Origin of the sequence: Flavobacterium cyclinae (assembly GCF_021172145.1) — a bacterium.
Classification (GTDB): domain Bacteria; phylum Bacteroidota; class Bacteroidia; order Flavobacteriales; family Flavobacteriaceae; genus Flavobacterium; species Flavobacterium cyclinae.
Genome location: NZ_CP089095.1, coordinates 979480 through 1094822, shown reverse-complemented (window position 1 = coordinate 1094822; position 115343 = coordinate 979480). Strand labels below are relative to the sequence as shown.

Annotated in this window: 104 protein-coding genes, 2 tRNA genes and 5 rRNA genes (2 of these 111 only partly in view); 63 read left to right on the top strand and 48 right to left on the bottom strand. The window is 33.3% G+C overall.

Annotated features, from left to right (window positions below; all coding sequences use genetic code 11):
• Together LOS86_RS05215 and LOS86_RS05210 are read left to right on the top strand one after the other, a co-directional pair.
• A protein-coding gene (locus LOS86_RS05215) for a M14 family zinc carboxypeptidase (RefSeq protein WP_231843567.1) crosses the window boundary here: on the top strand, positions 1–1166 show its 3' portion. Its footprint begins 547 nt before the window's first position; 1166 of the gene's 1713 nt are visible here — the last part of the coding sequence; the start codon falls outside the window, past its left edge; its stop codon occupies positions 1164–1166.
• A gap of 57 nt (positions 1167–1223) precedes the next feature.
• Entirely contained in the window at positions 1224–1886 is a 663-nt protein-coding gene (locus LOS86_RS05210; protein WP_231843566.1) for a hypothetical protein, read from the top strand.
• A 4-nt stretch (positions 1887–1890) separates the two neighbouring features.
• Here LOS86_RS05210 and LOS86_RS05205 read toward each other — a convergent pair whose 3' ends face one another.
• Positions 1891–2325, bottom strand: coding sequence for a hypothetical protein (locus LOS86_RS05205; RefSeq protein WP_231843565.1), 435 nt, complete (start codon positions 2323–2325; stop codon positions 1891–1893).
• A gap of 8 nt (positions 2326–2333) precedes the next feature.
• Entirely contained in the window at positions 2334–2939 is a 606-nt protein-coding gene (locus LOS86_RS05200; RefSeq protein ID WP_231843564.1) for an NUDIX hydrolase, read from the bottom strand.
• Between the two features lie 7 nt (positions 2940–2946).
• Here LOS86_RS05200 and pyrE point away from each other — a divergent pair, with 7 nt between their 5' ends.
• A complete protein-coding gene (pyrE, locus tag LOS86_RS05195) occupies positions 2947–3594 on the top strand; it encodes an orotate phosphoribosyltransferase (protein ID WP_231843563.1) in 648 nt (215 codons plus the stop codon).
• A 101-nt stretch (positions 3595–3695) separates the two neighbouring features.
• A complete protein-coding gene (locus tag LOS86_RS05190) occupies positions 3696–4088 on the top strand; it encodes a hypothetical protein (protein ID WP_026725027.1) in 393 nt (130 codons plus the stop codon).
• A 265-nt stretch (positions 4089–4353) separates the two neighbouring features.
• Here LOS86_RS05190 and LOS86_RS05185 read toward each other — a convergent pair whose 3' ends face one another.
• On the bottom strand, positions 4354–4773 hold the full coding sequence (locus tag LOS86_RS05185) for a hypothetical protein (protein ID WP_231843562.1): 420 nt from the start codon (positions 4771–4773) through the stop codon (positions 4354–4356).
• A gap of 15 nt (positions 4774–4788) precedes the next feature.
• Positions 4789–5910, bottom strand: coding sequence for a cysteine desulfurase family protein (locus tag LOS86_RS05180; protein WP_231843561.1), 1122 nt, complete (start codon positions 5908–5910; stop codon positions 4789–4791).
• Between the two features lie 122 nt (positions 5911–6032).
• Between LOS86_RS05180 and LOS86_RS05175 the strand changes: the two genes are divergently transcribed.
• On the top strand, positions 6033–6539 hold the full coding sequence (locus LOS86_RS05175) for a hypothetical protein (RefSeq protein WP_231843560.1): 507 nt from the start codon (positions 6033–6035) through the stop codon (positions 6537–6539).
• Positions 6540–6623: 84 nt separating this feature from the next.
• Here LOS86_RS05175 and LOS86_RS05170 read toward each other — a convergent pair whose 3' ends face one another.
• Positions 6624–7184, bottom strand: a complete 561-nt coding sequence (locus LOS86_RS05170; RefSeq protein ID WP_231843559.1) for a DUF8465 domain-containing protein — start codon at positions 7182–7184, stop codon at positions 6624–6626.
• Positions 7168–7365 (bottom strand): hypothetical protein, encoded by a 198-nt coding sequence (locus tag LOS86_RS05165; protein WP_231843558.1) that lies wholly within the window; start codon positions 7363–7365, stop codon positions 7168–7170. Before LOS86_RS05165 ends, LOS86_RS05170 begins: the two co-directional genes overlap by 17 nt.
• 258 nt (positions 7366–7623) lie before the next feature.
• Between LOS86_RS05165 and LOS86_RS05160 the strand changes: the two genes are divergently transcribed.
• On the top strand, positions 7624–8319 hold the full coding sequence (locus tag LOS86_RS05160; protein WP_231843557.1) for a hypothetical protein: 696 nt from the start codon (positions 7624–7626) through the stop codon (positions 8317–8319).
• Positions 8320–8468: 149 nt separating this feature from the next.
• Here the strand turns inward: LOS86_RS05160 and LOS86_RS05155 are convergent, their stop codons facing one another.
• From LOS86_RS05155 to LOS86_RS05140, 4 genes are all read right to left on the bottom strand, one after another.
• Entirely contained in the window at positions 8469–9935 is a 1467-nt protein-coding gene (locus tag LOS86_RS05155) for an oligosaccharide flippase family protein (protein WP_231843556.1), read from the bottom strand.
• An 18-nt stretch (positions 9936–9953) separates the two neighbouring features.
• Positions 9954–11249 carry a glycosyltransferase family 4 protein gene (locus LOS86_RS05150; protein WP_231843555.1) on the bottom strand — a complete coding sequence of 432 codons (1296 nt, stop codon included), beginning with the start codon at positions 11247–11249 and terminating at the stop codon, positions 9954–9956.
• Positions 11250–11342: 93 nt separating this feature from the next.
• On the bottom strand, positions 11343–13778 hold the full coding sequence (locus LOS86_RS05145) for a YfhO family protein (RefSeq protein ID WP_231843554.1): 2436 nt from the start codon (positions 13776–13778) through the stop codon (positions 11343–11345).
• A gap of 86 nt (positions 13779–13864) precedes the next feature.
• Positions 13865–14119 carry a DUF4834 domain-containing protein gene (locus tag LOS86_RS05140; protein WP_231843553.1) on the bottom strand — a complete coding sequence of 85 codons (255 nt, stop codon included), beginning with the start codon at positions 14117–14119 and terminating at the stop codon, positions 13865–13867.
• A gap of 107 nt (positions 14120–14226) precedes the next feature.
• Here LOS86_RS05140 and LOS86_RS05135 point away from each other — a divergent pair, with 107 nt between their 5' ends.
• Together LOS86_RS05135 and LOS86_RS05130 are read left to right on the top strand one after the other, a co-directional pair.
• Positions 14227–15195, top strand: coding sequence for a transporter (locus tag LOS86_RS05135; RefSeq protein ID WP_231843552.1), 969 nt, complete (start codon positions 14227–14229; stop codon positions 15193–15195).
• A 1-nt stretch (position 15196) separates the two neighbouring features.
• On the top strand, positions 15197–16318 hold the full coding sequence (locus LOS86_RS05130) for a GNAT family protein (protein ID WP_231843551.1): 1122 nt from the start codon (positions 15197–15199) through the stop codon (positions 16316–16318).
• Between the two features lie 50 nt (positions 16319–16368).
• Here the strand turns inward: LOS86_RS05130 and capB are convergent, their stop codons facing one another.
• Positions 16369–17628, bottom strand: a complete 1260-nt coding sequence (gene capB, locus LOS86_RS05125; RefSeq protein WP_231843550.1) for a cysteate-C-fatty acyltransferase — start codon at positions 17626–17628, stop codon at positions 16369–16371.
• Between the two features lie 247 nt (positions 17629–17875).
• On the opposite strand from capB, the gene LOS86_RS05120 reads away from it, so the two are divergent.
• Positions 17876–18457 (top strand): non-canonical purine NTP diphosphatase, encoded by a 582-nt coding sequence (locus tag LOS86_RS05120; protein ID WP_231843549.1) that lies wholly within the window; start codon positions 17876–17878, stop codon positions 18455–18457.
• On the opposite strand, the gene LOS86_RS05115 is transcribed toward LOS86_RS05120, so the two are convergent.
• Positions 18426–19040, bottom strand: coding sequence for a trimeric intracellular cation channel family protein (locus LOS86_RS05115; protein WP_231843548.1), 615 nt, complete (start codon positions 19038–19040; stop codon positions 18426–18428). The two genes, LOS86_RS05120 and LOS86_RS05115, sit on opposite strands and share 32 nt — an antisense overlap.
• A gap of 183 nt (positions 19041–19223) precedes the next feature.
• On the opposite strand from LOS86_RS05115, the gene LOS86_RS05110 reads away from it, so the two are divergent.
• From LOS86_RS05110 to LOS86_RS05100, 3 genes are all read left to right on the top strand, one after another.
• The gene (locus LOS86_RS05110) at positions 19224–21092 is read left to right on the top strand and encodes a DEAD/DEAH box helicase (protein ID WP_231843547.1); all 1869 of its coding nucleotides are present in this window, start codon (positions 19224–19226) and stop codon (positions 21090–21092) included.
• A gap of 86 nt (positions 21093–21178) precedes the next feature.
• Positions 21179–21955 carry a carboxypeptidase-like regulatory domain-containing protein gene (locus LOS86_RS05105; protein ID WP_231843546.1) on the top strand — a complete coding sequence of 259 codons (777 nt, stop codon included), beginning with the start codon at positions 21179–21181 and terminating at the stop codon, positions 21953–21955.
• A 76-nt stretch (positions 21956–22031) separates the two neighbouring features.
• Positions 22032–23243 (top strand): cation:proton antiporter domain-containing protein, encoded by a 1212-nt coding sequence (locus LOS86_RS05100; RefSeq protein WP_231843545.1) that lies wholly within the window; start codon positions 22032–22034, stop codon positions 23241–23243.
• Here LOS86_RS05100 and LOS86_RS05095 read toward each other — a convergent pair.
• Positions 23240–23902, bottom strand: coding sequence for a TrmH family RNA methyltransferase (locus tag LOS86_RS05095; protein WP_231843544.1), 663 nt, complete (start codon positions 23900–23902; stop codon positions 23240–23242). The genes LOS86_RS05100 and LOS86_RS05095 overlap by 4 nt on opposite strands.
• A 42-nt stretch (positions 23903–23944) precedes the next feature.
• Between LOS86_RS05095 and LOS86_RS05090 the strand changes: the two genes are divergently transcribed.
• The 6 genes from LOS86_RS05090 (at position 23945) to LOS86_RS05065 (ending at position 32119) form a co-directional block, all read left to right on the top strand.
• Positions 23945–24634, top strand: a complete 690-nt coding sequence (locus LOS86_RS05090) for an SIR2 family NAD-dependent protein deacylase (RefSeq protein WP_231843543.1) — start codon at positions 23945–23947, stop codon at positions 24632–24634.
• A 74-nt stretch (positions 24635–24708) separates the two neighbouring features.
• Positions 24709–26052 carry an adenylosuccinate lyase gene (gene purB, locus LOS86_RS05085; protein ID WP_231843542.1) on the top strand — a complete coding sequence of 448 codons (1344 nt, stop codon included), beginning with the start codon at positions 24709–24711 and terminating at the stop codon, positions 26050–26052.
• A gap of 15 nt (positions 26053–26067) precedes the next feature.
• A complete protein-coding gene (locus LOS86_RS05080) occupies positions 26068–26847 on the top strand; it encodes a polysaccharide deacetylase family protein (protein ID WP_231843541.1) in 780 nt (259 codons plus the stop codon).
• Between the two features lie 71 nt (positions 26848–26918).
• Positions 26919–29156, top strand: a complete 2238-nt coding sequence (locus LOS86_RS05075; protein WP_231843540.1) for a monovalent cation:proton antiporter family protein — start codon at positions 26919–26921, stop codon at positions 29154–29156.
• 120 nt (positions 29157–29276) lie between these two features.
• Positions 29277–31577, top strand: a complete 2301-nt coding sequence (locus tag LOS86_RS05070) for a CAP domain-containing protein (RefSeq protein ID WP_231843539.1) — start codon at positions 29277–29279, stop codon at positions 31575–31577.
• 32 nt (positions 31578–31609) lie between these two features.
• Positions 31610–32119: a CAP domain-containing protein gene (locus LOS86_RS05065; protein WP_231843538.1), complete on the top strand. Its 510-nt coding sequence runs from the start codon at positions 31610–31612 to the stop codon at positions 32117–32119.
• Positions 32120–32250: 131 nt separating this feature from the next.
• On the opposite strand, the gene guaB is transcribed toward LOS86_RS05065, so the two are convergent.
• Positions 32251–33723 carry an IMP dehydrogenase gene (gene guaB / locus LOS86_RS05060; protein ID WP_231843537.1) on the bottom strand — a complete coding sequence of 491 codons (1473 nt, stop codon included), beginning with the start codon at positions 33721–33723 and terminating at the stop codon, positions 32251–32253.
• Positions 33724–33812: 89 nt separating this feature from the next.
• Between guaB and LOS86_RS05055 the strand changes: the two genes are divergently transcribed.
• Positions 33813–36338, top strand: a complete 2526-nt coding sequence (locus LOS86_RS05055; RefSeq protein ID WP_309508788.1) for a cation-translocating P-type ATPase — start codon at positions 33813–33815, stop codon at positions 36336–36338.
• Here LOS86_RS05055 and LOS86_RS05050 read toward each other — a convergent pair.
• Entirely contained in the window at positions 36335–37198 is an 864-nt protein-coding gene (locus LOS86_RS05050) for a hydroxymethylglutaryl-CoA lyase (protein WP_231843536.1), read from the bottom strand. The two genes, LOS86_RS05055 and LOS86_RS05050, sit on opposite strands and share 4 nt — an antisense overlap.
• Before the next feature lie 19 nt (positions 37199–37217).
• On the bottom strand, positions 37218–38237 hold the full coding sequence (locus LOS86_RS05045) for a quinone-dependent dihydroorotate dehydrogenase (protein WP_231843535.1): 1020 nt from the start codon (positions 38235–38237) through the stop codon (positions 37218–37220).
• 173 nt (positions 38238–38410) lie between these two features.
• On the opposite strand from LOS86_RS05045, the gene LOS86_RS05040 reads away from it, so the two are divergent.
• Together LOS86_RS05040 and LOS86_RS05035 are read left to right on the top strand one after the other, a co-directional pair.
• Entirely contained in the window at positions 38411–38965 is a 555-nt protein-coding gene (locus LOS86_RS05040) for a thioredoxin family protein (RefSeq protein ID WP_231843534.1), read from the top strand.
• A gap of 59 nt (positions 38966–39024) precedes the next feature.
• Positions 39025–39483 carry a hypothetical protein gene (locus tag LOS86_RS05035; protein WP_231843533.1) on the top strand — a complete coding sequence of 153 codons (459 nt, stop codon included), beginning with the start codon at positions 39025–39027 and terminating at the stop codon, positions 39481–39483.
• A 28-nt stretch (positions 39484–39511) separates the two neighbouring features.
• Here LOS86_RS05035 and LOS86_RS05030 read toward each other — a convergent pair whose 3' ends face one another.
• The 4 genes from LOS86_RS05030 to LOS86_RS05015 all read right to left on the bottom strand — a co-directional run bounded on the left by LOS86_RS05030 (position 39512) and on the right by LOS86_RS05015 (position 41739).
• A complete protein-coding gene (locus LOS86_RS05030) occupies positions 39512–39856 on the bottom strand; it encodes a hypothetical protein (RefSeq protein WP_231843532.1) in 345 nt (114 codons plus the stop codon).
• A 6-nt stretch (positions 39857–39862) separates the two neighbouring features.
• Positions 39863–40366 carry a hypothetical protein gene (locus tag LOS86_RS05025; RefSeq protein WP_231843531.1) on the bottom strand — a complete coding sequence of 168 codons (504 nt, stop codon included), beginning with the start codon at positions 40364–40366 and terminating at the stop codon, positions 39863–39865.
• 67 nt (positions 40367–40433) lie between these two features.
• Positions 40434–40718: a c-type cytochrome gene (locus tag LOS86_RS05020; protein WP_231843530.1), complete on the bottom strand. Its 285-nt coding sequence runs from the start codon at positions 40716–40718 to the stop codon at positions 40434–40436.
• 88 nt (positions 40719–40806) lie between these two features.
• Entirely contained in the window at positions 40807–41739 is a 933-nt protein-coding gene (locus LOS86_RS05015; protein ID WP_231843529.1) for a peptidylprolyl isomerase, read from the bottom strand.
• A 74-nt stretch (positions 41740–41813) separates the two neighbouring features.
• Between LOS86_RS05015 and LOS86_RS05010 the strand changes: the two genes are divergently transcribed.
• The 4 genes from LOS86_RS05010 (at position 41814) to LOS86_RS04995 (ending at position 46237) form a co-directional block, all read left to right on the top strand.
• Complete coding sequence (locus LOS86_RS05010) at positions 41814–42623, top strand: class I SAM-dependent methyltransferase (protein WP_231843528.1); 810 nt, start codon at positions 41814–41816, stop codon at positions 42621–42623.
• 17 nt (positions 42624–42640) lie between these two features.
• A complete protein-coding gene (gene trmD, locus LOS86_RS05005) occupies positions 42641–43318 on the top strand; it encodes a tRNA (guanosine(37)-N1)-methyltransferase TrmD (protein WP_231843527.1) in 678 nt (225 codons plus the stop codon).
• Between the two features lie 184 nt (positions 43319–43502).
• Positions 43503–43859, top strand: coding sequence for a 50S ribosomal protein L19 (gene rplS, locus LOS86_RS05000; RefSeq protein ID WP_231843526.1), 357 nt, complete (start codon positions 43503–43505; stop codon positions 43857–43859).
• A gap of 155 nt (positions 43860–44014) precedes the next feature.
• Positions 44015–46237 (top strand): NADP-dependent isocitrate dehydrogenase, encoded by a 2223-nt coding sequence (locus tag LOS86_RS04995; protein WP_231843913.1) that lies wholly within the window; start codon positions 44015–44017, stop codon positions 46235–46237.
• 44 nt (positions 46238–46281) lie between these two features.
• On the opposite strand, the gene LOS86_RS04990 is transcribed toward LOS86_RS04995, so the two are convergent.
• Positions 46282–46857 carry a hypothetical protein gene (locus LOS86_RS04990; protein WP_231843525.1) on the bottom strand — a complete coding sequence of 192 codons (576 nt, stop codon included), beginning with the start codon at positions 46855–46857 and terminating at the stop codon, positions 46282–46284.
• Between the two features lie 214 nt (positions 46858–47071).
• Between LOS86_RS04990 and LOS86_RS04985 the strand changes: the two genes are divergently transcribed.
• The 3 genes from LOS86_RS04985 to LOS86_RS04975 are packed head-to-tail and all read left to right on the top strand — an operon-like array spanning position 47072 to position 50975.
• Positions 47072–49441 carry a TonB-dependent receptor gene (locus tag LOS86_RS04985; protein ID WP_231843524.1) on the top strand — a complete coding sequence of 790 codons (2370 nt, stop codon included), beginning with the start codon at positions 47072–47074 and terminating at the stop codon, positions 49439–49441.
• A gap of 2 nt (positions 49442–49443) precedes the next feature.
• On the top strand, positions 49444–50277 hold the full coding sequence (locus LOS86_RS04980) for a DUF4249 domain-containing protein (protein WP_309508787.1): 834 nt from the start codon (positions 49444–49446) through the stop codon (positions 50275–50277).
• Between the two features lie 35 nt (positions 50278–50312).
• Complete coding sequence (locus tag LOS86_RS04975; RefSeq protein WP_231843523.1) at positions 50313–50975, top strand: thiamine diphosphokinase; 663 nt, start codon at positions 50313–50315, stop codon at positions 50973–50975.
• A 2-nt stretch (positions 50976–50977) separates the two neighbouring features.
• Here LOS86_RS04975 and LOS86_RS04970 read toward each other — a convergent pair whose 3' ends face one another.
• Complete coding sequence (locus tag LOS86_RS04970) at positions 50978–52153, bottom strand: M28 family peptidase (RefSeq protein WP_231843522.1); 1176 nt, start codon at positions 52151–52153, stop codon at positions 50978–50980.
• A 122-nt stretch (positions 52154–52275) separates the two neighbouring features.
• Between LOS86_RS04970 and uvrB the strand changes: the two genes are divergently transcribed.
• From uvrB to LOS86_RS04955, 3 genes are all read left to right on the top strand, one after another.
• Entirely contained in the window at positions 52276–54264 is a 1989-nt protein-coding gene (gene uvrB, locus LOS86_RS04965; protein WP_231843521.1) for an excinuclease ABC subunit UvrB, read from the top strand.
• A gap of 128 nt (positions 54265–54392) precedes the next feature.
• Positions 54393–54863, top strand: a complete 471-nt coding sequence (locus LOS86_RS04960; RefSeq protein WP_231843520.1) for a DMP19 family protein — start codon at positions 54393–54395, stop codon at positions 54861–54863.
• Between the two features lie 67 nt (positions 54864–54930).
• Positions 54931–55824 (top strand): DUF6252 domain-containing protein, encoded by an 894-nt coding sequence (locus LOS86_RS04955; protein ID WP_231843519.1) that lies wholly within the window; start codon positions 54931–54933, stop codon positions 55822–55824.
• A 25-nt stretch (positions 55825–55849) separates the two neighbouring features.
• Here the strand turns inward: LOS86_RS04955 and LOS86_RS04950 are convergent, their stop codons facing one another.
• The gene (locus tag LOS86_RS04950) at positions 55850–56251 is read right to left on the bottom strand and encodes a TerB family tellurite resistance protein (RefSeq protein WP_231843518.1); all 402 of its coding nucleotides are present in this window, start codon (positions 56249–56251) and stop codon (positions 55850–55852) included.
• 40 nt (positions 56252–56291) lie between these two features.
• On the opposite strand from LOS86_RS04950, the gene LOS86_RS04945 reads away from it, so the two are divergent.
• From LOS86_RS04945 to LOS86_RS04925, 5 genes are all read left to right on the top strand, one after another.
• A complete protein-coding gene (locus LOS86_RS04945) occupies positions 56292–57080 on the top strand; it encodes an alpha/beta hydrolase (RefSeq protein WP_231843517.1) in 789 nt (262 codons plus the stop codon).
• An 83-nt stretch (positions 57081–57163) separates the two neighbouring features.
• Complete coding sequence (locus tag LOS86_RS04940) at positions 57164–57598, top strand: DUF1456 family protein (protein ID WP_231843516.1); 435 nt, start codon at positions 57164–57166, stop codon at positions 57596–57598.
• 228 nt (positions 57599–57826) lie between these two features.
• Positions 57827–58225 carry a DUF2178 domain-containing protein gene (locus LOS86_RS04935; protein ID WP_231843515.1) on the top strand — a complete coding sequence of 133 codons (399 nt, stop codon included), beginning with the start codon at positions 57827–57829 and terminating at the stop codon, positions 58223–58225.
• Positions 58218–58436, top strand: a complete 219-nt coding sequence (locus tag LOS86_RS04930; protein WP_231843514.1) for a helix-turn-helix transcriptional regulator — start codon at positions 58218–58220, stop codon at positions 58434–58436. The genes LOS86_RS04935 and LOS86_RS04930 overlap by 8 nt, the downstream gene beginning before the upstream one ends.
• The gene (locus LOS86_RS04925) at positions 58429–58617 is read left to right on the top strand and encodes a glycine zipper domain-containing protein (protein ID WP_231843513.1); all 189 of its coding nucleotides are present in this window, start codon (positions 58429–58431) and stop codon (positions 58615–58617) included. Before LOS86_RS04930 ends, LOS86_RS04925 begins: the two co-directional genes overlap by 8 nt.
• A gap of 56 nt (positions 58618–58673) precedes the next feature.
• Here LOS86_RS04925 and LOS86_RS04920 read toward each other — a convergent pair whose 3' ends face one another.
• From LOS86_RS04920 to prfA, 4 genes are all read right to left on the bottom strand, one after another.
• Positions 58674–59456 carry an alpha/beta fold hydrolase gene (locus LOS86_RS04920; RefSeq protein ID WP_231843512.1) on the bottom strand — a complete coding sequence of 261 codons (783 nt, stop codon included), beginning with the start codon at positions 59454–59456 and terminating at the stop codon, positions 58674–58676.
• 58 nt (positions 59457–59514) lie between these two features.
• Positions 59515–60315: an ABC transporter substrate-binding protein gene (locus tag LOS86_RS04915; RefSeq protein WP_231843511.1), complete on the bottom strand. Its 801-nt coding sequence runs from the start codon at positions 60313–60315 to the stop codon at positions 59515–59517.
• 25 nt (positions 60316–60340) lie between these two features.
• A complete protein-coding gene (gene pyrF, locus LOS86_RS04910; RefSeq protein WP_231843510.1) occupies positions 60341–61174 on the bottom strand; it encodes an orotidine-5'-phosphate decarboxylase in 834 nt (277 codons plus the stop codon).
• Positions 61175–61459: 285 nt separating this feature from the next.
• Positions 61460–62533, bottom strand: coding sequence for a peptide chain release factor 1 (gene prfA, locus LOS86_RS04905; protein ID WP_231843509.1), 1074 nt, complete (start codon positions 62531–62533; stop codon positions 61460–61462).
• Between the two features lie 187 nt (positions 62534–62720).
• Between prfA and LOS86_RS04900 the strand changes: the two genes are divergently transcribed.
• From LOS86_RS04900 to LOS86_RS04885, 4 genes are all read left to right on the top strand, one after another.
• Positions 62721–64865 carry a TonB-dependent siderophore receptor gene (locus LOS86_RS04900; RefSeq protein WP_231843508.1) on the top strand — a complete coding sequence of 715 codons (2145 nt, stop codon included), beginning with the start codon at positions 62721–62723 and terminating at the stop codon, positions 64863–64865.
• A 63-nt stretch (positions 64866–64928) separates the two neighbouring features.
• Positions 64929–66101, top strand: a complete 1173-nt coding sequence (locus LOS86_RS04895) for a PepSY-associated TM helix domain-containing protein (RefSeq protein ID WP_231843507.1) — start codon at positions 64929–64931, stop codon at positions 66099–66101.
• Positions 66102–66105: 4 nt separating this feature from the next.
• Complete coding sequence (locus tag LOS86_RS04890) at positions 66106–66453, top strand: DUF6686 family protein (RefSeq protein WP_231843506.1); 348 nt, start codon at positions 66106–66108, stop codon at positions 66451–66453.
• Between the two features lie 150 nt (positions 66454–66603).
• A complete protein-coding gene (locus LOS86_RS04885; protein WP_231843505.1) occupies positions 66604–67692 on the top strand; it encodes a hypothetical protein in 1089 nt (362 codons plus the stop codon).
• 176 nt (positions 67693–67868) lie between these two features.
• Here the strand turns inward: LOS86_RS04885 and LOS86_RS04880 are convergent, their stop codons facing one another.
• From LOS86_RS04880 to LOS86_RS04870, 3 genes are read right to left on the bottom strand one after another with little or no spacing between them, the layout of a single operon-like run.
• The gene (locus LOS86_RS04880; RefSeq protein ID WP_231843504.1) at positions 67869–69335 is read right to left on the bottom strand and encodes an aminoacyl-histidine dipeptidase; all 1467 of its coding nucleotides are present in this window, start codon (positions 69333–69335) and stop codon (positions 67869–67871) included.
• A gap of 34 nt (positions 69336–69369) precedes the next feature.
• Positions 69370–69702, bottom strand: coding sequence for a type II toxin-antitoxin system RelE/ParE family toxin (locus tag LOS86_RS04875; RefSeq protein ID WP_231843503.1), 333 nt, complete (start codon positions 69700–69702; stop codon positions 69370–69372).
• Entirely contained in the window at positions 69699–69911 is a 213-nt protein-coding gene (locus tag LOS86_RS04870) for a hypothetical protein (protein WP_231843502.1), read from the bottom strand. The genes LOS86_RS04875 and LOS86_RS04870 overlap by 4 nt, the downstream gene beginning before the upstream one ends.
• An 84-nt stretch (positions 69912–69995) precedes the next feature.
• Here LOS86_RS04870 and LOS86_RS04865 point away from each other — a divergent pair, with 84 nt between their 5' ends.
• On the top strand, positions 69996–71048 hold the full coding sequence (locus LOS86_RS04865) for a DUF3810 domain-containing protein (protein ID WP_231843501.1): 1053 nt from the start codon (positions 69996–69998) through the stop codon (positions 71046–71048).
• A gap of 348 nt (positions 71049–71396) precedes the next feature.
• Here the strand turns inward: LOS86_RS04865 and LOS86_RS04860 are convergent, their stop codons facing one another.
• The gene (locus LOS86_RS04860) at positions 71397–72701 is read right to left on the bottom strand and encodes an NAD(P)/FAD-dependent oxidoreductase (RefSeq protein WP_231843500.1); all 1305 of its coding nucleotides are present in this window, start codon (positions 72699–72701) and stop codon (positions 71397–71399) included.
• A gap of 214 nt (positions 72702–72915) precedes the next feature.
• Between LOS86_RS04860 and LOS86_RS04855 the strand changes: the two genes are divergently transcribed.
• Genes LOS86_RS04855 through LOS86_RS04845 form a run of 3 tightly spaced genes read left to right on the top strand, consistent with a single transcriptional unit; the run spans position 72916 to position 74909 of the window.
• Positions 72916–73410 carry an RNA polymerase sigma factor gene (locus tag LOS86_RS04855; RefSeq protein ID WP_231843499.1) on the top strand — a complete coding sequence of 165 codons (495 nt, stop codon included), beginning with the start codon at positions 72916–72918 and terminating at the stop codon, positions 73408–73410.
• Positions 73411–73413: 3 nt separating this feature from the next.
• On the top strand, positions 73414–74055 hold the full coding sequence (locus tag LOS86_RS04850) for a DUF8845 family protein (RefSeq protein ID WP_231843498.1): 642 nt from the start codon (positions 73414–73416) through the stop codon (positions 74053–74055).
• Positions 74055–74909 (top strand): TraB/GumN family protein, encoded by an 855-nt coding sequence (locus LOS86_RS04845; RefSeq protein ID WP_231843497.1) that lies wholly within the window; start codon positions 74055–74057, stop codon positions 74907–74909. Before LOS86_RS04850 ends, LOS86_RS04845 begins: the two co-directional genes overlap by 1 nt.
• 32 nt (positions 74910–74941) lie before the next feature.
• Here the strand turns inward: LOS86_RS04845 and LOS86_RS04840 are convergent, their stop codons facing one another.
• Together LOS86_RS04840 and LOS86_RS04835 are read right to left on the bottom strand one after the other, a co-directional pair.
• Positions 74942–75751 carry a lysophospholipid acyltransferase family protein gene (locus tag LOS86_RS04840; RefSeq protein ID WP_231843496.1) on the bottom strand — a complete coding sequence of 270 codons (810 nt, stop codon included), beginning with the start codon at positions 75749–75751 and terminating at the stop codon, positions 74942–74944.
• A gap of 115 nt (positions 75752–75866) precedes the next feature.
• Positions 75867–76511: an NUDIX hydrolase gene (locus LOS86_RS04835; RefSeq protein ID WP_231843495.1), complete on the bottom strand. Its 645-nt coding sequence runs from the start codon at positions 76509–76511 to the stop codon at positions 75867–75869.
• A 70-nt stretch (positions 76512–76581) separates the two neighbouring features.
• Between LOS86_RS04835 and LOS86_RS04830 the strand changes: the two genes are divergently transcribed.
• The 8 genes from LOS86_RS04830 (at position 76582) to LOS86_RS04795 (ending at position 87264) form a co-directional block, all read left to right on the top strand.
• Complete coding sequence (locus LOS86_RS04830) at positions 76582–77025, top strand: DUF4268 domain-containing protein (protein WP_231843494.1); 444 nt, start codon at positions 76582–76584, stop codon at positions 77023–77025.
• A 121-nt stretch (positions 77026–77146) separates the two neighbouring features.
• The gene (gene msrB, locus LOS86_RS04825) at positions 77147–77623 is read left to right on the top strand and encodes a peptide-methionine (R)-S-oxide reductase MsrB (protein WP_231843493.1); all 477 of its coding nucleotides are present in this window, start codon (positions 77147–77149) and stop codon (positions 77621–77623) included.
• A gap of 216 nt (positions 77624–77839) precedes the next feature.
• Entirely contained in the window at positions 77840–78328 is a 489-nt protein-coding gene (locus LOS86_RS04820; RefSeq protein WP_231843492.1) for a DinB family protein, read from the top strand.
• Complete coding sequence (locus LOS86_RS04815; RefSeq protein ID WP_231843491.1) at positions 78316–78990, top strand: NRDE family protein; 675 nt, start codon at positions 78316–78318, stop codon at positions 78988–78990. The genes LOS86_RS04820 and LOS86_RS04815 overlap by 13 nt, the downstream gene beginning before the upstream one ends.
• Complete coding sequence (locus LOS86_RS04810) at positions 78987–80027, top strand: D-alanine--D-alanine ligase (protein WP_231843490.1); 1041 nt, start codon at positions 78987–78989, stop codon at positions 80025–80027. The genes LOS86_RS04815 and LOS86_RS04810 overlap by 4 nt, the downstream gene beginning before the upstream one ends.
• A 90-nt stretch (positions 80028–80117) precedes the next feature.
• Positions 80118–83381, top strand: coding sequence for a toxin-antitoxin system YwqK family antitoxin (locus tag LOS86_RS04805; RefSeq protein WP_231843489.1), 3264 nt, complete (start codon positions 80118–80120; stop codon positions 83379–83381).
• Positions 83356–85287: a DUF3858 domain-containing protein gene (locus tag LOS86_RS04800; protein ID WP_231843488.1), complete on the top strand. Its 1932-nt coding sequence runs from the start codon at positions 83356–83358 to the stop codon at positions 85285–85287. Before LOS86_RS04805 ends, LOS86_RS04800 begins: the two co-directional genes overlap by 26 nt.
• A gap of 9 nt (positions 85288–85296) precedes the next feature.
• Positions 85297–87264, top strand: coding sequence for a DUF3857 domain-containing protein (locus tag LOS86_RS04795; RefSeq protein WP_231843487.1), 1968 nt, complete (start codon positions 85297–85299; stop codon positions 87262–87264).
• Between the two features lie 774 nt (positions 87265–88038).
• Here LOS86_RS04795 and rrf (LOS86_RS04790) read toward each other — a convergent pair.
• The 6 genes from rrf (LOS86_RS04790) to LOS86_RS04765 form a co-directional block, all read right to left on the bottom strand.
• Positions 88039–88148: ribosomal RNA gene (gene rrf / locus LOS86_RS04790) — 5S ribosomal RNA — on the bottom strand.
• A 159-nt stretch (positions 88149–88307) separates the two neighbouring features.
• Positions 88308–91188, bottom strand: a 23S ribosomal RNA gene (locus LOS86_RS04785).
• Positions 91189–91322: 134 nt separating this feature from the next.
• Positions 91323–91396, bottom strand: a tRNA-Ala gene (locus LOS86_RS04780).
• Positions 91397–91488: 92 nt separating this feature from the next.
• Positions 91489–91562: transfer RNA gene (locus tag LOS86_RS04775), tRNA-Ile, on the bottom strand.
• A 91-nt stretch (positions 91563–91653) separates the two neighbouring features.
• Positions 91654–93169, bottom strand: a 16S ribosomal RNA gene (locus LOS86_RS04770).
• Together the 16S, 23S and 5S rRNA genes with 2 tRNA genes alongside form the textbook arrangement of a ribosomal RNA operon.
• A 1024-nt stretch (positions 93170–94193) precedes the next feature.
• Positions 94194–94874, bottom strand: coding sequence for a DUF4294 domain-containing protein (locus tag LOS86_RS04765; protein ID WP_231843486.1), 681 nt, complete (start codon positions 94872–94874; stop codon positions 94194–94196).
• A gap of 109 nt (positions 94875–94983) precedes the next feature.
• Between LOS86_RS04765 and LOS86_RS04760 the strand changes: the two genes are divergently transcribed.
• Entirely contained in the window at positions 94984–96078 is a 1095-nt protein-coding gene (locus tag LOS86_RS04760; protein WP_231843485.1) for a M42 family metallopeptidase, read from the top strand.
• 236 nt (positions 96079–96314) lie between these two features.
• Positions 96315–96920, top strand: a complete 606-nt coding sequence (locus LOS86_RS04755) for a DUF559 domain-containing protein (RefSeq protein WP_231843484.1) — start codon at positions 96315–96317, stop codon at positions 96918–96920.
• Between the two features lie 64 nt (positions 96921–96984).
• Here LOS86_RS04755 and LOS86_RS04750 read toward each other — a convergent pair whose 3' ends face one another.
• The 4 genes from LOS86_RS04750 to LOS86_RS04735 all read right to left on the bottom strand — a co-directional run bounded on the left by LOS86_RS04750 (position 96985) and on the right by LOS86_RS04735 (position 100079).
• Positions 96985–97386: an ankyrin repeat domain-containing protein gene (locus LOS86_RS04750; protein WP_231843483.1), complete on the bottom strand. Its 402-nt coding sequence runs from the start codon at positions 97384–97386 to the stop codon at positions 96985–96987.
• Between the two features lie 142 nt (positions 97387–97528).
• Positions 97529–98479: a phosphoribosylaminoimidazolesuccinocarboxamide synthase gene (locus LOS86_RS04745; protein WP_194096364.1), complete on the bottom strand. Its 951-nt coding sequence runs from the start codon at positions 98477–98479 to the stop codon at positions 97529–97531.
• A 111-nt stretch (positions 98480–98590) separates the two neighbouring features.
• A complete protein-coding gene (locus LOS86_RS04740) occupies positions 98591–99112 on the bottom strand; it encodes a hypothetical protein (RefSeq protein WP_231843482.1) in 522 nt (173 codons plus the stop codon).
• Between the two features lie 13 nt (positions 99113–99125).
• Positions 99126–100079, bottom strand: coding sequence for a PhoH family protein (locus LOS86_RS04735; RefSeq protein ID WP_231843481.1), 954 nt, complete (start codon positions 100077–100079; stop codon positions 99126–99128).
• Between the two features lie 106 nt (positions 100080–100185).
• Between LOS86_RS04735 and LOS86_RS04730 the strand changes: the two genes are divergently transcribed.
• The 6 genes from LOS86_RS04730 (at position 100186) to mnmE (ending at position 106689) form a co-directional block, all read left to right on the top strand.
• The gene (locus LOS86_RS04730) at positions 100186–101013 is read left to right on the top strand and encodes an SAM hydrolase/SAM-dependent halogenase family protein (protein WP_231843480.1); all 828 of its coding nucleotides are present in this window, start codon (positions 100186–100188) and stop codon (positions 101011–101013) included.
• 4 nt (positions 101014–101017) lie between these two features.
• Positions 101018–101314 carry a putative quinol monooxygenase gene (locus tag LOS86_RS04725; protein WP_231843479.1) on the top strand — a complete coding sequence of 99 codons (297 nt, stop codon included), beginning with the start codon at positions 101018–101020 and terminating at the stop codon, positions 101312–101314.
• A gap of 68 nt (positions 101315–101382) precedes the next feature.
• Positions 101383–102108 carry a gliding motility-associated ABC transporter permease subunit GldF gene (gldF, locus tag LOS86_RS04720; RefSeq protein ID WP_133610940.1) on the top strand — a complete coding sequence of 242 codons (726 nt, stop codon included), beginning with the start codon at positions 101383–101385 and terminating at the stop codon, positions 102106–102108.
• Entirely contained in the window at positions 102108–103790 is a 1683-nt protein-coding gene (gene gldG, locus LOS86_RS04715) for a gliding motility-associated ABC transporter substrate-binding protein GldG (protein WP_374107580.1), read from the top strand. Before gldF ends, gldG begins: the two co-directional genes overlap by 1 nt.
• Positions 103791–103878: 88 nt before the next feature.
• Entirely contained in the window at positions 103879–104997 is a 1119-nt protein-coding gene (gene dnaN / locus LOS86_RS04710; RefSeq protein WP_231843477.1) for a DNA polymerase III subunit beta, read from the top strand.
• Positions 104998–105276: 279 nt separating this feature from the next.
• Positions 105277–106689 carry a tRNA uridine-5-carboxymethylaminomethyl(34) synthesis GTPase MnmE gene (gene mnmE, locus LOS86_RS04705; RefSeq protein ID WP_231843476.1) on the top strand — a complete coding sequence of 471 codons (1413 nt, stop codon included), beginning with the start codon at positions 105277–105279 and terminating at the stop codon, positions 106687–106689.
• 14 nt (positions 106690–106703) lie between these two features.
• Here the strand turns inward: mnmE and LOS86_RS04700 are convergent, their stop codons facing one another.
• Together LOS86_RS04700 and LOS86_RS04695 are read right to left on the bottom strand one after the other, a co-directional pair.
• Positions 106704–106922, bottom strand: coding sequence for a hypothetical protein (locus tag LOS86_RS04700; RefSeq protein ID WP_231843475.1), 219 nt, complete (start codon positions 106920–106922; stop codon positions 106704–106706).
• 1 nt (position 106923) lies between these two features.
• Positions 106924–107490 (bottom strand): hypothetical protein, encoded by a 567-nt coding sequence (locus LOS86_RS04695; RefSeq protein ID WP_231843474.1) that lies wholly within the window; start codon positions 107488–107490, stop codon positions 106924–106926.
• 82 nt (positions 107491–107572) lie between these two features.
• On the opposite strand from LOS86_RS04695, the gene LOS86_RS04690 reads away from it, so the two are divergent.
• The 3 genes from LOS86_RS04690 (at position 107573) to LOS86_RS04680 (ending at position 110453) form a co-directional block, all read left to right on the top strand.
• Positions 107573–108205: a Crp/Fnr family transcriptional regulator gene (locus LOS86_RS04690; RefSeq protein ID WP_231843473.1), complete on the top strand. Its 633-nt coding sequence runs from the start codon at positions 107573–107575 to the stop codon at positions 108203–108205.
• Complete coding sequence (locus LOS86_RS04685) at positions 108205–108981, top strand: sulfite exporter TauE/SafE family protein (RefSeq protein WP_231843472.1); 777 nt, start codon at positions 108205–108207, stop codon at positions 108979–108981. The genes LOS86_RS04690 and LOS86_RS04685 overlap by 1 nt, the downstream gene beginning before the upstream one ends.
• Before the next feature lie 62 nt (positions 108982–109043).
• A complete protein-coding gene (locus LOS86_RS04680; RefSeq protein WP_231843471.1) occupies positions 109044–110453 on the top strand; it encodes an MBL fold metallo-hydrolase in 1410 nt (469 codons plus the stop codon).
• Between the two features lie 551 nt (positions 110454–111004).
• On the opposite strand, the gene LOS86_RS04675 is transcribed toward LOS86_RS04680, so the two are convergent.
• The 3 genes from LOS86_RS04675 to LOS86_RS04665 all read right to left on the bottom strand — a co-directional run.
• Positions 111005–112272, bottom strand: a protein-coding gene (locus LOS86_RS04675) for an IS3 family transposase (protein WP_231841609.1) whose coding sequence is annotated in 2 segments (ribosomal slippage) — positions 111005–111933 and positions 111933–112272 — 1269 coding nt in all. Because the reading frame shifts where the segments join, the coding sequence is not laid out codon by codon here.
• An 81-nt stretch (positions 112273–112353) separates the two neighbouring features.
• Positions 112354–112463 (bottom strand): 5S ribosomal RNA (gene rrf / locus LOS86_RS04670).
• Positions 112464–112622: 159 nt separating this feature from the next.
• Positions 112623–115343, bottom strand: a 23S ribosomal RNA gene (locus tag LOS86_RS04665) (it continues 160 nt past the right edge of the window).

Below are 115343 nucleotides of genomic sequence, written 5' to 3'. Positions count from 1 at the left end.
CCGAGTTAAATCCGGATATTTTCTTAGATAATCACGTTTCTAATGGTGCTGATTACCAATATACATTTACTTGTATTGCGACCCAACACGAACGTTTAGGAAATACATTAGGCAATTATTTCATCAATGAATTATATCCATCGGTAGTACAAGACATGAATAAAAAGAAAATCGATGTGGTTCCGTATGTAAATGTACATAGTACTACGCCGGATAAAGGTTTTGAACAATTTACTGATACACCACGATATGCAACAGGATATACCACTTTATTTCACACTTTAGGATTTGTACCAGAAACACACATGTTGAAAGCATACAAAGAACGCGTAAAAGTGACTTATGAATTTATGGTCAGCACGATTAATTTCGCCGATGCGAATTGGCAAAAAATCAAGCAATTACGTAAAGATGCTTTGAACGAATATCAAGCAGGAATGCCATATCCAATCGATTGGGCAATTGATTCAACAAAAGTATCTTATATTGATTTCAAAGGCTATCAAGGCGGATACAAACCAAGTGATATTTCAGGAAAAGATCGTTTGTATTATGATAAAAGTAAACCGTTTACCAAGAAAATTCCGTTTTATGGTAATTATAAACCTTCGAAATTTGTAAGCATACCGAAAGCATATATCATTCCGCAATCGCAATGGCAAGTGTTGGATATTTTGAAATTGAACAACATCAATGCGCATAGAATTCAAAATGACACGATTATTGAAGTAGAGTCGTATAAAATTGAAAGTTATCAAACCTCAAAATCGCCATACGAAGGACATTACGGACATTACAATACGAAAGTTATAAAATCAACTCAAAAAGTAAAATTTTATTATGGTGATTATGTGTTTTACACGAATCAACCAGGCGTAAAATACTTAATGGAAACTTTAGAACCAGAAGCAGTAGACAGTTATTTCAATTGGAACTTCTTTGATCCTATTTTACAACAAAAAGAATACTTTTCGAGTTATGTTTTTGAAGATTTAGCCAAAGAATTTTTAGATAAAAACCCAAAAATCAAAGCCGAATTAGAACAAAAGAAACAAAACGACAAAGCTTTCGCTGAAAACGGCCCAGCACAATTGGATTGGGTTTACAAACAATCGCCTTATTATGAAAAAGCGCATTTGCAGTATCCGGTTTATAGATTGAATTAGATAATTTGTCAATTAGTCAATGTGCCAATTAAACCAATTTTAGAAAATTAAATATCCATGCTACCAAACATAGTTTTATTTATAGTCATTGTTTTTGCTTTTGTTTATATTATTTATGATTCCAAAAAGGAAATTAAATTAGAAAACAAAGTCAAGAATGATTTTAAACCAACAATCATCAAAATTATAGAAGATGAAACTTATGATGAAGATAAAACTTGGTTATGGGAAGAAGAATATTTAATGATTGAAATTATTCCAGCAACAAATTATGAGTATTTAATTGACAAAAATATTGATAAGAGTAAGGCATTGTCGAGTTACGCAAAAATTAAAACAGAAATTTTAAAAATTGAGATTAATGAAATTACAGCGTTTTTAGAAAAAATTGGAATTAATAAATATAAAAAAATATTTTACTCTGGAGCTTGCGCTTATCCTGAAGAAATTAAAAACCAAAATACAATTGCTTTTGGATGTTTAGGTGATACTATTTTCATAGAGCATAAAGACGATATTGTTGAAAACATTTGGTTTGTTTCATACAATAGAACTTCAAAATTAAACACAGAAATTATAAATATTCTTAATAAAATTGGATTGAAATACGATTTACTTCTTGTTGATAATTATCCTGTAACTGAAAAAATTGTTGCCTTGAAAAATATTGATGAAGTGGAGTCATATTTCAAACGAAATAAAGAAATTTTTAAAAGTTAATTTATTATTTATCAATAATTATATTTTTTTCTATCCATTTTTTAGACCCGATAAAATTATCTGTCGAAAACATTGTTTTCATTGTAGTATATTCAATCAAACAACCGTAACAATTCATAACAACGAAAGGAGAATCTTTAATTTTTTTTATTACTTTTTGAGTATTTTCGCTTAACTCGTACATTTCAAGCTCAGAAAGTCTTTCAAGAACTATAATTGAAAGATACATTTTACTTGCATTTTTAGAATTTAAATAAGATTCTATTTCTTCATATTTTTTCGAATTTATTAATTCTGTTATTTCCTGTACAAGTTTTGTTGGTTTCCCATTTCCTCCACATGAAAATCCAACAAGATTTTCATCTAATTGTATTTCTTGTGAAAATAAATTAGACGTTATGAAAAAAAATCCAAACAAAACTATCTTAATATTAACCATAAATTACATTAGTGGTTTCCTACTAATTCTTCCTCAAACAACAACTTAATATTCTCGTACGAGTTCTCTAATAAAAACTTAATATCTTTAGGATTCACCCATTCTACTCGTTCGATTCCTTCATCAGCTTGTCCTTGTGGATTGCCTTCAAATTTGGTACGCATTTCAAACCATTGCGTAATTTTTAATTTGTAACGACCGTTTCTTTTGAAAATATGATAGGTTCTTTGCAGTTTTTCGGTGATAGCTAATCCAGTTACGCCTGTTTCTTCTTCTACTTCGCGCATGGCGGTTTCTTCAATGGTTTCATTTTTTTCGGTGCCGCCTTTTGGTAAATCCCATTTACCATTTCTGAAAATAAAAAGCACATTGCCGTCTTTGTTATAAACCAATCCACCCCCTGCTTTTTCAACAGGTAATTTGGCACGAAGTGTTTTCATTATTAATTTTTCATCAGGATGATACAAAAAGGCCTTCTGAATTTTATTCTGAAAAATTTTAACAATTAACTTCTTGATATCAACACTCTCTAATAAAAAAAGTTTGAAATCAGTCTCCTTTTGAACTTGATTTGTCAAAAAAAGTGGCTTATCGTTCACAAAAACTTTATACATTTGCAATATGATTTTTAATAACAATACCGCCCAACAAACAGCCGAATTGCTTTTACAAATAAACGCAATTAAATTAAATTCTAAAAATCCTTTTACGTGGGCTTCAGGCTGGAAGTCTCCAATTTATTGTGATAACCGCATAATCCTTTCATTTCCAGCGGTTAGAAATTATGTTCGTGATGAATTTGCGAAGCATATTGAGGATAAATTTGGCAAACCCGATGTCATTGCAGGTGTTGCAACAGGCGCAATTGGAATCGGAATTTTAGTAGCCGAAGCGATGGGATTACCTTTCGTTTACGTTCGTCCAGAACCAAAAAAACACGGAAGACAAAACCAAGTAGAAGGTTTCTTGCAAAAAGGACAAAACGTAGTAGTTGTTGAAGATTTAATTTCGACTGGCGGAAGCAGTTTATTAGCCGTTGAAGCTTTACGCAACGAAGGCGCTAATGTAAAAGGAATGGCAGCCATTTTTACCTATGGTTTTCCAGTTTCAAAAGAACGCTTTGAAGCAGCCAATTTGGATGTTTTCACGTTAAGTAATTACGAAAACTTATTGCAAAAAGCGGTTGACAAACAATATGTTTCAGAAAATGAATTGGAAACATTGAGCGCTTGGAATGCGAATCCTTCTGAGTGGAACGTGGAAGTTTAGTTGGGAGATGGAAGTTGGAAGTTGGAAGTAAAAACTAACTTTTAAACTTGTTATTGTAACCTTTTAAACTCTTAACCTTATAAACTTTTAAACAAAAAAATATGAACTTAGAAAGTCCAAAAGTAAACGTAGCAAAATCGGCTGAATACTTATTCAACGCTTTGAACGACGTAAAGAATTTCGAGAAATTAATGCCTGAAAATATCGCAAAATTTGAAGTAATCGACGAAAATTGCTTTGAATTTGGTTTAAAAGGTATGCCAGAAATTAAATTGGTTAAAAAAGGAGGAACTCCAAATTCGCAAATCGTTTTAGGAGCTGCTTCAAGTAAATTGCCTTTTACCTTAACTGGAAACTTAAACGCAATTGATGCTGATAATACAGAAGTTCAATTAGCTTTTGAAGGTGATTTTAATCCAATGATGGCCATGATGATCAAAGGACCAATCACTAAATTCATTGAGACATTGGCTCAAAATATGGGGAAATTGTAGTTTCTTAAATAACTAAAAAAAACACGAATTGCATGCTTTATGTAATTCGTGTTTTTTTTAAATCGAAATTCCACAGGCGTCATTTCGAGTGTTTTGAATTTGGAAAGCCAAAGATTTTCAAATACAAAATGTATCGAGAACTGTAGAAGGAAAAATCGTTGCTATAGTTCTCGATACAATTTTTAAAAGCAAAAAATAGCATTTTTCCTTTTAAAAATCACTCGAAGTGACGGCAGTAGTTATTATTGTTTTATTTATAAATAAATTAATTTTCTACCTTATAAACAACGTTATATTTTTTCTTTGAAGGATTTTTGATTAAAACTCTAATCTTAAATATTGAGCTTGACATACAAGGTTCTTCAGAATTATTTTTAAAAAGCAGTAACAATTCATCATCTTTAATCTTAAAATCACCTGTAAAACTATCACAAGCATTTGTATTGATTAACCCCGAAATATAAATAACATCTTCAAAATAATTAACTTGAAGATTATCTAATTCATATAACTCTGATTCTTTTTCATCATTAACGTCAATATCTTTAATTAATTCAAAATCAAAAAACAATAAGTTTTCATTAATAATTTGCTTCTTTTCAACCTCTTTTATTTCAACTTCTTGAACGGAATTATTGCATGCTGATAAAATAAATACAAGAATAATAAGGACATTTTTAATCATAATTATTTTATTAATTTATACTGTTTTCAAAGCCTCAACCAGCAAATCAATATCTTCTTTAGTATTGAAATGACTAAATGAGATGCGTAAACTTGGTTTTTTAGCTTCTTCTGATGATAAAAATTCGGCTAAAACGTGCGAAGGTTTGATGCTTCCGCTTTGGCAAGCACTTCCGCGTGAAACGGCAATTCCTTTCATATCCAATGTAAATAACAACATGGAAGTCTTTTCTTCCGATAAAGGCAATTGGACGTTTAAAAGGTTATAAAACGTATTTTCTCCGTTGATTTTAACTTCTGGAAATACTTTTTTTAATTCTGAAAAGCAGTAATTTTTTAAATCGGAAATGTAATTGGTGTCGTTTTCTATATTCTCACAAGCTAATTCCAATGCTTTTGCCATACCAACAACCTGATGAACAGCTTCAGTTCCGGCACGCATTCCTTTTTCTTGCTCGCCTCCGAAAATCATCGGTTGTAGCATGGAATTCTTTTTTATGTACGCAAACCCAATTCCTTTTGGACCATGAAATTTATGCGCACTTGCTACTAAAAAATCAATTCCCAAGTCTTGTACATCTAAAATTGTTTTTCCGATAGATTGCACCGTATCGCAATGAAAAAGGGCTTTCGCATACATGCACAAGTCCGAAACGCGTTTAACGTCTAAAATCGTTCCTATTTCGTTATTAACGTGTATTAATGACACTAATGTTGGAATATCTGAATGCAATTTAGCCGCTAAATCTTGATAATCTATGTTTCCATTTGGTAAAATCGTTATAAATTCTATTTGAATTCCGAACTCTTTAGCCAAATGCTCAACTGTGTGTAAAGTAGCGTGATGCTCGATTTTAGTTGTAATAATGCGTTTAATTCCCAAATCTTTTACCACACTAGTAAGAATCCAATTCGTAGCTTCTGTTGCGCTTGACGTGAAAATAATTTCTGAAGCTTGTGCATTTAGTAATTTCGCAATGGATTTTCGAGATGATTCTAACAATGTCTTGGCACTTCTACCAAAACTATGCGTCGAAGATGGGTTTCCAAAATCGTTTTGAAGCACGTTCATCATCGCAGTAATTACCTCTGGATGAATTTGCGTTGTTGCTGCGTTATCTAAATACACTTTTCTCATACAGCAAAGATACAAATCATTTTATTTTAGAAGTCTTAAATTGAAATCGTATTGAAATTAACAAACTTTAGCAAAATAATAAATTAAAACCTTTATTTTTGTTCCATAAATTCAATGATAAAATGAAAAAACTTATAGTTTTAGTATCCTCAATTTTTATGCTACAAGCTTGTGATGATGGCGATATTACGTTAGAATCTTTCAATTTTGATACTGTTAACATTCAAGAATGTACCGATAATAATCTGATTTTTAAAATTAATGACGATGAAATGTTATTACTTAATATTCCTGCATCGAGTTTTGTAAATATTGAAACTCCCGATGGAAGCCCAAGAACTGTAACCGTTAATTCAACAAACCAAATTATTTATAGAATTTACTCAGGAAATGTAACCGATAATAGTGTTTGTAATTTAATTCCGCCTGCATCACCAATTGTTCAAGAGGAATGGACAGCCACAGGGGGGACAATAGAAATTATTACAGATCCAATATATGATACTGATGGAATTACCATTTTAAGATACACACACAATATAAAATTTGTAAATGTAAACTTTTCTGGAAGTTCCAACTCATTCAGTTTTACAGAATATATTTTTGGAAACCACGAGACCGATTTGTAAAAAAATATTTTATAAAAGTAAAGGACTATTCAATTTTGAGTAGTCCTTTTTTTATTCCTAGAAGTGAAATATTGAAGAAATAATTTACTTCACATTTTGTTTGATATAAACTTCAGTTGCTCCCAAACCATATTTTTGATAGTTGGCATCTTGGAACGAAATGTTATCATAACGTCCCAACATAAAGTCTAATTCGGCTTTCAAAACTCCTTCACCAACACCATGAATAAACACCACTTTTGGCATCCGATTTTTGATAGCAAAATCGAGTTGACGTTTCGCCGTTTCCATTTGCAAAGTAAGAATATCATAGTTGCTCATTCCACGTTTTGAGGGCACTAATTTTTCGATATGCAAATCAACTTCTAATACAAATTCTTCTTTTTTAGAACGCTTTTCTTTGACAAAATTTCGCTTTTTTGGCTCTTCTTTGTCTTTTAAAACAGAACCTAAACTTTGAGTAGAGAAAAAACCGCTTAACTCATTGGAATTGTTTATTTTAACTAATTCGTTGACAAAAAATGTCATCACAAAATTATCGGTTGTTTCCACTGAAATTTCATTATTTTTAACCTTTATTACCACTCCTGAAATATCGTCATCTAAAACCGCTACCTTATCGCCTACTTCAAATTTCTGTATCATTTTCTTCTTCATTTTCTCCATCATTTTTAGATGGAATTTTTTTCATTAACTGAAATAATCCAAACATAAAAACAGCCATTGCCCCTATCATAATAATTCGATTTGGAGCTGGTTTTGATTGTTCAATCATACCTAAAATTCCGACTGCTGCAAATAATAAAATGTATAAAAACTGCTTCATATTTTTAATTCTAATTTTTAATATTTATAAGTTCAAAAGTAGTCTTTTAAAAATCAATTAAAAAAATCAAATCTGTTTTTTAAAGGAAGTGACATTTATATCGATCAAAAAAATGAATTGAAATTAATAACAACTCATTAACAAATCGTTTACAACACTTTTTTTGAGTTTGGCACAGCAATTGGAAATACCTAATCAAGCAACCGTTTTAGAAACGAGTTTTAAAATGAAGTTGCCCAACTTTTAAATTGTTGTATTATGAAAAAAATTACACTTTTAGTAGTAGCCAGCTTCATACTGGTAGGAAGTATGGCTTATGCGTCAGAAAACCCTGTTTTTTCTGACAACACTGATAGAAGAGGTTATTACATCGATTATAGAGATGCGGAACCTATCATCTTTAGAGAAAGAGGAATTGAGTTTATGTTGTTTCCAAATGGTGAATTTGACTTCAACACAAGACCTTCAGGACCAAGATATATGATAAATGGAACAAATGGAGCTCCTGGAACCAGAAGTTATTATGGTCCTTCTGAAAGAGGAACACGTGTAGAACACGATAACTTCGGTAGAGTAAGAAGAGTTGGGAATGTTTACATCAACTACGATGCTTTTGGTAGAGTTAAAAGAATTGGTACTGTTTATATGAGCTATAACAGTTTTGCTGTAACTAAAGTAGGAAACATGCGAATTGTGTACGACAGAAGAGGACGAATTGTAAGCGTATATGGATTTATCAACTATACCAATAGTGGTTATACTTACAATCCTAGAGGAACTCATTATTCTGGAGGAAATGGAGGTTATGGTTACGGTGATAACGATTATGATGATGATTATGGAAACGACGATGACTATTACTACTATAGAAAAGACGGATCTAAAGCTAAAATGACTGATGATGACGTAAAGGAAATCAAAAGAGAAACTTTAGAAGTAAAAAGAGATAAATAAAAATTGGTTGGTTAGTTTGTTTTTAAATCCTGTGGATTCTGGGAAGATGAAGCAGGATTTTTTATGTTCAAGAACAAGAACAAATACAAAAATCAATTTTCAAATTTGGAACACAGATTGAATAAATATAAAAATTAAAAAAATATTTATTACTTCTTCAAAATTCTTTTAAAAATAGAGTTCATCACAAAATTGATATCGGATGAGATTTTCAAATAAAAACTCCATCCCAAGTAGAAAATAGTTACTAAAATCGACTTCAAGACAATATTTACGAAAGGATGAAAACTAAAATCCCAGTAGTAAAACAAAATAAAACTAAGTAATGTTACACCCAAAGCTTTAATTGTATTCTTTGTAAACGGAAATAAATCCATTTTAAGGACCACAAACAGTAATTTAGCTAAACTATATAGTGTAATTGAAATTAATGTCGCAATTGCCGCTCCATTTAAACCGTAAAGTGGAATAAATACCATATTTAACGAAACAGTTAAAAAAACTAAGAACAACCCTAAAAATAAAACAGCTCTGTAGTACTTTGAATTAAAAATTATGGAATTATTATTTCCTAAAATCAAATCGAAATATTTTGAAAGTCCAATAAAAAAAACAACCGCAACTCCTTCACTATAACCTGCTGGCATTACAGTATACAATTGGTTAATATTAACCAAAATTCCTATCAAAATCAAACCTCCTATTACCTGAAGCGTAATTGACGATTTTTTATACAATTCATTAAGTTCATCGTGTTTCTTTTCACTCATCAATTTTGCCGTAATTGGATACGTAATTTGATGCATAGCACGACTTGGAACTGCAATCACAGTAGCAATAAAGATAGCAACAGAATAAAAAGCAATATTATCGATATCAATATAAAAGTTAAGCATAAATTTATCTACATCTAATAATAATGTAGCTACACTTCCTGATAAAATAATAAAAAAACAATAGGTTAAAATTGCCTTGATATTATCTGGAAAAACCAAATTAAAACTCGGTCTTTTTACTCGCATTGCATAAATAAACATCACAACTAGTGTTGCAAAGTAAATCCCCATTAATGCGAAAACAAATTGTTTTGGCGAAATATAATCGAAATAAACTGCGAATAGGAAAATCGAAATTAAAACACGCAACAGCACTTCTTTTACAAAACTACCATAAACCGATTGCATATGTACTTTTACCCAAGCATAGAAAATCTCAAAATATCCCATACAAAGCCCTATTACAGGAATTTGCCACACATAATCATATACAATTTGATTTTTTTGAGACAATAAACTCGCTATTTGGTGATAACCAAAAAATCCAATTAAACTTATCGGAAGAATTATCAGTAAAGGTAAAACCAATACAAACGTTAGAAATTGCGATTTTTTTTCTTCAGTTTCGTATTCGTTATAAAACTTCACCAACGTATTATGAACTCCAAACGCCAATAATGGCATCATAATATTAGCGGCTGATAAAATAAACCCAACTAAACCATAAAAGGTATCACCAAGAAATTGAGCATACATAAACAATGTATTAATTGCACCAATTCCGAAACCTATAAAGGTTATGATGGTGTTTTTAATTGATTGTTTAATGACAATTCCCATATTCTTAGTGAATAGTAATTAGTGATTAGTGATTAGCAGTTTCGATAACTTTTCAGTTAACGATTTTCTGCTGTATTGTTGTAATCCTACAGGATGTACTTTTAAATTATTTTGCTGAAATTGTTCGAAAGAGTTTAAAATTTGTGCTTTCAATGCTTCTAATTCGTCATATTTAAAGAACGTTCCGGTATTGGTTTCTTTAATAATTTTAGCAAAATCTGCATTTTCTGGTCCGATAGCGATAATTGGTCGCTCAGAAACAATATATTCAAATAATTTCCCTGGAATTATGCACTTGGTTTCTTCAGAGTCAATTTCGATAAGCAACAAAATCTGCGAACTTCTTTGCTCGATTATGGCTTCATCATGTGGTAAATAGCCCAAATGATTCACATATTTCTCCAACTTAAATTCCTTTATGGCTTGAAACACCTCAGCACTCACCGCTCCTATCAATTTTAATTGGAACTGTTTTTTAAACTCGGGATTTTCCTTAGTTAGTTCTTTCAAAGCTTTCCACAAAATTCTTGGATTTCGAGCTGATAAAAACGAACCAATGTGTGCCAAAGTAAATTTTTCATCCAAAGGCTTTTTAATCACTTTCTCTACATCATATCCATTGGTAATGACTTCAATTGGTTTAGAAGTAATCGCTTCAAATTCGGTTTTTGTGGTTGGGGAAGTTACTAAAAGCTGGTCACAAGAATTCATGACTTCTTTTTCCAAATCTTTGTGTTTTTTGGCTGCCCAAGAACTTAATTTTAGTTGTTTGTGATAGCCAATTGTAGTCCAAGGATCACGAAAATCGGCCATCCAAGTAATATTCAATTCTTTTTTCAATTGCAAACCAATCAAATGCAAACTATGCGGTGGACCCGTTGTAATGATAGTGTCAATTTGATGTTTTTGAAGATATTGTTTCAAAAACTTAACCGAAGGTTTCACCCAAAATACTCGCGCATCGGGAATAAAAAGGTTTCCACGAATCCAAATCATTGCTTTTTCTACAAACGATTGCTTTTTTTGATTCGGAATAATACCCGAACTGATTTTTTTCGTCTTATTTTTCGAAAAAATAGAAGCTAATCCGTAAGGTTCAAAAATGGGTTGTTTAATAATAACTGCTTTATGCGAAACTTCCTTTACTAATTTCTCATCTACTAATGGATAAGTTGGATTTTCAGGAATATAAACATGAGGTTCGATATTAAAATCAGGTAAATATTTGACAAATTTCAACCAACGCTGTACGCCTGGACCTCCTGCTGGTGGCCAGTAATACGATATAATGAGTATTTTTTTAGTTGGTTTCAATGTCAAGTTCTTAAATGATATTCTGTCAAGCTGAACTCGTTTCAGCTTCTAAATTATTGTGTGATGCTGAAATGAATTCAGCATGACAAGATTCTATACTTTTTTCTTGTTCTCAAAATAAACTCCAGCACCAATCAATAAAATCATCCCGATTGAACTGATTAATGCAATCGTGCTTCCTGTTTTTACCACTTCTGGTTCAAATTTGAATTCGATAGTGTGTTTTCCTGCTGGAATTTTCAAGCCTCTTAATACATAGTTAACATTTAAAATTTCTGTTTCTTTCCCATCTATTGTAGCTTTCCAACCATTTTGATAATACATTTCTGAGAAAACAGCAAAACCTTCATTACTGTTATTTGAAACGTATTTTAAATGATTAGGTTTGTAGGCAACCAATTGAATTGAAGCTAATGAATCTTTCTTAAATTCACCATTAAATTTAGTTCCTTTAAAATAATCAACATAATTTCTTTCATTCATTACCACTTTATTCTTATTATCCAAACTATCCAATGCTTTCATTTCTTCATTAGCAGAACTTACAAACTTAACTTTTTCCACAAACCATGCATTTCCATTAGCTGCTGGATTTTGTAACGCTAATTTTTGTCCGTTTTCATCCGATTGAATAACATATTTTACATTTAACATGTTTAATACACGAACGTTATTTTTAGCGATTTGGTAATCGAATAACTGTTGCATTCTTCTTGGCTTTGCCGCATGATATCCACCAATAGATTTATGAAAAAACGACGTTCTAGCACTACTCATTCCTCCTTCAACTTCAAACACACGGAAATGTGTGGTATCGGCTAAAATTCTTTGATCGGCTTCGGTAGCATTAAATGGCATATCCACTTCACGAGCGCTTCTAAATTGATCTGGATTGTTGTTTACATAACGTTTGTCTACCATAAACAAGTCAAATACCATTAAAAGACCTACTATAATAATAGCAGTGGTTTCTTTCATTATATTTTTTACGAAAAGAAACAAAACCAAAAATGTTAGTCCAACAAACAGCATCGAACGTAATACATCTGAAGTATATAAAGCTTCTCGGTCTAATTTTAGAGTTCTGATGAATTCATCTCCATACATTTGAGCATAAGCTGCATCATTAGCTCCTGAGAAATTAAATGTTCCTTTGATTAAGAATAAAATCACTAAAAGTCCGAAAGTAATAGCACCTGATTTCCAAAGGGCATTCCATTTTACTTTATCATCATCTTGTTTGAAAAATTGGTATAATCCAACAACAGCTAGTGCTGGCACACACAATTCTAGAATCACTTGAATTGAAGAAACCGCTCTAAACTTATTATATAATGGAACATAATTGATGAAGAAATCGGTTAATATACTGAAGTTTTTTCCCCAAGAAAGTACTAATGAAAAAGTAGCTCCAGCTAGGAATAAATATTTTATGTTGCGTTTTTCAACAAAGAATGCCATAACAAACAAGAAAAACACAACAACTCCAATATAAGCTGGTGCAGCAACAATGGGTTGGTCACCCCAATAGGCAGGCGCATGTTCTACAAAAGCTTGTACTTGATCAGCTGGATATCCTTGTGCCACAAAATTTTCGTACGTTTCTGATTTTACACCTAGGTTTTCATTATTAGAACCTCCAAAAAGTCCTGGAGCAATCAAGTTTAAACTTTCTGCTAGTCCATAGCTATATTCCGTAATATAATCATAAGACATTGCATTATTGTCGGTTTTAGGAGAACCATCTGGATTGAATGTTAATTCGCTATTATTTCGGGTAGAAAACTTAGCATATTCTGACGTTGCCATTAAGTTTGTTGCATTGGCTCCAATGGCTAAAATTCCTGCAATGGTAAAAACACCTACTATTTTTCCTAATTCCTTAAACTCTTTGTTTTTAATAGCTATTACAACATAGTAAACGCTAATAATAGCTAATAATAACAATAAATAATAGGTCATTTGGAAGTGATTCGCATTGATTTCCAATGCAGCAGCTATCATAGTAAGCAAACCTCCAAGAATATATTTTCGCTGAAAAACTAATAAAACTCCAGCAACGACCATTGGCATATAAGCAATAGCGTGTGCTTTAGCATTGTGCCCAACACCTAAAATTATGATTAAATAAGTAGATAATCCAAAAGCTAATGCTCCAAAAAAGGCTTTTAATGGATCTACTTTTAACACCATCAATAACACATAAAAACCTAAAAAATATAGGAACAGATAATCTGCTGGGCGAGGTAAAAAACGTAAAGCATCGTCTAACATTCCGATAACGTCATTTGGATATTTTGCCCCTAATTGATAGGTTGGCATTCCACCAAAAGCACTGTTAGTCCAATATGGCTCCTCACCTGTTTCTTTTCTAAAATCGATTTGTTCTTTTGCCATACCCGTGTATTGCACGATATCAGATTGGAAAATTTTTTCTCCTTTTAAAACAGGATAAAAATAAAATAGTGAAACCAAAACAAATCCTACAACGACTAATAAATGCGGATAAAAAGCTTTTATGTTTTTCATACTAATGCTATAAATAAAGGTGCTAAAGTAACTAAAAAAAGGATATTGTAATAATATCCTTTAAGGTAATGTTGCGAAACTAAGAATTATTTTACTTCTTCATAATCGATGTATTCTCCTACTTCCTTTTTAGGTTTTGGGGTTGATTTAGTCGATTGAGAAGCATTGTTATATTGTTCTTGTTGTTGTCTGTATTGTTCTTGCATTTTTTCTTGCATCTTATTTACTGCCTTTTGCATTAAAATAGGAGCAAAAATTCGCATTAAAAACTTAAACAAATAGTAAAACAGTATGATGTAAAAAAGCATTTTTACAAAACCTGTAAGAGAAGCCATTTCCATTGGTAAACATTTTAAAATTCAAAAATACAGATATTGGTTGGTAAAACTTCAAAATTGTTTCATAAAATTATGATAAAATAACTATTTTTGGAGATAAATCTATTTTTATGAAATCAATTCAAGCACTTTTAGTTTTACTTTTTGGAATTAGTTCTCAAATTTCATTTGGACAATTTACCGATGAAATCAATTCCAATCGTCCTGGAAAATCGATGATGGCATTTGCTGTTGGTAAAACAATTATTCAAACTGAAACTGGAGTAACCTATGTTTCAGAAGACCACAATTTATTAGATTATCAAGCTAAAGGTTTTATGGGTGAATTAGCAATTCGATATGGTGTTTGGAAAGAAGAATTAGAAATCATTGGCGAAATTCAATATCAAAATGACAAACTTACTTCAGGAAGCTATGAAGAAAGCCGAAATGGGTTTAAACAGCTTACTTTAGGAGCTAAATATTTAATCTACGATCCTTTTAAAAACTTTGAAGACAAGCCTAATTTGTACAGTTGGAAAGCCAATCATAGCTTCAAATGGAGACAATTTATTCCGGCTTTTGCTATGTATGCTGGGGCTAATTTTAAAGTTGGAGATAATCCATTTAGTTATGCTCCTTCAGATATAATTGAGCCATCATTTAGTCCAAAAGTAACAGCGATCGCTCAAAATCACTTTGGCGGAAGATGGGTTTTAGTTACCAACTTAACTTATGATAAAATAGGAACTGATTTTGCTACCATCAATTACATTTTAACTTTAACTAGAGGATTTAACGCACAATGGTCGGGATTTATTGAAAATCAAGGTTATATGGGTGATTATTATAGTGACGGTGTTATGAGAATTGGAGCCGCTTTTTTGTTTGACAAACACATGCAAGTAGATGCATCCATTGGAAAAAATTTAAAAGACACACCTGGCTTATTTAATGCAGGAATTGGATTTTCTTGGCGATTTGCTGATCAATATGAAGAAGTAAAAATTGCAAAACCAGGAACTGAAACCAAAATGGATAAAAAAGTAAAAAAGAAAGCAGAAAAAGAAGCGAAGAAAAGAAAAGATGCAGTTGAATAAAATGATAACAATTAAAGAAGCACTTACCAAAAAAGAAATGAAAGATTACGTTATGTTTTCTTTCGAATTATACAAAAACAATCCAAACTGGATTCCGCCAATTATAGCGGAAGAATTAGAAACTTTTGACAAAACAAAAAACCCTGCACTTCAAACAGCCGAAGCACATTTTTATCTAGCATATAAAGACGGTAAAATTGTTGGTAAAGTAGCTGCTATTATCAATTGGGAAGAAGTTAATATCTTACACAAAAGAAAAACTCGTTTTGGTTGGTTTGATGTTATTGATGACATCGAAGTTACCAAAGCACTATTAAACAAAGTAGAAGAATTAGGACGTAAACACAATATGGATCATATTGAAGGTCCAATGGGATTCTCAAATCTTGATAAAGTTGGAATATTAAGTGAAGGGTTTGACCAATTAGGCAATATGATTACTTGGTACAGTCAACCTTATTACATTACCCATTTAGAGCAACTTGGCTACATAAAAGAGAAAGAATATATTGAAAGTGATTTTTCATTTAAAGGAATCAATCCAGAACCTTTTCAAAAAGCAAGCCAACTTATAAAAAAACGTTATGAGTTACGATGTTTGAACTTTACAAAAACAAAAGACATTATGCCTTATGTGGACAAAATGTTTGATTTGTTTAATGAGACCTATTCAAAACTACAATCTTTTGTTCCTATAAACGACATTCAAAAAGCCTATTTTAAAAAGAAATATATTGGTTTCATTAATCCCGAATTTATTAAATTCATTGTTGATAAAAATGATACTATGATTGCTTTTGCTATTGTAATGCCAGGATTTGCAAATGCTCTAAAAAAAGCAAATGGTAAACTTTTCCCTTTTGGATTTTATCATTTATTACAAGCGCGCAAACATTCAAAAGAAATTGTTTTTTATCTAATTGGAGTTCATCCTGATTACCAAAGTAAGGGAGTAACAGCTCTTATTTTTGATGAATATTATAAAGTTTGCGAAGCCAAAGGTATTGAAACTTGCATTAGAACACCTGAATTAGAAGAAAACCATGCTATACATAATTTATGGAAGCATTTTAATTCAAAAATTAACAAAAGAAGAAGAACCTATAAAAAGGATCTTACATAAAAAAAGGGATTCAAATTGAATCCCTTTTTTGTTTAATTATTTTTTATGTATTATTCTACATTTTGAACATTTGCTTCAGCAATTTGTTTGTAAGTTCCATTTACTAATTTTTCACGAATAGCTTCAAAAGCAGCTAATGTTTCGCTAATATCTTGCATTGTGTGAGAAGCTGTTGGAATCATTCTTAATAAAATAATACCTTTTGGAATTACCGGATATACAACGATAGACAAGAAAATACCGTAGTTTTCTCTTAAATCGTTCACCATTACCATAGCTTCTGGAATTGAACCTTCTAAGTAAACAGGAGTAATACAAGTATTGGTATCACCAATGTTGAAACCTCTTTCTTTCAATCCATTTTGTAACGCATTTACATTCTCCCATAATTTATCTTTAATTTCAGAAGAATTACGTAAAAGCTCTAAACGTTTTAATGACCCAATAGTTTGAATCATTGGTAACGCTTTTGCAAACATTTGCGAACGTAAGTTGTATTTTAAATAATCAATTACATCTTTATCAGCTGCTACGAATGCTCCAATATTTGCCATCGATTTAGCAAAAGTTGAGAAATACACATCAATTCCGTCTTGACAACCTTGCTCTTCTCCTGCTCCTGCTCCTGTTTTACCTAATGTACCAAAACCATGAGCATCGTCAACTAATAATCGGAAATTATATTTTTCTTTTAAGGCAACAATTTCTTTCAATTTACCTTGTTGACCACGCATTCCAAATACACCTTCCGTAATGAATAAAATCCCTCCTCCAGTTTCTTCTGCCATTTTAGTAGCTCTCTGAAGGTTTTTCTCCATACTTTCTAAATCATTGTGTTTGTATGTAAAACGTTTTCCCATGTGTAAACGAACACCATCAATGATACATGCATGTGAATCAACATCATAAACAATAATATCATTTTTTGAAACCAAAGCATCAATAATAGACACCATTCCTTGGTAACCAAAGTTTAATAAATAAGCAGATTCTTTCATTACAAAAGCTGCTAATTCTTTCTCTAATTGTTCGTGATAATTTGTATGACCACTCATCATACGAGCTCCCATTGGATAAGCAGCTCCATATTGTTTTGCAGCTTCTTCGTCTGCTTTTCTTACTTCAGGATGATTTGCTAATCCTAAATAATCATTGATACTCCAGTTCAAAATCTTTTTTCCATGAAACATCATTCTTGGACCTAACTCTCCCTCTAATTTAGGAAAAACATAATATCCTTCTGCTTGTGAAGCCCATTTTCCTAACGGACCTTTATTGTTTTGAATTCTTTCGAATAAATCTTTTACCATGATATATAATAGGTGTTTAAAACGCGACAAAAGTATAAAGAAAAAAGTTTTTATTATAAATTTTAAGGCTAAAAAAATTACCAACCAAAATAAAATTTCAAAAAAGCTTGGTAAATCGATAAATGCGATTACCTTTGCACCTGAACGCACAGCAATGTGGTTACACGTTCACTTAAAAAGTCGGGGGCTCCACCTCGACTTTTTTACTTTTTATACATTTCCTATCTTTGTTATTTAATTCTGTTATATGAAACTTGTATTTGCATCCAACAACAAAAATAAAATTCAAGAAATTCAAGCTTTAGTTCCAAATTCTATTCAAATACTTAGTTTAGAAGAAATTGGATGCACCGAAGATATCCCAGAAACTGCTGAAACTATTGAAGGAAATGCAATATTAAAAGCTAATTACGTTACCGAGAAATATGGTTTTGATTGTTTTGCTGATGATACAGGTTTAGAAGTAGATGCTTTGAATGGCGCTCCTGGAGTTTATTCGGCTCGATATGCAGGCGAACAAAAAGATGCCAACGATAATATGGATAAACTTTTAGATGAATTAAAAGGAAAATCAAATCGAAAAGCCAATTTTAAAACAGTGATTGCTCTAAATCTTAATGGTAAACAAAATTTATTTACGGGTATTATTGACGGAAAAATTATAGAGGAAAAAATCGGAACCAATGGTTTTGGCTACGATCCTATTTTCGTTGCTGACGGATTTGATAAAACCTTTGCTGAATTAACAATGCAAGAAAAATCAACCATTAGCCACAGAGGAATTGCCGTAAAAGAACTTATTCTTTTTTTACAAAAACAGAACCAATAGGCAAACTCCAATTGTATTTAAAAGCTATTAATCGAAAGGTGATAATAAAAATTGCAACTATCAGCGATATTAAGTCATCTGATATTTTCAACTGTTGTAATAAGAAGAATAAAATTCCACCTGCAATACAAAGCGTAGCATAAATTTCCTTTCGGAACAAAACCGGAATTTCATTACACAAAATATCGCGAATTACTCCACCAAAAGTAGCTGTTAATGTTCCTAAAATTACACAAATTACTGGACTTAATCCAAATTCAATTCCTTTTTCTAAACCAATTAAAGTAAAAACCCCTAATCCAATGGTGTCAAACAACAACATGGAGATTCGCAAACGCTCTAAATACCGATTGAATATTATAGAAAGTAGAAAACCTAAAGTAATTATGAAAACATAATCAATATCTAACATCCAACCAACCGGCGTTCTTCCTATCATGACATCCCGAACTGTTCCGCCTCCTAAAGCAGTTACAAAAGCAATACAATATACCCCAAATAAGTCTAACTTTTTGTACATAGCAGTCAAAGCACCCGAAATAGCAAATACTAGAGTTCCCGTAACATCTAAAAGTTCAAACATCTTGTATCTTTTCTTACAAATTTACTTCATTTTGAACATTTTTTTTATTCGATTTAACCAATAAAACATTTTTTATAAATTATGTGAAAAATATCAAAAATGTAATTAATTGAAAATCAATTAATAACAAATTAGTTTATCTGATTTATAAAGCGTACCTTTGCACCCAATTTAAAATATTTTATGAATAAATTTGAACAATTAGGATTGAATGAGTCGCTACTGCTGGCGATTAAAGATCTAGGATTTGAAAATCCGTCAGAAGTGCAAGAAAAAGCGATTCCAGTACTATTGGAACAAAACACAGACTTAGTAGCCTTAGCGCAAACAGGAACAGGAAAAACCGCAGCTTTTGGTTTTCCTCTAATTCAAAAAATTGATGCTGAAAACAGAAATACACAGGCATTAATTTTATCGCCAACGCGTGAGTTATGCTTACAAATCACCAACGAAATTAAATTGTACTCTAAGTACATTAAAGGTTTACATACCGTAGCTGTTTATGGTGGTGCAAGCATTACAGAACAAGCTAGAGAAGTAAAACGTGGAGCTCAAATTATTGTAGCTACACCAGGTAGAATGCAAGACATGATTAACAGAGGTCTTGTAAACATTAAAAATATCGATTTTTGTATCTTAGATGAGGCAGATGAGATGTTAAATATGGGATTCTACGAAGATATTTGTTCCATTTTATCGGACACACCAGACGAGAAAAACACTTGGTTATTCTCTGCAACTATGCCACAAGAAGTTGCGCGTATTGCTAAACAATTTATGTCTAATCCTGAAGAAATTACAGTTGGACATAAAAATTCAGGTTCGGCTACTGTTTCTCACGAATATTACGTGGTAAACGCAAGAGACCGTTACGAAGCTTTAAAACGTTTAGCAGATGCTAATCCAGACATTTTTTCTGTGGTTTTCTGTAGAACAAAACGTGATACACAAGCAGTTGCTGAAAAATTAATCGAAGATGGTTATAATGCTGCAGCTTTACATGGTGATTTATCGCAAGCACAACGTGATGGCGTAATGAAATCATTTAGAGGTCGTCAAATTCAAATGCTAGTTGCAACAGACGTTGCGGCTCGTGGAATTGACGTTGATAATGTTACTCACGTAGTAAATTATCAATTACCAGATGAAATTGAAACGTACAACCACCGTTCAGGAAGAACAGGAAGAGCTGGAAAATTAGGAACTTCAATTGTAATCGTTACGAAAAGTGAATTGAGAAAAATTCACTCTATTGAACGTATCATCAAACAAAAATTTGAAGAAAAAACGATTCCTTCAGGAATTGAAATCTGCGAAATTCAGTTATTACACTTAGCAAACAAAATTCACGATACAGAAGTTGATCACGAAATTGACAACTACTTACCGGCTATTTATGAAGTTTTCCAAGATTTATCTAAAGAAGAATTGATTAAAAGAATGGTTTCTGTAGAATTCAATAGATTCTTAAACTACTACAAAAAGAAACGCGATATTGCTTCTGAAAAAAGTGAAAGAAGTTCTGAACCAAGAGAAATTAGAGCGGGTGATCCAGTTCGTTATTTCATCAATATTGGTGCAAGAGATGATTTCGATTGGATGCAATTGAAAGACTTCTTAAAAGAAACTTTAGAATTAGGTCGTGATGATGTATTTAAAGTAGACGTAAAAGAAGGTTTCTCTTTCTTTAATACCGATGGCGAACATACTGAAAAAGTAATGGAAACTTTAAACGGGTATGATTTAAACGGTAGAAGAATTAACGTTGAGATTTCTAAAAACGATGGCGGTAGTAATTCAAGACGCGACCATAATGGAAGAAATTCAGGTGGAGGAAGACGTGATGGTGGATTTAGAGGCGAAAGAAGTGGTTCTGCACCAAGAAGAGATGGCGGAAGAGATGGCGGTTTCAGAAGTGATAGAAATTCATCGAGAAAAGAAGGTGGTTTTAGAGGCGAAAGAAGCGGATCTTCATCAAGAAGAGAAGGCGCTCCAAGACGTGCTGAAAGTGCTGGAGATTCATCAAGACCAAGAAGACCAAGAAGAAGTTAATTTTTTTAGTTAATTTTCTTATAAATTTATAGAAAACTACAAAATATCCCCTTTTGATTTGTATTTTTGAATCAATATTTTAAAGGATGAGATCTTTTGTAGTTTTTCTTTTTCTAATTATTTCAAATTTGGGTTGGTCTCAAACTGACTCACTAGTAACTATATTAAAAGGTACGGTGATTCAGAATGACACCAAACTTCCTTTGAGTAACGTACACGTAATTAATACCACACGTGTTAAAGGTACAGTTACTAGTCCAAGTGGAACATTTGAAATTGAAGGAAAAGTAAATGATACAATCCTTTTTTCATACTTAAGCTATGAAACGGTTAAAGTAAAAGTAACCAATGACTGGGTGAAACAAAATCCTACTAAAATTTATCTTACTGAAAAAGCGTATGTTTTAGACGAAGTTGTTGTTGCTAAATACAATTTAACCGGTTATGTTGAAGTAGATACTAGATTAATTCCGGTTGCGGATGATTCTTACAGATATAGTATTTCTGGGCTTCCAGCAGGTTATGAAAGTGGCACCTATAAACCCGGTGCTATTTCTAAACTTCTTGGGTCTATTTCTAATCCGGCAGACTTTTTATATAATATCTTTGGTAAAAGGCCTAATGAAATGAAAAAGCTAAAAGAAATGAAAAAAGATGATACAGTAAGGAATCTTTTGGCTACCAAATTTGACAGAGAAACGCTAGCAGCCTTATTAGAGATTAACAAAGATGATATTCCGTTAATTCTTCAGAATTGCAATTATTCAGAATATTTTATTCAAACGGCAAATGATTTACAAATTATGGACGCTATAAGTTCGTGCTATGAAGAATATAAAATTTTGAAAAAAAACAGGAAATAATTAATCTAAATTTGTTCTATATTTGACATCGATTGTTAGCTTAAAAATTTACTAACTATTCTAACGCCAAATTATTTTGATAATTACACTTTGCGTTTTATTACTTTTAGCTTATGCCTTTGATTTTAGTTCATCAAAGACAAAGATTCCTTCTGTAATTTTATTGTTAATTCTTGGTTTTTCTGTAAAGCAATTACTAAATATTTTTCACATAACACTTCCCGACCTTACTCCTGTGCTTCCGGTATTAGGAACAATTGGATTAATTTTAATCGTATTGGAAGGTTCCTTAGAGTTAGAACTTAATAAAAGTAAACTAGCATTTGTTGGTAAAACTTCATTAATTGCTTTTTTACCTATACTGATTTTCAGCTTTGGACTTGCTTATGCATTTTACTACTATGGAGCTCCTTCTACAACATACAAAATGGCATTGTCTAACGCCATTCCATTTGCAATAATTAGTAGCGCAATTGCTATACCTAGTGTTCATAATTTAACCTCTAAAAGTAGAGAATTTGTCACTTACGAAAGTAGTATGTCAGATATTTTTGGAGTTATCTTTTTTAATTTTGTAACCTTAAATGCAGTAATTAATACCGAACGATTTGTGAATTTATTTTTTCAAATTCTAATCATATTGGTTATCACGTTTATTGCCACAATCGGATTGGCTTTTTTATTGAGCAAAATTAAACATCATATTAAATTTGCTCCAATTATTTTGATGGTGGTTTTAATTTATGAAATATCTAAAGTTTATCACTTACCTGCCTTAATTTTCATTTTATTATTTGGACTCTTTTTAGGAAATTTAGATGAATTAAAACGCTATAAATTTATTGAACGTTTACAACCTGCAATTTTAAATAAAGAAGTAAGAAGATTCAAAGAATTAACTTATGAAATTGTATTCCTAATTCGATCTTTATTTTTTTTATTATTTGGTTATTTACTAGAAACTAGCGAATTACTAAATTCTAAGACAATCATTTGGGCTTTATTAATAGTCGCTTCTATTTTTGTAATTCGATTTATATTTTTAAAAATATTTAAAATTCCGGTAAATCCATTGGTTTTTATTGCACCAAGAGGATTGATTACTATTTTATTGTTTTTAACTATTCCATTAAGTCAAAAAGAAGCTTTGGCAAATAAATCACTAATCATACAAGTAATAATCATAATGGCATTAGTTATGATGTTTGGATTAATGTTCAATAGTAAAAAGCAAGAAGAAGATCAACTAAATGCCAAAAAAAATGCGGCAACTAGTATTGAAGATTAAATTGTTTCGTAAAATTTTCTTTCGATAAAATCAATATCTTTTATTGATTTACGTGTCCAATCTAACCTCTTTTCTAAAATTTCATCCTCCGTTAATTGCCAATTGATATTTGACTGTCGTAATCGATTTGTGATGTCTTGAATAATGATAGCTGCAGAAACCGAAATATTCAAACTTTCAGTATACCCCACCATAGGAATTTTAATAAATCCATCTGCTTGATTCATTACTTCTTCTGAAAGTCCGTTTTTTTCTGTACCAAAAAATATTGCTGATCGCTTTGAAATATCAAATTCATGCAACAAACAAGAATCATTATGAGGAGTTGTAGCAATAATTTGATACCCTTCTGCCCTTTTAGCGTCGATACAACTTTGAATGGTATTAAATCGATTAACATCTACCCATTTTTGAGCCCCCATTGCAATTTCAGAATCAATTCGTTTTCCAAATTTTTGTTCAATTACATTCAATTCTTGCACACCAAAAACCTCACAACTACGCATTACTGCACTTGTGTTGTGTAATTGATATACATCTTCCATTGCTATGGTAAAATGTTTGGTCCTGTTTTTTAATACCCTTAAAAATCCTTCTTTTCTATTATCTGTAAGAAAATCTTCTAAATAATTTAAAAGTTCAAATTTGTTAAAACTCATCTTTTTGCTTAAATTTACTACAAAGAAAAAGAAAAATTGACGATGAAAAAAATTGTAGTATTAACAGGCGCCGGAATTAGTGCCGAAAGTGGCATAAAAACGTTTCGTGATGCAGATGGATTGTGGGAAGGTCATGACATCATGGAAGTGGCTTCCCCAATAGGCTGGAAGAAAAATCCTGAATTAGTCCTAGACTTTTACAACAAACGAAGAGCCCAACTTTTAACTGTCAAACCCAACAAAGCTCATGAAATCTTATCTGAATTAGAAGAACATTTTGACATTCACATTATTACTCAAAACGTTGACGATTTACACGAAAGAGCAGGAAGTAACAAAGTAACCCATTTACATGGTGAATTATTAAAAGTGCGAAGTATTACAAATGAAAATTTTGTAATCGATTGGAAACACGATTTAATACTAGGAGATTATGATTTAGAAGGTAATCAATTGCGACCACACATTGTTTGGTTTGGTGAAGATGTCCCAATGATTGAACACGCTATTGATATTGTAGAAACTGCAGATATTCTAATTATTATTGGAACTTCGTTACAAGTATATCCGGCTGCTGGATTGATGAATTATGTCGACATAAATGTTCCGGTGTATTATATCGATCCGAATCCAGCCACGATTTATGATCTACCAAATGAATTGAAAGTCTTGCCTTTAACCGCCGTCGAAGGAATGAAAGTTGTGAAAGAGGAACTTTTAAATTTAAAGTAAAAAACTCGAAACTAATTACTGATAACTAATCACTAATTACTAAATTTGCACTTCTTTAAACAACACACAACAAAATGCAATTAACAGAATTAAACGCTATTTCGCCAATAGACGGTCGTTATAGAAGCAAAACCGTTTCATTATCTCCTTATTTTTCAGAGGAAGCTTTAATAAAATACCGAGTATTAGTAGAAATCGAGTATTTCATTGCTTTGCGCGAAGCTGATGTACCTCAACTTGCTAAAATTGACAAATCGATTTATGATTCATTAAGAGCGATTTACAACAACTTTTCTACTGAAGATGCACTTTGGATTAAAGAAACCGAAAAAACAACGAATCACGATGTTAAAGCGGTAGAATATTTCATCAAATCAAAATTCGATGGTTTAGGATTACAAGAATATAAAGAATTTATCCATTTCGGATTGACTTCTCAAGATATCAACAATACTGCGATTCCGCTTTCAACTAAAGAAGCATTTGAAAATGTATATTTACCAAGTTTAGTTAGCGTAATTGCAAAATTGAAAGAATTAGCAATGGAATGGCAAGACGTTCCAATGTTAGCCCGAACACACGGTCAACCAGCCTCTCCTACTCGTTTAGGAAAAGAAATTTTAGTTTTCGTAGAACGTTTAGAAGAGCAAATGCGTTTGTTATTCAATGTTCCGTTTGCAGCTAAATTTGGTGGTGCTACCGGAAATTACAACGCACACAAAGTAGCGTATCCAAATACTGATTGGAAAAAATTTGGAACTGATTTTGTTGAAAATAGTTTAGGTTTACACCTTTCTTTTCCAACGACGCAAATTGAACATTACGACCATTTTGCGGCATTTTTCGATGCATTAAAACGCATCAACACGATTTTAATCGATTTAGACAGAGATATTTGGACTTATGTTTCAATGGATTATTTCAAACAAAAAATCAAAGCAGGCGAAATTGGGTCTTCGGCAATGCCACATAAAGTAAATCCAATCGATTTTGAAAATTCAGAAGGAAATTTAGGAATTGCTAATGCTATTTTCGAACATCTTGCAGCAAAATTACCCGTTTCAAGATTGCAACGTGATTTAACTGATAGTACGGTTTTACGTAATATTGGCGTACCAATGGGACACACCTTAATCGCTTTTGAAGCTACTTTAAAAGGATTAAACAAATTGTTATTAAACGAAGACAAATTCGCAGAAGATTTAGAGAAAAACTGGGCAGTAGTTGCAGAAGCAATTCAAACAATCTTAAGAAGAGAAGGCTATCCAAATCCGTATGAAGCTTTAAAAGACTTAACCAGAACCAATACTGTAATTAACAAAGAAGCAATTCATAATTTCATTGGAACATTAAACGTATCTGAGGAAGTAAGAGCAGAATTAATGCAAATTACACCGAGTAATTATTTAGGGATTTAATTCCTATTTTAAAATATGCCAAAACCTATCAGTATAAAATTAATTTTCATTAGTTTACTGATAGGTTTGTTCTTTTATTCTTGTTCGTCTTCCAAAACTCCAACTACAAATTCAAAAGCAGGAGTAGTCATTACCTTTGACGATTACTTCGTAAACGAATGGAAAGAAGCGGATGTTCAACTCGCAAAATACAATTGGAAAGCGACTTTTTGCGTGAGTAATTTTGAAAAACTTACTGATACTGATATCTCAAACCTAAAAGAACTTCAAAATAGAGGACATGAAATTGCAGGTCACGGATTTCGTCATCTCAATGCAAAAGAATTCACTAAGAAAAACAACAAACAACAATACTTAATAGTTGAAATTTTTACATTAATCGAGGCTTTTAAAAAAGAAGGCATTGAAATAAAATCCTTCGCTTATCCTTTTGGAGCTAAAACACAAACATTAGATTACGAACTTAAAAAACACTTCGAAATTGTAAGAGGAACTGCAAATGGTGGCAAAAAGGTAGCCGATAACGCCAATTTCTATAACGGAACTCGATTAGCATACGGAATTGGAATTGATAGTAACTACGAGCATTTTAGTTTAAACTACTTAACTAAAGTTTTAAATTACGCAAAAAAACACAATAAAATAGTCGTTTTCTACGGTCATAAACCTGTCAATAAAGCCACAAATGAGTATGAAGTAGATCTGAAAACATTAGAAATGATTTGTCAATTTGTGGTTTCAAACCAAATGAAATTTTACACACTACAAGAACTCAATTCGTTAAAAAAACAATAAAAATAGGGTTCCTTGGAAAAGATATTTTGATAAGAAATTCAATTTTAATACCTTAGTGAAAAACATTGTATATGCCCATTTTCTTATCAACTTCTACCTTACATATTCCAGATTTAATTAGTGATTTAGGACTAATTTTAGTTACTGCTGCAATGGCTGTACTTATCTTTAGACTATTAAAACAACCTCTAGTTTTAGGATATTTAGTAGCAGGATTTTTAGCTGGAAGCGAATTCGATTTCTTCCCAACAGTTAAAGACATGAACAGTGTAAAAGTTTGGGCAGAAATTGGCGTTATATTTCTTTTATTTAGTTTAGGACTTGAATTTAGTTTCAAAAAACTAATGAAAGTTGGTGGAACAGCATCTATAACCGCTTTGACGCAAATCATCTTAATGGTTGCTTTAGGCTATTTTGTAGGACAACTGATGGATTGGGGCAAAATGAACAGCTTGTTTTTAGGGGTTATTTTATCCATTTCTTCCACAACCATCATATTAAAAACTTTTGATGAATTAGGCGTAAAAACACAAAAATTCGCTGGAAATGTAATTGGAGCGTTAATCGTACAAGATATTTTAGCCATTTTAATGATGGTTTTATTGTCTACTGTTGCCGTAAGTCAGCAATTCTCTGGAACTGAATTGTTACAATCGGTTTTGAAATTGGTGTTCTTTTTAACCATTTGGTTTGTAGCAGGAATTTTCTTTATCCCAACATTCCTTAAAAAAGCTAAGCACTTATTAACCGATGAAATGTTGCTAATTGTTTCATTGGCTTTGTGTTTATTGATGGTTTTATTTGCTGCTAATGTGGGCTTCTCTCCTGCTCTTGGTGCTTTTATCATGGGTTCGATTATTGCCGAAACTACGCAAGCGGAACACATTGAACATTTAGTAAAACCTGTAAAAGATTTATTTGGTGCGGTATTCTTTGTATCAGTTGGAATGTTGATAGATCCAGAAATGTTATTGAAATATGCATTTCCGGTTGGAATTATAACTTTAGTAGTAATTCTTGGACAATCACTTTCTTCAACAATAGGAGCTTTGCTTTCAGGGCAACCGCTAAAACAATCCATTCAAACTGGAATGAGTTTATCGCAAATTGGCGAGTTTTCGTTCATCATCGCCACTTTAGGAATGACATTAAATGTAACAAGCGATTTCTTATATCCTATTGTTGTTACTGTTTCTGCAGTTACCACCTTTACAACTCCTTTTATGGTAAAATTATCAACACCATTTTCATTGTATTTAGAGAAAAAACTACCGCGCCGTTGGGTAAAAAAAATAGAACGATATAGTGCTAATACAGAAGCAATTAAATCGGTTAGTACTTGGCAAATTGTTTTAAAAGCTTACTTAACTCAGGTAATTATTCATTCTATAATTATAGTGGCGATTATTTTACTTTCTTCTAAATATATTTTGCCTTTGGTTGAAGATTCTCGCTTTGGAAATGCCATTGCCGCCTTAATAACGGTTATAATTTTATCTCCCTTTTTATGGGCTTTATCTTTAAGAAGAGTAGCGGTAAAACAAGTGCAAGAATTAATGCAAGTGAGAAAATATCAAGGTCCTATTATTGTACTTATTTTTATTAGAATTGCTCTTTCTCTATTTTATATGGGATTTGTATTGAATGAATTTTTCTCTCCAGTAATTGTATTTTTCGCATTAATTATAGGGATTATTCTGTACATTTCATTTCCAAAACGACTGCATGCTTTTTACAATAAAATTGAAGGTCATTTCATAAAAAACTTCAACGATAGAGAAAACACAAAGCTGGCTAACAAACGTCAGAATGTGCTTTCTCCTTGGGATGGTCACATGGCCGATTTTGAAATTGCTTCAGCATCCAATTTAGCTGGAAAAACCTTGGAAGAATTAAAAATTAGAGAACAATTCGGTATCAATATTGCAGCCATTAAGCGAGGCGATATCACAATTAATATTCCGATGAGAACCGAACGTTTGTTCCCCGGTGACGAAATCAACGTGATTGGTACAGACGAACAAGTAAAACTATTCAAAAACTACCTAGACAAACACGAAATTGATGCTCCAGAAGATATCGAAAAAGAAGATATCATCTTACAACAATTAGAACTTAAAAACCGTGTTTGCATCGGAAAAAGCATCCGTGATTCCCAAATAAGAGAAAAAACGCATGGAATTATTGTTGGGATTGAACGCAACGGAATCCGAATATTAAACCCCGAATCCAATTGGATTTTAGAATCAGATGACATCATTTGGATAGCGGGTGATAAGAAAAAGATTAATGAGTTTTTGAAAGGATAATTCTCTAGTGTTCAGCTAGCAGTAGCAGTATTTTGTTATCAACAATTTTGTCATTCCGAAGGAATCTCTTGGATTTTTTGGCATGAAAATTGGCATTAATTAGACATCAAACCAAAATCTATGAGTAAATTTTTTCTATTTGTATCTTTTCTATTTTCAATTTCAATTTTCTCTCAAAAAGAAGTTGAAATCGACTTTAAAAAGTTAAATTCAAAAGTGAGTATTTTAATAAACAATCACAGAAAATCACTAAAATTAAAAGAATTTGATAAAGATACTTTTCTTCTTAAAGCTGCTGAAGATCATAGTTTATATTTAAAGAAATTAGGTTTTTTATCGCATGAACAAAAAGATGTAAAAAAGAAGAATCCAAGTGATCGAGTTAATTTTTATGGTGGAAAAAAGTTTAGTGGATTTGGTGAAAACATTTTATTTACTTCTATTAAACAAGAAAAATATAGCGATAAAGAATTAGATAAATTAGCTCAAACGATTTTCAATCAGTGGAAAAATTCGCCACCTCATTACAAAAACATAATTAACAAAGATTTTGATGCAGCCGATTTAGGTTTTTTTATTGATATAAAAAGAAATAGGATTTACGCTACTCACGTTTTTGGTCGTAAAGGAATAGAAATTCCAAACCAACTATCTGAAAATGCTTTTGGTTTAAAGGTTAAAAATCAAAAATGTAAAACTATTGATTTTGGCACTAAATTACACATTGGAAATAGTATACAAATAGAAGGAGAAAATGTCATTTTATATTATCATGACAAACAAGAATTTGAAACAATATTTTCTAATCCAAAAGATGGAATCGCAATTGATTTTGTTGAAAAAGAACAAATGAGCTGCAACAAACCAAACACTTTTGACATTTCTCCAATTTATGATGGCGTTATGTCAGAACCCATTTATAGAGAAGAATTATTAAAAAACAACACAGCTCAAAACAAATACAAGTTAATCACTAACGTTGGAAAAGTTCCAAGTCATCTTATCGGAAAAGAAATTGTAGCAAATGTAATTTTGATTTTTGATAATTGTGCTTGCGAATATGTTGTGCCTTTACAAATAAAATCAAAAACCATTGATTTATTTCCATTAGATCCAATCATTGAACTAACAAATGATGCAAGTTTGAGTAACAAAGGAATCATATATACTGAAGAAATTTTATTTGAATTTGACAAAAACAAAGTGAAATCAAATAATGAAAGTTACTATAAATTACACCATAAAGTACATTCTACTCAAATATATAGTTATAGTTCGGTTGAAGGAAATGAAATATCAAATAAAAAACTACATAATGATAGAGCGGCTGCAATACAAAAATTTGCCAAAGATTCATTGGGAATCAAAATAAAACCTTCGATAATTGTAGCAGAAGAAAATTGGGAAAAATGCTATATCCAATTAGCAATGGAAAATATGGAATATTTAGCAAGTAAACCAAAAAATGAAATTAGAAAATACATTAATCTAAAAAACAAAGATTTTGAAACATATCTAAATGAACAAAGAGTGTCTAAATTAGTTGTCAATTATTATGGAGAAATCGATAAAGATTCATTGTTAAAAGCACAAAATTCAGAATTATTTTATGACTTAAATCTTAAAACAGCAATTTTTGATAAGGACTATAAAAAGGCTAATTTGGCACTTTCGAAAATATATTCTTTAGAGTTTAGTTCATGTATTTTTGATGAAATGGTTTTTAATGAAATAAAAACAAATCCTAAATTAGTTCAAAATGCAACGGCAGTAATTTGCAAAAATTTTAACCAAGATTATTTTAAAACAACTCAATTTTTGAAAATTTGGCTGGAAAAATTTGACTCTTTACCAAAAAATGCCCAATTAAATTTATTAATCCTTTATTCTAGAATCAATAGTGAATTGCTTGAAAAATGGGATATAAATTTTTCTAAACTAACTAATGTTATTAAACCTGTTTCAGTAGAAAATAAATTCATAACGTTTAAAGAAAATAAAAAACTTCAATCAAATTTCGATTATATTTTACTTTATTACAGCAATCATATCAATGATTACAAAAACATAAATGAATATTTCGATAGAGTTTATTTGAGTTTTAAATCGAATATAAAAACGAAAGAAGATAGAATGAATTTAGCTTTATTTGTTAATCATTGGAGTGTTTATAGCTATAGTATTGCCTTGCTCAAAAGCGAAATGAATAAACCCTCATTTTCAAAAGAAGAAGCTTTATTATTAGCACAAACAGCTGCTTTATTCTTTGAAGAAAATAATGCAAAAACAAATCAACAAGTTTTAAATAAGGTTTATCAATTAAACAAAAAAGAATGGTGTGAATGGCAAAAAGAAAATTTTAATCTTTTAAGAAACGAACAAATTAAATCTGATTTTTGCAAAAAATGTAATAATATGTAAATAAACGAGTTATTAAAAAATATCCAACTAACATGAAAACCTATATTACATTAGTATTAATTCTTGTTACTTCATTGGGTTTCAGTCAAAATCAAAACAAAATTGATGTAGAGAAACTAAAAATTAAAGTACACAAATTAATAAATGAAGAACGAGCAGGCAATGATAGAAAAGTACTAGGCTTAGATAGTTTTCTCAAAAAAGCTGCGGATGATCATGCCAAATACATCGCAAAAGCTCAAACTTTATCTCACGAACAAACTGATTCCAAAAAGCAAAGTCCAAAAGAGCGCGTGTATTTTTATGGCGGAAATTCGTTTGTTTTGGTGGGTGAAAACTTATTATTCACCGGTATTAAAGACCAAATTTATTCAGAAACTGATTTAGACGCTTTAGCTTTAAAAATGTTCAATCTGTGGAAGAAATCACCCAATCATTACAAAAACATGATAGAACATAAATATTTCTACACCGAAATCGGTTTTAGCATCGATTGGGAAAACAAGAAAATTTATGCCGTGCAATTGTTTGGAGCTAAGTAATCAAACACAAATTTCACGAATTTATACCAATCAATTAGTGCTAATTCGTGAAATTCGTGTTCTATTTGATGCACAAAAAAACCTGACAGGTTTTTGAAACCTGTCAGGTTTATATTTTATAAACACCAAAACTATCTCGAATAATTCGGAGCTTCTTTTGTAATTGTTACATTGTGTGGGTGACTTTCGCCAATTCCACTTGCTGTAATTCTTATAAAACGACCGTTTTCTTGTAAGGTTGGAATATCTTTTGCACCACAATAACCCATTCCAGCTCTTAAACCTCCGATGAATTGTTGCATACTTTCGTTTAATTCTCCTTTGTAAGGTACACGACCTACAATTCCTTCTGGAACTAATTTCTTCACATCGTCTTCTACATCTTGGAAATAACGGTCTTTAGAACCTTCTTGCATTGCCTCAACAGAACCCATTCCACGGTACGATTTGAATTTTCTTCCTTCAAAAATTATCGTTTCTCCTGGCGATTCTTTTGTTCCTGCTAAAAGTGAACCTAACATCACACAATCAGCTCCTGCCGCAATCGCTTTAGGAATATCTCCTGTATAACGAATTCCACCATCAGCAATAACCGGAACTCCAGAACCTCTTAATGCCGCAGCGACTTCTAAAACCGCTGAAAATTGAGGAAATCCAACTCCAGCTACAACTCTCGTTGTACAAATAGAACCTGGTCCAATTCCAACTTTAACTGCATCAGCTCCGTTTTGAGCTAAATATAATGCTGCTTCTGGAGTAGCAATATTACCTACTACTACATCTAATTCTGGGAATTTCGCTTTTACAGCTTTTAATACATCAACCACACCTTTCGTATGTCCGTGAGCGGTATCGATGATAACTGCATCAACTCCAGCGTTTACTAATGCTGTTGCTCTATCTACTGCATCAGCTGTAACTCCTAAAGCCGCAGCTACACGTAAACGACCAAATTTATCTTTATTAGCAATTGGCTTCTGAGTAAGCTTAGTAATATCTCTAAATGTAATTAATCCAACTAATTTATTATTGTTATCAACAACAGGTAATTTCTCAATTTTATTTTCTTGTAAAATTCCCTCTGCTTCTTGCAAAGTAGTTCCTTGAGCAGCCGTTACTAAATTTTCAGAAGTCATTACTTCTAAAATAGAACGTGAATTTACTTTTTCGAAACGTAAATCTCTATTGGTAACAATTCCTTTTAACGTTCCGTTTTCATCTACTACTGGAATTCCGCCAATACTAAATTCTTTCATTGCCATTTTAGCATCACCAACCGTAGCTGTTAAAGGCAACGTTACTGGATCGATAATCATACCGCTTTCCGCACGTTTTACTTTCTTCACTTTAGCTGCTTGTTGCTCAATCGTCATGTTTTTATGCAAAACACCGATTCCTCCTTCTTGTGCCATAGCAATTGCCATAGAGCTTTCGGTAACCGTATCCATAGCTGCAGAAACGATAGGAACATTCAACGTAATATTTCTCGAAAACTTCGATTGAATACTAACTTCGCGTGGTAAAATTTCTGAATAATTTGGAATAAGCAAAACATCGTCGTAAGTAAGACCTTCGCCAACGATTTTAGTTGTGTGTGCTTTCATGGTGCAATTTGTAGTTGTTGTTAAATTGCGTGCAAATATAGTAAAAAATTGACGAATAATCTAGATTTTTTAAGAATAAATTATGTAAATTGGCTAATAAATTTCCAATAGCAATGAACGATTCTACAAAATACAGTACAGGACTATCTGATTTGGAAGTTTTAGAATCCTCAAAAAAATTCGGAACCAATACTATTAACCATCAGGATAAAAACCATTTTCTGAATTCAATCTTAGACATTGTAAAAGAACCTATGTTTCTTTTATTGCTAACAGCGACCAGTATTTATTTCATAACTGGAGATTACGCTGATGGAATCTTCATGACATTTGCCATAATATCAGTTGTTGCCATATCCGTTTTTCAAGAATCTAGAAGTCGTAATGCGATTGAAGCTTTAAAAAAACTAACTCAACCGAAATGCAAAGTCATTAGAAACAGTCAATTAATTGAAATTCCAACAGAGGAAATTGTTATAAGTGATTGTGTTCAATTAGAAGAAGGCGCTTTCATTCCTGCTGACGGAATTATTCTTTCCTCCAACGATTTTTCGGTTAACGAATCTATTTTAACGGGTGAATCTTTAGCCGTATTTAAATCTAATGAATCCGAAAACAAACAAGTTTTTCAAGGTACAATTGTAGCTTCTGGTTTGGCGATTTGTGAAGTAACTGCTATCGGAAATAAAACACAACTAGGAAAAATTGGTTCGAGTTTGAATGATATTGAAGAAGAGAAAACGCCTTTACAAATTCAAATCGGGAATTTCGTCACCAAAATGTCGATTATAGGTTTGGTCATTTTTGCAATTGTTTGGGCAATTAATTACTACAACTCGAGAATGGTATTAGATAGTTTATTGAAAGCATTAACACTTGCAATGAGCGTTATTCCAGAGGAAATTCCGGTTGCATTTACTACATTTATGGCTTTAGGTGCTTGGCGATTGATGAAAATGGGAATCATTACCAAACAAACCAAAACAGTAGAAACCCTTGGAAGCGCAACCGTAATTTGCACCGATAAAACCGGAACGATTACCGAAAACCGAATGAGTTTAGCCGAATTGTATCTTTTTAAATCCAATTCGATAGTAGCAACTACACAAAAACTAAATCCTGAAGCCGAAGAAATCATAAATTACGCCATGTGGTCGAGTGAACCCATTCCGTTTGATGCCATGGAAATTGCGATTCATGAAGCCTATTCTAATTTTGAAAGTGAAGACAAACGACCTCATTTTAAAATGGTTCACGAATATCCGTTAAGTGGAAAACCGCCTATGATGACGCATGTTTTTGAAAATAATACAGGACAACGCATTATTGCAGCTAAAGGCGCACCAGAAGCATTAATAGCGGTTAGTCGCTTAAGTGAAGCTGAAAAAAATCAGATTTTTGAGGCGATGAAAGCCATGACGCAAAAAGGTTTTCGCGTTTTAGGCGTTGGAGTTTCTGACTTTTCAGGAACGGATTATCCTGAAAGCCAACAAGCATTAAAATTCAAATTTAAAGGTTTGGTTGCTTTTTATGATCCACCAAAACACAATATTCAAGCCGTTTTTGAAACGTTTTACAAAGCGGGAATTCAAGTAAAAATTGTAACAGGTGATAATGCTGAAACAACTTCTACCATCGCAAAACAAGTCGGGTTTAAAAACGCTGATAAAGTATTGAATGGCGACGAATTAATGGCAATGGATGAAGCTACTTTAAAAGAGAAAGTAATGGAAACGGCTATTTTCACCAGAATGTTTCCAGAAGCAAAACTAAGAATCATCAAAGCTTTAAAAGCAAATAACCAAATCGTAGCCATGACGGGTGATGGTGTAAACGACGGACCCGCATTGAAGTCAGCTCATATTGGAATTGCAATGGGTAAAAAGGGAACCGAAATTGCGAAACAAGCTGCGAATTTAATTCTTGTAGACGACAATTTCGAACGAATGACGGATGCCATTGCTATGGGAAGAAAAATATACCTCAACCTTAAAAAAGCGATTCAATACATTATTTCGATTCATATTCCAATTATCTTAATTGTATTTATTCCGTTGTCTTTGGGTTGGATGTATCCGAATATTTTCACGCCAGTTCATATTATTTTTTTAGAAATCATTATGGGTCCAACTTGCTCCATAATCTACGAAAACGAACCTATGGAAGACAATCTCATGTTACAAAAACCAAGACCACTAACAACCACTTTCTTTAATTTCAAAGAAGTATTGATAAGCATTATTCAAGGATTAGTCATAACGTTAGGATTGCTATTTATTTATCAATATGCTATAGGAGAAAACATGTCCGAAAACGGCACTAGAACCTTAATTTTCTTAACGTTAATCACATCAAACATTGTATTAACATTGGCAAATCGTTCGTTTTATTATTCGATTTTCAAAACGATTCAGTACAAAAATAATTTGGTAGGATTGATTATAGGAATCACTATATTATTAACTGGATTAATACTGTTTATTCCTGCATTTTCGAACTTCTTCTTGTTTGAAATGGTAAGTAGTTCCCAAATAGGATTATGTGTTGTAGTGGGAAGTATTTCGGTACTTTGGGTCGAAATTTACAAAGCGTTTAAACGAAGAAAAACAGATTAATGAAACTCGCCAAATAATTTTGTCGCTTCGTTATAAGCACTTTCAAAACTCATTGGACTCGTATTCGTATTTTCTCTTTTGGTAGTGAAATACGACAACAATTTCTCCGTAGGCATGTTTCCTGTTAAATCATCTTTTGCCATAGGACAACCACCAAAACCTTGAATCGCGCCATCATAACGACGACAACCTGCATTGTAAGCCGCATCAATTTTTTCAAACCATTTGCCTGGCGTAGTGTGAAGATGCGCACCAAATTCAATGTTTGGATATTTCGGAATCAAATTGGAAAACAAATAATCAATAACTTCAGGAGTGGAACTTCCAACGGTATCCGAAAGCGATAGGATTTTCACACCCATATTCGCTAATTTTTCGGTCCATTCGCCAACAATTTCAACATTCCATGGATCTCCATACGGATTTCCAAACCCCATTGAAATATAGGTAACCACTTCCTTATTTGATTTATCAGCGATTTCTAAAATCTCTTGTAGCGTAACCAAACTTTCCGCAATTGTTTTGTGCGTATTTCGCATTTGAAAGTTTTCCGAAATCGAAAATGGAAATCCTAAATATTGAATTTCTTTGTGAACCGAAGCATTTTGAGCGCCTTGTGTATTGGCAATAATCGCTAACAATTTGCTGTTCGTTGCTGACAAATCTAATTGTGCTAATACCTCAACCGTATCTTGCATTTGCGGAATCGCTTTTGGCGAAACAAAACTTCCAAAATCAATAGTATCAAAGCCTACACGCAATAACGATTGAATGTATTTTACCTTTTTTTCGATAGGAATAAACGGTTTAATGCCTTGCATGGCATCGCGCGGACACTCGATAATTTTGATTTCGTTCATAGCTTCAAAGATAGAAATTTTAACTGTTTTCCAAAATCTTTTTATTGATTGCTTTTACTAAAGCCGGACCTTCGTAAATAAATCCCGTATAAAGTTGCACCAAACTTGCTCCAGCATTTAGCTTTTCAATCGCATCTTCTGCTGTGTGAATACCTCCTACTCCAATGATTGGAAACGACTTATTGCTTTTTTCCGAAAGAAAACGAATCACTTCTGTTGAACGTTTGGTTAATGGTTTTCCAGACAAACCACCCATTTCTGATTTATTTTCAGATTGTAAACCTTCGCGAGAAATCGTAGTATTCGTAGCAATTACACCTGCGATTTTGGTTTCGTTGACGATATCAATAATATCTAAAAGTTGTTCATCGGTTAAATCGGGAGCGATTTTTAGTAAAATTGGTTTTTGTTTTGGTTTTGCGTTGTTTTTATCTTGAAGGGTTTGCAGCAAGTCGGTCAAAGGTTTTTTATCTTGTAATTCACGTAGATTGGGTGTGTTTGGCGAACTCACATTCACCACAAAATAATCAACATACGGAAACAAAGCTTCAAAACAGATTTCGTAATCTTTTACCGCTTCTTCGTTTGGCGTAACTTTATTTTTCCCAATGTTTCCTCCTATTAAAACGCCTTTATTCTTTTTCAAACGTTCAACGGCTTCTTTTACACCTCCATTATTGAAACCCATTCGATTGATAATCGCATTGTCTTCTTTTAAGCGAAACAAACGTTTTTTTGGATTTCCTTCTTGTCCAACCGGAGTCAACGTTCCAATTTCAATAAATCCGAAACCAAAATTCGATAACTCTTGATATAACTTCGCATCTTTATCAAATCCTGCCGCTAATCCAACTGGATTCTTGAATTTAATTCCGAAAACTTCTCGCTCTAAACGAGCATCTTTTACTTCGTAAAGCGATTGAAATAAACTAGAAAAACCTGGAATTTTATTCAGAAAACGAATGAATGAAAAAGTAAAATAATGCACTTTTTCTGGATCGAAACAGAAAAGTAACGGACGAATGAAGATTTTATACATAGTGTGTTGTGTTGTTATGCAAAAGTAAGAAAATGCCTTTCCAAAAAAAAGTATTGACGCATTTTGTAACAATAAAAGATTTGGTGCGTATAATCAATGAAAGTTAAAAGTAAAAAGTCGAAAGTAAATAGATTAAAACTTCTAAATTCTAACCTCTAAATTCTAATTTTAAAATGGCTCAAACTCCTTCTAACATGTTACCATTAGGCACATTTGCTCCTGATTTTAATTTGAGAGATACTAATGCTACCGATTTTAAAACGTTTGCTGATTGCAAAGGCGAAAAAGGAACGGTTGTAATGTTTATTTGCAATCATTGTCCGTTTGTGCATCATGTCATGGAAGAAATTACTCGTATTGCTAATGATTATCGTGTGCAAGGGATTGGTTTTGCTGCTATTTCGAGTAACGATATTGTGAAATATCCGCAAGATGCCCCAGAATTAATGACTGAATTTGCTTTTAAAAACAATTTCGAATTTCCATATTTATATGATGAAACACAAGAAATAGCCAAAGCCTATGATGCTGCTTGTACTCCTGATTTTTATCTCTTCGACAATCAAAATAAATTGGTTTACAGAGGACAATTAGACGATAGCCGACCAGCCAATGGCATCCCGTTAAGTGGTTCCGATTTACGAAGTGCAATTGATGGTGTGCTTATGAATCGTTTAATTAATCCAGAACAAAAGCCAAGTATTGGGTGTAATATTAAATGGAAGTGATAAAGTACCCAGTGGTCAGTGGTCAGTTTTCAGTTATTCTAATTATGTAACTTCTTTTTATGAAAATAAATCTAGAAAGTTCTTGGGATTATTATAGAAAATTAAATCTTATAATTCTTTTTATGGTTTCAATAGGTATAAATTTTGGATTCACTTTTTTTGAGAAATTCAATCTAAAATTATTCATAATTTTAACTTTTATAAATCTAATTTTTCTATTCTTTTTACTTCTAAAAAAATCAATAATTATAGAAAATAAAGCCATAACCGCTTTTCATTCATTATTTGGAATAAAAATAAAAAATATAAAATCATTAGCTTTCAAAAATGATTCAACAATTGAATTTACAAAATTCAAAAGTCGAAATTTTTATCAAAGTGAAAATAAATTTGAACCAACGCTACATGTAGAAGAAAATATTTTCAATATTTTCATTGACCGAAATCTTTTGGTAACTATTTATAATGCAGAAACTAAAGAAAAATTTGAGATATTTATTCATCAAATAAAAAATTAAATTTTTTAAAGTAAAGAAACAATAATTGTTAAACTAAATCTCCAGATAAGATAATAATAACTAAAATTAAGATTATTATTAAGTAAACTGATAAATGAAGTTTTTGAACTTTTCTTTCTTCTCGATAATCTGACATTAAAATGGTTTCAGTACTTGCTATAATTTCATTATCAATAAGAAGTTTATCAATAATAACTCTGTCTTTATCTAACAAAAAGAATAAAGTTCCATCACTAATATCTGAGTTTTCATTACTATTATGATAGAAGTCTATATTATTCTCAAGTAACAAATTTTCAAAAAGGATGTAATCTTTGAATAAAACATTGAGCTTGAAATGGTTTTGAAATTTTACTTCTGCTGAATTTGCCATAATCTATTACTTCTTTTCTAAAACCACCTCAATAGGATTGTTAGTTCTCGGTCCGAAAGATCTGGCTTGGCGTTCGTTTTCACTCGAACATAAAATGTACATATTAAACGCTTGTAATTGGACTAATTGCTCTTTGTATCTTCCTTTAGCATCTTTAATTTTAATGTAAAATTCTTCTGCAGGAAAGGTATTGGTTACTGAAAGTAAGTAGGTATCTCCAGCATAAGGAAAAAACCATTTCTCAGGTTCGTTTGGTTTACTAATCAAATAATTTCTAGTAAACTCCAAAGGTTGATTCCCATATTTCCAACTGTATTTATTATTTTCATTAATAATTTCTTCTCCTTTTTCGTTTACAATAAAAATCTTTAAATCGGGAATATTATCTGATTTTCCTTCTTCATGGGCTTTTACAACCAAATACGACGTAAAATCAAAACCACAATGTGGTACTTGAGCAAAAGAAAACATTGAGAAAAGAAGAAAGAAAAAAGATAATTTGGTTTTCATAACATGAATTTGTTGGTAAAATTACAAAAACAATACCAAAGAAATTAATCCAACATCCGTTTCAAAATTATTTTGTCAAATAGTCAAAAATCTTTTCTCTTTCTTCGTCAGAAATATTGGCATTTTTCTGCATGCTTAACAAAATAGGTTTCCATTGTTCTGCATTAAAATCGGTTGGGTTATAAAAACCATGGCAGTTTGCACAATTCTTTTCATAAATCAATTTACCTTCATTTACTATAGGGGTGAAAGGAACTTCAGTACTTTTAATAACTTCTGGCTGAATTATTTTTGGAGAACAAGCTAAAGTCAATATAAGTATAAAAGCAAATGCCAATGATTTTATTTTCATGTTTATTGGTTTTTGGTAAAAATAAAAAAAATCCTGAAACATTAGCTTCAGGATTCTATTTTCTTAATTTATTGAGAAGTATTGCTTCTTATTTTACATCCATTAATTCCACGTCAAAAACCAAAGTTGCATCTGGTGGAATAACTCCTCCAGCACCTCTAGAACCGTATCCTAAATAAGAAGGAATCACAAAACGAGCTTTATCTCCTACTTTTAAAAGAGCAATACCTTCATCCCAACCTTCGATTACTTGACCAATGCCTAAAGTGAAGTCAATAGGTTGTTTTCTTTTGTATGAAGAATCAAAAACTTGTCCGTTTTCTAATGCTCCTTGATAGTGAACAGATACTTGCTTCCCTTTTTCAGCTTGTTTACCGCTTCCTTTTTGGATAATTTGGTAACGTAAACCGCTTTCCGTTTTTTGGAAACCAGCAGCTAATTTTTCTAAAGCTTCCTCTGCTAATCTTTTTTGCTCAGCCATTCTTTTTTCTCTTGAACCTTCAAATGTTCTGAACGCTTCAATAGCATTCCATTTTTGTGCTTCTTCTCCTACTCTTACAATTTCTAACGAATCAATGGTATCGCCTTGCGCAATAGCATCTACCACATTTTGACCTTCTACAACGTGACCAAAAACAGTGTGTTTTCCGTCTAACCAAGCTGTTTCAACATGAGTGATGAAGAATTGAGAACCATTAGTTCCAGGTCCAGCATTAGCCATCGATAAAACTCCAGGTCCATCGTGACGTAACGTTGGGTGAAACTCATCATCAAAGTTGTAACCAGGACCACCCGTTCCTTGCCCTTGTGGACATCCACCTTGTATCATAAAATCAGGAATTACACGGTGAAATTTTAATCCGTCGTAATAAGGTTTTCCCATTGGACGAGCTGAATTTTCTAATTGACCTTCGGCTAATCCTACGAAATTTCCAACCGTTCCTGGTGTTAAATCGTGTGTTAATTTTACTAAAATAGTACCTCTTGAAGTATTGAATTTAGCGTATATTCCGTTTTTCATGCTTTTGTTTTTAAATTTGAAAGTGCAAAATTACAAAAATTATCGGTAGTTTTGATAAACAAACACCAATTCGAATGAAAGCAAATGATTACCTAAATATAAACAAACAAACTTGGAATAATAAAGTAGAATTTCACGTAAACTCGGATTTCTATGACATGGAAGGTTTTCTAAAAGGAAAATCGTCTTTAAATTCGATTGAATTGGATTTACTTTGCGATGTTTCAGGTAAAAAAGTTTTGCATTTACAATGTCATTTTGGTCAAGATACCATGACATTAGCCAGAATGGGTGCGAAAGCTACTGGAATCGATTTATCCGACAAAGCCATTGAAAAAGCGAGAGAAATCAATGAGGAGATAGGTTTAGATGCAACTTTTATTTGTTGTGATATTTATGATTTACCGAATCATTTAGACGAAAAATTTGATATTGTCTTTACTAGTTATGGGACAATTGGTTGGTTTCCTGATTTGGATAAATGGGCAAAAATTGTTTCACATTTCTTAAAACCAAATGGAAAATTTGTCTTTGCCGAATTTCACCCAGTAGTTTGGATGTTCGATAATGATTTTAAAGAAGTTTATTATAACTATTTCAATGTTGAACCCATTTTAGAAGAAGAAGCTGGAACTTATGCGGATAAAGAAGCTGCACTTCAAACTACTACTATCACATGGAATCATCCGATTTCAGAAGTTTTAAATGCATTGATTTCAAACGGATTAGAGATTAATTGTTTTAACGAATTCGATTATTCGCCTTACAATTGCTTCAATCAAACTGAAGAATTTGATTCCGAAGGTTCGGAAAAAAAATTCCGAATCAAGCATTTGGGAAATAAAATCCCCATGGTGTATTCGCTTTCGGCAACTAAAAAATAATCTATTATCTTTGCAGCATGCGAATTGATATTATTACCGTTTTACCCGAATTAATGCGAAGTCCGTTTGAGGCTTCCATCATGAAACGTGCCATTCAAAAAGGTTTGGTCGAAGTCCATTTTCACAACTTAAGAGATTACACTACAAATAAACAAAGAAGTGTAGACGATTATCAGTTTGGTGGTGGTGCTGGTATGGTAATGATGGTGCAACCTATCGATGATTGTATTTCGAAACTAAAAAGCGAAAGAACCTACGACGAGATCATCTACATGACACCAGATGGGGAAACCCTAAATCAAAAAATGGCAAATTCCATTTCGATGTACGAAAACATCATGATTTTGTGCGGACATTATAAAGGTGTTGACCAACGTGTTCGTGATATGCACATTACACGAGAAATATCAATAGGAGACTACGTTTTGAGTGGTGGTGAAATAGGTGCAATTGTTTTTTGTGATGCAATTATCCGATTAATTCCAGGTGTTTTAAGTGATGAAACTTCGGCTTTAACCGATAGTTTTCAAGACAATTTGTTATCGCCTCCTATCTACACAAGACCTGCCGAATACAAAGGATTAAAAGTTCCTGAAGTATTGCTAAGCGGAAATTTCGGAAAAATTGAAAAATGGCGCGAAGAAATGGCATATGAACATACCAAAAACAGACGCCCTGATTTGCTGGAGAATTAGTCGCAGTTTTCAGTCTCAATTGGCAATCACTATTTAATTTAAAAAATAATGCCGAAAACCGAATCTAAAAACTGAGAAAAAAGTTGTATTAATAAAATAATTTTGTAAATTTGCACCCACTTTGAACCAACCTCTGGCGATAGACGTGTATGTTGCTTTGAATCAAACTTTTATAATTATAACTATGTCAAATTTAGTTGATTTCGTTAATAACGAATTTGTTACAAAAAAAGATTTTCCAGAGTTTGGAGCTGGAGACACAATCACTGTTTACTACGAAATTAAAGAGGGTGAAAAAACTAGAACTCAGTTCTTCAAAGGAGTTGTAATCCAAAGAAGAGGTGCTGGATCTACTGAAACTTTCACAATCAGAAAAATGTCAGGTTCAGTTGGTGTAGAGCGTATCTTCCCAATTAACTTACCAGCATTACAAAAAATTGAAGTTAACCAAAGAGGTAAAGTACGTAGAGCTCGTATCTTCTACTTTAGAGATCTTACTGGTAAAAAAGCTAAAATTAAAGAAAGAAGATACAAAAACTAATTTGTACTTTCTCAAGCATAAGAGCCGCAACATTGTTGCGGCTTTTTTTATTGAATTTTATTCAAGATTTAAGCAAAATCACTCCATTATTTCTCTCAAATTTCCTATATTTGGCAGATTTTACAAATTATATTCAAAACAAACACATAACATTCATGTCTAACCAGTCTAAAATAATGTATACCATTACGGATGAAGCGCCAATGTTGGCAACGCATTCGTTTTTACCTATTGTAAAAGCTTTTACAAAACCTGCAAATATTGCTATCGAAACAAGAGATATTTCATTAGCAGGAAGAATTTTAGCTAACTTTCCAGAATTTTTAAAAGAAGACCAAAAAATTGGTGATGCCCTTTCTGAATTAGGACAATTAGCTAATACTCCAGAAGCAAACATTATTAAATTACCTAATATTTCTGCTTCAGTAATTCAGTTAAAAGAAGCAATTGCTGAATTACAATCGCAAGGATTTAACATTCCTAACTATCCAGAAGAACCACAAAACGATACTGAAAAAGAAATTAAAACTAAATATGCTAAAGTTTTGGGTTCGGCTGTAAATCCAGTTTTACGTGAAGGAAACTCTGACAGAAGAGCTCCAAAAGCAGTTAAAAACTACGCTAAGGCAAATCCTCACAGAATGGGAACATGGGCTCCAGATAGCAAAACCGAAGTAGCACACATGAATTCAGGTGATTTCTACGGAACTGAAAACTCTACTACCGTTGAAAAAGATGGAAAATTCAGAATCGTTTTCAATTCTGATAATGGAGCAACTACAGTTTTAAAAGATTTCGCTAATTTAAAAGCAGGTGAAGTAATTGATAGTTCTGTAATGAACTTAAATGCATTAAAAGAATTCGCTAAAGCTACTATTGCTGATGCTAAAGCGAAAAACGTAATGCTTTCAGCACATTTAAAAGCAACCATGATGAAAGTTTCGGATCCAATTATTTTTGGAGCTATCGTTGAAACGTTCTTTGCTGATGTTTACACAAAATATGCTGATTTATTTAAATCATTAGATATCAATCCAAATAACGGCTTACAAGATTTATACAATAAAATTGCTGGAATCTCTCAAGAAGCAGAAATCAAACAAGCCATTACTGATGCGTTAGCTAATGGACCAAGAGTAGCTATGGTAAATTCCGACAAAGGAATTACTAACTTCCACGTTTCATCTGATATTATCGTAGATGCTTCTATGGCTGCTTTGGCACGTAGTGGAGGTAAAATGTGGAATGCAGAAGGAAAAGAAGAAGACACTATTGCTATTATTCCAGATCGTTCTTACGCCGGTTTCTATGCTGCTTGCGTTGAAGAAATGAAACAAAATGGTGCTTTAGATCCAAAAACAATAGGTTCAGTCCCAAACGTTGGGTTAATGGCTCAAAAAGCAGAAGAATATGGTTCGCATGACAAAACATTCCAAGTAAAAGAAAATGGCGTTGTAAACGTGGAAGATGAAAATGGAACTGTTTTATTATCGCAAAAAGTAGAAGCAGGTGACATTTTCAGAATGTGTCAAACGAAAGATGCTCCTATTCAAGATTGGGTTAAATTAGCCGTTAATAGAGCAAGATTATCAGATACTCCAGCTATTTTCTGGTTAGATAAAGACAGAGCTCACGATAGAGAAATCATCAAAAAAGTTGAAAAATACTTAAAAGATTACGATACAACAGGATTAGACATTCGTATTATGGATGTTAAAGATGCTATGAAAGAAACATTACGAATCATCCGTCAAGGAAAAGACGTAATTTCAGTTTCTGGAAATGTATTACGTGATTACTTAACCGACTTATTCCCAATTTTAGAATTAGGAACTTCGGCAAAAATGTTATCAATCGTTCCTTTAATGAATGGCGGCGGATTGTTTGAAACAGGTGCCGGTGGTTCTGCTCCTAAACACGTGGAACAATTTATTGAAGAAGGCTATTTACGTTGGGATTCTTTAGGAGAATTCTTAGCATTACAAGCTTCTTTAGAGCATTTAGCACAAACGCAAAACAATGCAAAAGCACAAGTTTTAGCAGATACTTTAGACGAAGCGAATGCAAAATTCTTAGCAGAAGATAAATCTCCAGCAAGAAAAGTAGGTGGAATTGACAACAGAGGATCGCATTTTTATTTAGCATATTATTGGGCACAAGCTTTGGCAAACCAAACTAAAGATGAGGAATTAAAAGCAACTTTCGCTCCTATAGCAGAAGCAATGACTGCAAATGAAGCAAAAATCGATGCAGAATTAATCGCAGCTCAAGGTAAAGAACAAAAAATTGGTGGTTACTATCATCCAAGTTTTGAATTAACGGAGAATGCAATGCGTCCAAGTGCAACTTTAAATACAATCTTAGCTCAATTAAGCTAAACATTATATTCTAAAATAAAAACGGCGACCAATGGTCGCCGTTTTTATTTCTTTTCTATAGGTTTAATATATTCTATTGTAAATTTTGCAGCCACACCTGTATTCAAATTCCAATCGTTGGATGTAATCAAATTTCCTTCACCATCATAAAGCGCAAAAGTTGCAGTGTTAGGTCCTGCTAATCCCTGATTCAAAGCTACAATATCAATAGTATTCTCTCCTTCTCTTAATTCAATATAACTGGTTTTAAATTCTGTTTCTAATAAAATAACCGTATAAACTACTATATTGTTTAATAGAATCTTCACCTTATCACCATCAGGATCCATATGATCCCTTGTCATAATTTTAATTACTGGAGTAGTTACTTTGAATTTTCCAAAAAACACATCGTCCCAACTTCCCTGTTGTGTTTCTTTATTCAATCTATCTTTTATGGCATCACCTGGATTTTTAAAATCTGATTTAACTACCAGAACACTTACTTTAGATTTTGGTTTATTTAAAATTGAAAATCGTTTTAAATAATCATCGTTTTTATCAAAAATACTTTTAAACGGCAAAGTCAGTGTATTAGATTGTGTATCGTCTTTTGCAGGCTCATCCCAATCTATCTTCAATTTAATAGATTTTTTAAAAGGATTTTCCTTTTGAGCCAAAACTGACGCAAATTGACATAGAAAAAAAAGTATAAATAGTTTGAATTTCATTGACTGGCACTTGTAAAAATGTAAAATTAAAACAATAATTGATTTTTGATTACAAATTAACATTTGTTTTAAATTATTGCCCTTTTTTTTCGTGAAATTTGTATTACAAAATTTATACCGAAAAATGCTTGAATTAAAAAAATATTGGATACTACTGTTTTTTACAACTTTTGTTTTTAGTCAAGAAAAAGTAACCTTGAGTGGTACCATTTCAGATAGTAATAACAATGAAACTTTAATTGGTGTTTCTGTTTATATCAAAGAATTAAATATCGGGGCTTATACAAATGAATACGGGTTTTACTCTTTAACATTACCAAAAGGCAGCTATGAAATCCAAATAAGTTATATTGGTTTTGAAACCATTTTAGAAAAAATAACATTGACTGAAAATACAAAACGAAACTTTAGTTTATCAGAAAGCAAACAGGAACTCAAAGAAGTAGTAATTACTAAAAATATTTACAGAAATAATGTAAAAAAACCCGAAATGAGTGTTAACAAACTCTCCATTAACACGATTAAGCAAATGCCTGCAATCTTGGGTGAAACCGATTTAATCAAATCTATTTTAACCTTACCTGGCGTTACTAATGCTGGTGAAGGACAATCAGGTTTCAATGTTCGAGGTGGTGCTGCGGATCAAAATTTAGTGTTACTTGATGAGGCAACAATTTATAATACGTCTCACTTATTTGGTTTCTTTTCGGTATTTAACACCGATGCGATTAAAGATATTAAATTATTTAAAGGTGGAATTCCTTCTCGATTTGGAGGTCGCGTAGCTTCTGTTTTAGAGATTTACCAAAAAGATGGAAACAGTTCAGATTTTCATATGAACGGAGGAATAGGAATCATTTCTAGTAGATTACTTGCCGAAGGACCAATCATCAAAAATAGAGGTTCATTCTTATTTGCTGGAAGAAGTTCTTATGCGCATTTATTTTTAAAGCTTACGGACAATAAAAACTCTGCTTATTTTTATGACTTGAATACGAAATTAAGTTATAAACTTAATGACAACAATAATTTATTTGTATCAGGATACTTTGGTAGAGATGTTTTTAGTTTAAATGAAAGTTTTGTAAATACATATGGAAATTCTGTTTTTAATTTAAGATGGAACCATTTGTTTTCCAATAAACTTTTTTCCAATCTTTCTTTAATTTACAGTGATTACTATTATGGATTAACACTTGATTTTATTGGTTTCAACTGGGATAGTGGAATAAAAAATTACAATTTAAAATACGATTTCAAACATTATCTTTCGGATAAAACCAAATTATTTTATGGCGTCAATGCAATTTATCACGACTTTAATCCAGGTAAAATTGAACCTACTGATGCTTCTTCTGGTATTAATCCTGATCAATTAGCCAAAAAATACGCTTTTGAACCTTCGGTTTATTTTGATGTAGAACAACAAATTTCTGAAAAGCTAAGTATCAATTACGGACTTCGTTATAGTCATTTTTATCGTCTTGGAAATGAAGAAATTAATGAATACGCTAACAATCAAGCTGTTGTTTACAACGCAGATTTTAATATTTACGAAAAAGCTACTCCTATTGGATCCAAATATTATGGTAAAAATGAAATGATTAGCCAATTTGGAAATTTAGAACCTCGATTTTCACTAGCGTATAGCATTAACGAAAATAGCTCTGTAAAAGCAAGTTACAATCGTATGACACAATATTTGCATTTAATTTCGAATACACAATCACCAACTCCTCTTGATGTTTGGGCGCCTAGTGATGATTTCTTAAAACCTCAAATTCTTGATCAAGTTGCTTTTGGTTATTTTAAAAATTTTAAAGACGATGCGTATTCACTTGAGGTAGAAACCTTTTATAAAAAACTAAAAAACAGATTGGATTATATTGATGGGGCCGATTTAATTGCAAATGATGATATTGAACAAGTGGTTTTAAATGGTGAAGCCAGAGCTTATGGTTTAGAAATTCTTGCCAGAAAAAATAATGGTAGATTAAATGGTTGGTTGTCTTATACTTTATCGCGCTCAGAACAAAGAACTCCAGGAAGAAATGCAACAGAAACAGGTATTAACAATGGAGAATGGTACAAAACGGGTTGGGATAAATTACACAATATTTCAGTAACTGGAATGTACAAACTAAATGAAAAATTGAGTTTTAGTAGCATTTTCTCTTTACAAAGCGGGCAACCCGTTACTTATCCTAACGGACAATACCAATATCAAGGCATAACTGTTCCAACATACGGAATAAGAAATGAAAATCGATTACCAACCTACCATCGTTTGGATATTTCAGCTACCTTAATTCCAGAAAAAAACAAAAACCGAAATTGGTATGGAGAATGGGTTTTTGGAATTTATAATGTTTATAGCCGAAAAAATGCCGCTTCAATTAGCTTTAGACAAAATCAAGATTCAGGAAATAATGAAGCCGTTCGTTTATCAATTTTTGGTATTGTACCAAGCGTAACCTATAATTTTAAGTTTTAATTATGGCAAAAACAGTTAAAATACTTTCGTTAATTGTACTACTTTTTACAACTTCATTTTCTTTTTTAAGTTGTGAAGATGTTGTTGAAATAGACTTAGATACTGCTCCACCAAGATTAGTAATTGACGCTTCAATTAAATGGCAAAAGGGAACTGCTGGGAACGAACAAACCATAAAATTAACTACTACAACTGATTTCTATTCTTCCACTATTCCAACAGTTAGTGGCGCAACTGTTTTTATTATTGACGGAAATGGAATTCAATACGATTTTATAGAAACCCCTGGAACTGGAAATTACGTTTGTACTAATTTTAATCCTGAAATACGTCAAACTTACACGCTAACTGTAATTCATGATAGCCAAGTCTATACTGCTACAGAATCATTAATTGAAGTTCCAACAATTGATTCTATTGAACAAAACGAAAATGGAGGTATTACTGGCAATCAAATAGAAGTAAAATTCTTTTATCAAGATAATGGTTTGATTGACAATTATTATTTAATTAATTTCAACGCTTCAAATGCTCTTTTACCCATAATTGACGTAATTGATGATGAGTTTTTTCAGGGAAATCAAATGTTTGCATATTTAGCAAATGACCTTAATGCTGGAGATTCTATACAACTTCAATTAAATGGTATTTCTCAAACCTATTACAATTACATGAATATTTTACTTGGAATTGCTGGTACTAATGGCGGAAGTCCTTTTCAAACACCACCTGCTACAGTTAGAGGTAATATTGTAAATCAAACTAATTTTAATAATTTCGCATTAGGATTTTTTAGACTTTCAGAAATTGATACTGTGAGTTATATTGTTGAATAATTTTAATACATTCGTAATCCTTAATTCTAATCAAAATGTCTTCACATCATATTGTTCGCGATGACCAAGAGCCTGCTTTAATTATTGCTAATGGCGCTTCTTGTAGTGAAGAACTTATTGGACAATTATTAGAATGGTCGCCTTTAGTGATTGTTTTAGATTCGGCTATAGAGCGTGTTTTAAAATTAGGAATTAAAGTTGATGTGCTTTTAGGCGATTTTGATAGAGATTTCAATCCGGAATATTACCTACAAAAACAGTATCCTCTTGAAATTGTTCATACACCAAATCAAGATAAAACTGATTTAGAAAAAGCCTTTGATTATTTGATTGAAAAAGGTCATAAAGCAGTAAACGTAATTTGGGCAACCGGAAAACGTGCCGATCATACCATTACCAATATCACCAATATAGTAGCCTACAGAAACCAATTAAAAATTGTAATTCTAGACGATCATTCAAAAGTTTTTTTACTTCAAAATAAGTATGAAAAATGGTATCCGGCTAACACTACGCTTTCTCTAATTCCTATTGGAAAAGTAACTGGAATTACCACTAAAAATCTGTTTTATCCTCTAAATAATGAAGAATTAACTATAGGATATCGAACAGGAAGCAGCAATCATGTTACACAAGATGGAATTGTTTCCATCGAACATGTTGAAGGCGATTTACTCCTTATGGAATGTTGGGATTAAATTTATTCGATTATTATTTTCTTACTCACCTGATTATTTCCAGAAGTAACCTTTACCAAATACATCCCTTTTGATAATTTAGGAAGATTAAATTTTTCAATAACTGAAGGATTTTCAATTGTAGCCGTATAAACTAACTTTCCATTTATATCCACAATCTTAACATCACTTTTTTGATTCGTTAATTTTCCAAAGTTAATATGCAAAATTTCTTTTGTTGGATTTGGGAAGAAACTCATCTCTAAATCATTATCAAACGAATTAGCCCCAAGCGTTGTAGATGCCACAGCAAAATGAAGTACCGCTCCTGTTGCCGCTTTTGCTACATTGAAATTATAAATTGGATCCATATTTACTAACAAATCTGAAGTAGAATGTGGATGAGTAGATTCATTTGTCTCGAAAAAACCAGTAATAACTTCATTATTATCTTCAAACGGCATATAATCAGAGGCATACGCATAAGATAAAACACCTGTTAATGGCGAATACAAACCAACACATGCAATTAATTGATTGGTAATCGTAGTTGAAGCTGCATTATTCGTACTTGGATTACCTGTGTCGCGCTCACACGTAATGGAATTGTTTGTCATTCCTGCTACACCACCCACTTCATCAATATTAAAAACTAATTTAATATCCATTTTGGGTGTTGTACCATTTACAATTGTATTTACATAATGTTGGCTTCCCAATAAACCATCTTCTTCACCACTAAAATTGATAAATTTAATAGAATATTCTGTTGGAATATTTTGTAATAAACGAGCAACTTCTAATATAGTGGCTACTCCACTTCCGTTGTCATTTGTTCCCGTTCCCGTTATAGAATCGTAATGTCCACAAACAATAACATATGTATTAGGGTAAACAGTACCTACTTTTGTTATAATTAAATTCTTACAAGTATAACCTGCATTTGTAAAGGTATCTTCTTGCAGTTGACCTGGTAAATATCCAAAACTTAAATATTTATTACGTAACCAATTATAGGTGTTTTCAAGAGCAACAGTTCCTCGCCTTTTGACTCCTAAAGCTTCGAACTCTGTTAAAGAAGTAGTAATATTAGTTTGAGATACCTGATTGACAATATTTCCATATTGTGGAACATAGGTTTGAGAAACAGATAAATTAGTAACAAATACTAATAAAAGTAATAGATGTTTAGCTTTCATGTAGGTTAGTTTTTTGGAGCGCTTTGGGAAACACTTATAACAAATATATAATTTATTCTTTTATGAACAAATCTTAGCTTAACTTTGCATCATTAAAAAAGTCATAAATTTTTCTTGCTTTAATGAAATTTCAAGTTGTTTCCGATTATAAACCTACGGGTGACCAACCTCAAGCTATTGAAAAACTTTCAAAAGGCATTTTTAATGGTGAAAAATACCAAACCTTGTTAGGAGTTACGGGTTCTGGAAAGACTTTTACGATCGCTAATGTAGTACAAGAAGTACAAAAACCTACATTAGTTTTAGCGCATAACAAAACCTTGGCTGCTCAATTATATTCGGAATTCAAGCAGTTTTTCCCTAATAACTCGGTACAGTACTTTGTTTCGTATTACGACTACTACCAACCCGAAGCTTTTATTCCCGTTACAGGAACTTATATTGAGAAAGATTTGTCTATTAATGACGAGCTAGAAAAACTGCGTTTAAGTACTACTTCTGCACTACTTTCGGGTCGAAGAGATATAATTGTAATTTCTTCTGTTTCCTGTTTGTATGGTATTGGAAATCCCGTTGAGTTTCAGAAAAATGTGATTAATCTAGAAGTTAATCAACAGATTTCGCGTACCAAATTATTACATCAACTCGTACAAAGTTTATATTCGAGAACAGAAGCGGATTTTGCACCTGGAAATTTTAGAATCAAAGGCGATATCGTAGAAATTTTCCCAAGTTATGGAGATGAACCGTTCCGAATTCACTTTTTTGGAGATGAAATTGAAGAAATTGAAGCTTTTGATGCTAAAACAGCTCAAGTGATAGAACGTTATGAAAAACTAACGATATATCCAGCCAATATGTTCGTGACTTCGCCTGATGTATTACAAAATGCGATTTGGGCTATCCAACAAGATTTAGTAAAACAAGTGGATTATTTCAAAGAAATTGGGAAACATTTAGAAGCTAAACGATTAGAAGAACGCACCAATTTTGACTTAGAGATGATTCGAGAACTTGGCTATTGCTCAGGAATCGAAAATTATTCGCGTTATTTAGATGGTCGGGAACCTGGAACTCGTCCTTTCTGTTTACTTGATTATTTTCCTGATGACTATTTGATGGTGGTCGATGAAAGTCACGTTACGATTTCCCAAGTACATGCCATGTATGGTGGCGATAGAAGTCGTAAAGAAAATTTAGTAGAATACGGTTTCCGATTACCAGCAGCTATGGACAATCGTCCGTTGAAATTTGAAGAATTTGAAGCGCTTCAAAATCAGGTCGTTTATGTTTCGGCAACTCCTGCAGATTACGAATTACAAAAATCGGAAGGAATTTATGTAGAGCAAGTGATTCGCCCAACCGGTTTGTTGGATCCTATTATCGAAATTCGACCAAGTGCCAACCAAATTGATGATTTAATTGAGGAAATTCAAGTAAGATGTGAAGCAGACGAACGTGTTCTGGTTACCACACTTACCAAAAGAATGGCGGAAGAATTAACGAAATATCTAACCAAAGTTGCCATTCGTTGTCGCTATATTCATTCCGATGTTGATACATTGGAACGGGTGGAAATCATGCAAGATTTGCGAAAAGGATTGTTTGATGTGTTGATTGGTGTGAACTTACTTCGTGAAGGATTAGACTTACCAGAAGTTTCATTAGTAGCCATTTTAGATGCCGATAAAGAAGGTTTCTTAAGAAGTCATCGTTCACTAACACAAACAGTGGGTCGTGCTGCTCGAAACGTAAATGGAAAAGCCATTATGTATGCGGATAAAATTACGGCTTCGATGCAAAAAACGATTGATGAAACTAATTATAGAAGAGAAAAACAAATACGCTACAATACCGAAAATAATTTACAACCAAAGGCGTTAAATAAGAGTCTGAATAACGCTTTAAGTGGCAATTCGGTTTCGACACACTATTACGAAGAGAAAATTTTAAAAGCTGCCGAACCCGAAAGCCAATATCTGAGCAAACCTGAAATCGAAAAGAAAATTCGCGACTTACGAAAAATGATGGAAAAAGCGGCAAAAGAATTAGATTTCATGCAAGCAGCCAAATTCAGAGATGAAATTCAAGCATTACAAGAGAAGTTGTAAGTTGGAAGATGGAAGTTGAAAGTTGGGAGATATTATCTTATCAGTTTGTCACGCTGTCAAGCGTCTCTTATTAAAGTAAATTTTGAATCAAAAAATAGATATTGTATAAATTAATTTAAACAAAACGAATGACTAAAATCAAAAACATTCTAAAATTAGAAGACGAAATCAAAATCATCGAAGCAATTGGTGAGATGATTTGGGAAAAGAAAGAAGAAACCGATGATTTTTCAGCATTAACCGATGGTGAAAAAGTATTCGTTTATGTAGATATTTTTGAAGGGGCTATGGGGGAAGGCGGATTTTCGTTTTTCTTCACTTCAGAAGCTGGAGATTTTGTAGAAGACATAATTATAGCGTATAAAGAAATCAAAGCTTTTACTACTGCGGAATTAATATCAAAAGCCTGGAGCTTGTTTCCTGCAAAAACCTATTCAACTGATGTGGAAATCAGAAGAAACTTCATCAAAAAAGCAGACGAAACTTTAATTGGTGCTTGGGAAGACTTAGACGAACAATTCTTTAGTGAAGAAGGTGAAGATATCGTTAGTTTAATTGTAGATTACATTAAAGCTAATGAAACTGAGTTTGGAGCTTAAAAAACTAAATTTGCAAGATAAATCTTAATATTTTACTTTTATACGATAAAAAATCACAAATAAAAAAATGAAAAAAATTATTTCTCTTATTGCATGTCTTGCAATATTAACTTCATGTTCAGATGACTCTTCAGATGACAGCTCTGCAACTTCAGGTTCAATAACAGCAACAATTGATGGTCAAAATTGGCGCTCAAATATTGCAATTGCTGCAGTTCAAACAGTAAATTTTAATGGACTTAATGGAAGTGTACTTCAAATTTTAGGAACAGCCTCAAATTCAAGCACATTAGCCATTAACATTCCATTACAAAATTTAGCAACAGGTACTTATACCTTTAGTGGATTTGACGCCGAAGGAAATTTAAGTTACAATACAATGGATGATTCTTATAGTTCAGATGAAACAGGTGGAACATTCACAATTACGATAAGTTCTTATAATAGTAGTAACGGAACAATTTCTGGAACTTTTAGCGGAACATTAATAGGATTTGATACACCAACCCAAATGACTCTAACTAATGGCTCCTTTAATAATATTTCAATTGTAAGCCAACAATTATTTAGTAATGGAAATATTTCATTAAAACTAAATAATGGTAATGTTTTCAACATGGATGCTGATAGTAGTGATAATTTATTTTTGATGATTCAGCAAGTTAATGAAGCTAATAAAATTGTAATTTATGGTAATAATACAAACTTGGGGGCAGATTTTGGAGTTTATTCAATAATGATTCCTAAAAATGCAACTGTAGGATCACATACTATTGACGGAAATAATTATGATGCTGGATTTAACAATAATTCCAATATTGACTATACCACAAACGGTGGAACAATAAACATAACCTCACATATAGGAAATACAATTGTTGGAACTTTTAATTTTACTGCAACAGGAAATTCTCAAACAATGACAATTTCACAAGGTAATTTTAGCATTACACACAATTAAAAAAAGGGATTAAAATAATCTTTATTTAATTATGCTGTTCCGTAAAAACAGCTAACAAAACATCTCCCTCGATCATTCGGTTTGGGGAGTTTTTCATTATATTTAATACACGTTTCATGGCATACGGATTCAATCCCATGTTAATGCCGATTTCGTTTATTTTAATTTGTTCCGCTTCGTGCAAAACACCATCACAATGCATTAATAAAGCCAAACGATAAAATTGACAAACACGATTGAATTCATCTTTAATCACGGCTACTTCTCCTCTAGTTTGAAATAATTTATGAAAAACTGATTTTTCAATTTCTAATTCCATAGCTACCATTTCCAAGAAATCATACTCACGATCGTGCAATTCTCCATCGATTAAAGCAAAAGCAATCATTTCTTGTAATAAATTAATTTTTTCTTGGTAACTGTCCATCTAAAGTGTATTTTTATAACATTGATATACCAAATATAAAATGAAAAAGCAGTTTTTCCAATTTTTGCCTCTTTTTTTATTAACATACTTTTATGGATTGTCTCAAGGGACAGTCACCTCTTTTACAATAGAAGCACCCCAATTGCAGACTTCTAAGAAGATTTGGTTGTATTTACCACAGGATTATGAAGCTTCAAAAAAGAAATATCCAGTAATTTACATGCACGATGCCCAAAATTTATTTGACGATAAAACGGCTTATGCTGGCGAATGGCATATTGATGAAACTTTAGATAGTTTAAAAGCGGAAGTGATTATAGTAGGAATTGAACACGGAAATGAAAAACGACTTGACGAATTAACTCCTTTTCCAAATGAAAAATACGGAGGTGGAAAAGCAGACACCTATTTGGATTTTATTGTCAACACGCTTAAACCTTATATTGATACGAAATACAGAACTAAAACAGGCAAAATGAATACTGCTATTGCGGGAAGTTCGCTTGGTGGCTTGGTTTCTTATTATGCGGTTTTGAAATATCCGAATGTATTTGGAAAAGCTGCCATTTTTTCGCCATCATTTTGGTTTACCAATGATATATACACTTTAACAGAAAACACTAAAAAACTAAAAACCAAATTGTATTTCCTCTGTGGCGATAGTGAAAGTGAAACCATGGTGGAAGAAATGAACAAAATGGTGAATTTGGTCAACGATAAAAGATGTTCGTGCATGCAATTAACCAAAAAGGTTATTGTAGCCGGCGGAAAACATAATGAAAAATTATGGAGTAATGCATTTGGAAAAGCGTACCTTTGGCTTTTTTAAAAGGTATTCGAGTTACGAGTTTCTGGTTGAAGAAAAGATTTTTAAAATTTCTCTAATCTGTGTTCCAAATAAATAAATGATATATGAATAACAACGATGTATTTAAGAAGTTACGCGTAGCACTTCAACTACGTGATGACCAAATTATAGAAATTTTAAATTTAGTGAATTTTAGAGTATCTAAAGGCGAACTAGGCAATATATTTAGAAGTGAAGACCATCCCAATTATATGGAATGTGGCGACCAATTATTGCGCAATTTCCTTAACGGATTGGTGATTTACTTGCGTGGTACTAAAGAAGATCCAAAAAATCCAAGAGAAGTTTTAGACCAAATTGCTAAAAACAAAACAACTACACCTAGAGAAACCAAAAAACCCGAAACCAAAAAGCCGTTCCAACCCAAAACAGCAGCGAATAAAAAGCCATTTGGACAAGGGAAACCTTCTACCAAAAAACAAAACCCTGAAAGCCCAGTTGAACGTTTTAAATTTAACTCAGGTAAGAATAAAAAGTAATTGAAATCCTCAAGAAATTGAGGATTTTTTTTGTTGAGTTTGAAATAGTAATTCATTAGTAAAATTAATTAAAGTTGAATATATTTTAGATTATATACAAGTTATGTGGCATTTTAAACGACAGTCAACGTAAAATATATGCACCTGAATTAAAAATTGTTGAAAAATATTTGCTAATATGTTATTTATTTCTAACTTTGTGTTAGAATTATTTAACTAAATTTTCTTATGAAAAGATCATTAATCGTTTTTATTGTTACTGGACTTGTTTTAATGACAACAGGTCTTTGGTTTTTCATATCTTTTGAAAATTTCAACAAAATGGATTTATTGCACATCGGTCTAATTACATTAATTGTTGGTTTTGCAGTCTTTGTTGGACTTAAAAGGTTAAGAAGCGAGAAACTTGGTGAGCCAATAGAAGATGAATTGTCAAAAAAAATTCTTCAAAAAACAGCTGCAATATCGTATTACATTTCTCTATACATCTGGGTATTTCTAATATTCCTCAAAGACAGAGTTGAATTTGAAACCGAAGAATTGCTTGGAACTGGTATTTTAGCAATGGCAGTGACATTTGTAATTGCTTGGCTCATACTTAATTTCAATGGAATAAAAAATGACTAATAGAATTAAAGAATTTCGAGCTCGTTATAATTTAACTCAAGACGAACTTGCAAAAAAAGTTAATGTTCGGAGAGAGACAATAGTATTTTTGGAGAAAAATAAATATAATCCATCACTTAAACTCGCTTACGACTTAGCACAAGTATTTTCTACAACAATTGAAGAGCTTTTCATTTTCAACAATATTAATAACGATAAAAAAAATGGATAACAAGATAAATAAAAAATTAACAATTGGTTTGTCGATAGGTCTTGCAATAGGTGCAATATTTGGGGTGATTATAGGAATAATGGAAAAAGACATTGCTCTTTGGTTATCTATTGGAATAGGTAGCGGAATGGCATTTGGTGTAGCAATTGGAAGTTTAATTAATGGTAAGAAAAAACAATAAAAACGCCTTATAACATGTGGTTTTGAAACTTCCCCATATATAGAGTAAAATAAACCCTACCTCCTCTTCAAATACCCAATCACCGTTTCGTTAAAAATTAAGGGTTGCTCTACATTTACTACGTGACCGCAGTTTTGAATGATGAAAAGTTCGGCGGTTTTTACATGATTAGCAACTACTTGCTTTACCGAAGGCAAAAACATATAATCTTCTTCGCCCATAACGTAAAGCGTTGGGATATTCAGTTCTTTTTGTCGAAACCAGCGTAAAACTGGGTTAATTTCGGCTGTAAGTTTGAACCATTTGATGAATTCTTTTTGGTATAATTTCTTGGCTTCGTTGATGAAAAGTAAGCGTGATTGTTTGTGGTTCTTTTTGGGCATAATCACAAAAGCAAAAAACTTATACAACACCAAATACGGCAACACATATTTAAACATATTTCCCAATCGCATTAAGACTTGCGAACGAAAATTCATTTTTAAAATCGCACCACCTAAAATCATGCTTTTCACACCTTCGGGATGCATTTCTGCTAATTGACGAATGACGATAGAACCTAAAGAAATCCCAACAAAATGAGAACTTTCAATTTTTAAAAAATTGATTACCTCAACAATATCTTCGGCAATGGCTTTGAATGTATATTTTTGTTTGAGTGCCGATTTTAATTGGTCTTTTGAATTCCCATGACCGCGCAAATCCAACAAAAGTACATTAAAATGCTTCTGAAAATCACGAATTTGCTTGAACCAAATAGAGGAACTTCCTCCTGCTCCATGAACAAAAGTCACCCATTCGGTGCTGGTTTCGTTTTTATAAATCGTATAGGAAATCAATCGTTTAAAATTTTATCAAATGTACTGTTTTTTAAACAACTACGCTGTTGAACAAATTTTAAATTTTAGCATGCAGTAATTTAAAGTAATCAAAGGCTTTTAATAAACGGCTGCCGTACCAAGAAAACATTTCGCCATCCACAAAAACGGTTTTAGCATGATGCGTGAATCGTCCAATTTCAAACGCATGTTCGTCTTTAAACGGAAATGGTTCAGAAGACAAAAAAACATAATCAGGATCGCCTTCTAAACGGATTTTCTTCAACTCGATTTCAGGATAACGCCCTTCTTTACTAGTATAAATATTCTCGAAATGATTTAATTTCAATAGTTCATTAATAAAAGTATGATTTCCCGCTACCATATGTGGATTGGCCCAAATAAAATAAGCCGCTTTCTTTACGGGTTTATCTTTGATAAAATGCTGAAAATCTTGGTAGGCAAAATTGATTTTATCGATCCATTTTCGAGCTTCTGTACGTTTATTGAAAAGTTGACCGAAATCGTGAATCATTTGTAAATTATCTTCAATTGTGAGAATATCAGTAACCCAAACGGGACAAATTTGTGATAATTCTTCTACGATTTCCTTAGTGTTTTCCTCTTTATTGCAAATGATAATATCGGGCTGTAGCGATTTTATTTTATCGAATTTGATGTTTTTTGTTCCACCAACAATCGTCTTCGTTGCTTTAAAATGAAACGGATGCACACAGAATTTAGTAATTCCAACAATGTTATCTTCCAAGCCCAAATCATATAACAATTCGGTTTGCGAAGGCACTAACGAAACAATTCGTAACGGAGTGGTTTCAAAAGTGTATTGGGTTCCTAATTGGTCAATTAATATTTGTTTCACGTTTCAAGTTATTTTAGTTTCCAAATTAAACTTGAAACTTGGAACTTGAAACCAAAATCCCCTCCATTTCTTGTTGCAATTTCAATGCTTCTTCCCTAGCCTTTTCAGCGAAATCTGTTCCGCTTGAAGCGTAAATAATACCTCTTGAAGAATTGATTAACAATCCAACGTTTTGGTTCATTCCGTATTTGCAAACTTCTGATAAACTTCCGCCTTGAGCACCAACTCCAGGAACTAATAAAAAACTATCAGGAACGATTTTTCTAATTTCAGTGAAATACTCCGCTTTGGTTGCGCCTACTACATACATTAAATTACGAGCATTTTTCCAAGATTTTGAGGTTTCTAAAACCACTTTGTATAATTCTTTTCCTTCCACATTCTGCGTTTGGAAATCAAAAGCACCTTCGTTTGAAGTTAACGCCAACATAATCGTGTGCTTATCCTCAAAAGCTAAGAAAGGTTCCACCGAATCTTTTCCCATATAAGGTGCCACCGTTACCGAATCAAAATTCAAATCATTAAAAAACGCTCTTGCATACATGGAAGAAGTATTCCCTATATCGCCACGTTTTGCATCGGCAATGGTAAAAATTTCTGGATGTTTCTCGTTGATATAATTGATGGTTTTTTCTAACGAATGCCAACCTTTGATGCCATAAGCTTCGTAAAAAGCAGTGTTTGGTTTATAAGAAACACATAAATCGTGAGTCGCATCGATAATGGCTTTATTGAATTCGAAAATGGGATCTTCGGTTTGCAGTAAATGTTGAGGAATTTTATTTAAATCGACATCCAAACCAATGCAAAGAAATGATTTTTTAGTTTGGATTTGGGAAATGAGTTGTTCAGTAGTCATTGTGTTGTTGTGTTATTTAAACGCAAAGTTACAAAGTTTTTTTAACCACAAAGACACGAAGAAGGCACTAAGTTCACTAAATTTTAATTGAACTACTAATTTTTGTTCCTAAAGTTGCCTTAATAGCCCCGATTGCACGAAAAGCTTGCGACCTAAGGAGCAACTTGTAGGGAAAGCGGGAACATGGATAACAAAAGCTAACCAACCAATCGCTCCAAAAAAAAATGCCAAACAAATTATTGTTCAGCATCTTTTCTCTATGTTCTTTGTTCTGTTTTCTTTCATTTAGAAAACTTCGCTTTCTTTTAATTTTTCGGTATTGGCTACTAATTGTAACTCATCGATGAATTTTTGGATTTTTCCACTCATTACACCGTCCATGTCAAAGATATCCATTCCAATTCGGTGATCCGTTACACGTCCTTGCGGATAATTGTACGTTCTAATCTTAGCGGAACGGTCACCCGAACTTACCTGAGAATTACGTTTTTTCGCATCTTCCTCTTGCTTTTTGGCCAATTCCATTTCGTACAAACGCGAACGTAAAACCGATAACGCTTTATCTTTATTTTTATGTTGCGATTTCTCGTCCTGACATTGCGCTACCAAACCTGTTGGAATGTGCGTCATACGAACAGCAGATTTCGTTGTATTTACGGATTGCCCTCCAGGACCAGACGAACAAAATAAGTCGATACGAACATCATTCATGTCGATTTGTACGTCAAACTCTTCTGCTTCTGGCAACACCATTACGGTTGCAGCCGAAGTATGAACACGTCCTTGAGTTTCTGTTTGTGGCACACGTTGTACGCGGTGTACTCCTGCTTCATATTTCAAAGTTCCGTAAACATCTTCACCAGTAACTTCAAAAATTACTTCTTTAAATCCTCCTGAAGTTCCTTCGTTCATATCTACTAAAGAAGTTCTCCATCCTTTCGATTCGCAATATTTTGTGTACATACGATACAAATCACCTGCAAAGATAGAAGCCTCATCACCACCAGTACCCGCACGGATTTCCACCATAACGTTTTTCGCGTCTTCTGGATCTTTAGGAATCAACATGAACTTAATTTCCTCTTCTAATTGAGGTAAACGCTCATTTGCTTCATCCAATTGCATTTTAGCCATTTCTACCATTTCAGCATCTGAACCATCGGCTATAATTTCCTTTGCTTCGTTGATATTTCCAACGATGTTAATGTACTCATCACGCTTATCAACTAGCTCTTTTAAGTCTTTGTATTCTTTATTTAATTGTACATAACGCTTTTGATCTGCAATAACGTCCGGCTGAATAATCAAATCGGATACTTCGTCAAAACGTTGTTTTACATATTGTAATCTCTCTAACATGGCTGTTATTTATTTTGGAGTGCAAAGTTACAACTTTAGTTGAAAGTTTAAAATTTTAAACGTTTAAAAGTTTTTAACCTGAAAACCAATGACTTAAAAATTTTATTTAAAATAAGTCTAAATAAATTTTGTATTACCATTTCAACTTTTTAGATTTGCATCGTTATTTTAATTAAATCTAAATAAAATGAATAAAATAGTATTATCAACGCTTTTGTTGTCATCGCTACTAGGATTTAGTCAAGAAAAAGCGGATTCAACAAAAGTTTTAAAAGAAGTTACCGTTGAAGGCACAAGAGAAAACAAGTACAAAAAAGAAAGTAGTACCACAGTTTCTAAAATGCCTTTGAAGGATATTGAAAATCCACAAGTGTACAATACCATTCCAGCCAATCTTTTGAAGGAACAAGTGGTTACGAATTTTAACGATGCACTTAAAAACGCAACTGGTGTAACTAGACTTTGGGAATCTACTGGTCGTAATGGTGATGGAGCAGAGTATTACTCCATGCGAGGTTTTTCAGTTCAGCCAACGATGACTAATGGTTTACCATCCTTAACCAATACAACAATCGACCCAATTAACATCGACAACATCGAAGTCATCAAAGGTCCATCAGGAACCTTATTTGGAAGTAGCGTGATTTCGTATGGTGGATTAATCAACGTCGTAACTAAAAAACCACATCAACAATTTGGTGGAGAAATTAGCTACAACAACGGAACCTATGGAAGCAATCGTGTTACAGCCGATGTAAATCTTCCTCTGAATGAAAAAGCTGCGGTTCGAATTAATTCAGCATACACAACTGAAGAATCATTCCAAGATGCAGGATTTTCGAATGCTTTCTTTTTAGCGCCGTCTTTAAAATATGAGGTTAATGATAAATTAACTTTCTTAGTAAACACCGAATTTTACAAAAATACCTCAGCAAAAGCGAGTATGATTTTCTTGAGTCGTTTCTCCCCTCTTTCATTTGATTCAATGGAATTATTTGATAGAAACTACAAGAGATCTTTTACTTCGAATGATTTGACTATGAACAACAATTCGTTCAACATGCAAATGCAAGCCTTGTATAAACTTTCGAACAATTGGACTTCGCAAACCGTTTTATCTAAAAGTTCGACTAAAACAAACGGTTACTATCAGTATTTATGGGATTCTGCTAATGGCGACGAATTCACAAGATTCATTTCTAAAGCTGATGGAACGTTTTACACAACAGACATCCAACAAAATTTCATTGGAGACTTCAAAATCGGAAACATGAGAAATCGTTTGGTTGCAGGATTGGATTATTACAATTCGAGATTGATTAATGGTGGTTCAGGTTGGGTTGCTAATGGAACTGTTTCTTTAGTAAATGGCACGGATACCGGAATTTTAACGCAAGCAGGAACAGACGCTCTGTTAACTGGAATTTTTGCAGGAAATACTGAAGCAACACAAGAAATTATGAGTGCTTATGTTTCAGATGTATTGAATATTACCAATAAATTATCGGTAATGGCAAGTTTACGTTTGGATTATTTTGATGGAAAAGCTTCGCAATGGGACGCTGAAGAAACCAAAGGTCAAGTAGCGATTTCTCCGAAGTTTGGTGCGGTATATCAAATTGTTGAAAACAAGGTTTCACTTTTTGGTAATTATATGAATGGTTTCCAAAATGTAGCTCCAACAACAGTTGCTGATATCGACGGAAGCAATCCAAGAACCAAAGAATTTGATCCAGAGCAAGCAAATCAGCTAGAAGTAGGTCTAAAAACAAGTTTGTATAAAGATATTATTTCAGCCTCGGTGAGTTATTATGACATTCGTGTGAAAGACCGCGTAATTACTGATCCAAACAACATCAACAACTCCATTCAAGGTGGTGAAGTAGAAAGCAAAGGTGTTGAAGTAAGCATCGTTGCCAATCCAATTAAAGGATTAAACGTTATTGCAGGCTTCAGTCATAATGATGCAGAAGTTACAAAAGAATCTCCTGGCGACGGATATTTAGGCTTACGCCCAGAAGAAGCTGGTCCAGAAACGTTAGTGAATTTTTGGGCAAATTATACGGTAACAGAAGGACAATTAAAAGGTTTCGGAATTGGTTTTGGTGGCAACTACGCTAGCGAATACAAAACTTTGAACAGAGCCAACACAGGAACTTTCGCCTTACCTGATTACACGGTTTTAAATTCAGCTTTATCGTATGACAACGACAAGTTTAACGTATCATTAAAATTGAATAATATGTTGAACGAAAAATATTATTCGGGTTGGTCAACGGTTACTCCACAACGTTTACGCAGCATTACCGCTGGTGTTACTTATAAATTTTAGTTTATTTTCTGTTTAGTTTAAAGTAAACTCCTCATTTCGGTGGGGAGTTTTTATCGTAATCACATGCAAAAATCAAGTTTCAAAAAAGGCATTCGAAAATTACATCTTTGGTTAGGTTTATCCACGGGTTTAATCGTTTTTATAATTTCGATTACGGGTGCGATTTATGTATTTCAGGAAGAAATCACCAATTATCTTCGAAAAGATGCCATTTATCATCACGAAGCAAATATTTCCAGCAAACAACCGCTTTCACTTAAAGTTTTAGAGCAAAAAGTAGATGCATTTACCAATGAAAAATATCCAATACACTGGGTAACGGTTCCAATCGATAAAAGCCGAAGCTACATTTTCTATTACTACGAAAGAAATCCAGAAGGCTGGAATTTTTACGAAGAATATGTGGTTTATAAATCGGTTTATGTGAATCCGTTTACGGGTGAAATTCGTGGTGTTTATGATGAAACGGCTGATTTTTTCAACATCATCAAATCGATTCACTTTAGTTTTATGCTGAAAACCGATTGGGGAACGTATGTTTGCGGAATTCCGACATTGATTTTTGTTTTCATGCTGATTTCAGGGATAATTTTGTGGTGGCCAAAAAACAAAAACGCCAAAAAACAACGCTTTGCTTTTAATTGGAAAAACGTAAAAAGTTGGAAACGCAAAAACTACGATTTGCATAACATTTTAGGATTTTATGTTTCGTCTTTAGCTTTTGTGGTTGCCTTTACGGGATTGTTTTATGCGTTTTTCTTCATTCAAGCGATTTTATACTTCGTATTTTCTGGTGGAAGCACTACGTATCCTGATTTTTCGCACATTCAAACCAAAGCACCTATCGAAATGCGAAACGTGCATACGTTAGATAAAATTGGTAAAAAAGTCGAAGAATTATATCCTGATGCATTTCAATACAGTTTGGATTATGGATACGAACATTTAGACGACCACGAACATCCGAATTATGATGTGTTTGTGAAACAACTCTCCTACTCGTATCATGTGAATCACAGTTTGATTTTTGATGAAAATTCAGGAGAATTGTTACACCAACATTCGCATCAAGACAAAAACTTGGGCGAAAAAGCAGTCGCTGCAAATTACGATATTCACATTGGTGCTATTTTCGGTATTTGGAGCAAGATTATAGCGTTGATAATTAGTCTAGTTTGTGCTTCATTACCGGTTACAGGATTCTTTATTTGGTGGGGAAAACGAAATAAAAAATAAAACTATGTGTTGCAATTATTCCATTTTAAAACAAACCCAAAATGGCATGCTGATTTTCTTGAAAGGTTGTGGCAATTACCAATTAACCTTCAACAACCTCAACTTTAGCCTTACCGAAGATGAATTAATTGGGTTTGCAAATTACCTAAAACGCATTGATATCGACTATTGGGAAAAGGAATACGAACACTCCATTTATAAAAAGAAAATCCCTATTCCTACATTACAAAGCAATTTCATTATTCTTATTAATCGATTAGAATTGTATGAATTACTCGTACTCCTCAACTTCGAAAACACAAACGAAATGTTAAGTTATAACGATTTGAAAAACGGAATATTTTGGAATTGAAAAATTTAGGTTCACAAAAGTGAGCCTTTTTTGTTGATAACTTAAATTGAGTTTGACTAAGGTTTTTGGTATTTTTGAAAAAATTGAGTTATTATGTCAAAAATCACATATTATTTAGGTGCTGGAGCAAGTTTTTTTGCTTGTCCAATTTTGGAAAAACAAGCAGAGATGATGATTAAACTTGCCAAATATGAATTACATAGCTATGCATATAGTGACATTTTTAATTTTAATATAGATTTTATACAATCAGAAAAATCACAACACTTAATTGATGATAACAGATATGAAATTTTATGGCATATTGGTTATTTTGGAAATAAAGCTCTTGAATATAATACTATTGACACATATGCACGTAAACTTTTCCTTAATAATGAATTTAATGAACTTAATTTATTAAAAATGAGTGTTAGTGTATTTTTTGATTTATGGGAAAATTTTTATGAAGAAAGATATATAAGTTTAGACGAAGAAAATGATTTTGTAATTCACAGAGATAATAAAACTAATCCTTTTTACTATAAAAAAATTGACAAAAGATACAAATCATTATTTTCAGTTTTATTAGAAAAAAAAGAAAATAATATTGAACTTAACTCAAATTTCAATTTCATCAGTTGGAATTATGATTTACAACTTGAAGAAACTTTTAAATTATTTCTTGGTAATAAATATGATAAAAATTTTGAATCGATTAACAAAATTTTAAAATTCAAATCAACCAATGAAATTAACAATATTTTCCATTTAAATGGTTATAGAGGATTTTATAGTCATAAAACAAATATAGATATTGAAATTAAAAACAGTAATGATTTTGAAACATACTGGCAAAGTATTGACTTTTTGTATTCTGACACGAATAGAGGAAATATAAATTTTAATAATCATATAAAATATGCTTGGGAGCACAAATTTGAAGACAAATTTCTTCAAAATGTTGCCGAAGTAATGAAAAGAACAGAAGTGTTAATAATCATTGGCTATTCATTTCCAGCTTTTAACAGGCAAATTGATCAATTTTTATTTTCACATTTACATCCAAATAAGGTAAAAAAAATAATATATCAAGATCCTAATGGTACATCTGAACTTATTGAAAATCTATTTAGCTATCCTGCTTACTTTGAAAGTAAAATAGAAATATTAAATAATTTCAAAGACCTTAATCAATTTTATATTCCTACAGAATTTTTTAATACTAACTGGGGTAAAAAAGATGTTTATATATATTAAAAACTTCTATATAGGTATATGTAATAAGCTAACATACCAAAGCTTATAGCGCGAGCGTCTCGCTCATGAACATAAAGTAAGACTAATAAATAATGGTCACGAGCAAGAGGCTCGCGTCAGCACAAAAAAATCCCGAGCTAGCTCGGGATTTTCTCTTTATTCTATTTTCTATTCTCTTATTTCTTCTCTGGAATATTCTCTAAAATTTCCAAAACAAACTTCCAAAATTTCTGAGACGATTTAATGGATGCTCTTTCATCTGGGCTGTGTGCGCCGTGAATTGTTGGTCCAAAAGAAATCATATCCATGTTTGGATAATTCGTTCCTAAAATTCCACATTCTAATCCAGCGTGACAAGCTACTACATTTGGTTTAGCACCGTTTTGTTTTTCGTAAATAGACGTTAATACATCTAAAATTTCTGATTTTACATTTGGTGTCCAGCCTGGGTAACTTCCTCCTAATTCAACTTCGCAACCAAACAATTCGTAAGCCGAACGCAACGCATTCGCTAAATCAAATTTAGAACTCTCCACAGACGAACGCGTTAAATTCTGAATTGAAATTTCGCCGTCTTTTACAATTACTCTGGCAATATTATTCGATGTTTCTACTAAATCAGCCATATCAGCCGACATTCTGTAAACGCCGTTGTGTGCAGCATAAATTGCTCGTAGCAAACCTTCTTGCACGCCTAAATCCATAACTTTTGCTGGAGTGGAATCGCTTTTAACAATTTCAATCGTTAAATTCGGCTCCATTGTTTTGAACTCGGCTTTGATTTCGTTGATGATTTCTTGCATATCAAAAACAAAAGCTTCGTCATAAATCGCTGCGATAATTACTTTAGCAACACTTTCTCTTGGAATCGCATTACGCAAACTTCCTCCAGAAATTTCAGAAATCTGTAAACCAAAATTCTCAAATCCGTCAAATAACAAACGGTTCATGATTTTGTTCGCATTTCCTAATCCTTTATGAATATCCATTCCCGAGTGACCGCCTTTTAAGCCTTTCACTGTAATAGTATAACCCACCGAACCTTCAGGAGTTTCCTCCTCGTTGTAAGTTCTAGTAGCTGTTACATCTACTCCACCAGCACATCCTATATCAATTTCATCGTCTTCTTCGGTATCTAAATTCAATAAAATTTCTCCGTCTAACATGCCACCTTGCAAGCCCATTGCTCCTGTCATCCCCGTTTCTTCATCAATCGTAAACAAAGCTTCAATTGCTGGATGTGGAATATCAGTACTTTCTAAAATCGCCATAATGGTTGCCACTCCTAACCCGTTATCAGCTCCAAGCGTAGTTCCTTTTGCACGAACCCAGTCACCATCGACATACATTTCAATTCCTTGTGTATCGAAATCGAAATTCGTGTCATTGTTTTTTTGGTGAACCATATCCAAATGCGATTGCATTACAATGGTTTTGCGGTTTTCCATACCTGGAGTCGCAGGTTTTTTGATAATTACATTCCCAACATGATCTTTTACTGTAGGTAATCCTAATTTTTGTCCGAATTCCATCATGAACGCAATAACACGCTCTTCTTTCTTAGACGGACGTGGTACGGCATTCAAATCGGCAAATTTGTTCCAAAGTGCTTTTGGCTCTAAATTTCTTATTTCTTGGCTCATTGTTTTGTTTCAGGTTTAAAGTTTCAAGTTTGTGTTAAATATTACACAGTACAAATATAGTCAGAGTTTTAAAATTATTTGGGATATTTAGTTGTATTCTGCGAAGTGTTGAAAACAGATAAAACATAAATTGTTTCTCTTTTTCATCAATGAAATAAAGAATAATGTAAGGAAAAATTTTAACGGGTAATCCGTGATAATCTTTATATCGAATTTGAAAAAACGGATTCTTTGCAATTAATTCAATATATTCTTCAACAATCTGAAAGAAATAAGCTCCTAAATCTTCTCTCTTTGATTCATAATATTCAACCGCTTCTTGAATATCAGCAATTGCTCGAGGTTCAATTACAATTTTATAACTCATTTCTTAGTTTTCAAACGAATTTGCTTTTTCGCCTCTTCCCAAGGAACAAAATTTTCCTTTCTTGAGGTCGCTCTTCTTTCATCTAAAACTACTTTCATTTCTTCAGAAACATTGACGTCATTAATTACAGTTTCGTAATTAAATTTTTCAATCAATTTCATAAAGAAAGTCAATTCGTTATCTGGAATATTTAAAGTTATTTTTGTCATTATTCCTCATTTAAATAACAAATTTACAAAAAAAGAAATGTGCGATTCTATATTATTAGTTAATTTTATAGCAAATATAAATGCGTGAAAAGAAAATTCATCCTTCCTATATTCTTACTTATCCAAATCATCGTGGTGAAAACGATTGGTTTATTTCCTGATTTTGTTGAAAATTGGTACAGCAAAGGTTTTTATCCGAAATTAGCTTTTGTATCGAGAAAAGCATTAGGTTGGTTACCGTTTTCGTTTGGTGATATCATCTATTTCATACTGATTTTGCTTTTATTCCGATGGATTTGGAAACATCGAATTGGCTTTTTCAAAGAATGGAAAAATAACGGATTGGCGATATTGTGTTGGGTTTCGGTGTTTTATTTTTTCTTTCATTTTCTTTGGGGAATGAACTATTACCGAATTCCATTACATGAAAAATTGCAGATTGAAAAAGAATATTCGAAACAACAATTGGTAGCTTTTATTGAAAAAATGTTGGTAAAAACCAATGCACTACAATTGCAAATCACTAAAAATGATTCGGTAGCCGTTGTGATTCCGTATTCCCATGATGAAATTTATGATTTTGCTTTGAAAGGTTATGAAAATATCCCAAACGATTTACAAGAGTTCCGTTACGAAGTAAAAAGCATTAAATCATCGTTATTTAGTTATCCATTAAGTTATATGGGATTTGGTGGTTATTTGAATCCGTTTACCAATGAAGCGCAAGTCAATTATTTAAAGCCAAAATACACTTCACCTTTAACCACTTGCCACGAAATGGCGCATCAAACGGGAATTGGCAGCGAAAGTGAATGCAATTTTATCGGATTTGTAACTGCTTCTAATAATAAGGATTTGTATTTCCAATATTCGGCTTACAGTTTTGCGTTGCGCTATGCGTTGCACAATTTGGACATGATACAAGAAGGAAGTTCTGAACCGTATTTGAAAAAAATCAACAAAGGCGTTTTGAAAAACTTTGAAGAAAACGAAATCTTTTGGAAAGAATACCAAACACCAATCAATACGTTTTTCGAATATTTCTACGACAATTTCCTAAAAGCCAACCAACAAAAAGACGGCATGGAAGGGTATAATAAATTTGTGGGATTGGCGATTGGGTATGGGGAAATTTAGTTCTTGGATTTTACTCTTAAAATTATATTATCAATGTTTTCGTTGAAATAAACTAACAGTGCAATAATTATGTGATAGATTCCAAATAAAATGTTTATAATAGAATTATCCATCATTAAATATTGAAGGCAAACTATTATATGATAGAACGTAAATAAATAAAGAATAGCTTTAATATTTGATTTTAATAAAACAAATAAGAATAAAATTTGAATAAGAAACCTAATTGTACTTAGAGCAATTCTATCGCTTCCAATTTTGTTATAAACTAAGAAAGCAACAATTGATTCAAATAAAAAAACTAATAAAATTGATATATATAAAGTTGGTTTTGCTTTCATAATTTATTTACACTTCATCACTCGTAAAACTAACTTGATTTCTCTTTTTATACGGACGCATAATCAATCGTGCTTCTCTATCGAAGCGGATGTAATTGTAAACCCAATTCAAGAATACGACCGCTTTATTTTTGAATCCGATTAACGAAAACAAATGCACAAACATCCAAACAAACCATGCAAAAACGCCACTAAATTTGAATTTTGGTAAATCGACAACGGCTTTGTTTCTTCCTATGGTTGCCATTGAACCTTTGTCTTTATATTCAAATGGTTTTGGTTCTTTTTTATTGATGATTTTAATTAGATTTTCGGCTAATAACCTTCCTTGTTGCATGGCAGGTTGTGCCATCATGGGATGTCCTTGTGGATATTCTTCTGAAGACATTACGGCAATATCGCCAATTGCAAAGAGATTGTCATAACCTTCTACTTGATTATATTGGTTTACCTTGATACGGTTTGCATTTTTGATAAAACTATCAGCTTTTAATCCATGAGGCAAAGCGCCTTGTACACCAGCTGTCCAAATCACCGTTGCAGAATCAAAAGATAAATCAGAACTAGTGGTAACGGTTTTTCCATCGTAACCTGTTACACGAACGTTTTTCCATACGCTAACTCCTAAATCCAACAAGAATTTTTCCGCTTTTTCAGAAGCATTTTCGCTCATTGAATCTAAAATACGATTGCTTCCTTGAATGAGATTGATTTCCATTTTTCGAACATCTAAATCGGGATAATCTTTTGGGAGAATTGCTTTTTTCATTTCGGCTAAAGCTCCTGCTAGCTCTACTCCTGTTGGACCGCCACCTACTAAAACAAAATTCATCAAACTATGACGTTCGTCGATATCATTGGTAAGTAAAGCTTGTTCAAAATTCTCTAAAATTAAACTTCGAATATTCAACGATTGTGGAATAGTTTTCATCGCCATACTATTTCGCTCGATTTCTTTATTTCCAAAATAATTGGTTTTCGAACCTGTAGCAATGACTAAATAGTCAAATTTCAATTCGCCAATATCGGAGTAAATGGTATTGTTTTCTGCATCAATATCACGAACTTCTGCCAATCGGAAATAAAAATCTTTATATTCCTGAACAATTTTCCGAATTGGATACGCAATTGAGTCGGGTTCTAAACCGCCCGTTGCCACTTGATACATTAAAGGTTGGAAATTATGATAATTGTGTTTATCTAATAAAACAACTTGTACATTTTTATTGCGAAGCTTTTTTGCTAATGATATTCCTGCAAAACCACCACCTATGATGACAATTCTTGGAAAACTACTACGAGGGATGTTCATTGTTATATATCTAGTGTTTCAAAGGTAAGAAATTTCAAGTTCAAGTTCAATCTCAAGAACAAAAGTCAACACATATTTAACTTAATTTTAATTTTTTTAATTGCACTTGATTTTTAAACTTGTCTTTGCACTTGATTTTTGAATTTGTCCTTGTACTTGTATTTGATTTTCGGTAAACTTGTAACAAATTAGTGCAAATCACTACTTATAAAACATGAAATCAGAATCGGAAGCACTTTTCGTAAAACAACTCAAAGAGAATCAGAATATAATCCACAAAATTTGTAGATTATATACTACTGATGAGGATGCGCATAACGATTTGTTTCAGGAAATTACAATTCAGCTTTGGAAAGCATTTCCTAATTTCAGAGGAGATTCTAAATTTACTACTTGGGCCTATCGCGTAGGTTTAAACACTGCTATTACTTTATATAGAAAAAAGAAAAAAAGTATTGATACTATTGAGTTTGACAGTACTTTTCATAAAGTAACGCAAGACGAATACAATTTTGAAGAAGAGGAAAAATTAAAACTTTTATACAGTGCAATTAGTGAACTTAATGACATTGAAAAAGCACTCGTTTTCTTGTATTTAGAGGATAAAGATTACACAGAAATTTCGGAAACATTAGGAATTAGCGAGGTGAATGCACGAGTAAAAATGAATCGTGTAAAAGGAAAATTAAAAAAAATATTAAATCCGTAATTTATGGATGAATTAGAATTATTAAAGAAAGATTGGAAAAAACAAGAAGGTTCTTTCCAACAAATAGGTGAAAAGGAAATTTATGGTATGCTACACAAAGGTTCGTCTTCTATTGTGAAGTGGATTGTTGTGATTAGTATTCTAGAACTTATTTTATGGTCTTCCATTTCATTGTTTACTGCAGATGAAGATTATTTTAAATTATTAAAAATATATCATCTTGACACTGCCATACCTGTGATAGCTGTTATAAATTATGGAGTGATTTTATATTTTATATATTTATTTTATAAAAACTATAAAACTATTAATGCTACTGACACAGTTAAACAATTAATGAAAAGCATTTTAAAAACCCGTAAAACTGTAAAACATTATGTATGGTATAACTTAGCGATGACTGCTTTATCATTCATAATTGTTTTTGTTTTTCAATTTTTATATGACCCGAACATAACAAAAATGATTGAAAAAATATCTCAAAACATGGACCCAAATATTTTTTATTGTATCATGTTTGTAATATATGCAATTATCATTGCTTTATTTGTTGGGCTATTTTGGCTGTTCTATAAGGTTTTGTATGGAATTTTAATGAAACGCCTTCAAAAGAATTATGATGAACTTAAAAAAATAGATTACTAATGAAAAAAATTTTTATTTCCCTATTAACATTAATTACAGGATTATCCTTTTCACAAGAATTAGAAAAAAGTTTGTTGTGGAAAATTTCAGGAAATGGATTAAAGCAAGATTCGTATTTATTTGGTACCATTCACATTACATGCGATCCTACTTTAGATGAAAATACCTTAAATGCACTTAATCAAACAGAACAATTGTATTTAGAGCTTGATATGGACGACAAATCCATGCAAATGCAAATGATGAAATTTATGATGATGAAAGATGGTGTTAAATTATCAACACTTTTAAACGCTGAAGATTTCAAAATTGTAGACGAATTCTTGAAAAAGAACATGAATATGTCGGCTAAAATGTTTGATAGCTTTAAACCCTTTGTGATTACGACTATGTTGTATCCAAAAATGATTGATTGTCCTTTTCAATCAGTGGAAAGCGAATTAATGAAAGTAACTAAGGTACAAAACGAAGAAATTTTTGGTTTAGAAAGTGTTGAAGATCAAATGAAAGTATTTGATAATATTCCGTACCAAGTTCAAGCAGACGAATTGCTTAAAATGGCCAAAGGTGATTTAACCAAAGACAAAGAAGAAATGGCTAAAATGATGACCATTTATCAAAACAAAGACATTGAAGGCATGCTTAAAATGATGGATGATTCTGACAACAAAATTACTTCTGAAAATCAAGAGGCACTTTTGAATAATCGAAATAGAAATTGGATTCCTTTAATGGCGAAAATTATGAGTGAAAAACCAACATTCTTTGGTGTAGGCGCAGGTCATTTAGCCGGTGAAAATGGAGTAATTAAACTGCTGAGAAAAAAAGGATATACGGTAGAGGCCGTAAAATAATCAAAAAAGGTTCTGATTTTCAGAACCTTTTTTTAATATCTCCATTTTCTTTCTATATCTAATTTTGCTTGTTCTTCAAGAACTTCAGCAGGAATTACCTTTAATAAAGAAGGATGCTGTTCAATTGCAAATTCTATTTTTTCTACTAAGCCTTCCACTGTTTCGTTTTCATAATCAATTTCTAATGGTGGTTTAATTTCCATACTTTGTAAAATGCCTTTCTTTTTTATAAACAGCCCTTTTCGATCAAAAGAACGTCTAAAACCATCAATAACAATTGGAACAACTATAGGTTTATGTTGCAAAATAATGTGAGCAGTACCTTTTCTAACTGGTTTAAATGAACGAGTAGTACCTTGAGGAAAAGTAATAACCCAACCATCTTCTAAAGCAATTTTAATGTTTTCAGTATCGTTTGGATTTACTTCTTTTTTTTCTGTAACATCTTTTCCTTTAGCACGCCATGTTCGTTCTACAGTAATTGCTCCTGCATAAGCTAAAATTCTTGGTAATAATCCTTCGTGCATGGTTTCTTTAGCAGCCACATAATACATATTAAGCTTAGGATTCCACAAATATCCTACATTTTTAATGTTATTTTCTCTTCCTTTAAGTGCTGCATTAAATACATGAAACATAGCTACCACATCAGCAAAATAGGTTTGATGATTCGATATAAATAAGACATTGGAGTCGGGTAAATTTCTGATAATTTCAGAACCTTCAATATGCAATCGATTAAAACCTCTGTAACGTTTGTGTGTCAACGATCCAGCAATTCTAATCAACCATTTTTTTAAAAATAATATATGTCCGAAAGGATTTCTTTTAAACAAACCCATAATTATCATCTTTTTTTACAAAACAAGAAAGCAAAAGTAGTAAAATAGGTGGCTTTTTAAAGAAAAAAATCGCAAAATTGAAATTATGAATTTCATTTTTAAACTAATACAAGACTTATTTATTTAAAACCGCTTTAATTGTTTCTTTTAATTCACTCATCATCATTGCAGTTGCACCCCAAACTACATATTTATCAACCATAAAGGCAGGGACCTCAATATCAGTCGCATACGAAGTTGACATTGTAACTTTAGTTATTGTATTTTCATCTAAAAAATCGGCAATTGAAAATTCTAAAACACGCTTAACTTCATCTAAATCGGGAACAAAAGACAATTCTTCTTTAGAAATTCCCATAAAAGGAGCTACTAAAAAATTACTCGGAGGAATATAAATCTCGCTAAATGGCTTAATAATTTGAATTTTATTGGGATGTATTCCTATTTCTTCATGCGTTTCTCTGAGCGCAGTTTCTTCTAAGTTAGCATCCTCTTCTTCCACTTTTCCACCTGGAAACCCAATTTGAGATGAGTGAACACCTGGATAAGAATTTCGAACTATTAAAGCCAAATGTGTTATTTTATTTTTTGGATAAAACAACATCAATACAGCAGCTCTCCTAGGATTTTTATCTAAATAATTCTCTTCTTTTAAAAAGGAAATACGCTCTAAAGGTGCCATTTTTGCATGTGCATCAGTAGAAAGAAGTGTTTCTTTTTCTATCTTTGGAATATATTTTACAAAATCATTAAATAACATACTGTTTGAATTTTTGCAACTTTAAAGGTAGCTTTTTTTTTCAAACAAACTATAATTTCAAAACAAATCTATGTTTAGTAAAGAAGAAGCCTTACAAATAAAAAAGGATTTTTGGATTGCCTTTGCAAATGAATATCCTAGAAAATGGATGTTGTATAATACCAAAATAAAAGATGTAACATTTAAATTTAATGTAGACAATAAAAAAGCACAAGTATCGTTAGATATTGAACCTAAAGATGATGAAAAGCGTAAAATATATTTTGAAAAGGTAGAATCTTTGAAAACTATTCTCTTTGAAGACTACATGGATGATGCCATTTTTGAAAGAAACTATTATTTAGAAACCGGAAAAGTTATTAGCCGAATTTGGGTTGAAAAAACAGGAATAAGCATTAACAACAAAAATACATGGCCTGATATTTTTGAGTTTTTTTATGAAAAAATGGATGCTTTTGAACGCTTTTTCTATGAAAACGAAGATTACATTAAAGATTTAGAGATTAACACTTAATCTACTTTTTTGTTATTTAGTTAACATTTTATTAGAAAGCTAAACTTTAATTTTGACAAAAAATGTTTGCTAACCATTTGTCAATTAAATAATAATTTATTGGGCACTAAAAAATATAATTATGAAAAACTTAATTTTATTATTTATTGTAATTGTTTTTCAATCTTGTCAATCACAAACTAAAGAAAACAAACCTATGAACTCAAATTCTAAAAAAACGGATGCCGAATGGAAAGCAGAACTTACGCCTGAGCAATATGAAATTTTAAGAAACAAAGGAACCGAAAGAGCTTTTACAGGTGAATATTGGGACCATTTTGAAAAAGGGAAATACGTATGTGCAGGTTGTGGAAATGATCTATTTACATCAGACACCAAATTTGATTCGCATTGTGGTTGGCCTTCATTTGATAAAGCAATAAAAGGTTCGGTTGTTTTTAAACAAGATTTAAGCTACGGAATGGTTAGAACTGAAGTATTGTGTTCAAAATGTGATGGTCATTTAGGTCATATTTTTGACGACGGACCTAAAGAAACAACCGGACAACGATATTGTATGAATTCGGTTTCGATAAAATTTATTCCTGAAAAAAAGTAAATTAAAAACTCAAAAGAATCAATTTTAAAATAGTCAACAAAAACTATATTTTTCAGTTAGTTTAATTAAATTGAATACAAATTGTAAACAAAATGTCTGCTAATTGTTAATATAAAAGTTAAACATTAGCCATCGTAAACTATTTTTTATTTAAATTAGCATTAATATTAGCAACCTCTTTTCGGAATATCAAAATAACTTTAAAATTTTGAAGCTATGCTTATAATTTCTGTACAAAACAACATTAAAGAAAACATCGAGTTACTTCGACAACTTTCTCATGATGAATATCTTTTTCATAATGAAATTATAGGAAATGCATCAATAGGTGAACATATGCGCCATATTATTGAGCTATTAGGTGCTGTTGTAAAAAATTATGACAATGGCATAATTAGTTATGATAAAAGAGCACGAGATATAAATATTCAAACAAATAAAAAAGAGGCTATTAAAGTATTAGAAAGGTTTCAATTTCAATTAGATAAACCTAATAAAACTTTATATTTAGAACACCACTGTTCAAGTTCTACAAAAATAATTCAAACCAATTATTTTAGAGAATTATTATATAATTTAGAACACAGTATCCATCATCAAGCCCTAATTAAAGTAGCTTTACACCGTTTGCCTCACATTAAAGTTCCAGATTCTTTTGGAGTAGCTCCTTCTACTCTAGAATACCGATTGCAATGTGCACTGTAACCTTTATTCCAACACATAACGGCTGTATTATAACATCTAATCGCGATGAAAAAATCAATCGCGAAAAAGCAATTCCACCCCAAGAATATATAGTAAATGGAAGTAAAATTATATTTCCTAAAGACTCAAAAGCTGGTGGTACTTGGATAGCTCACAATGAGAATAAAATTATTATTTTGCTCAATGGAGCTAAAGAAAAGCACATAAAAAAAGAAAAATATCGTAAAAGTAGAGGTTTAATTGTATTAGAATTAATGTCCTCAAAACATACTTTAAGCTTTTGGGAATCAATTGATTTAACTAATATTGAACCTTTTACAATTGTTGTTTATGAAAACAAATCTTTATTTCAATTACAATGGAATGAAGTCATAAAAAGTAGTGAGCAATTTAATGAAAATGAAAATCATATTTGGTCGTCTTCTACCCTATATTCAAATGATATACGGGAACAAAGAAAAATGTGGTTTACTGATTTTTCAAAAAACAAACCTAATCCTACAGCAACTGAAATTTTAGACTTTCATCAATTTACCGAATCTGAAAATAAAGAATTTGGTCTTCAAATTAATCGCAATAACACTTTAAAAACGATTAGTATTACTCAATGTGTGGTTGAAAACAACGTTATCAAAATGCAATATTTGGATTTATTAAAATGAAAAAACTAAGTCTATTTTTTCATAAGCTTACTCATTGGGAATATTGGCCTTATCAAGTCGTTTATTTTCCGGTGTATTTTCAATATTTGTATTATGCAATAAGAACACAATCTTTTTTCTATTTCAATGCATCAAATCCTACTATTAAAAATGGAGGATTTTTCATGGAGTCTAAAAAAGAAATTTATGATTTAATTCCGCCTCAATATTACCCAAAAACACTTTTAATTCATCCTTCAGAAACTATAGAGTGTATTTTGGAAAAAATCAAAACAAGCGCAATTGATTTTCCACTTATAGCCAAACCTGACATTGGTTTAAGAGGAACTGCAGTAAAAAAAATTCATCATCCAGAAGAATTAAAAGAGTATCTCAATAAAGCAAAATTTGATGTTTTACTTCAGGATTTAATACCTTTTAAAAATGAAATCGGACTTTTTTATGTAAAACTACCTAACCAACCAGGAACAATTACAGGAATTGTGTCTAAAGAATTTATGATAATTAAAGGAAATGGAAAAAATACCATCCGTGAACTACTTCATAACGATAAAAGATACTTATTTCAATTAAATACTTTAGAAAAAGAATATAAAGAAAAATTAAATACGATTTTAAAAGATGGAGAAACGATAAATTTAGTTCCTTATGGCAATCATTGTCGAGGCACAAAATTTGTTGATGCTAGTAATGAAATTACGCAAGAAATGATCGAAAGTTTTAATCATATTTGTGCTCAAATTAAAGGATTTCACTTTGGACGTATGGACATTATGTTTCAATCTTTTGAAGATTTAGCGAAAGGAAAAAACTTTCAAATTGTTGAAATCAACGGAGCTATTAGCGAACCTACTCATATGTACGACCCTAAACACAGTTTATGGTTTGGATGGAAAGAATTAATGCGTCATTTTCACTACATGTATTTAATTAGTAAAAACAATCATAAAAATGGCGCCAAGTATTTAACTTTTAAAGAAGGTGTTAATGAATTTAAAAATCATCATAAACACTATAATTCTATTTTAGAATTTTAAGATTATTTAAATGTTAAAATCAGATATTTTTTAAGAAAATATAGACAAAAAAAAGAAATAAAATTTATATTTGAGAAAATTTATTTCTCAATGAAAAAACTATTCTTATCACTACTTATTATTGGAGCTTTTAATGGAAATGCTCAAAAAACAACCAAAGATTATTCGCAATATTATTCAACAGATTCCATTTTTAATGCTGCTTTAGAATATTATCAAAACGAAAAATTTGATAATGCTATAAACGAGTATAAAAAAATTGCAACTACAGATCCTAAATATCTAGCTGCACAATATGAAATTGCCTTAACTTTATTTACTGATGGTAAAAAAGAAGAATTGGCAAAATTTTTAGAATCTCTTTATACTAGTGGTAAAATGAAGGAATACCCCGCTTTTTATACACTTTATGGAACTTATTTTAGTGATGAAAAAGAATTTGAAAAATCAGAAAAAATATTCAATGAAGGCGCTCAGTATTTGAGCAATTCTTCAAATTTTTTATATAACCAAGCTATACTTTACATTAGAAAAGAAGACAATCAAAAAAGTGTCGATTTATTAAAAAAAGTAATCACCTTAAATCCAAATCTTGCATCCGGACATTATTTCTTAGGATTGCTAGCCTTTGAAAATGGCAACATTGTAGAAGGAAGTTTAGCAATGCTTAGTTATTTAGCTATTGCTCCTAACGGAAAATTTGCTCATGAAGCATTATCTAAATTAAATACAAAATTTGGAGAAAATTTTTTAACAAAAGGAAAACTTGTCTTTTCTAAAACAGGTGATAATTTTGATGAATTAGAATTAATTCTTAGAAACCAACTTCCATTAAGAAAAGCATATAAACTTAAAACTGATATTGATGATGTTGTGATGCGTCAAATGCAAGCGGTAATGGAATATAGTGTAGACCATAAAATGGGTAATGGATTTTTTGAAACCACATACTTGCCTTGGATAAAAGATGTTGTATCGAAAAATCAATTTGAAGGATTTAGTTATTATATGCTTTTAGGACTAGAAGAGCAACTTGGAAAAGAAATCACAAAACATAAAAAAGAGATAACCAATTTTTATGAAAAATATTATTTAGTTGATTTTTGGAACCAATTTGCAAAAAGAAATATAGAACATTATGGAAAAAATCAAGATGTTGTTATTTATTTAAATGATGGAAAACCTTTCATATATGGCCCTGTAATTAATGGTAAAAAAGAAGGTAAATTCAAACTTTTAGGAGATAATGGAAATATTGAAGGAGATCTAAACATTAAAAATGATGAGTTAGATGGTTTACAAACCTATTACGATGATAAAGGCAATATCGAAATCGAAAAAATGTACGCTAACGGCAAGTTAAATGGAGAGAAAAAAGAATATTATTCTAATGGAAATCTAAGTACTATAGAAATTTATAAAGATGATGTTTTACATGGTTTAAGCAGCACATATCATGTTAATGGTGGAAAAAATTGCGAACTTAATTTTACTAATGGAGAAAGAGATGGTGCTTTAACTTGCTATTATTCAAACGGAACAAAAAGTAGTGTAGTAACTTATGCTAATGACAAACTTAATGGTCCTTACATGCTGTATAATGAATTAGGAGATATTACAGTCGCAGCAAATTATAAAGATGGAGAACTAGACGGAAAATATACAGAATATTTTGATGGTAAAACTATCAAGGCAGAAGCTAATTATGTAAATGGCAAAGTAGTAGATAGTTATAAAAAATATTATTCTAACAATACAATTGAATTTGAAAGCATTTATGCTAATGGAAAAATAATCAAAACAACAAACTATTTCTTTAATGGTAAAATTTCATCTGAACTTGTATTTAATGACAAAGAAGAATTAGATAGTTACAGCTACTACAATCCAAAAGGGGAAAAATATTTTGAAGAAAAATATAAAGGTGGCGAATTAAAATATGGTTTACAATATTCATATAACAATCCTAAACCTGTTGAAGTAAATCTTACTAAAAAAGCATTTACCATATCTAGTATGGATAATAAAAAACAAATCTCTGGCTTTTTTGAAAAAGGGAAAAAAACAGGAGAATGGAATTACTATTTTACTAATGGAAACTTAAAAATCAAAGAAAATTTTGTTGATGGAAAACAATCAGGAATAAGTTATACCTATAATATTAGAGGAAAATTATCCACTATTTCTCACTACACAGATGACAATTTAAATGGAACTTACGAAATCTATGACAATGGCATTTTAAATGAAATTTCATATTATTCAAACGGTAGCCAAAACGGACCTTTTAAAACATTTTATGCAGATGGAGCTTTAAAAACCGAAGGTTTTATTGTTGATAATGATATTGATTTCACAAAAACAACATATAAACAATCTGGTGAAGTTTCTCAAATTTCTAAATTTATTGAAGGTGAAGTTGTACATACAGAAAGTTATGACAAATCTGGAAAAAAAGAATTTGAAATCAATTATAAAAATAATACCGGAAAAGTAAATTTAAGTTTAAGTAATGGCACTACAACACAAGAATTTGAATTAAAAAATGGTTATTATAACGGGAAATTTATAGCTAAAGATAAACTTGGAAATAAAATCTCAGAATTTCAGTATGTTAATGGACGAATCCACAACAACTATAAATATTATAGCCCTGTTGGAAGTTTAATGTTTGACAGAAACTACTATTGCGGTTTAATTAATGGAACCGACACACAATATGATTTAGTTGGTAACTTAAGAATAACAAGTGAATATTCTTTTGGAAATGAAAATGGTAAAACAATACGCTATTATCATAATAAAGCCAAAATGTTTGAATATTCAGAAATGGATGGATTAACAGATGGCGACTACATTTTTTATAATCAAAAAGGAGAACCTATCTTAAAAATATTTTATGAAAGTAATGCAGTTGTAGGCTATGCTATTTTAAGTAAAACTGGAGGTTTCTCTGAAAAAATCAATACACCTAATGAAAGTGCTGATATCGTTTCTAATTATCCAAATGGAAAAACTGCAATTACAATAAATATAGTAAAAGGTGTTCCTCATGGTAAACACACTATCTATAACCAAGATGGAAAAGTAGAATATGAAGCTAATTATAATGCAGGTGTCTTTGAAGGAGAACGTATAGAATATTACGCAAACGGTAAAATTTATAAAAAAGAACATTTACTAAACGGTGATTTTGAAGGAGTGCATACGTATTTTAAAGAAGACGGTAAACCATGGATTACTGCTAATTATAAAAATGACGAACTTCATGGCGACTTCCTAATTTATACAAATGGAGTGTTATCACTAACTAAAAAATTTGATTCAGATGAATTGGTCGAAATTGTTAAATAATAGTCGTATTTTATTATTACTAATTGGATTTGGTTTTTCAAGTACTGCACAAAATGGTCTTGAAGATTACAAAAAACAATTCCCAGATTTTAATGAAGTAGTTTTACTTGATTATCAAGGGTATGATATATTTATTGAAAATAAAAAAATAAAAATCATACAAAACACTTCATTTGAATCCATGATTTTATCTGAAAATGGAATTCATAACAATAAAGAATCTTTTACTTATTCTGAATTAGTAAAACTTATTGATTATGATGCTTACTCAGTGGTAAATATCAAAGGAAAAGAGAAAAAAATAAAAGTATCTCAAACTGCTGAAAAAAACTCAAGCAGTAGCTCGGTTTTCTTTGATGACATTAAAGAACGACAACTAATTTTTCCAAATTTAGAAACCGGTTCAAAAAAAGTGTATCACTATAAACGCGAATTTGTAGATCCTTTTTTACTTCATAAATACATGTTCATTGGTGGATTCCCTATCAAAAATGCCACTTTTGAAGTAAAAACAGATAAAAATATAAATATTGGATACAAGATTTTTAACGACCCTAATAACACTATCGAATTCGAAAAGAAAGAAGTAAAAGGGAAATTTGTTTACACCTGGACATTAAAAGATGTTAAGGCTTATAAATTTGAATCCAATAGCCCTGGAATATTACATTCTGCCCCTCACATTGATATTTATATAAAAGACTATACCATCAACAATACAAAAACTGAAGTATTAGATGATATAGATTTATTACATAAATATTACCAAGGTTTCGTTACAAATATCAATAAAAAAGAATGTATTGATTTAAAAAAAATAACAGAAGAAATCACTAAAGATAAAACGACTGAAGAAGAAAAAATCAAAAGCATTTTTTATTGGGTTAAAGACAATATTAAATATGTAGCTTTTGAAAATGGATACGAAGGATTTATCCCTAGAGAAGCTTCATTGGTTTTCGAAAGAAAATTTGGAGATTGTAAAGACATGGCTAACATTATTGTATCAATGGCAGCTTATGCAAATGTTAAGAATGTAAATCTTAGTTGGATAGGCACTAGAGAAATACCTTATTCTTACACAGAATTAGCTACACCAGCAGTGGATAATCATATGATTGCTTCCTATAAAAAAGGAGATGAATATATCTTTTTAGATGCAACAGATAGAGAAACGCGTTTTGGTTTACCTAGCTCCTTCATTCAAGGCAAAGAAGCATTAGTAAATAATGGTACAACTTATAATATTGTAAAAGTTCCTGTTGTATCTGCAATAAACAACAAAGTAGATGATATCGTAAAAATCAAAATTCAAAATGACAAATTGATTGGTAACGGTCGAATGGAATTTAATGGCTTCAACAGAAGTATGACTCTAATGCAAATTGGTGATGCTTCTGGAAAATCACGCTTTGAAATGATTAAAAGTCTAGTATTAAAAGGAAATAATAAGTTCAATTTAAATTCCTATACAGAAGAAAATATTGGGAATCGTGATTTGCCTTATTTCGTTAATTATGATTTTGAATTGGATAATTATTTAATCAAAGTAGATAAAGAAGTGTATCTTAATCCGTTTTTACACAAAATTTTTGAAAAAAACCCAATTCAAAAAGACAGAATAACAGGCTATGATTTTGAAATTATTTCATTTTTTAATTCCGAATACGAATATGAAATCCCTTCTAATTATAGTTTAAAATACATTCCTAAAGACTTTACTTTAGAAAACGAACTATTAAAAGTAGGAACAACTTACACAAAAGGAGATAATAAAATAACGGTTAAATATACATTTGAAGTAAAAAAACTAGTTATTGAACCAAATGATTTCCAATTGTGGGATGATAGTATCAAAAAAATGAAAAGCAATTATAGCGAAACTTTAATTTTAATCGAAAAATAAAACCATCAAATGAGAAAAATCCTTTCAAAATGTATTCTTGTTTTATTGTTGTGTCAGGTTAATTCTTTAATCGCACAAGAATATACATTTAAAAATTATAAGTGGGAGCAAAAACCAGAACCTTTTACTGCCCCAGAAGCTTATAAAAACGAAAATGAAATCATTGTTAGTAGAACCATTAAAATTGAAGTTGTAAACGACAAGAACGGTCCTAAACAATACTATTTATTACACGATAAAATTTTTATCAATTCTGATGATGCTATTGAAAAAAACAATAAAATTTACTTGCCATTTAGTTCTAATGAAAATGTAGTTAAAAACGAAGCTCGAGTAATATTAAAAAGTGGCAAAATAATATCATTGGATAAAAAAGATATAAAAGAGGAAGTAGATGAAGAACGTGGAATAAAATACAATTATTTTGCAATTAACGGATTAGAAAAAGGAGCATTGATTGAAAAAATATTCCTTTTAGAAGAAGCGCCAGAGTTAAATGGTAAAACATTTAGAATGCAGGATGACTTACCAATATTAAATATCGACTTCGAACTAATACATCCAAATCACTTAGTATTTAAAACTAAAGGTTACAACAATTTAGCTGAAGCTAATATTGATGACAAACGCTATGAAAATAAAATCTCTATTAGCGTAAAAGAAACCAATGTTCCAAAATTAGAAGACGATGAAAAATATTCGAATTGGAAAGCAAACATCAAACACTTCCGTTATAAATTAGACGAAAATCTATACAATGGTTCAAAGAATTTATATAATTATAAAGAGTTTGCTGCAAATGTATTTGAAAGATTTAATGCTGAGTTAGACAAAAAAAGTCAAAAATCAGTTGAAGATTTTTGTAAATCAATTCCTAAATCAAATAATTTACAAGAGCAAATTTGGAACATTGAAAACAAAGTAAAAAAAACAATTCCATACAACCGCTACTTTGATAAAAAAGAAAACCTTGCAGAAGTTATCAAAACGAAACAAGCTAATCAAACCGAAATTTTATCACTATATCTGGCAATTTTTAAACATTTCAAAATAGAAAATCAAATTGTATTTGCTTCAAATAGATATGATATTCCTTTTGATCCTGAATTTGAAAGTTATGAAAACTTAGACGAACTTTTGTTCTTCTTCCCTTCTATCAATAAATTCATGACACCAACAGAAATTGAATATAGAATACCTTTAATACCAAATATATTAGCAAATAACAACGGACTTTTCATCAAAGGAAAAGAATTTGCAGGAGTAAAAATGGGTATTGGAGAAGTTAACTTTATTCCAATTCCTGGAGTAGAAATTACACATGATGTAATGAACATTACAATCGATTTTACAAAAGACATTGAAAATCCTATTATTACAAACGAAATGTCATTTGGAGGTTATGCCGCATTAAATTTCCAACCTATAAAAGACTTTGCGCCAGCTGAACAATACAAAGAAATTTTAAAAAGCATTGCAGAAAATTATACACTACAAGAAGAATACACTTCTTTAACAACTGAAAATGATGGAACCGACTTTATTGGAAAAAAACCTTTTGTTTTAAAAGTTACTTTTGAAGGTAAAGATTTAGTTCAAAAAGCAGGCGATAACTATCTTTTCTCTGTTGGAAAAACGATAGGTTCTCAAATGGAGTTATATCAAGAAAATAAACGTATGATGCCCGTAGAAATTGATTATCCACATTCTTACTTACGTAAAATTAAAATCAAATTACCAAAAGGAGCTACGGTTAAAAACTTAGAAAAGTTTACAATGAATTACAAAACTGACATCAATGGTAAAACAGAAGCAGCCTTTGTAAGTGATTACAAGACCCAAGGCGATGAAATTATGATTGAAAATACAGAATACTATAATATAATTAATTATCCTTTAGAACACTTCGATTCATACAAAGCAGTCATCAACGCAGCTGCCGACTTTAATAAAATTGTTATTGTACTAAATCAATAGAAAATCTAATAAACTCTCAAAATCCGGCTTCATAAGAGTCGGATTTTTTTATGGCGTTACTCCGCTTAATCGAGTCGAGCTATCCGTACTCGCTTTACTTAAAATTTTAAAGAATTTTAAGTAAGAGCACAAACAATTACTCCACCCGAGCTTGCGAACTGACGAAATAATTCCTAACGCAGAATTGGTTTTCATTAGAACAATTATACTTTTCTCAGTCCATTAGTCACCATAAATTGGTAAAAATCACTCTTTAAAATATTCAAAAAACTTGATCGTGCTCGCAGATTCACAAGCGTGTTGCTCTCCTTATTGATTCATGAAGTAGAAAACCACTTTTGAATTATTTCTCCAGTCCTGTAGGGACTATATACTGGTAACAAAAACCTCATAAAGATTTTAAAAAAGCTAGAAGGCTTTAGCCTAACTAGCCAAGTACATTTGTTAGCAAACTATAACGTTAGCGATTCAAGTATATAAACCACAAAACCACCTTAATTAGATGGTTTTATATATTTAGAGTCCCATCGGGACGATCTATTGGTAACAAAAAACCCCTCATCGAATGATGAAGGGTTTTCAAAAGACTCGAGGACTATGTCCGACTGAGCGAAGCTAAAGGCGGCGACATACTCTCCTACATGACTGCAGTACCATCTGCACTGTCGTCTCGAAGTTTCGGGATTAACTTCTCTGTTCGATATCTTTAATTATTTTTTTTTTAAATTACATACAACAAAAAACCCCTCATCGAATGATGAAGGGTTTTCAAAAGAAAGGCGGCGACATACTCTCCCACATGACTGCAGTACCATCTGCGCTGTCGGGCTTAACTTCTCTGTTCGGAATGGGAAGAGGTGAGCCCCGACGCAATAACCACCTTAAGTTTTTAGTTAGTAGTTTCTAGTTTACAGTAGGGAGAAAACTCCAAACTCATAACTTTTAACTCCTAACTGCCACGCCATAGGCGGGCAAATATCTTAACATACTGAGATAAAAATAATTTAAAGAAAGTTTCGCTCCCCGCCTTAGCGGGGAGGCTTGTACATAAGCTTACGGGTTATTAGTACTACTCGACTATGACATTACTGCCTTTACATCTATAGCCTATCAACGTGGTCATCTTCCACGACCCTTAAAAGAAATCTCATCTTGTGGTGGGTTTCGCGCTTATATGCTTTCAGCGCTTATCCCTTCCCGACGTAGCTACTCTGCAGTGCTCCTGGCGGAACAACAGATACACCAGCGGTCAGTCCAATTCGGTCCTCTCGTACTAGAATCAGATCCACTCAAATTTCTAACGCCCACAGTAGATAGAGACCGAACTGTCTCACGACGTTCTGAACCCAGCTCGCGTGCCACTTTAATGGGCGAACAGCCCAACCCTTGGGACCTTCTCCAGCCCCAGGATGTGACGAGCCGACATCGAGGTGCCAAACCCCCCCGTCGATATGAGCTCTTGGGGGAGATCAGCCTGTTATCCCCGGCGTACCTTTTATCCTTTGAGCGATGGCCCTTCCATGCGGAACCACCGGATCACTATGCTCTACTTTCGTACCTGATCGACCTGTATGTCTCTCAGTCAAGCTCCCTTATGCCATTGCACTCTACGCACGGTTACCAAGCGTGCTGAGGGAACCTTTAGAAGCCTCCGTTACTCTTTTGGAGGCGACCACCCCAGTCAAACTACCCACCAAGCAATGTCCCCCGGTTTCGGGGTTAGGCCTCAGACAAGCAAAGGGTGGTATTTCAACAATGACTCCACAACGCCTAGCGACGCCACTTCACAGTCTCCCACCTATCCTACACATCACGTGTCCAAGGTCAATACTAAGCTATAGTAAAGGTGCACAGGGTCTTTTCGTCCCACTGCGGGTAAGCGGCATCTTCACCGCTACTACAATTTCACCGAGCTCATGGCTGAGACAGTGTCCAGATCGTTACACCATTCGTGCAGGTCGGAACTTACCCGACAAGGAATTTCGCTACCTTAGGACCGTTATAGTTACGGCCGCCGTTTACTTGGGCTTCATTTCAATGCTTCTCCGAAGATAACATCTCCACTTAACCTTCAAGCACCGGGCAGGTGTCAGGCCCTATACTTCATCTTACGATTTTGCAGAGCCCTGTGTTTTTGATAAACAGTCGCCTGGACCTCTTCACTGCGGCCAGCATTGCTGCTGGCGACCTTTCTCCCGAAGTTACAGGTCTATTTTGCCTAATTCCTTAGCCATGAATCTCTCGAGCACCTTAGGATTCTCTCCTCAACTACCTGTGTCGGTTTACGGTACGGGTACTTATAATCTGAAGTTTAGAAGATTTTCTTGGCAGCCTTTAGGTACACTATCTCGTTGTCCGAAGACTCTGAGTACTATCGCATTTCACCAGTCCCAGCGGATTTGCCTACCGGGCCTATAGCTAAGTGCTTTAACGAACTATTCCGTCAGTTCGCGGTACTTTCACCACTGCGTCTCTCCATCACAATTATAAGTAGTACGGGAATATTAACCCGTTGGCCATCGACTTCCCCTTTCGGGTGCGCCTTAGGACCCGACTAACCCGCAGCTGATTAGCATAGCTGCGGAAACCTTAGTTTTTCGGTGTGCGGGTTTCTCGCCCGCATTATCGTTACTTATGCCTACATTTTCTTTTCTAAACAGTCCAGCATGACTCACATCACACCTTCGACCCAGTTTAGAATGCTCCCCTACCACTTGTATTACTACAAATCCATAGCTTCGGTAGTATGCTTATGCCCGATTATTATCCATGCTCGTCCGCTCGACTAGTGAGCTGTTACGCACTCTTTAAATGAATGGCTGCTTCCAAGCCAACATCCTAGCTGTCTGGGCAGACAAACCTCGTTTTTTCAACTTAGCATACATTTGGGGACCTTAGCTGATGGTCTGGGTTCTTTCCCTCTCGGACATGGACCTTAGCACCCATGCCCTCACTGCTGGTAAACATTATATAGCATTCGGAGTTTGTCAGGAATTGGTAGGCGGTGAAGCCCCCGCATCCAATCAGTAGCTCTACCTCTATATAACTTATACCCAGCGCTGCACCTAAATGCATTTCGGGGAGTACGAGCTATTTCCGAGTTTGATTGGCCTTTCACCCCTACCCACAGGTCATCCGAAGACTTTTCAACGTCAACCGGTTCGGACCTCCACTATGTGTTACCACAGCTTCATCCTGCCCATGGGTAGATCACACGGTTTCGCGTCTACCATTACTGACTAAAGCGCCCTATTCAGACTCGCTTTCGCTACGGATCCATACCTGAAGTACTTATCCTTGCCAGCAACGGTAACTCGTAGGCTCATTATGCAAAAGGCACGCCGTCACCCCACGAAAGGGCTCCGACCGCTTGTAAGCGTATGGTTTCAGGATCTATTTCACTCCGTTATTCACGGTTCTTTTCACCTTTCCCTCACGGTACTGGTTCACTATCGGTCTCTCAGGAGTATTTAGCCTTAGCGGATGGTCCCGCCAAATTCACACAGGGTTTCACGTGCCCCGCGCTACTCAGGATACCACTATTCTTATCTTCTCTTACTCATACGGGACTATCACCCTCTCTGGTTAACCTTTCCAGGTTATTCCGATTCAATCCGCAAGAAATCTCGTGGTCCTACAACCCCAGCATTGCCATAACAACACTGGTTTGGGCTAATCCGCGTTCGCTCGCCACTACTTACGGAATCACTTTTGTTTTCTTCTCCTCCGCCTACTTAGATGTTTCAGTTCAGCGGGTTTGCTCACCTATCGGTGTACTATGTCTTCAACATAGTGGGTTGCCCCATTCGGATATCTACGGATCAATTCGTGTGTGCCAATCCCCGTAGCTTTTCGCAGCTTATCACGTCCTTCTTCGCCTCTGAGAGCCTAGGCATCCCCCATACGCCCTTATTTTGCTTATGTGCCGCCTATTTCTATTTGCATAAAAATAGGACTTTCTTTATAAATACGTGATAAATCACGCATCTACTGTACTTTCTACTTTTTAAATGTATTGTATCTCAATATGTCAATGAACTTTTTTCCTTTCGGAATCGTGGAGAATATCGGAGTCGAACCGATGACCTCCTGCGTGCAAGGCAGGCGCTCTAGCCAGCTGAGCTAATCCCCCGTTTTTTTAGTGTTCAGTTAACAGTTATCAGTTAACAGTACTTCAAACGGCTACTCAACCTCTAAAATTTCCTTTAAACAAACTTAAAAAAGTAGTCCCGGGCAGACTCGAACTGCCGACCCCTACATTATCAGTGTAGTACTCTAACCAGCTGAGCTACGAGACTCTGTTTTCTTTGCTTATTCTTATTTTTTAAATTAACAGCGAGAGTAATATTTCCCTTTCAACCAAAACCTTGCGGCTCAAATCTTCTCTAGAAAGGAGGTGTTCCAGCCGCACCTTCCGGTACGGCTACCTTGTTACGACTTAGCCCTAGTTACTAGTTTTACCCTAGGCAGCTCCTTGCGGTCACCGACTTCAGGCACCCCCAGCTTCCATGGCTTGACGGGCGGTGTGTACAAGGCCCGGGAACGTATTCACCGGATCATGGCTGATATCCGATTACTAGCGATTCCAGCTTCACGGAGTCGAGTTGCAGACTCCGATCCGAACTGAGATAGGTTTTGTAGATTCGCTCCTGCTCGCGCAGTGGCTGCTCTCTGTACCTACCATTGTAGCACGTGTGTGGCCCAGGACGTAAGGGCCGTGATGATTTGACGTCATCCCCACCTTCCTCACAGTTTACACTGGCAGTCTCGTTAGAGTTCCCGACATGACTCGCTGGCAACTAACGACAGGGGTTGCGCTCGTTATAGGACTTAACCTGACACCTCACGGCACGAGCTGACGACAACCATGCAGCACCTTGTAAATTGTCCGAAGAAAAAACTGTTTCCAGTCCTGTCAATCTACATTTAAGCCCTGGTAAGGTTCCTCGCGTATCATCGAATTAAACCACATGCTCCACCGCTTGTGCGGGCCCCCGTCAATTCCTTTGAGTTTCACACTTGCGTGCGTACTCCCCAGGTGGGATACTTATCACTTTCGCTTAGCCACTCAACTTGCGCCGAACAGCTAGTATCCATCGTTTACGGCGTGGACTACCAGGGTATCTAATCCTGTTCGCTCCCCACGCTTTCGTCCATCAGCGTCAATCCATTGTTAGTAACCTGCCTTCGCAATTGGTATTCCATGTAATATCTAAGCATTTCACCGCTACACTACATATTCTAGTTACTTCACAATAATTCAAGCCTTACAGTATCAATGGCAGTTCCATCGTTGAGCGATGGGCTTTCACCACTGACTTATAAGGCCGCCTACGGACCCTTTAAACCCAATGATTCCGGATAACGCTTGGATCCTCCGTATTACCGCGGCTGCTGGCACGGAGTTAGCCGATCCTTATTCCTACAGTACCGTCAAGCTCCCACACGTGGGAGGGTTTCTTCCTGTATAAAAGCAGTTTACAATCCATAGGACCGTCTTCCTGCACGCGGCATGGCTGGTTCAGTCTTGCGACCATTGACCAATATTCCTCACTGCTGCCTCCCGTAGGAGTCTGGTCCGTGTCTCAGTACCAGTGTGGGGGATCTCCCTCTCAGGACCCCTACCCATCATCGTCTTGGTAAGCCGTTACCTTACCAACTAACTAATGGGACGCATGCTCATCTTGTACCGTTGGAACTTTAATATAACCAACATGCGAAGGTTATATACTATGGGGCATTAATCCAAATTTCTCTGGGCTATTCCCCTGTACAAGGTAGATTGCATACGCGTTACGCACCCGTGCGCCGGTCTCAAAGGAGCAAGCTCCTTCTACCCCTCGACTTGCATGTGTTAGGCCTGCCGCTAGCGTTCATCCTGAGCCAGGATCAAACTCTTCATCGTATATTGTTCGTTAGTTAAACTAACATTGTTTTATTCGATTCAAGTCGCTAGGTTGTTTTCAATTTACTCGAAAAATCTTACTCTCTCTTATTTTCAAAATTACATCACTGTAATTTTGTGCTGTCAATTCAATATGTCTATGAACGTGTCATTCTTTGTTTTCGAGACAAGTTAGTAACTTGTCTTTACATCGCCACTGTTTCAGTTAGCGGGTGCAAAAGTACAACTCTTTTTTAATCTGGCAAGCTTTTTTGAAAAAATTTTTTGATTATTTTTTCCCGACCACTTACTCATTATTTTTAAGAACTTGTACGCCCCGATTCTTTCGTTTCGGGTCGGCAAAGATACTACCTTTACTTTTTATTATCCAAATCTTTTTTTAACTTTTTTTAAAAGTTTTTTTGATTTGTTTAATCTTCAGTTTGTATGTGAACTTCTGCTCTAATGCGGGTGCAAAAGTAGAAATCTTTTTTGTTCCCACAAGGCTTTTAGCTTCTTTTTTTGTTCTTTTTTTTATTGTTTTTCTTAACACGCTGATAACAAGGATTTAATATAGGAAAGTTTTTTACATCCCCCTACCCCCCTTCGAAGGGGGAATGCTTTCTAAGAAGGATTCGTTTATTTTGTTTTACACTATATATATGTATGGTTTCAGGTTTCAAGTTTCAGGTGTGGGCTTAACTGTGTTAAGCAATAGCCTACTTCGTAGGAGATTCCTACTTCGGCGAAATGACAGAACAAGGGCAAGAACAAGAACAAGTTCTATGGCAAGGATAATTATTTTCGCTTCGCTCAAATGTTAGCCTACTTGAGTAGGAGATTTCTCGTGAACTCGAAATGACATAATGGTTTTAAAAATGAAATAGTCTTCTGGAATACTATACGTCTTCTCTAGCCCCGATGGGAGTGGCATCCTTTTATAAACCTGACAGGTTTTTGAAAACCTGTCAGGTTTGTAAAAGATATAGCGGACAGCGGGACGAATAGTTTTATGGAATGCTGAATGGGTGCTTCTAAAAAAAAATTAATCTTTTGAAACTGGTTTTTGTAGTTTGATTTTATTAATCCAGTGTTCGTTTAATTTATCGAAGTCTATGGGCTTCTTGGGATCTTGCTTGGTGAGTTGGCCTTGATTGAAGGCGGCGTTTAAGATACCTTCTATATGATAGTCTTCTTTTACTTCAAATGGATTGTACTCGGTTTTGAGGTTGATGTCGAATAAATAGGCTGTGGAATTCGCCCAAAAGGCTTTCCATCCGCTTTTGTATTCTTTGATTAGATCGAAAGTAGTGCTTCCGGTTTGGCGGTAAATGAGTTTGACTAGGATTTGACCGTCTTTACGGGATAGCTTTTTTAAACGTGGTTCGAATTCTTCTTCTAAATACTTTTCTACGATTTTAAAGTATTTCTTTTTTTCGCGACTGGTCTTCAGTTTTGCCATGGTAGCGTTTAATTGCGTTAGCTTATCTGCCGTTAATTTGGCATACGGGTATACTTTAAAGATTCTTCTCTTTAATATTAACTTGGCTTTTTTGTCTTCATCACTGGCATAGACGTTATTTGGCGTGAAAATAATTTCTTTTAATTCAATGGAATATATAATAGACGAATCTTGAGCCGTCATTTGTAACGTATCGGTTTCGGTTTGGGCAAAAGAGAAAGTAGCGATGAACAAGAAAAAACTACTTAATAATAATTTGTACATGATGATTGATTTTAACTTTTTAACTCACTGCAAAAAGTAAACCAAAATTATTGAAATATTGTGAAACTCTACTTACTTATTTCTATTTTAGCAAAAAATTATAGATACTATGAGCACAAAATCGATATTAAAGAAGTCGTCGATGACTTTTTTGGAAAATTATTTGAATAATGCCTCGCCAACGGGACATGAAGCGGAAGGACAAAAAATTTGGATGGACTACCTAAAACCGTATGTAGATACTTTTATTACTGACACGTATGGGAGTGCGGTGGGAGTGATTAATCCAGATGCGCCATATAAAGTGGTGATTGAAGGTCATGCTGATGAAATTTCGTGGTATGTGAATTATATTACTGATGACGGATTAATCTATGTGATTAGAAACGGAGGTTCGGATCATCAGATTGCGCCATCGAAGCGTGTGAACATTCATACAAAGAAAGGAATTGTTCGTGGCGTTTTTGGTTGGCCAGCGATTCATACAAGAGGAAGAGCCGGAAAAGCAGAAGAATCAGCAAAAATTGAAAACATATTTATTGACTGTGGTTGCTCTACGAAAGCCGAAGTAGAAGCTTTAGGCGTTCATGTGGGTTGTGTGATTACGTATCCAGATACTTTTGAAATTTTAAACCACGATAAATTTGTGTGTAGAGCCATTGATAACCGCATGGGTGGTTTTATGATTGCCGAAGTAGCGCGTTTATTAAAGGAGAACAAAAAGAAATTGCCTTTTGGATTGTACATCGTGAACTCGGTGCAAGAAGAAATTGGTTTGCGTGGTGCCGAAATGATTACCCAACGCATTAAACCGAACGTTGCCATCGTAACCGATGTTTGCCACGACACGACTACGCCAATGATTGACAAAAAAATTGAAGGCGATTTAAAAATGGGACGCGGACCTGTTATTGCTTACGCTCCGGCGACACAAAACGTTTTACGTGAAATGATTGTGGACACAGCAGTAGAAAACAAAATACCTTTCCAACGCCATGCTACTTCTCGCGTTACCGGAACCGATACTGATGCTTTTGCGTATAGCAATGGCGGTGTTGCCTCGGCTTTGATTTCGTTACCGTTGCGTTATATGCACACTACTGTAGAAATGGTACACCGCGACGACGTAGAAAATGTTATTAAATTGATTTACGAAACGCTATTGAAAATTGAAAATAACGAAACGTTTAGTTATTTTAAATAATAAAAATGTCAGTTCGAGCGAAGTCGAGAATTGAATTTTTACAAAACCTAAAGTCCTCATTTGTTTGAGGATTTTTTTTGTGCTTTTTTTAAAGTTTTTGAAAATATGCAGAAAAACTACAGCAAATTATTTGTGAGAATTTTGTTATATTGCAGGAGAATAAAAAACAATAATATTCTTAAGATATTTATTAATTAATCATCTATGAAAACTGAAAATTTTATAAATAAGCTGTAATGAAAAGTAAGTGGGGATTTTTAAGAGAAACAACTGAATTGGCAAAAAAAGCAGGAATTGATAAAGATACTGGATTACATCGAACAGGATTAGATGAATATTTAAAAGTAATTTTTCCTAATGTTGAAGATTGGATTCACGACAAAACTCTTGGCAAAATAAATGATATAACTTACAAAAGCCGCCCTGATTATAGAAGTGAAACTCTGAAGTTGATAATTGAATTTGATGGATTACAACATTATACCAAACCAGATATTATTGAAAAAGATATTAGACTGACAAAAGTTTACGAAGATTTAGGATATAAAGTAGTGAGAATCCCATATTTTATTCAATTATCAAATAATGCTGTAAAAAAACTATTCGGAATTGAAGTTAAAGAATTTTTATTTGATGAAAGTATTCCTTCTTTAGGGTATAAAGGACAAAACACACCTGCTTATTTATGTCCTGCAGGATTGGCAAGAATGGTAAAAGAATTTCGAGATTTTCCTGAACAATACAAAACTAATTTTGAATTTTTAAAAAAACAGAACGAACCATTCAAAACAGGAATAGAATTTCTTGAAATCGAATTTAATAGAATTCACAATCTAGTCTAATTTAGAATACTATATTTACTCATAAAACTAACCACAAAAAATCCCGCTTTTGCGGGATTTTCTCTTATCGTCTTTTACGAGCGTCGTTGATCAGTTTTAAAATTTCTTCTGATTTTGATTTCTTGGCGTAATCTAAGATGGTTAAACCATTGGCATCTTCAGCGTTGTAATCGGCACCGTTTCTTATTAAGTAATCTACAATTTGAGTTTGCTTGAATAAGATGGCATACATTAAAGGCGTTATACTACGTTCGTCTTTTTTGTTGACGTCTACTCCTATTCCAACTAATTGTTGCACTTTGGCTAAATCGCCTTTACTAATGGCTACATTTAACTGTGATGGTGTAATTTTTACAACGGCAACTGGTGTTGCGATTGTTGTTGTACTTTCACTCGCTTGTAAAGCTGATGTAAACAATAAGGTTACTGCGGGTAGGATTACCCAAAATCTGTTCGTTTTTTTCATGATGATTGATTTTTAATGATTGATATGAATAGGACGAACTCTAAACTGTTTCGTTACAGCATTTTAAAAATCTAACATAACTTTAACAAACCGCAAAAAAATCCCGAGCTAACTCGGGATCCTTTCTATATAAAATTTTCTTTTATCTATTTTGTAAATAATTCAAAACGTTTTTCTCAATTCTTTCATTGATATTGGAAATATCCGCTTTTACGAATTTTTCTCCAATGATGTTTTCGAATAACTCAATGTAACGTTCTGAAACCGTTTCGATGTATTCGTCTGACATAAACGGAATTTGTTGGCCTTCTTTTCCTTGGAAACCGTTTTCAATTAACCAACGACGTACGAACTCTTTTGACAATTGTTTTTGTTCTTCGCCATTTGCTTGTCTTTCAGCATATCCTTCTGCGTAGAAATAACGAGAAGAATCTGGTGTATGGATTTCGTCGATTAATACGATTTGTCCGTCTTTTGTTTTCCCGAATTCGTATTTTGTATCTACTAAGATTAAACCGCGAGACGCTGCAATTTCAGTTCCTCTTTGGTATAAGGCTCTGGTGTATTTTTCTAAGGTTAAATAATCTTCTTCGGTTACAATTCCGTTAGCTAAAATAGCTTCACGAGAAATATCTTCGTCGTGAGAACCGTTATCGGCTTTCGTAGTTGGCGTGATGATTGGTGTTGGGAATTTATCGTTTTCTTTTAAACCTTCTGGCATTTCCACACCACATAGGATTCTTCTTCCTGCTGCATATTCACGCGCTGCATGTCCTGATAAATACCCACGAATTACCATTTCCACTTTGAAAGGCTCACATAAATGTCCTACCGCCACGTTTGGATCTGGAGTTGCTACTAACCAATTCGGTACAATATCAGACGTTAATTCCATGAACTTCGTAGCGATTTGATTAAGGATTTGTCCTTTGTAAGGAATTCCTTTTGGCAAAACCACATCAAATGCCGAAAGACGATCGGTAGCGACCATTACTAATAAGTCATCATTGATATTGTAAACTTCTCTAACTTTTCCACGGTACACCGATTTTTGACCTGGAAAATTGAAATTGGTAGTCGTAATTGTATTCATTATGTTGTGTTGTTGTTTGTGTGGTGCAAAAGTAAACTATTTATTTTCTTTCAAAAAAGATTTCATATGAAAAGTGGTCGAATTCGACCCCTTTAAAATTATTCCTTTTACTTATTCATTAGTAAAAATTATCTCATCACCTCCTTTTTGTGAGCATGGAAGAAAAAATCTTTCTGGTAAACCTTTTTCAAAGTTTATTAAAAAATTAGCTCTTAAATCACAATCTTTAATTTTAGTCCAGTAAATCGATTTATTATTTTTAATTTCATTTGGTAAATCTTCTGGCATTCCAACATTGTATTTTCCTAGATATTTATTATCCAAATTGTAAATTTTAATATTACTTGTTCCATGACAAGTACTTGCTGCTGAGAAAACAAAAAAAGAACTTAAAACTTTGTATTGCTTGCCATTGTTAGTTTTTATAACACCTAAATACTTAATTTTAGTCTTATTACAACCTTCCTTATTTGTTAAATCGTAAGTATATTCCTTTCCTATATTCGCATTTTTAAGAGCCAATGATTCAAACTTTTGAAGTTGCTCAAACTCTGATTCAAAATTATCTTTGTCTGTAAATGAAAAGCAAAATAAGGTCAAAACAAACAAAATTGATTTAGATATGATTTTCATAAAGCCTTTTCATCTAATCATTATTCTCAATACTCTTATATGCATCAATAATTTTCTTAACCAATCGGTGGCGCACGATATCTTTGTCGTCTAAGTAAATGATTCCGATGCCTTCAACATCTTTCAAAACCAAAATAGCTTCTTTCAATCCTGAAATCGTTCTTCGTGGTAAATCCACCTGACCTGGGTCGCCCGTAATGATGAATTTGGCGTTTTTTCCCATACGTGTTAGGAACATTTTCATTTGGGAATGCGTGGTATTTTGTGCTTCATCTAAGATTACGAATGCATTATCTAAAGTTCGTCCACGCATAAACGCTAAAGGAGCAATTTGAATAATGCCTTTTAAAATGTAATCTTCTAAAGTTTGTGGTGGCAACATATCGCGCAACGCATCGTATAAAGGTTGCATGTATGGATCTAACTTTTCCTTCATATCACCAGGAAGAAAACCTAAGTTCTCTCCTGCTTCCACAGCTGGACGTGTTAATATGATTCGCTTGACTTGTTTTTCTTTCAATGCTTTTACAGCCATGGCAACACCGGTATACGTTTTTCCTGTTCCGGCTGGACCGATAGCGAAAACCATATCGTTTTTGTGTACATAATCCACCAATTTTTGTTGGTTAGGCGTCATGGCTTTGATTAACTTTCCTCCTACACCATGCACTAAAATCTTATCGCGATCGTGCATGTGTTCGGCATCATGTTGATGACTCGTTTCTAAAACCCTCAAAATAACATTATCATCAATACTGTTGTAACGCGTAAAATGATGCATCAATCTTTTGAAGCGATTTTCAAACTCATCCAAGATTTCTGGCTCACCAAATGCTTTAAGAGTAGTTCCTCGTGCTACGATTTTAAGTTTTGGATAATACTTCTTAATAGTTTCAAGATGAGCATCTTGCGCACCCCAAAATTCTTTTGGAGCAATGTCGACTAATTCAATGATTCTTTCGTTCAAAGGCTTTCTTTTTTTAATTATTTTTGAAACGCTAAAATTATAGTAGCTTTGCAATCAAATTTAGTAAAAACTACTGTTGGATTTCAAATAAGTTATAAACAAAAAAATGTCAATAATTACTTTAACTACCGACTTTGGACACAAAGACTACTTCGTAGGTGCTTTGAAAGGAAAAATTTTGTCGGAACACAAAGAAGCAGTTATTGTAGACATTTCGCACGAGATTGACTTATTCAACACATTAGAAGCGAGTTACTGTATTGAAGCCGCTTATCACAACTTTCCAAAAGGCACGATTCATATTATTGGTGTGGATAGTGAACGTGTGGGCGATACCCAACATATTGCGATGCAATGGGACGATCATTATTTCATTTGTGCCGATAACGGAATTTTGAATACGTTAATCCAGAAGAAAATTCCACAGAAAATCGTAGCCATTACCATCCACGACCGATTGAATATTGATGCAAGTGATATGGATGTTTTCGTAGCGGTGGCGTGTCATATTGCAAGAGGTGGTTTGTTGAATGTGATTGGTAAGGAAATTCCCGCTTTGAAACCTGTGAGTGTGTTGACCTCTTCGATTTCGGCTGATTTAAATGAAATAAAAGGTCAGATTGTGTATATCGATTCGTTTGGAAATTGCGTTACTAATATTTCGTACAAACAATTTAACGAAACCATTAGAGGTAGAAAATTCGAAATTGTAATTAAAAATAAAAAGTTCAGTCGTTTGCACAAAAACTACTCCGATTTTCCGGTTTCCGATGTGAAACAATTAAAGGATTTAGAAGGTGAATTTTTGGCCTTATTTAATGAAAACGGCTATTTAGAAATTGCAATATATAAGAGTAATCCAAAAACGGTAGGTTCGGCAGCCACCTTATTAGGATTACATTTTAGAGATACGGTATCCATTAAATTCAAATAAAAATATGTTCATAAGAATTGTAAAAATGCGTTTTCACGAAGATAAAATCGAAGCTTTTTTAAATAATTTTGAAGAAGTGAAACACCACATACGAAACTTCGAAGGAAACCGTTTCTTAGAATTGTATCAAGACAAAAACGATAAACGTATTTTCTTCACGTACAGTTATTGGGAAAACGAGGAAGCATTAGAAAATTACAGAAAATCGGATTTGTTTGAAGGCGTTTGGAGTTATACTAAAACGTTGTTTAGCGATAAGCCAGAAGCTTGGAGTGTGGATAGATTGGTAACTTTAAGTTAGGAGTTGGAAGATGGAAGTTGGGAGAAAAACCTGAAACCTGAAACCTGAAACAAAAAATAAAAAAATAAATGAAAGCATTATTATTACGAGAAATAAAATCCTTTTTTGGTTCGCCGATTGGATATTTAGTCATCGGGATTTTTCTTTTACTCAACGGATTATTTCTTTGGGTTTTTGAAGGCGAATTCAACATATTAAACTCGGGTTTTGCCGATATGAGTCCGTTTTTCAAATTGGCGCCATGGATTTTAATTTTCTTAATTCCTGCTGTAACCATGCGCAGTTTTTCAGATGAGAAAAAACAAGGTACGATTGAATTGTTGTTTACCAAACCGCTTTCGAATTGGGACATCGTAAACGGAAAATTCTTAGGTGCTTTGGTGTTAATCATTTTAGCGATTGTTCCAACGATCATTTATGTGTTGACGATTTCGCATTTTGGAAATCCGCAAGGCAATATTGATATGGGAAGTACACTTGGTTCGTATTTCGGATTATTGTTCTTAATTGCGGCTTATACGGCGATTGGAATTTTTGCTTCTACTTTATCAGATAACCAAATTGTGGCATTTATAATTGCGGTTTTTTGTTGTTTCTTTTTCTATTTTGGGTTTGATGGCATTGCTTCTTTCCTTGGAAATTATAGTTCGATGTTTGCTGCTTTAGGAATGGATTATCACTTTAAAAGTATGAGTCGCGGTGTGTTAGATACACGAGATATTGTGTACTTTGTGAGTGTGACGTTTTTATTTTTATCGGCAACGGTTTATCAACTTAAATCTTTGAAATGGTAATGAAGGAGAACAAATCAAAAGCATTAAAGCAATTAGGAATTGTATTTTTAGCAATCATCGTTATCAATTTAATCAGCAACTTCTTTTTCAAACGTTTCGACTTAACACAAGACAAACGCTATACGTTATCGGAAACGACTTTAAACATTATTAAAAGTGTGGATAGTCCGTTATACATTGAAGTGTATTTGGAAGGAAATTTTCCACCAGAATTCAAGCGTTTACAAATCGAAACCAAACAACTTTTAGAAGAATTCTCAGCTTATAATTCAAACATTATTTTCAACTTCAAAAATCCGATTGAGAAAAAGGAAACAATAGTTGAAGTAATGAAACAATTTCAACTTAAAGGCTTGCAACCTTTGAGTATTACCGTGGAAGACAAAGGAAAACAATCGCAAGAAGTAGTTTTTCCTTGGGCACAAGCAACGTATGGCGATAAATTCACGAAAGTGGCTTTATTGAAAAACTTAATGGGAGCTTCTACGGAACAAAAAGTAATTAGTTCGGTACAGCATTTGGAATTTGGTTTTGCGGAAGCTATCAATAAAATTTCGAAAGAAAAACAAAAGAAAATTGCTATTATCAAAGGAAATGGAGAACTTATTGAGCCTTATATGGCCGACTTCCTTAAGACCGTTAAAGAAAGTTATTACATTGGACCTTTTACTTTAGATTCAGTAGCAAAACAACCTACTCAGACTTTAGAAGCGCTTAAAAAATATGATTTAGCAGTTATTGCAAAACCAACAGAAGCTTTCTCTGAAGCAGAAAAACAAGTGTTAGACCAGTTTATAATGAATGGTGGAAAAACGCTTTGGTTAATTGATGCTGTTTCAGCCGATATGGATAGTTTGTATAACGAATCGGGTACTATTTTACCTGCAACACGAGATTTGAATTTAACGGATATGTTTTTTAAATATGGTATCCGAATTACACCGTCAATAATTAAAGATGAATACGGAACACCTATTAAACTAGCAACCGGAAATCAAGGAAGCGAAACGCAATACCAACAATATACTTGGCGTTTTTCACCGTTTATTTATCCGGTTTCAACACATCCTTTAGTTAAAAACATGGAAGGAATTAAGTTTGAATTCGCTTCTCCTATTGAAATATTAAAAAATGATGTTCGTAAAACTATTTTATTAGCTTCATCAGAATATTCCAAAACTGTGGGAATGTTAACCCCAATATCATTAGATATGGTTACGGAAGAAACCACTCCTGAAGAATACGAAGGCAAAGGATTGATTCCTGTTGCGGTTTTAATGGAAGGAAAATTCAAATCTGCATATCAAAACAGAATTTTACCTTTCCAAGACAAATCGTTTCAATCATTAGGAAAAGAAAACAAAATGATTGTGGTTTCTGATGGCGATATAATTAAAAATCAAATAGACAAAGGCGTGCCATTAGAATTAGGTTTCGACAAATGGACCAATCAATTATATGGTAACAAAGAGTTCTTAATGAACTGCGTAAATTATCTTTTAGACGATAACGGACTTATTAACATCCGAAGTAAAGATGTCGATTTACCACTTTTAAACAAAGAAGAAGTATATAAAAATTACAGTATGGCACAAATGATAACTGTCGGATTACCAATAGTTATTTTAGCTATCTTTGGGTTTTTATTTACTTTCTTGCGAAAAAGAAAATACAGCCGCTAGTTGTTAATAAAATTGTTTTTGCGGTTGAACAGAATTAGAATATATTTGTGAAATATAAAATCAAATCACGATTTTAAAATACAAGATGATGAAGTTTATAGTATCGAGTTCGTATTTATTAAAACAATTACAAGTTTTAGGAAGTGTTATCAACAGTAGTAACACCTTACCTATCCTTGATAATTTCCTATTTGAATTAGACAACAACCAATTAAAAGTTTCTGCTTCTGATTTAGAAACAACCATGACGGCTACGTTAGAAATTGATTCTACAAGTCAAGGAAGTGTTGCTATTCCAGCAAAACTTTTATTAGATATCTTAAAAACCTTCCCAGAGCAACCGTTAACGTTTACCGTTGAAGACAATTCGACCGTAGAAATTAGCTCAAACTCGGGTAAATATGCCATTGCTTATGCACCAGGAGAAGAATTTCCTAAAGCGGTAGTTTTAGATGATCCTTCAAAAACATTAGTTCCTGCTGAAGTATTAGCAACTGCAATAAGTAAAACCATCTTCGCTGCTGGAAACGATGATTTACGCCCTGTAATGAGTGGTGTTTTCTTCCAATTTTCACCAGAAGGATTAATCTTCGTTGCTACAGACGCACACAAATTAGTAAAATATGCTCGCACCGATGTAAAAGCATCTCAAGTAGCGGATTTTATTATGCCAAAAAAACCTTTAAACATTTTAAAAGGAATTTTAGCAGCATCAGATGCTGAAGTAGCTATCGAATATAACGATTCTAATGCAACTTTTTCTTTCGAGAATTATGTATTAACTTGTCGTTTGATCGATGGAAAATATCCAAACTACGAGGCGGTAATTCCAAAAGAAAATCCAAACAAATTATTAATCAACAGAGTTCAGTTTTTAAACTCGGTTCGTCGTGTGGCTATCTTTGCTAACAAAACAACGCACCAAATCCGTTTAAAAATAGCAGGAACCGAATTGAATATATCAGCAGAAGATATCGATTACTCTAACAAAGCAGACGAGCGTTTGACTTGTGATTACCAAGGAGACGATATGCAAATCGGGTTCAACTCACGTTTCTTAACGGAAATGTTGAATAATTTATCAAGTGATGAAATCCAATTAGAAATGTCAATGCCAAACAGAGCTGGAATTTTAACTCCAGTAGATGGCTTAGACGAAGGCGAAACAGTTACGATGCTTGTAATGCCAGTAATGTTGAGCAACTAATTTAAAATATTTGATTTTACAGTTTTAACTGAGAATCTTATTACCAACCTTAACTAACTTAAAAACCACTTGGCTTTGGCTTTAGTGGTTTTTTAATTTTATTAAGCTCAAGAATTAAATTTAAACGCAAAGAGGCAAAGTTTTCTCGCAAAGGAAGCAAAAGAAAACTCTGTGTAACTTAGCGCTAAACTTTGTAAGACTTTGTGTAACTAAAAAAACTTCTAACTTCTAACTTCTAACTTCTGACTTTGATTTATCTTTGCAATCTAAATTTAGAACATGATTCCACAAGAAACCATAGTTGCATTAGCTACACCGTCTGGAGCGGGTGCGATTGCTATTATTCGATTATCTGGTAAAGATGCTATTACGATAGCTGCTGAAGTATTTCAATCGGTTTCAGGAAAAGATATCACGAAACAGAAGACGCATACGATTCACTTAGGGCATATTGTAGACCCTTCGACAAGCTCAGGACAGGCTGGCAAAGTGTACGACCAAGTGTTACTTTCGATTTTCAAAGGTCCGAATTCGTACACAGGGGAAAACGTGATTGAAATTTCGTGTCATGGTTCTACTTTTATTCAACAACAAATCATCCAATTATTGCTTCGTAAAGGCGCTAAAATGGCGCAAGCAGGTGAATTTACTTTACGAGCATTTTTAAACGGGAAATTAGACTTATCACAAGCAGAAGCGGTGGCTGATTTGATTGCTTCGGACAATGAAGCGAGTCACCAAATTGCGATGCAACAAATGCGTGGCGGTTTCAGTAACGAGATTGCTAAATTGCGTGAAGAATTACTGAATTTTGCTTCTCTAATCGAATTAGAATTAGACTTTGCAGAAGAAGATGTGGAATTTGCCGATAGAACACAATTTCATGATTTATTGGAAAGAATTGAATTCGTTTTAAAACGTTTGATTGATTCGTTTGCTGTTGGTAACGTAATTAAAAACGGAATTCCAGTAGCTATTGTAGGCGAACCAAATGTTGGAAAATCGACTTTATTGAATGCTTTATTGAATGAAGAACGCGCCATTGTTTCTGACATTGCAGGAACAACTCGTGATACGATTGAAGATGAATTAGTAATCGACGGAATTGGTTTCCGATTTATTGATACGGCAGGAATTCGTGAAACAAAGGATGTGGTGGAAAGTATTGGAATTCAGAAGACATTTGAGAAGATTGAGCAAGCGCAAGTAGTTCTTTTCTTGGTTGACAGTTCTAAGTTGTCTGTTGACAGTTTAGCTTTGCTAAAAAATGAAACTGAACAGATTATAAACAAATATCCTTTAAAAACGGTTGTAGTTATTGCTAATAAGGCTGATTTACTTTCATTGGAACAAAAAAACACTATACAAGCTACAATCGACAATATACATTTTTTAAGTGCTAAACATAAAGAAGGAATAGATGAATTAAAAAACACTTTACTTTCATTCGTAAACACTGGTGCATTAAGAAATAATGAAACGATTGTTACCAATACACGTCACTATGATTCATTATTAAAAGCATTAGAGGAAATTCAAAAAGTAAAATGGGGATTGGATTCAGGGCTTTCTTCTGACTTAATGGCGATTGATATTCGTTCTGCTCTACACTATTTTGGAGAGATTACTGGAGAAGTTACTAACGACGAGCTTTTAGGAAATATTTTTGCGAATTTTTGTATCGGGAAGTAATATATTTAGAACTTTCACTCCACTCCACTCATCTTAATTTGCAAATGATCTAGCAAGACTTGATATTTACTAATTTCTCTCAAAACAGCTTCATCAATTGTAACATCCATCATCTCGTCTAAAGTATCACTTACTTCAATTAATTTAATACTAGCTTGAGTATAATTCTTAATAGCAATATTATCAATGATAAATTGAATGTCTTTTTTAATTGTGTAAAATTGGTCTTTCATTTTATTTAAGCAACTCTTTTTTTAAAATTTGTAATGATTTATTGGTTGTAATTAATTGTAAAATAATTTCTTTACGAAGTTGCTCTAAATCATCAAAATCCAAATATTTCGCCCAAGTATCCGATTCCAAAATTTCTTTTATTTGTCGGATGACTTTTGCCGTTTCGGAAGCATTTCTTAAAACTGCTTTTCCATCATAGTTGGGATTGAATTTATGTTGAAACGTTACATTATTGATTTCGAAATTTACTTCAATATAAAAAAGATTTTCGATTTCGTTATTCGGATAAAAATTTGTCCAATTAGCATAACCTATTCGACTTTGACCATTATTAACTTTTGAACTTGAGTCCGAATTTGTCTTTGAAATTAAACGCCATCTGCAATTAGCAGCTCTTCCCCAGTGGTTGGAAATACGATACACTCCTTTATCAGTAAAACAATAACCACTTCCCGATTTACTTTTAAAATGCCTATCGATATTTGGAATCAACGTTGCATCAACCTCTGTAAACTCACAAAAAGTATGTTTATGAAAATTGGTTTTATTATATTTTTTTAAAGTCATATATCGCAAAATCGATTTCTTTGTAACAAAAGTAACATATGATTTTTAAAGATTCGTTGTATATTTACAAAAAAGATTACTAATGAAAGACATACTAACGCAATCCTACGGGTATATTTTTGAAGAAGCTTTAATAGATGAAATTGCAAAAGTAGCTGTATACAAAGAATTTAAGGCCGATGAATTTTTAATCGAAATTGGTGATTATATAAAATCCATGCCACTTTTATTAACGGGTGCTATTAAAATATTGAGAGAAGATGAAAATGGCGATGAACTTTTATTATATTTTTTAGAACGTGGTGATACGTGTGCCATGACGCTGACTTGTTGTATGGGACAATCTAAAAGTCGCATTCGTGCTATAGCAGAAACCGATGGAGCGATGTTGATGATTCCTGTTGAAAAAATGGAAGAATGGTTGACCAAATACAAAACATGGAGAAACTTCGTATTTGATAGTTACAATGTCCGATTAAACGAAATGTTAGAAGCGATTGACACCTTGGCTTTCATGAATTTAGACGAACGCTTATACAAATATTTAACCGATAAGGCAAAAGTAATTGGCGATACCGAAATTAAAAATACACATCAAGAAATTGCTTACGAAATGCATACTTCAAGAGTTGTAATTTCCCGATTATTAAAAGCCTTAGAATTGCAAGGCAAAATCAAATTACACCGAAATAAAATCGAAATCCTTCAATTCTAATGGAGATTTTAGGCTATGTTGGCGCATTATTTATTGGATTAGTTTTAGGACTAACAGGCGGAGGTGGGTCAATTTTAACCGTTCCGATTTTGGTGTACTTAATGAGTGTAAGTCCTGTTACAGCAACTGCTTACTCCTTATTTATTGTTGGAACAACATCTACTTTTGGTGCGATTCAAAACTATAGAAAAAACTTAATCGATATTAAAAACGGATTCATTTTTGCCATTCCGTCTTTTATAGCAGTTTATTTAACACGTAAATATATTGTACCCGAAATCCCTAAAGTCATAATAGAATCACCAATTCTCATCACGAAAAACACGTTTCTAATGTTGTTTTTTGCAGTGATTATGATTTTCGGAGCACTTTCAGTATTAAAAAAGAAAAGTCAAGACACCAATAACGAAGAAAAAAGAAATCTAATTCTAATAGGAATTCAAACCTTCACTATTGGAATCATCATAGGATTGGTTGGAGCTGGTGGCGGATTTTTAATAATTCCGTCATTGATTTTATTTGCCAAATTACCAATGCGAAAAGCCGTTGGGACTTCCCTATTCATTATCGCCATGAACTCTTTAGTTGGATTTATGGGTGATGTACAAAATTTAGAAATCGATTGGTTGTTTTTATTAACATTTTCAGCTATTTCAGTTGTTGGAATATTTGTGGGAATGTACCTCACAAAATACACGAATGAAAGCCAATTAAAGAAGATTTTTGCTTACTTTGTATTACTCATGGCGGCAATTATCTTGTTAAAAGAAATGTAAATGTAACTTTGAGTACAGAAAAAGTAAATTTTAGAACGTAAATTTGTAAAAAATAAGATATTATGAAAATCGAACAAATATATACTGGATGCATTGCTCACGCTGCGTATTACATTGAAAGTAATGGAGAAGCTGCAATTGTGGATCCATTGAGAGAAGTTCAACCTTATATCGAAAAAGCGAATAAAGACAACGCTAAAATCAAATACATTTTTGAAACGCATTTTCATGCAGATTTCGTTTCAGGACATTTAGATTTAGCAAAGAAAACTGGAGCTTCTATTGTTTATGGTCCAACTGCAAAGCCAAATTTTGAATGTATTGTTGCAACAGATGGACAAGAATTTAAAGTTGGTACTGTTACAATCAAAGCAATTCACACTCCAGGCCATACATTAGAAAGTACTTGCTATTTAGTTACTGATGAAACTGGAAAACAACACGGAATCATCACGGGAGACACATTATTCATCGGTGATGTAGGTCGTCCTGATTTAGCACAAGAATTAGTAGAAGATCTAACACAAGAAGTTTTAGCAAGTCATCTATATGATTCATTACGTAATAAAATTATGCCGTTAAACGATGATTTAATTATTTATCCAAATCACGGTGCCGGTAGTGCGTGTGGAAAAAACATGAGTAAAGAAACTACTGATACTTTAGGGAATCAAAAGAAAGTCAACTATGCTTTAAGAGCCGATATGACTAAAGAAGAATTCATCAAAGAATTATTAGATGGATTAACGCCTCCTCCTGCTTATTTTCCACAAAATGTATTGATGAATATTCAAGGTTATGAAAGTTTGGATGCCGTAATGTCAAAAGCAGAAACGCCTTTACATCCAAAAGAATTTGAAGCGGTTGCGAATCAAACAGATGCTTTAATTTTAGATGTACGAAACGAGAATGACTTCGTAAAAGAACATATACCAGGATCTATTTTCATTGGATTACATGGGCAATTTGCTCCTTGGGTTGGAGCATTAATCAGAGATACCAAACAACCTATTTTATTAATTACGCCAGAAGGAAAAGAAGTAGAAACCATTACAAGATTATCTCGTGTAGGATTTGATAATACGTTAGGTTTTTTATTAGGAGGAATCGAAGGATGGAAAGCCGCAGGTTACGAAACGGACAGTATTGAATCTATTTCGCCTGAAGTTTTCGCAACACAATATGAAACTGCACCAGTTATCGACTCAAGAAAACCAGGAGAATATACAGCGCAACACGTTGTAAATGCTAAAAATATTCCATTAGACTACGTAAACGAACAATTAGCCGAAGTACCAAAAGATGAGAAATTCTTCATTCATTGTGCAGGTGGCTATCGTTCAGTAATTATGTCGTCAATATTAAAAGCTAGAGGCTACCATAACATGATTAACGTAGAAAAAGGAATGGCCGGCATCAGAACTACTGATGTTCCATTAACAGCTTATGTTTGTCCGAGTACATTGAAATAAAATAATTTGTAGATAAATTATGAAATCCGACATCGAAAGAGTCGGATTTTTTTTGCGTTACACCGCTTAATCGAGTCGAGCTATCCGTACTCGCTTTACTTAAAATTTTAAAGAATTTTAAGTAAGAGCACAAACAATTACTCCACACGAGCTTGCGAACTGACGAAGTAATTCCTAACGCATAACTTGTTTATATTTAAAAATTATACTTTTCCAAGTCTGCTGCTAACGCTAGCTTCTCATTAAGTATATAAACAAAAAAACCACCTTAATTAGGTGGTTTTATATATTTAGAGTCCCATCGGGACGATCTATTGGTAACAAAAAACCCTTCATCATTCGATGAAGGCTTTTCAAAAGACTCGAGGACTATGTCCGACTGAGCGAAGCTAAAGGCGGCGACATACTCTCCCAAATGACTGCAGTACCATCTGCGCTGTCGTCCCTAAGTTTCGGGATTAACTTCTCTGTTCGATATCTTTAATTATTTTTTTTTAAATTACATATGAGTTGTCCTAAAAAAGGTTGACTCGTTAATAATTCAAATATAGTTAAATCGTAACAGAATTAATTCTGTTACGATTTATTTTTTTCCATTGTTTTAAATGTATTATTTTTTGTTGATGTGCTTGGTTTGGAGTTATCATATTAATTGACATATGTATTCTAAAATTGTTGTATAAAGTTATGGCCTGTGTAACTTGTTTGTTTAAATTTTGATAGTTTTCAAATATTTCATGTAAACCAAATTCTTCTTTTAAAATTCCATTTACTCTTTCTGCCACTGCATTTTCATATGGGTCGTATTCTTGCGTCATACTAATTAAAATATTGTTTTTCTTTAACAATTCGGTATACTCTTTACTACAGTATTGTAAACCTCTATCAGAATGGTGAATGAGTTGATTTTTTGTTTTCCTCTTAATCAAAGCCATTTCTAAAGCTTTTACAGTAGTTGAGCTCATTAAATTATCTGACAATTGATATCCTACAATTTTCTTGGAACACGCATCAGTGAGTAAATGCAAATAATATGTTTTCTCTTTTGTTCGTAAATATGTTATATCAGCAACCCAAACCTGCTCAGGTCTGTTAAGTACTAAATTGCTAATTAAATTTGGATATCGTTTCATCCAATGTCTTGAATTTGTTGTTTTGTAATATCTTCGAGCTTTAGGAACTTGTAAATATTCTGCTTTTAAAAAATCTAAAAAATTATCCCGACCAATTGATATATGGTGTTTTATAAATTCATCTTGTAACATTACATGAAGTTTTTTACCACCTGTTCGGGGTAATTGCTTACGAATAGTAACTACCAAACTTCGTAATAATTCTGAGTTGTATTTAGGTGTTTTTACCTTTGACTTTCGCTTGTAAAATGCTTGTTTTGTGTATCCAAACAGTTCGCATAACTCATAAATAGTCAATGAACTATTTATATTTATTTCTTCGACTGCTTGGAACCAGACTTTTTTACAATATCAATTTTAAGTTCACGTTCAGCTATTTCAATAAATCGTTTAAATACTTTTAATTCTTCTTCTTTTTTCGCTAATTGAGCTTCTAGCTCTTTTATACGCTGTTGTTGAGGATCTTTCATAGGACGACCAATAGTTAATTTATCTTCATAGGTAAATTTACCATATTTTTTTAACCATCTTGGTATACAACTACTACCTAAAATATTGTAACGTCTTCGAAGCTCTGCTTTTGTAAATAAACCCCTCTCAAATTCACTTACAACTTGACGTTTAAATGCTTCGCTGTAAATTTGTGGGACAGTTGGAATTTTTGAAATTTTCTTTTTTGTTGACATATTATGTGATTTTTAGTCAACTTTTTTCAGGACAAGACAATATAACAAAAAAGCCTGTCTAGATAGACAGGCTTTTCAAAAGAAAGGCGGCGACATACTCTCCCACATAACTGCAGTACCATCTGCGCTGTCGGGCTTAACTTCTCTGTTCGGAATGGGAAGAGGTGAGCCCCGACGCAATAACCACCTTAAGTTTTTAGTTAGTAGTTTCTAGTTTACAGTAGGGAGAAAACTCCAAACTCATAACTTTTAACTCCTAACTGCCACGCCATAGGCGGGCAAATATCTTAACATACTGAGATAAAAATAATTTAAAGAAAGTTTCGCTCCCCGCCTTAGCGGGGAGGCTTGTACATAAGCTTACGGGTTATTAGTACTACTCGACTATGACATTACTGCCTTTACATCTATAGCCTATCAACGTGGTCATCTTCCACGACCCTTAAAAGAAATCTCATCTTGTGGTGGGTTTCGCGCTTATATGCTTTCAGCGCTTATCCCTTCCCGACGTAGCTACTCTGCAGTGCTCCTGGCGGAACAACAGATACACCAGCGGTCAGTCCAATTCGGTCCTCTCGTACTAGAATCAGATCCACTCAAATTTCTAACGCCCACAGTAGATAGAGACCGAACTGTCTCACGACGTTCTGAACCCAGCTCGCGTGCCACTTTAATGGGCGAACAGCCCAACCCTTGGGACCTTCTCCAGCCCCAGGATGTGACGAGCCGACATCGAGGTGCCAAACCCCCCCGTCGATATGAGCTCTTGGGGGAGATCAGCCTGTTATCCCCGGCGTACCTTTTATCCTTTGAGCGATGGCCCTTCCATGCGGAACCACCGGATCACTATGCTCTACTTTCGTACCTGATCGACCTGTATGTCTCTCAGTCAAGCTCCCTTATGCCATTGCACTCTACGCACGGTTACCAAGCGTGCTGAGGGAACCTTTAGAAGCCTCCGTTACTCTTTTGGAGGCGACCACCCCAGTCAAACTACCCACCAAGCAATGTCCCCCGGTTTCGGGGTTAGGCCTCAGACAAGCAAAGGGTGGTATTTCAACAATGACTCCACAACGCCTAGCGACGCCACTTCACAGTCTCCCACCTATCCTACACATCACGTGTCCAAGGTCAATACTAAGCTATAGTAAAGGTGCACAGGGTCTTTTCGTCCCACTGCGGGTAAGCGGCATCTTCACCGCTACTACAATTTCACCGAGCTCATGGCTGAGACAGTGTCCAGATCGTTACACCATTCGTGCAGGTCGGAACTTACCCGACAAGGAATTTCGCTACCTTAGGACCGTTATAGTTACGGCCGCCGTTTACTTGGGCTTCATTTCAATGCTTCTCCGAAGATAACATCTCCACTTAACCTTCAAGCACCGGGCAGGTGTCAGGCCCTATACTTCATCTTACGATTTTGCAGAGCCCTGTGTTTTTGATAAACAGTCGCCTGGACCTCTTCACTGCGGCCAGCATTGCTGCTGGCGACCTTTCTCCCGAAGTTACAGGTCTATTTTGCCTAATTCCTTAGCCATGAATCTCTCGAGCACCTTAGGATTCTCTCCTCAACTACCTGTGTCGGTTTACGGTACGGGTACTTATAATCTGAAGTTTAGAAGATTTTCTTGGCAGCCTTTAGGTACACTATCTCGTTGTCCGAAGACTCTGAGTACTATCGCATTTCACCAGTCCCAGCGGATTTGCCTACCGGGCCTATAGCTAAGTGCTTTAACGAACTATTCCGTCAGTTCGCGGTACTTTCACCACTGCGTCTCTCCATCACAATTATAAGTAGTACGGGAATATTAACCCGTTGGCCATCGACTTCCCCTTTCGGGTGCGCCTTAGGACCCGACTAACCCGCAGCTGATTAGCATAGCTGCGGAAACCTTAGTTTTTCGGTGTGCGGGTTTCTCGCCCGCATTATCGTTACTTATGCCTACATTTTCTTTTCTAAACAGTCCAGCATGACTCACATCACACCTTCGACCCAGTTTAGAATGCTCCCCTACCACTTGTATTACTACAAATCCATAGCTTCGGTAGTATGCTTATGCCCGATTATTATCCATGCTCGTCCGCTCGACTAGTGAGCTGTTACGCACTCTTTAAATGAATGGCTGCTTCCAAGCCAACATCCTAGCTGTCTGGGCAGACAAACCTCGTTTTTTCAACTTAGCATACATTTGGGGACCTTAGCTGATGGTCTGGGTTCTTTCCCTCTCGGACATGGACCTTAGCACCCATGCCCTCACTGCTGGTAAACATTATATAGCATTCGGAGTTTGTCAGGAATTGGTAGGCGGTGAAGCCCCCGCATCCAATCAGTAGCTCTACCTCTATATAACTTATACCCAGCGCTGCACCTAAATGCATTTCGGGGAGTACGAGCTATTTCCGAGTTTGATTGGCCTTTCACCCCTACCCACAGGTCATCCGAAGACTTTTCAACGTCAACCGGTTCGGACCTCCACTATGTGTTACCACAGCTTCATCCTGCCCATGGGTAGATCACACGGTTTCGCGTCTACCATTACTGACTAAAGCGCCCTATTCAGACTCGCTTTCGCTACGGATCCATACCTGAAGTACTTATCCTTGCCAGCAACGGTAACTCGTAGGCTCATTATGCAAAAGGCACGCCGTCACCCCACGAAAGGGCTCCGACCGCTTGTAAGCGTATGGTTTCAGGATCTATTTCACTCCGTTATTCACGGTTCTTTTCACCTTTCCCTCACGGTACTGGTTCACTATCGGTCTCTCAGGAGTATTTAGCCTTAGCGGATGGTCCCGCCAAATTCACACAGGGTTTCACGTGCCCCGCGCTACTCAGGATACCACTATTCTTATCTTCTCTTACTCATACGGGACTATCACCCTCTCTGGTTAACCTTTCCAGGTTATTCCGATTCAATCCGCAAGAAATCTCGTGGTCCTACAACCCCAGCATTGCCATAACAACACTGGTTTGGGCTAATCCGCGTTCGCTCGCCACTACTTACGGAATCACTTTTGTTTTCTTCTCCTCCGCCTACTTAGATGTTTCAGTTCAGCGGGTTTGCTCA

Bases quoted from the DNA above. Each gene is read 5' to 3' on its own strand.
- LOS86_RS05210 (WP_231843566.1), top strand. From the start codon at position 1,224: ATGCTACCAAACATAGTTTTATTTATAGTCATTGTTTTTGCTTTTGTT.
- LOS86_RS05205 (WP_231843565.1), bottom strand. From the start codon at position 2,325: ATGGTTAATATTAAGATAGTTTTGTTTGGATTTTTTTTCATAACGTCT.
- LOS86_RS05200 (WP_231843564.1), bottom strand. From the start codon at position 2,939: ATGTATAAAGTTTTTGTGAACGATAAGCCACTTTTTTTGACAAATCAA.
- pyrE (WP_231843563.1), top strand. From the start codon at position 2,947: ATGATTTTTAATAACAATACCGCCCAACAAACAGCCGAATTGCTTTTA.
- LOS86_RS05190 (WP_026725027.1), top strand. From the start codon at position 3,696: ATGAACTTAGAAAGTCCAAAAGTAAACGTAGCAAAATCGGCTGAATAC.
- LOS86_RS05185 (WP_231843562.1), bottom strand. From the start codon at position 4,773: ATGATTAAAAATGTCCTTATTATTCTTGTATTTATTTTATCAGCATGC.
- LOS86_RS05180 (WP_231843561.1), bottom strand. From the start codon at position 5,910: ATGAGAAAAGTGTATTTAGATAACGCAGCAACAACGCAAATTCATCCA.
- LOS86_RS05175 (WP_231843560.1), top strand. From the start codon at position 6,033: ATGAAAAAACTTATAGTTTTAGTATCCTCAATTTTTATGCTACAAGCT.
- LOS86_RS05170 (WP_231843559.1), bottom strand. From the start codon at position 7,184: ATGATACAGAAATTTGAAGTAGGCGATAAGGTAGCGGTTTTAGATGAC.
- LOS86_RS05165 (WP_231843558.1), bottom strand. From the start codon at position 7,365: ATGAAGCAGTTTTTATACATTTTATTATTTGCAGCAGTCGGAATTTTA.
- LOS86_RS05160 (WP_231843557.1), top strand. From the start codon at position 7,624: ATGAAAAAAATTACACTTTTAGTAGTAGCCAGCTTCATACTGGTAGGA.
- LOS86_RS05155 (WP_231843556.1), bottom strand. From the start codon at position 9,935: ATGGGAATTGTCATTAAACAATCAATTAAAAACACCATCATAACCTTT.
- LOS86_RS05145 (WP_231843554.1), bottom strand. From the start codon at position 13,778: ATGAAAAACATAAAAGCTTTTTATCCGCATTTATTAGTCGTTGTAGGA.
- LOS86_RS05140 (WP_231843553.1), bottom strand. From the start codon at position 14,119: ATGGAAATGGCTTCTCTTACAGGTTTTGTAAAAATGCTTTTTTACATC.
- LOS86_RS05135 (WP_231843552.1), top strand. From the start codon at position 14,227: ATGAAATCAATTCAAGCACTTTTAGTTTTACTTTTTGGAATTAGTTCT.
- LOS86_RS05130 (WP_231843551.1), top strand. From the start codon at position 15,197: ATGATAACAATTAAAGAAGCACTTACCAAAAAAGAAATGAAAGATTAC.
- capB (WP_231843550.1), bottom strand. From the start codon at position 17,628: ATGGTAAAAGATTTATTCGAAAGAATTCAAAACAATAAAGGTCCGTTA.
- LOS86_RS05120 (WP_231843549.1), top strand. From the start codon at position 17,876: ATGAAACTTGTATTTGCATCCAACAACAAAAATAAAATTCAAGAAATT.
- LOS86_RS05115 (WP_231843548.1), bottom strand. From the start codon at position 19,040: ATGTTTGAACTTTTAGATGTTACGGGAACTCTAGTATTTGCTATTTCG.
- LOS86_RS05110 (WP_231843547.1), top strand. From the start codon at position 19,224: ATGAATAAATTTGAACAATTAGGATTGAATGAGTCGCTACTGCTGGCG.
- LOS86_RS05105 (WP_231843546.1), top strand. From the start codon at position 21,179: ATGAGATCTTTTGTAGTTTTTCTTTTTCTAATTATTTCAAATTTGGGT.
- LOS86_RS05095 (WP_231843544.1), bottom strand. From the start codon at position 23,902: ATGAGTTTTAACAAATTTGAACTTTTAAATTATTTAGAAGATTTTCTT.
- LOS86_RS05090 (WP_231843543.1), top strand. From the start codon at position 23,945: ATGAAAAAAATTGTAGTATTAACAGGCGCCGGAATTAGTGCCGAAAGT.
- purB (WP_231843542.1), top strand. From the start codon at position 24,709: ATGCAATTAACAGAATTAAACGCTATTTCGCCAATAGACGGTCGTTAT.
- LOS86_RS05080 (WP_231843541.1), top strand. From the start codon at position 26,068: ATGCCAAAACCTATCAGTATAAAATTAATTTTCATTAGTTTACTGATA.
- LOS86_RS05075 (WP_231843540.1), top strand. From the start codon at position 26,919: ATGCCCATTTTCTTATCAACTTCTACCTTACATATTCCAGATTTAATT.
- LOS86_RS05070 (WP_231843539.1), top strand. From the start codon at position 29,277: ATGAGTAAATTTTTTCTATTTGTATCTTTTCTATTTTCAATTTCAATT.
- LOS86_RS05065 (WP_231843538.1), top strand. From the start codon at position 31,610: ATGAAAACCTATATTACATTAGTATTAATTCTTGTTACTTCATTGGGT.
- guaB (WP_231843537.1), bottom strand. From the start codon at position 33,723: ATGAAAGCACACACAACTAAAATCGTTGGCGAAGGTCTTACTTACGAC.
- LOS86_RS05050 (WP_231843536.1), bottom strand. From the start codon at position 37,198: ATGAACGAAATCAAAATTATCGAGTGTCCGCGCGATGCCATGCAAGGC.
- LOS86_RS05045 (WP_231843535.1), bottom strand. From the start codon at position 38,237: ATGTATAAAATCTTCATTCGTCCGTTACTTTTCTGTTTCGATCCAGAA.
- LOS86_RS05040 (WP_231843534.1), top strand. From the start codon at position 38,411: ATGGCTCAAACTCCTTCTAACATGTTACCATTAGGCACATTTGCTCCT.
- LOS86_RS05035 (WP_231843533.1), top strand. From the start codon at position 39,025: ATGAAAATAAATCTAGAAAGTTCTTGGGATTATTATAGAAAATTAAAT.
- LOS86_RS05030 (WP_231843532.1), bottom strand. From the start codon at position 39,856: ATGGCAAATTCAGCAGAAGTAAAATTTCAAAACCATTTCAAGCTCAAT.
- LOS86_RS05025 (WP_231843531.1), bottom strand. From the start codon at position 40,366: ATGAAAACCAAATTATCTTTTTTCTTTCTTCTTTTCTCAATGTTTTCT.
- LOS86_RS05020 (WP_231843530.1), bottom strand. From the start codon at position 40,718: ATGAAAATAAAATCATTGGCATTTGCTTTTATACTTATATTGACTTTA.
- LOS86_RS05015 (WP_231843529.1), bottom strand. From the start codon at position 41,739: ATGAAAAACGGAATATACGCTAAATTCAATACTTCAAGAGGTACTATT.
- LOS86_RS05010 (WP_231843528.1), top strand. From the start codon at position 41,814: ATGAAAGCAAATGATTACCTAAATATAAACAAACAAACTTGGAATAAT.
- trmD (WP_231843527.1), top strand. From the start codon at position 42,641: ATGCGAATTGATATTATTACCGTTTTACCCGAATTAATGCGAAGTCCG.
- rplS (WP_231843526.1), top strand. From the start codon at position 43,503: ATGTCAAATTTAGTTGATTTCGTTAATAACGAATTTGTTACAAAAAAA.
- LOS86_RS04995 (WP_231843913.1), top strand. From the start codon at position 44,015: ATGTCTAACCAGTCTAAAATAATGTATACCATTACGGATGAAGCGCCA.
- LOS86_RS04985 (WP_231843524.1), top strand. From the start codon at position 47,072: ATGCTTGAATTAAAAAAATATTGGATACTACTGTTTTTTACAACTTTT.
- LOS86_RS04980 (WP_309508787.1), top strand. From the start codon at position 49,444: ATGGCAAAAACAGTTAAAATACTTTCGTTAATTGTACTACTTTTTACA.
- LOS86_RS04975 (WP_231843523.1), top strand. From the start codon at position 50,313: ATGTCTTCACATCATATTGTTCGCGATGACCAAGAGCCTGCTTTAATT.
- LOS86_RS04970 (WP_231843522.1), bottom strand. From the start codon at position 52,153: ATGAAAGCTAAACATCTATTACTTTTATTAGTATTTGTTACTAATTTA.
- uvrB (WP_231843521.1), top strand. From the start codon at position 52,276: ATGAAATTTCAAGTTGTTTCCGATTATAAACCTACGGGTGACCAACCT.
- LOS86_RS04960 (WP_231843520.1), top strand. From the start codon at position 54,393: ATGACTAAAATCAAAAACATTCTAAAATTAGAAGACGAAATCAAAATC.
- LOS86_RS04955 (WP_231843519.1), top strand. From the start codon at position 54,931: ATGAAAAAAATTATTTCTCTTATTGCATGTCTTGCAATATTAACTTCA.
- LOS86_RS04950 (WP_231843518.1), bottom strand. From the start codon at position 56,251: ATGGACAGTTACCAAGAAAAAATTAATTTATTACAAGAAATGATTGCT.
- LOS86_RS04945 (WP_231843517.1), top strand. From the start codon at position 56,292: ATGAAAAAGCAGTTTTTCCAATTTTTGCCTCTTTTTTTATTAACATAC.
- LOS86_RS04940 (WP_231843516.1), top strand. From the start codon at position 57,164: ATGAATAACAACGATGTATTTAAGAAGTTACGCGTAGCACTTCAACTA.
- LOS86_RS04935 (WP_231843515.1), top strand. From the start codon at position 57,827: ATGAAAAGATCATTAATCGTTTTTATTGTTACTGGACTTGTTTTAATG.
- LOS86_RS04930 (WP_231843514.1), top strand. From the start codon at position 58,218: ATGACTAATAGAATTAAAGAATTTCGAGCTCGTTATAATTTAACTCAA.
- LOS86_RS04925 (WP_231843513.1), top strand. From the start codon at position 58,429: ATGGATAACAAGATAAATAAAAAATTAACAATTGGTTTGTCGATAGGT.
- pyrF (WP_231843510.1), bottom strand. From the start codon at position 61,174: ATGACTACTGAACAACTCATTTCCCAAATCCAAACTAAAAAATCATTT.
- prfA (WP_231843509.1), bottom strand. From the start codon at position 62,533: ATGTTAGAGAGATTACAATATGTAAAACAACGTTTTGACGAAGTATCC.
- LOS86_RS04900 (WP_231843508.1), top strand. From the start codon at position 62,721: ATGAATAAAATAGTATTATCAACGCTTTTGTTGTCATCGCTACTAGGA.
- LOS86_RS04895 (WP_231843507.1), top strand. From the start codon at position 64,929: ATGCAAAAATCAAGTTTCAAAAAAGGCATTCGAAAATTACATCTTTGG.
- LOS86_RS04890 (WP_231843506.1), top strand. From the start codon at position 66,106: ATGTGTTGCAATTATTCCATTTTAAAACAAACCCAAAATGGCATGCTG.
- LOS86_RS04880 (WP_231843504.1), bottom strand. From the start codon at position 69,335: ATGAGCCAAGAAATAAGAAATTTAGAGCCAAAAGCACTTTGGAACAAA.
- LOS86_RS04875 (WP_231843503.1), bottom strand. From the start codon at position 69,702: ATGAGTTATAAAATTGTAATTGAACCTCGAGCAATTGCTGATATTCAA.
- LOS86_RS04870 (WP_231843502.1), bottom strand. From the start codon at position 69,911: ATGACAAAAATAACTTTAAATATTCCAGATAACGAATTGACTTTCTTT.
- LOS86_RS04860 (WP_231843500.1), bottom strand. From the start codon at position 72,701: ATGAACATCCCTCGTAGTAGTTTTCCAAGAATTGTCATCATAGGTGGT.
- LOS86_RS04855 (WP_231843499.1), top strand. From the start codon at position 72,916: ATGAAATCAGAATCGGAAGCACTTTTCGTAAAACAACTCAAAGAGAAT.
- LOS86_RS04850 (WP_231843498.1), top strand. From the start codon at position 73,414: ATGGATGAATTAGAATTATTAAAGAAAGATTGGAAAAAACAAGAAGGT.
- LOS86_RS04845 (WP_231843497.1), top strand. From the start codon at position 74,055: ATGAAAAAAATTTTTATTTCCCTATTAACATTAATTACAGGATTATCC.
- LOS86_RS04840 (WP_231843496.1), bottom strand. From the start codon at position 75,751: ATGGGTTTGTTTAAAAGAAATCCTTTCGGACATATATTATTTTTAAAA.
- LOS86_RS04835 (WP_231843495.1), bottom strand. From the start codon at position 76,511: ATGTTATTTAATGATTTTGTAAAATATATTCCAAAGATAGAAAAAGAA.
- LOS86_RS04830 (WP_231843494.1), top strand. From the start codon at position 76,582: ATGTTTAGTAAAGAAGAAGCCTTACAAATAAAAAAGGATTTTTGGATT.
- msrB (WP_231843493.1), top strand. From the start codon at position 77,147: ATGAAAAACTTAATTTTATTATTTATTGTAATTGTTTTTCAATCTTGT.
- LOS86_RS04820 (WP_231843492.1), top strand. From the start codon at position 77,840: ATGCTTATAATTTCTGTACAAAACAACATTAAAGAAAACATCGAGTTA.
- LOS86_RS04815 (WP_231843491.1), top strand. From the start codon at position 78,316: ATGTGCACTGTAACCTTTATTCCAACACATAACGGCTGTATTATAACA.
- LOS86_RS04810 (WP_231843490.1), top strand. From the start codon at position 78,987: ATGAAAAAACTAAGTCTATTTTTTCATAAGCTTACTCATTGGGAATAT.
- LOS86_RS04805 (WP_231843489.1), top strand. From the start codon at position 80,118: ATGAAAAAACTATTCTTATCACTACTTATTATTGGAGCTTTTAATGGA.
- LOS86_RS04800 (WP_231843488.1), top strand. From the start codon at position 83,356: ATGAATTGGTCGAAATTGTTAAATAATAGTCGTATTTTATTATTACTA.
- LOS86_RS04795 (WP_231843487.1), top strand. From the start codon at position 85,297: ATGAGAAAAATCCTTTCAAAATGTATTCTTGTTTTATTGTTGTGTCAG.
- LOS86_RS04765 (WP_231843486.1), bottom strand. From the start codon at position 94,874: ATGTACAAATTATTATTAAGTAGTTTTTTCTTGTTCATCGCTACTTTC.
- LOS86_RS04760 (WP_231843485.1), top strand. From the start codon at position 94,984: ATGAGCACAAAATCGATATTAAAGAAGTCGTCGATGACTTTTTTGGAA.
- LOS86_RS04755 (WP_231843484.1), top strand. From the start codon at position 96,315: ATGAAAAGTAAGTGGGGATTTTTAAGAGAAACAACTGAATTGGCAAAA.
- LOS86_RS04750 (WP_231843483.1), bottom strand. From the start codon at position 97,386: ATGAAAAAAACGAACAGATTTTGGGTAATCCTACCCGCAGTAACCTTA.
- LOS86_RS04745 (WP_194096364.1), bottom strand. From the start codon at position 98,479: ATGAATACAATTACGACTACCAATTTCAATTTTCCAGGTCAAAAATCG.
- LOS86_RS04740 (WP_231843482.1), bottom strand. From the start codon at position 99,112: ATGAAAATCATATCTAAATCAATTTTGTTTGTTTTGACCTTATTTTGC.
- LOS86_RS04730 (WP_231843480.1), top strand. From the start codon at position 100,186: ATGTCAATAATTACTTTAACTACCGACTTTGGACACAAAGACTACTTC.
- LOS86_RS04725 (WP_231843479.1), top strand. From the start codon at position 101,018: ATGTTCATAAGAATTGTAAAAATGCGTTTTCACGAAGATAAAATCGAA.
- gldF (WP_133610940.1), top strand. From the start codon at position 101,383: ATGAAAGCATTATTATTACGAGAAATAAAATCCTTTTTTGGTTCGCCG.
- gldG (WP_374107580.1), top strand. From the start codon at position 102,108: ATGAAGGAGAACAAATCAAAAGCATTAAAGCAATTAGGAATTGTATTT.
- dnaN (WP_231843477.1), top strand. From the start codon at position 103,879: ATGAAGTTTATAGTATCGAGTTCGTATTTATTAAAACAATTACAAGTT.
- mnmE (WP_231843476.1), top strand. From the start codon at position 105,277: ATGATTCCACAAGAAACCATAGTTGCATTAGCTACACCGTCTGGAGCG.
- LOS86_RS04700 (WP_231843475.1), bottom strand. From the start codon at position 106,922: ATGAAAGACCAATTTTACACAATTAAAAAAGACATTCAATTTATCATT.
- LOS86_RS04695 (WP_231843474.1), bottom strand. From the start codon at position 107,490: ATGACTTTAAAAAAATATAATAAAACCAATTTTCATAAACATACTTTT.
- LOS86_RS04690 (WP_231843473.1), top strand. From the start codon at position 107,573: ATGAAAGACATACTAACGCAATCCTACGGGTATATTTTTGAAGAAGCT.
- LOS86_RS04685 (WP_231843472.1), top strand. From the start codon at position 108,205: ATGGAGATTTTAGGCTATGTTGGCGCATTATTTATTGGATTAGTTTTA.
- LOS86_RS04680 (WP_231843471.1), top strand. From the start codon at position 109,044: ATGAAAATCGAACAAATATATACTGGATGCATTGCTCACGCTGCGTAT.